This window comes from Methylobacterium sp. GXF4 (assembly GCF_000272495.1).
Classification (GTDB): domain Bacteria; phylum Pseudomonadota; class Alphaproteobacteria; order Rhizobiales; family Beijerinckiaceae; genus Methylobacterium; species Methylobacterium brachiatum.
In genome coordinates this window covers 55,806-145,606 of record NZ_AKFK01000067.1, presented here as the reverse complement: position 1 = coordinate 145,606, position 89,801 = coordinate 55,806, and the positions used below count along the sequence as shown (strand labels likewise).

The 89,801-nt window shown below is 70.9% G+C and carries 81 protein-coding genes and 1 riboswitch; of the genes, 41 read left to right on the top strand and 40 right to left on the bottom strand.

Translation table 11 applies throughout. The features are described from left to right. The first annotated feature begins 361 nt into the window (after positions 1–361). A complete protein-coding gene (locus tag WYO_RS18740; protein ID WP_007565394.1) occupies positions 362–694 on the top strand; it encodes an MmcQ/YjbR family DNA-binding protein in 333 nt (110 codons plus the stop codon). Positions 695–763: 69 nt separating this feature from the next. On the opposite strand, the gene glmM is transcribed toward WYO_RS18740, so the two are convergent. The 5 genes from glmM to ybgF form a co-directional block, all read right to left on the bottom strand. Then, positions 764–2,107 carry a phosphoglucosamine mutase gene (glmM, locus tag WYO_RS18735; protein ID WP_007565392.1) on the bottom strand — a complete coding sequence of 448 codons (1,344 nt, stop codon included), beginning with the start codon at positions 2,105–2,107 and terminating at the stop codon, positions 764–766. A 134-nt stretch (positions 2,108–2,241) separates the two neighbouring features. Further along, positions 2,242–2,988, bottom strand: coding sequence for a sulfite exporter TauE/SafE family protein (locus WYO_RS18730; RefSeq protein WP_007565390.1), 747 nt, complete (start codon positions 2,986–2,988; stop codon positions 2,242–2,244). A gap of 348 nt (positions 2,989–3,336) precedes the next feature. Further along, the gene (gene ftsH, locus WYO_RS18725; protein WP_007565388.1) at positions 3,337–5,259 is read right to left on the bottom strand and encodes an ATP-dependent zinc metalloprotease FtsH; all 1,923 of its coding nucleotides are present in this window, start codon (positions 5,257–5,259) and stop codon (positions 3,337–3,339) included. A gap of 147 nt (positions 5,260–5,406) precedes the next feature. Further along, entirely contained in the window at positions 5,407–6,417 is a 1,011-nt protein-coding gene (tilS, locus tag WYO_RS18720; protein ID WP_007565385.1) for a tRNA lysidine(34) synthetase TilS, read from the bottom strand. A 120-nt stretch (positions 6,418–6,537) separates the two neighbouring features. Next, positions 6,538–7,539 carry a tol-pal system protein YbgF gene (ybgF, locus tag WYO_RS18715; RefSeq protein ID WP_007565383.1) on the bottom strand — a complete coding sequence of 334 codons (1,002 nt, stop codon included), beginning with the start codon at positions 7,537–7,539 and terminating at the stop codon, positions 6,538–6,540. A 244-nt stretch (positions 7,540–7,783) separates the two neighbouring features. On the opposite strand from ybgF, the gene WYO_RS18710 reads away from it, so the two are divergent. Beyond that, a complete protein-coding gene (locus WYO_RS18710) occupies positions 7,784–8,800 on the top strand; it encodes a methyltransferase domain-containing protein (protein ID WP_007565381.1) in 1,017 nt (338 codons plus the stop codon). 61 nt (positions 8,801–8,861) lie between these two features. Here the strand turns inward: WYO_RS18710 and pal are convergent, their stop codons facing one another. Further along, positions 8,862–9,356, bottom strand: a complete 495-nt coding sequence (gene pal, locus WYO_RS18705; protein WP_007565379.1) for a peptidoglycan-associated lipoprotein Pal — start codon at positions 9,354–9,356, stop codon at positions 8,862–8,864. A 347-nt stretch (positions 9,357–9,703) separates the two neighbouring features. Here pal and WYO_RS18700 point away from each other — a divergent pair, with 347 nt between their 5' ends. After that, positions 9,704–10,096, top strand: a complete 393-nt coding sequence (locus WYO_RS18700; protein ID WP_007565378.1) for a response regulator — start codon at positions 9,704–9,706, stop codon at positions 10,094–10,096. An 11-nt stretch (positions 10,097–10,107) separates the two neighbouring features. Here the strand turns inward: WYO_RS18700 and WYO_RS18695 are convergent, their stop codons facing one another. Continuing rightward, positions 10,108–11,175 carry a WcbI family polysaccharide biosynthesis putative acetyltransferase gene (locus WYO_RS18695; RefSeq protein WP_007565376.1) on the bottom strand — a complete coding sequence of 356 codons (1,068 nt, stop codon included), beginning with the start codon at positions 11,173–11,175 and terminating at the stop codon, positions 10,108–10,110. Between the two features lie 40 nt (positions 11,176–11,215). On the opposite strand from WYO_RS18695, the gene WYO_RS18690 reads away from it, so the two are divergent. After that, positions 11,216–12,283, top strand: a complete 1,068-nt coding sequence (locus tag WYO_RS18690) for a GSCFA domain-containing protein (RefSeq protein WP_007565374.1) — start codon at positions 11,216–11,218, stop codon at positions 12,281–12,283. Between the two features lie 31 nt (positions 12,284–12,314). Here the strand turns inward: WYO_RS18690 and WYO_RS18685 are convergent, their stop codons facing one another. Both WYO_RS18685 and WYO_RS18680 read right to left on the bottom strand, forming a co-directional pair. Then, positions 12,315–12,707: a DUF5615 family PIN-like protein gene (locus WYO_RS18685; protein WP_007565372.1), complete on the bottom strand. Its 393-nt coding sequence runs from the start codon at positions 12,705–12,707 to the stop codon at positions 12,315–12,317. Further along, complete coding sequence (locus WYO_RS18680; RefSeq protein ID WP_007565370.1) at positions 12,704–13,417, bottom strand: hypothetical protein; 714 nt, start codon at positions 13,415–13,417, stop codon at positions 12,704–12,706. Before WYO_RS18680 ends, WYO_RS18685 begins: the two co-directional genes overlap by 4 nt. 139 nt (positions 13,418–13,556) lie before the next feature. Here WYO_RS18680 and WYO_RS18675 point away from each other — a divergent pair, with 139 nt between their 5' ends. Both WYO_RS18675 and WYO_RS18670 read left to right on the top strand, forming a co-directional pair. Beyond that, entirely contained in the window at positions 13,557–14,156 is a 600-nt protein-coding gene (locus WYO_RS18675) for a nitroreductase family protein (protein ID WP_007565368.1), read from the top strand. A 99-nt stretch (positions 14,157–14,255) separates the two neighbouring features. After that, positions 14,256–15,026: an SHOCT domain-containing protein gene (locus tag WYO_RS18670; RefSeq protein WP_007565366.1), complete on the top strand. Its 771-nt coding sequence runs from the start codon at positions 14,256–14,258 to the stop codon at positions 15,024–15,026. Positions 15,027–15,240: 214 nt separating this feature from the next. Here WYO_RS18670 and WYO_RS18665 read toward each other — a convergent pair whose 3' ends face one another. Continuing rightward, positions 15,241–16,266, bottom strand: coding sequence for a KpsF/GutQ family sugar-phosphate isomerase (locus WYO_RS18665; RefSeq protein ID WP_007565364.1), 1,026 nt, complete (start codon positions 16,264–16,266; stop codon positions 15,241–15,243). A 211-nt stretch (positions 16,267–16,477) separates the two neighbouring features. Between WYO_RS18665 and WYO_RS18660 the strand changes: the two genes are divergently transcribed. Continuing rightward, the gene (locus tag WYO_RS18660; RefSeq protein ID WP_007565362.1) at positions 16,478–17,920 is read left to right on the top strand and encodes an FAD-linked oxidase C-terminal domain-containing protein; all 1,443 of its coding nucleotides are present in this window, start codon (positions 16,478–16,480) and stop codon (positions 17,918–17,920) included. Positions 17,921–17,994: 74 nt separating this feature from the next. On the opposite strand, the gene WYO_RS18655 is transcribed toward WYO_RS18660, so the two are convergent. The 6 genes from WYO_RS18655 to WYO_RS18630 all read right to left on the bottom strand — a co-directional run bounded on the left by WYO_RS18655 (position 17,995) and on the right by WYO_RS18630 (position 27,421). After that, complete coding sequence (locus WYO_RS18655; RefSeq protein ID WP_007565360.1) at positions 17,995–20,763, bottom strand: EAL domain-containing protein; 2,769 nt, start codon at positions 20,761–20,763, stop codon at positions 17,995–17,997. Between the two features lie 158 nt (positions 20,764–20,921). Beyond that, entirely contained in the window at positions 20,922–23,150 is a 2,229-nt protein-coding gene (locus tag WYO_RS18650; protein WP_007565358.1) for an EAL domain-containing protein, read from the bottom strand. 290 nt (positions 23,151–23,440) lie between these two features. Then, positions 23,441–23,992, bottom strand: a complete 552-nt coding sequence (locus tag WYO_RS18645) for a MucR family transcriptional regulator (protein ID WP_007565356.1) — start codon at positions 23,990–23,992, stop codon at positions 23,441–23,443. Positions 23,993–24,393: 401 nt separating this feature from the next. Next, complete coding sequence (locus WYO_RS18640) at positions 24,394–25,608, bottom strand: ABC transporter permease (protein WP_007565354.1); 1,215 nt, start codon at positions 25,606–25,608, stop codon at positions 24,394–24,396. Positions 25,609–25,666: 58 nt separating this feature from the next. Next, a complete protein-coding gene (locus WYO_RS18635) occupies positions 25,667–26,185 on the bottom strand; it encodes a DUF4112 domain-containing protein (protein ID WP_007565352.1) in 519 nt (172 codons plus the stop codon). Between the two features lie 81 nt (positions 26,186–26,266). Further along, positions 26,267–27,421, bottom strand: a complete 1,155-nt coding sequence (locus WYO_RS18630; protein WP_039903305.1) for an aminotransferase — start codon at positions 27,419–27,421, stop codon at positions 26,267–26,269. A 333-nt stretch (positions 27,422–27,754) separates the two neighbouring features. Here WYO_RS18630 and WYO_RS18625 point away from each other — a divergent pair, with 333 nt between their 5' ends. The 5 genes from WYO_RS18625 (at position 27,755) to WYO_RS18605 (ending at position 37,760) form a co-directional block, all read left to right on the top strand. Further along, on the top strand, positions 27,755–27,934 hold the full coding sequence (locus tag WYO_RS18625) for a hypothetical protein (RefSeq protein ID WP_007565348.1): 180 nt from the start codon (positions 27,755–27,757) through the stop codon (positions 27,932–27,934). Positions 27,935–28,146: 212 nt separating this feature from the next. Further along, a complete protein-coding gene (locus tag WYO_RS18620; RefSeq protein WP_007565346.1) occupies positions 28,147–29,535 on the top strand; it encodes an MdtA/MuxA family multidrug efflux RND transporter periplasmic adaptor subunit in 1,389 nt (462 codons plus the stop codon). A 22-nt stretch (positions 29,536–29,557) separates the two neighbouring features. Next, on the top strand, positions 29,558–32,683 hold the full coding sequence (locus WYO_RS18615; protein WP_007565343.1) for an MdtB/MuxB family multidrug efflux RND transporter permease subunit: 3,126 nt from the start codon (positions 29,558–29,560) through the stop codon (positions 32,681–32,683). Continuing rightward, the gene (locus tag WYO_RS18610; protein ID WP_007565340.1) at positions 32,680–36,117 is read left to right on the top strand and encodes an efflux RND transporter permease subunit; all 3,438 of its coding nucleotides are present in this window, start codon (positions 32,680–32,682) and stop codon (positions 36,115–36,117) included. The genes WYO_RS18615 and WYO_RS18610 overlap by 4 nt, the downstream gene beginning before the upstream one ends. Before the next feature lie 152 nt (positions 36,118–36,269). Then, positions 36,270–37,760: an efflux transporter outer membrane subunit gene (locus tag WYO_RS18605; protein ID WP_128755054.1), complete on the top strand. Its 1,491-nt coding sequence runs from the start codon at positions 36,270–36,272 to the stop codon at positions 37,758–37,760. Between the two features lie 58 nt (positions 37,761–37,818). On the opposite strand, the gene dmeF is transcribed toward WYO_RS18605, so the two are convergent. Continuing rightward, positions 37,819–38,781 (bottom strand): CDF family Co(II)/Ni(II) efflux transporter DmeF, encoded by a 963-nt coding sequence (gene dmeF / locus WYO_RS18600; protein WP_007565336.1) that lies wholly within the window; start codon positions 38,779–38,781, stop codon positions 37,819–37,821. A 116-nt stretch (positions 38,782–38,897) separates the two neighbouring features. Here dmeF and zwf point away from each other — a divergent pair, with 116 nt between their 5' ends. After that, positions 38,898–40,424 carry a glucose-6-phosphate dehydrogenase gene (zwf, locus tag WYO_RS18595; RefSeq protein ID WP_007565333.1) on the top strand — a complete coding sequence of 509 codons (1,527 nt, stop codon included), beginning with the start codon at positions 38,898–38,900 and terminating at the stop codon, positions 40,422–40,424. A 150-nt stretch (positions 40,425–40,574) separates the two neighbouring features. Here the strand turns inward: zwf and rnhA are convergent, their stop codons facing one another. The 4 genes from rnhA to WYO_RS18575 form a co-directional block, all read right to left on the bottom strand. Next, positions 40,575–41,048 carry a ribonuclease HI gene (gene rnhA / locus WYO_RS18590; protein ID WP_007565331.1) on the bottom strand — a complete coding sequence of 158 codons (474 nt, stop codon included), beginning with the start codon at positions 41,046–41,048 and terminating at the stop codon, positions 40,575–40,577. 7 nt (positions 41,049–41,055) lie between these two features. After that, entirely contained in the window at positions 41,056–42,021 is a 966-nt protein-coding gene (gene thrB / locus WYO_RS18585) for a homoserine kinase (RefSeq protein ID WP_039903302.1), read from the bottom strand. 240 nt (positions 42,022–42,261) lie between these two features. Further along, a complete protein-coding gene (ispH, locus tag WYO_RS18580) occupies positions 42,262–43,278 on the bottom strand; it encodes a 4-hydroxy-3-methylbut-2-enyl diphosphate reductase (RefSeq protein WP_007565327.1) in 1,017 nt (338 codons plus the stop codon). A gap of 133 nt (positions 43,279–43,411) precedes the next feature. Continuing rightward, complete coding sequence (locus tag WYO_RS18575) at positions 43,412–44,257, bottom strand: NlpC/P60 family protein (protein ID WP_007565324.1); 846 nt, start codon at positions 44,255–44,257, stop codon at positions 43,412–43,414. A gap of 268 nt (positions 44,258–44,525) precedes the next feature. Between WYO_RS18575 and WYO_RS18570 the strand changes: the two genes are divergently transcribed. Continuing rightward, the gene (locus WYO_RS18570; RefSeq protein WP_230365524.1) at positions 44,526–44,858 is read left to right on the top strand and encodes a hypothetical protein; all 333 of its coding nucleotides are present in this window, start codon (positions 44,526–44,528) and stop codon (positions 44,856–44,858) included. 81 nt (positions 44,859–44,939) lie between these two features. On the opposite strand, the gene WYO_RS18565 is transcribed toward WYO_RS18570, so the two are convergent. Then, the gene (locus tag WYO_RS18565; protein ID WP_007565320.1) at positions 44,940–45,650 is read right to left on the bottom strand and encodes an MgtC/SapB family protein; all 711 of its coding nucleotides are present in this window, start codon (positions 45,648–45,650) and stop codon (positions 44,940–44,942) included. 223 nt (positions 45,651–45,873) lie between these two features. Here WYO_RS18565 and WYO_RS18560 point away from each other — a divergent pair, with 223 nt between their 5' ends. The 9 genes from WYO_RS18560 to crcB all read left to right on the top strand — a co-directional run bounded on the left by WYO_RS18560 (position 45,874) and on the right by crcB (position 54,151). Then, a complete protein-coding gene (locus WYO_RS18560; RefSeq protein ID WP_007565318.1) occupies positions 45,874–46,893 on the top strand; it encodes a MoxR family ATPase in 1,020 nt (339 codons plus the stop codon). Between the two features lie 116 nt (positions 46,894–47,009). Next, positions 47,010–47,867, top strand: coding sequence for a DUF58 domain-containing protein (locus WYO_RS18555; RefSeq protein WP_007565315.1), 858 nt, complete (start codon positions 47,010–47,012; stop codon positions 47,865–47,867). A gap of 141 nt (positions 47,868–48,008) precedes the next feature. Next, positions 48,009–48,473 carry a DUF4381 family protein gene (locus tag WYO_RS18550; RefSeq protein WP_007565313.1) on the top strand — a complete coding sequence of 155 codons (465 nt, stop codon included), beginning with the start codon at positions 48,009–48,011 and terminating at the stop codon, positions 48,471–48,473. Continuing rightward, positions 48,470–49,498 (top strand): VWA domain-containing protein, encoded by a 1,029-nt coding sequence (locus WYO_RS18545; protein ID WP_007565311.1) that lies wholly within the window; start codon positions 48,470–48,472, stop codon positions 49,496–49,498. The genes WYO_RS18550 and WYO_RS18545 overlap by 4 nt, the downstream gene beginning before the upstream one ends. 166 nt (positions 49,499–49,664) lie before the next feature. After that, entirely contained in the window at positions 49,665–50,594 is a 930-nt protein-coding gene (locus tag WYO_RS18540; protein ID WP_007565307.1) for a VWA domain-containing protein, read from the top strand. Beyond that, a complete protein-coding gene (locus WYO_RS18535) occupies positions 50,594–51,514 on the top strand; it encodes a tetratricopeptide repeat protein (protein ID WP_007565305.1) in 921 nt (306 codons plus the stop codon). Before WYO_RS18540 ends, WYO_RS18535 begins: the two co-directional genes overlap by 1 nt. Positions 51,515–51,564: 50 nt before the next feature. After that, entirely contained in the window at positions 51,565–52,926 is a 1,362-nt protein-coding gene (locus tag WYO_RS18530; RefSeq protein WP_081497003.1) for a BatD family protein, read from the top strand. A 158-nt stretch (positions 52,927–53,084) separates the two neighbouring features. Beyond that, positions 53,085–53,594, top strand: coding sequence for a hypothetical protein (locus tag WYO_RS18525; RefSeq protein WP_007565300.1), 510 nt, complete (start codon positions 53,085–53,087; stop codon positions 53,592–53,594). Positions 53,595–53,621: 27 nt separating this feature from the next. Continuing rightward, a riboswitch (Fluoride riboswitch) is annotated at positions 53,622–53,695 on the top strand. A 78-nt stretch (positions 53,696–53,773) separates the two neighbouring features. After that, positions 53,774–54,151 (top strand): fluoride efflux transporter CrcB, encoded by a 378-nt coding sequence (gene crcB, locus WYO_RS18520; protein WP_007565298.1) that lies wholly within the window; start codon positions 53,774–53,776, stop codon positions 54,149–54,151. A 121-nt stretch (positions 54,152–54,272) separates the two neighbouring features. On the opposite strand, the gene WYO_RS18515 is transcribed toward crcB, so the two are convergent. Continuing rightward, a complete protein-coding gene (locus tag WYO_RS18515; protein ID WP_007565296.1) occupies positions 54,273–55,103 on the bottom strand; it encodes a pyruvate, water dikinase regulatory protein in 831 nt (276 codons plus the stop codon). A 484-nt stretch (positions 55,104–55,587) separates the two neighbouring features. On the opposite strand from WYO_RS18515, the gene WYO_RS18510 reads away from it, so the two are divergent. The 3 genes from WYO_RS18510 to WYO_RS18500 all read left to right on the top strand — a co-directional run bounded on the left by WYO_RS18510 (position 55,588) and on the right by WYO_RS18500 (position 57,581). Continuing rightward, positions 55,588–56,715 (top strand): uroporphyrinogen decarboxylase, encoded by a 1,128-nt coding sequence (locus tag WYO_RS18510; RefSeq protein WP_039903331.1) that lies wholly within the window; start codon positions 55,588–55,590, stop codon positions 56,713–56,715. A gap of 3 nt (positions 56,716–56,718) precedes the next feature. Further along, the gene (gene hemJ, locus WYO_RS18505) at positions 56,719–57,150 is read left to right on the top strand and encodes a protoporphyrinogen oxidase HemJ (RefSeq protein WP_007565292.1); all 432 of its coding nucleotides are present in this window, start codon (positions 56,719–56,721) and stop codon (positions 57,148–57,150) included. A gap of 77 nt (positions 57,151–57,227) precedes the next feature. Next, positions 57,228–57,581, top strand: a complete 354-nt coding sequence (locus WYO_RS18500; protein ID WP_007565289.1) for a lysozyme inhibitor LprI family protein — start codon at positions 57,228–57,230, stop codon at positions 57,579–57,581. A 152-nt stretch (positions 57,582–57,733) separates the two neighbouring features. Here WYO_RS18500 and WYO_RS18495 read toward each other — a convergent pair whose 3' ends face one another. The 8 genes from WYO_RS18495 to WYO_RS18460 all read right to left on the bottom strand — a co-directional run bounded on the left by WYO_RS18495 (position 57,734) and on the right by WYO_RS18460 (position 64,873). Further along, a complete protein-coding gene (locus WYO_RS18495) occupies positions 57,734–58,141 on the bottom strand; it encodes a transcriptional regulator (RefSeq protein WP_007565286.1) in 408 nt (135 codons plus the stop codon). A 4-nt stretch (positions 58,142–58,145) separates the two neighbouring features. Next, a complete protein-coding gene (locus WYO_RS18490; RefSeq protein ID WP_007565285.1) occupies positions 58,146–58,433 on the bottom strand; it encodes a type II toxin-antitoxin system HigB family toxin in 288 nt (95 codons plus the stop codon). 79 nt (positions 58,434–58,512) lie between these two features. Next, positions 58,513–59,226: an amino acid racemase gene (locus tag WYO_RS18485; protein WP_007565283.1), complete on the bottom strand. Its 714-nt coding sequence runs from the start codon at positions 59,224–59,226 to the stop codon at positions 58,513–58,515. A gap of 146 nt (positions 59,227–59,372) precedes the next feature. Beyond that, positions 59,373–60,233, bottom strand: a complete 861-nt coding sequence (locus WYO_RS18480; RefSeq protein WP_007565281.1) for a LysR family transcriptional regulator — start codon at positions 60,231–60,233, stop codon at positions 59,373–59,375. Between the two features lie 11 nt (positions 60,234–60,244). After that, positions 60,245–61,237 carry an ATP phosphoribosyltransferase gene (gene hisG, locus WYO_RS18475; RefSeq protein ID WP_007565279.1) on the bottom strand — a complete coding sequence of 331 codons (993 nt, stop codon included), beginning with the start codon at positions 61,235–61,237 and terminating at the stop codon, positions 60,245–60,247. Beyond that, positions 61,234–62,376 (bottom strand): ATP phosphoribosyltransferase regulatory subunit, encoded by a 1,143-nt coding sequence (locus tag WYO_RS18470; RefSeq protein ID WP_007565277.1) that lies wholly within the window; start codon positions 62,374–62,376, stop codon positions 61,234–61,236. The genes hisG and WYO_RS18470 overlap by 4 nt, the downstream gene beginning before the upstream one ends. Positions 62,377–62,548: 172 nt before the next feature. After that, entirely contained in the window at positions 62,549–64,099 is a 1,551-nt protein-coding gene (gene hisS, locus WYO_RS18465; RefSeq protein ID WP_007565275.1) for a histidine--tRNA ligase, read from the bottom strand. Positions 64,100–64,369: 270 nt separating this feature from the next. Continuing rightward, positions 64,370–64,873 carry a DUF3429 domain-containing protein gene (locus tag WYO_RS18460; RefSeq protein ID WP_007565273.1) on the bottom strand — a complete coding sequence of 168 codons (504 nt, stop codon included), beginning with the start codon at positions 64,871–64,873 and terminating at the stop codon, positions 64,370–64,372. 561 nt (positions 64,874–65,434) lie between these two features. On the opposite strand from WYO_RS18460, the gene rho reads away from it, so the two are divergent. From rho to WYO_RS18430, 6 genes are all read left to right on the top strand, one after another. Next, on the top strand, positions 65,435–66,805 hold the full coding sequence (rho, locus tag WYO_RS18455; protein ID WP_007565271.1) for a transcription termination factor Rho: 1,371 nt from the start codon (positions 65,435–65,437) through the stop codon (positions 66,803–66,805). A 220-nt stretch (positions 66,806–67,025) separates the two neighbouring features. Beyond that, the gene (locus tag WYO_RS18450) at positions 67,026–67,637 is read left to right on the top strand and encodes a Maf family nucleotide pyrophosphatase (RefSeq protein WP_007565269.1); all 612 of its coding nucleotides are present in this window, start codon (positions 67,026–67,028) and stop codon (positions 67,635–67,637) included. 10 nt (positions 67,638–67,647) lie between these two features. Beyond that, positions 67,648–68,685: a cation diffusion facilitator family transporter gene (locus WYO_RS18445; RefSeq protein WP_007565268.1), complete on the top strand. Its 1,038-nt coding sequence runs from the start codon at positions 67,648–67,650 to the stop codon at positions 68,683–68,685. Next, complete coding sequence (locus tag WYO_RS18440) at positions 68,682–69,533, top strand: shikimate dehydrogenase (RefSeq protein WP_007565266.1); 852 nt, start codon at positions 68,682–68,684, stop codon at positions 69,531–69,533. The genes WYO_RS18445 and WYO_RS18440 overlap by 4 nt, the downstream gene beginning before the upstream one ends. Next, entirely contained in the window at positions 69,530–70,159 is a 630-nt protein-coding gene (coaE, locus tag WYO_RS18435; RefSeq protein ID WP_007565264.1) for a dephospho-CoA kinase, read from the top strand. The genes WYO_RS18440 and coaE overlap by 4 nt, the downstream gene beginning before the upstream one ends. A gap of 57 nt (positions 70,160–70,216) precedes the next feature. Beyond that, entirely contained in the window at positions 70,217–70,447 is a 231-nt protein-coding gene (locus WYO_RS18430; protein WP_007565263.1) for a hypothetical protein, read from the top strand. Between the two features lie 8 nt (positions 70,448–70,455). Here WYO_RS18430 and WYO_RS18425 read toward each other — a convergent pair whose 3' ends face one another. Then, entirely contained in the window at positions 70,456–71,328 is an 873-nt protein-coding gene (locus WYO_RS18425; protein ID WP_007565261.1) for an alpha/beta hydrolase, read from the bottom strand. Beyond that, complete coding sequence (locus tag WYO_RS18420) at positions 71,307–72,209, bottom strand: YihY/virulence factor BrkB family protein (RefSeq protein WP_007565259.1); 903 nt, start codon at positions 72,207–72,209, stop codon at positions 71,307–71,309. The genes WYO_RS18425 and WYO_RS18420 overlap by 22 nt, the downstream gene beginning before the upstream one ends. Before the next feature lie 181 nt (positions 72,210–72,390). Between WYO_RS18420 and WYO_RS18415 the strand changes: the two genes are divergently transcribed. The 3 genes from WYO_RS18415 (at position 72,391) to WYO_RS18405 (ending at position 75,502) form a co-directional block, all read left to right on the top strand. Then, entirely contained in the window at positions 72,391–73,281 is an 891-nt protein-coding gene (locus WYO_RS18415; RefSeq protein ID WP_007565257.1) for a DMT family transporter, read from the top strand. 113 nt (positions 73,282–73,394) lie between these two features. Next, a complete protein-coding gene (locus tag WYO_RS18410; protein WP_007565256.1) occupies positions 73,395–73,601 on the top strand; it encodes a hypothetical protein in 207 nt (68 codons plus the stop codon). A gap of 218 nt (positions 73,602–73,819) precedes the next feature. Then, complete coding sequence (locus tag WYO_RS18405) at positions 73,820–75,502, top strand: acyl-CoA dehydrogenase family protein (RefSeq protein WP_007565254.1); 1,683 nt, start codon at positions 73,820–73,822, stop codon at positions 75,500–75,502. Between the two features lie 113 nt (positions 75,503–75,615). Here WYO_RS18405 and WYO_RS18400 read toward each other — a convergent pair whose 3' ends face one another. Continuing rightward, a complete protein-coding gene (locus tag WYO_RS18400; RefSeq protein ID WP_007565252.1) occupies positions 75,616–75,795 on the bottom strand; it encodes a hypothetical protein in 180 nt (59 codons plus the stop codon). 100 nt (positions 75,796–75,895) lie between these two features. Then, positions 75,896–77,164 carry a glycosyltransferase family 4 protein gene (locus WYO_RS18395; protein ID WP_007565250.1) on the bottom strand — a complete coding sequence of 423 codons (1,269 nt, stop codon included), beginning with the start codon at positions 77,162–77,164 and terminating at the stop codon, positions 75,896–75,898. Positions 77,165–77,276: 112 nt separating this feature from the next. On the opposite strand from WYO_RS18395, the gene WYO_RS18390 reads away from it, so the two are divergent. The 5 genes from WYO_RS18390 to WYO_RS18370 all read left to right on the top strand — a co-directional run bounded on the left by WYO_RS18390 (position 77,277) and on the right by WYO_RS18370 (position 83,921). Further along, complete coding sequence (locus WYO_RS18390) at positions 77,277–78,551, top strand: glycosyltransferase (RefSeq protein WP_007565248.1); 1,275 nt, start codon at positions 77,277–77,279, stop codon at positions 78,549–78,551. 320 nt (positions 78,552–78,871) lie between these two features. Then, positions 78,872–79,228, top strand: coding sequence for a phasin (locus tag WYO_RS18385; RefSeq protein ID WP_007565246.1), 357 nt, complete (start codon positions 78,872–78,874; stop codon positions 79,226–79,228). A 151-nt stretch (positions 79,229–79,379) separates the two neighbouring features. Then, complete coding sequence (locus WYO_RS18380) at positions 79,380–79,940, top strand: hypothetical protein (protein ID WP_007565245.1); 561 nt, start codon at positions 79,380–79,382, stop codon at positions 79,938–79,940. 126 nt (positions 79,941–80,066) lie between these two features. Continuing rightward, complete coding sequence (locus tag WYO_RS18375) at positions 80,067–81,335, top strand: N-acetylmuramoyl-L-alanine amidase (RefSeq protein WP_007565243.1); 1,269 nt, start codon at positions 80,067–80,069, stop codon at positions 81,333–81,335. A 168-nt stretch (positions 81,336–81,503) separates the two neighbouring features. After that, complete coding sequence (locus WYO_RS18370) at positions 81,504–83,921, top strand: penicillin-binding protein 1A (RefSeq protein ID WP_007565241.1); 2,418 nt, start codon at positions 81,504–81,506, stop codon at positions 83,919–83,921. Between the two features lie 414 nt (positions 83,922–84,335). Here WYO_RS18370 and purQ read toward each other — a convergent pair whose 3' ends face one another. The 5 genes from purQ to WYO_RS18345 all read right to left on the bottom strand — a co-directional run bounded on the left by purQ (position 84,336) and on the right by WYO_RS18345 (position 87,798). Next, positions 84,336–85,016 carry a phosphoribosylformylglycinamidine synthase subunit PurQ gene (gene purQ / locus WYO_RS18365; RefSeq protein ID WP_007565239.1) on the bottom strand — a complete coding sequence of 227 codons (681 nt, stop codon included), beginning with the start codon at positions 85,014–85,016 and terminating at the stop codon, positions 84,336–84,338. Then, positions 85,016–85,255 (bottom strand): phosphoribosylformylglycinamidine synthase subunit PurS, encoded by a 240-nt coding sequence (purS, locus tag WYO_RS18360; protein ID WP_007565237.1) that lies wholly within the window; start codon positions 85,253–85,255, stop codon positions 85,016–85,018. Before purS ends, purQ begins: the two co-directional genes overlap by 1 nt. Positions 85,256–85,402: 147 nt before the next feature. After that, a complete protein-coding gene (locus tag WYO_RS18355) occupies positions 85,403–85,636 on the bottom strand; it encodes a hypothetical protein (protein WP_007565235.1) in 234 nt (77 codons plus the stop codon). A gap of 118 nt (positions 85,637–85,754) precedes the next feature. Beyond that, a complete protein-coding gene (locus WYO_RS18350; protein ID WP_007565233.1) occupies positions 85,755–86,354 on the bottom strand; it encodes an ActR/PrrA/RegA family redox response regulator transcription factor in 600 nt (199 codons plus the stop codon). A gap of 58 nt (positions 86,355–86,412) precedes the next feature. Beyond that, entirely contained in the window at positions 86,413–87,798 is a 1,386-nt protein-coding gene (locus tag WYO_RS18345; protein ID WP_007565232.1) for an ActS/PrrB/RegB family redox-sensitive histidine kinase, read from the bottom strand. A 293-nt stretch (positions 87,799–88,091) separates the two neighbouring features. Here WYO_RS18345 and phaZ point away from each other — a divergent pair, with 293 nt between their 5' ends. After that, positions 88,092–89,372 carry a polyhydroxyalkanoate depolymerase gene (phaZ, locus tag WYO_RS18340; RefSeq protein ID WP_007565231.1) on the top strand — a complete coding sequence of 427 codons (1,281 nt, stop codon included), beginning with the start codon at positions 88,092–88,094 and terminating at the stop codon, positions 89,370–89,372. Positions 89,373–89,801: the final 429 nt, after the last annotated feature.

Below are 89,801 nucleotides of genomic sequence, written 5' to 3'. Positions count from 1 at the left end.
TTTCAAGCAGAAGACGGCATACGAGATACATCGGTGACTGGAGTTCAGCAGGTCCGCAGCAGCGGCTAGGCAGGGCGCGCCGACGCTCGCCGCGAGCGTCAGGCTACGCACCAAAGCGTTCAGCTTGGAGCGGGCCATAAGGATTCCTTCACTGGACTCGTGTGCCGGAAGCTTGACATGCCGGCTCTGATGACGAGGCGAAGGATGGATCGAACGTCTTAAATCCGGCTTAACGTTAAATGTTAGCCTTGCCGGGCGCTTACAGCCTGGACAAGCCACAGCTCAGCAAAGGATTCGCCAGTCTTGGTCGCAGCACCCGGCACGATCGCGACACCCTTCGCCCGCGCGCCGGGCTGAGCCGGTGCTGCCCGAGGACGTGCGCGCCCTGGCGCTGATGCTGCCCGAGACGGTGGCGGGCGCCCATCGCGGCAACCCGGATTTCCGCGTCGGCGGTCGGGTGTTCGCGACCCTGTGGGTCGAGGAGGACCGGGTCGTGCTGCGCCTGGCGCCCGCCGACCAGGCCGAATTGTGCGAGGCCGAGCCGGACCTGTTCACGCCGCTCGACGGCGCCTGGGGCCGGCGCGGCTGGACCAATCTCGACCTCGACCCGTGCGAGGAGGAGACCCTGCGCGCCGCCCTGCTGGCGGCCTGGCGGTTCACCGCACCGGCGATCCTGCGCGCCGCCTACGCGTGAGCGGTGAGCCCTCAGGGGCTCCGCCCCTGAACCCCGCCGAAGGGCCGCGGGCCCTTCGGGATCCCCGCCTCAGGCCGCGACCTTGGTGACCGCCTCGACCACCTCGTCGACCACCTCGTTGACGAGGCCGCGGTCGTCGCCCTCGGCCATCACGCGGATCACCGGCTCGGTGCCGGAGGGGCGGATCACCAGGCGGCCGCCATTGCCCAGGCGGGCGCGGGCCTGGGCGATCGCGCTGACCACGCTGTCCTGACTCAGCGGCTCGCCGGCCCGGTAGCGGACGTTCTTGAGGATCTGCGGCAGCGGGTCGAAGCAGTGGCAGACCTCGCTCACCGGCCGGCCCTGGCGCTGCACCACGCTGAGCAGCTGCAGCGCCGCCACAAGGCCGTCGCCCGTGGTGGTGTAGTCCGACATGATGATGTGGCCGGATTGCTCGCCGCCGAGATTGTAGCCGTGCTCGCGCATGTGCTCGAGCACGTAGCGGTCGCCCACCGCCGTGCGGGCCAACGTCAGGCCGAGGCCGCCGAGGAAGCGCTCCAGGCCGAGATTGGACATGATCGTCGCCACCAGCCCCGGCTGGGTGAGCCGCTCGTCCTCCTGCCAGGAGCGCGCGACCACGGCCATCAGCTGGTCGCCATCGACCACGTGGCCCTTCTCGTCGACGATCAGCACCCGGTCGGCGTCGCCGTCCAGCGCGATGCCGATATCGGCCCGGCGCTCGCGCACCTTGGCGACCAAGGCCGCCGGGGCGGTGGAGCCGACATCCCGGTTGATGTTGAACCCGTCCGGCTCGGTACCGATGGCGATCACCTCGGCGCCGAGCTCCCACAGGGTTTCGGGGGCGACCCGGTAGGCGGCGCCGTTGGCGCAATCGACCACCACCCGCAGACCGTCCAGCGTCACGTGCCGGGGCAGGGTGCGCTTGGCGAACTCGATGTAGCGGGCATGCACGCTCTCGATGCGCTTGGCCCGGCCGAGATCGGCGGAGCCCGCCAGCTTCGTGTGCAGCTCGGCGTCGATCAGCTCCTCGATCTCATGCTCGATCGTGTCGTTGAGCTTGAACCCGTCGGGGCCGAACAGCTTGATGCCGTTATCCTCGAAGGCGTTGTGCGAGGCCGAGATCATCACCCCGATATCGGCCCGCATCGAGCGGGTCAGCATCGCCACCGCGGGGGTCGGCACCGGGCCGAGCAGCAGCACGTCCATGCCCACCGAGGTGAAGCCCGCCACCAGGGCGGTCTCGATCATGTAGCCGGACAGGCGGGTATCCTTGCCGATCACCACCCGGTGGCGGTGATCGCCGCGCTGGAACACCAGGCCCGCCGCCTGCCCGACCTTGAGGGCGAGTTCCGGGGTGATCACCCCGTTGGCCCGGCCCCGGATGCCGTCGGTTCCGAAATACTTGCGCGCCATCAGGATCTCCGGTGCCGGGCCTCTCGCCCGGCCAACGCGGCGACAGAGTAGCCCGACAGAACTTAGCAGATTGGATTGCCCCGGGTGCTCCCCGACAAAGACGGTCGAAATGCGGCGTGACCCCGGGTGGGGCGCTACAGCACCCGCGGGAGTGCCGCCGCCAGCAGCGTGATCCCGGAGATCGTCAGGAGGCCGAGCACCACCCGGCGGAAGGCCGTCTCGCTCAGGCCGACATAGACCCGGGTGCCCAGCAGGACCGGGATCAGCATGGCGGGCAGCACCACGGCCAGCATCGGCAGCGCCGTGCGGGTCACGAGGCCCGAGCCGAGATAGACGAGCATCGTGACGGTCAGCATCGTCAGGTTGAAGTTCTGGATGATCGTGCGCTGCACGTCGCGCTCGTAGCCGCGCAGCACGCACCACAGGGTCGGCAGCGTGCCGGTGAAGCCGCCGAGCCCGCCGAGCATGCCGCCGCTCATGCCGACGACGGCGTCCGCCAGCCGCCCGCCCGTGGTGATCCGCGGCAGGTCCTTGGCGAGCAGCATGGCCGGGCACCAGACCACCAGCAGGGTGCCGAGCACCACCTTGAACCAGTCGGCATTGAGGTGCGGCAGCAGGAACACGCCCAGCGGAATGCCGGCGAGCCCGCCCAGCACGAACGGGGCGAGGCGGGCCCGGTCGAAGCCCCGCCGGACCGTGACGGCGGCCACGACCTGGCCGGTGAGCGACCCGGCCACCGCCAGGACGGCGGCGAGCTGCGGATCGATCACCCAGGCCCAGAACGACAGGGCCACCAGCCCAAAGGCGAAGCCCGACAGCCCCTGCACGAAGCCGGCGACCGCGGCTCCGAGGCCGACGACGAGATACACGGACAACGTCATCGGGTGCGCGGCTCGGAAGATTCCCGTCCCGGTCTTTCCGATTCGCCCGCTGGTGCCGAGCCTTCGGCCAAGCTTCCGGGGGGCGTTCACGGACAGGCGGGGCGGATTGTCATGCAGGGCGGCCCAGGGCGGTCAGTCCGGATCTGCCACGCGCCTTCCCTCCACGGCGCTCCATGGTGGTCACACATCGGTCGGCGCGGATCGCGATGTGCCCCCTCTCCCGTGCGGAAGCGGGGACCCGCGCCATATCCGGCGCTGTGACATCAGATCATCGCGCAACGGGCCCGGCGCGGAAAACCCAACGAAAAAGGGCGCCTCGCGGCGCCCTTCTCATCATTCCATTCCGGCTCAGGCCTGCGGCTGAGGCTCCAGGCCGCCGTCGCTCTCCTTCGGCCGGCCGCGGCCGGCGGAGGGGACCGAGGAGCCCCGGGCCGGGGTCGGAGGCACGTCGCCGCCGTCGCGGATCGGGGGCTGGCCGCGCAGGAGGTTGCGGATCTCGTCGCCCGAGAGCGTCTCGTATTCGAGCAGCCCCTGGGCCAGGGCTTCCAGATCGTCCTTGTGCTCGGCCAGGATGCGACGGGCCTCCTCCAGGCCGGTCTCGACCAGGCGGCGGACCTCGGCGTCGATCTTCTGGGCGGTCGACTCGGAGACCGATTGCTGCCGGCCCATCGACATGCCGAGGAAGACCTCGTCGTTGTTCTCGCCGTAGGCCACGGTGCCGAGCTCGGGCGAGAAGCCCCAGCGGGTCACCATCATCTTGGCGAGGCGGGTCGCCTGCTCGATGTCCGACTGGGCACCCGAGGTCACCTTGTCCCGGCCGAAGGTCATCTCCTCGGCGATGCGGCCGCCCATCATGATCGCCAGCCGCGAGGTCATCTGCTCGAAGCTCATGGAGAGCTTGTCGCGCTCGGGCAGCTGCATGACCATGCCGAGCGCACGACCGCGCGGGATGATGGTCGCCTTGTGCACCGGGTCGGTGGCCGGGACGTTCAGCGCCACGATGGCGTGGCCGCCCTCGTGATAGGCGGTGAGCCGCTTCTCGTCCTCGGTCATGACCAGGGTCCGCCGCTCGGCGCCCATCATGACCTTGTCCTTGGCGTCCTCGAACTCGTGCATCGTGACGATGCGCTTGCCGCGACGGGCCGCCAGCAGGGCCGACTCGTTGACGAGGTTCATCAGGTCGGCGCCGGAGAAGCCCGGGGTGCCGCGCGCGATGGTCTTGAGGTCGACATCGGGGGCCAGCGGCACCTTGCGGACATGGACCCGCAGGATGCGCTCGCGGCCGGTGACGTCCGGGTTCGGCACCATGATCTGGCGGTCGAACCGGCCCGGACGCAGCAGCGCCGGGTCGAGCACGTCGGGGCGGTTGGTCGCCGCGATGATGATGACGCCCTCGTTGGCCTCGAACCCGTCCATCTCAACGAGGAGCTGGTTCAGGGTCTGCTCGCGCTCGTCATTGCCGCCGCCCAGGCCGGCGCCGCGATGGCGGCCGACCGCGTCGATCTCGTCGATGAAGATGATGCAGGGCGCGTTCTTCTTGGCCTGCTCGAACATGTCGCGCACGCGGCTGGCGCCGACGCCCACGAACATCTCGACGAAGTCGGAGCCCGAGATGGTGAAGAACGGCACGTTGGCCTCGCCCGCGACCGCCCGGGCGATCAGAGTCTTACCGGTGCCGGGCGGGCCGACGAGCAGCACGCCGCGCGGGATCCGGCCGCCGAGCCGTTGGAATTTCTGGGGGTCGCGCAGGAACTCGACGATCTCCTGCAGATCCTCCTTGGCTTCCTCCACGCCCGCGACGTCGTCGAAGCTGACGCGCCCGTGGGCCTCGTTCAGGAGCTTGGCCTTCGACTTGCCGAAACCCATGGCGCGGCCGGCGCCGGACTGCATCTGGCGCGAGAGGAAGATCCAGGCGCCGATGAAGACGAGGATCGGCAGCCAGCTCACGAGCAGCTGGATGAACCAGGGGGTGTTGTCCGACGGCGGGCGGGCCGTGATCGTCACGCCCTTGCCCTGGAGCTTGGAGACCAGGCTCGGGTCGTTGGGCGCGTAGCTGGTGAAGTTGCCGCCCCCGACATAGGTGCCGGACACGTCCTGCCCGGAGATCACCACCGACTGGATCTTGCCGGCATCGGCGTCGTTGAGGAGCTGGCTGTAGGCGATCTCGCTGCCGCCGCCCCGGTGACCCGGGTTCTGGAACAGGGTCACGAGGGCCAGCACCAGCAGGAAGATGACGACCCACAAGGCAAAGTTGCGAAAATTCGGGTTCATCGATCGATCCTTGGTGCGTGCGGCCCCCTAGACGGACACATCGCGCGGCTTTGCCGGTCCATCCGTGCACACCTCGCCAATGTAGGCGGGGGGGCCTTCGTTGCCAAGTAAGCCGGTCCCCCCTGCGGCGAGGGGAACATCTGTTCTTCAATCCGCCGCCCTGGAACGCCGGGGCGGCGCAAGGGTGAGGGTCACGATACCGGCGGTATCGGCGGCGACCAGGATTCCCGCCAGGGTCCGCCGGATCGGCTCCCGGCGGCGCAGGGCCGGAAGCAGCGCGTCGAGCACCAGGGATTCCAGGCGCTCCAGGCGGCGCGGCCCGGCGCCGGCCCGGGTCAGGGCGGTATCGAGGCCGCGCAGGGCGAGGGCTTCCGGCAGGGCCGCCAGCGCGGCGCCGTCGAGGTGCAACGCCGCGGCGTCGGTATTCTTTGCCGGCAGAAGGGCCGCCGCGAGGGCCTGCTCGGCCGCGACCCGAAGGGCGTCGTCGTCCCGGGCGGCCCGTTCGGCGAGGCGCGCGAGCCGCGCCGGGCTCAGGCCCTCGCGCTCCAGGGCGGCCCAGGTGGCGCGCAGGCGCGCCCGGGCGAAGCGCGGATCGGCATTGGCCGGGTCGCGGACATGCGGGATGCCCCGGGCCACGCACCAGGCCGTCAGGGTCGCCTTCGGCAAGGCCAGGAACGGCCGCCCGAGGGTGATGCCGGGGGCGAGGGGGCGCTCGGTCCGCATGCCGGCGAGCCCGGCCGGTCCGCTGCCGGCGGCGAGCCGCATCAGCACGGTCTCGGCCTGGTCGTCCTGGGTGTGGCCGGTGAGCACGAGGCCGGCGCCGACCGCCTCGGCATGGGCGGCGAGCAGCCGATAGCGGGCGGCCCGGGCCGCATCCTGCAGGCCGGTGCCGGGCTTCGGGCCGGCCCAGGTCAGGACCGCGTGCGGCAGGCCGAGCGCCCGGGCCGCCCGGCCGACGCCCTCGGCCTCCGATCCGGAATCCGGGCGCAACCCGTGATCGACGGTGGCGACCTGCACAGAGGCGCCGAGCGCCGCGGCGGCGTGCATCAGCGCGCTCGAATCGGGCCCGCCCGAGACGGCGAGCAGCACGCCCCGGTCGGACCGGCCGAGCCAGGGCCCGAGGGCGCGGAGGACCGGATCGTCCGATGGACCAATCATGGATTCAAAAGGTCCGAGACCTTTTGCGGGTCCAGGGCAGAGCCCTGGTGTCGGGCACGCCCGAGAATCGGGGCTCCGCCCCGACACCCCGCCAAAGGGCTGAGCCCTTTGGGATCCCGGTCAGGCCGAGCAGCGGGCGCGCTTCTGCTCCCGGACGACGCCCTGGCGGACGGTGCTGCCGGCATTGGGGAACTTCCGGTCGAGCTCGGCCAAGGTCGCGCAGGCCTGCTCGCGGGCCCCGAGGGCGTTGAGCGTGACGCCGAGCTTCAGCATCGCGTCCGGCGCCTGGGACGAGCGGGCATAGTCGGTGGAGACCTTCAGGAACTGCTCGGCCGCCTCGCGGTTGCGGCCGCGGGCCAGGTAGCTCTCGCCCAGCCAGTAGGTCGCGCCGGCGACCCGGTTGTCGCGGGGATGCGACTGGATGAACTGGCGCAGGCCCATCTCGGCCTGCTCGTACTGCTTGGAGCGGACCAGCTCGACCGCGGCCTCGTAATCGGCGGCCGGGTCGCCGGTCCGGGTGGCGGCCACGCTCTCGGCCGGGCGGGTCGCCGGGACCGGGATCGCGCCGGTGCGGGCGGGCGGCCGCAGGTCCACCGGCTCGTCGTAGCCGGGGGCGGCGCCCTCGGCGTCGGGATCCTCGTCCTCGATCGCGGCCCGGGGCAGAGCCTGCGGCCGGGCCGGCACCGCCTCGGCGGCCTCCCGGGCCGGCAGGGGCGGGGAGGGCTGGGTGCTGCCGAGCGGCATCGGCGCCCCGGGGGCGCCGGGGGCCTGGGACGGGTCGAAGGCGTCGCCGCGCTTGCCCGGACGTCCGGCACCCGGATTGCCGCCATTGACCGCGCCGGCCGGAGCCGGCGCCGCCGAGGGAGCCGCCTTACCGCCGCCGCCCTTGCCCTCGTTCAGGCGAAACTCGACATCCTCCTGGAACTTGCGCAGCTGCTCTTTCAGCTGGCGGTTCTCATACTGGAGGGTCTCGATCTGCCCGGCCATGATCCGGGACTGGTTCTCAATGCGCCCGAGGCGCACCACCAGTTCCGAGGCGTCCTGCGCGGCGGCCGGATGGCCGAGGAGCAGGGCCCCGAGGATCGTCGTGAGCGCGAGGCGAGTGCGAAGACGGGCGGGCATGATGGGCTGCGGTCCGATGGAAGCGCGAGGCCCTATCAGATGCGCCGTTCCGCGGCAAAACTGCGGCGCCCTCCGGTCGGAGTCGGGGCCGCGCGCAGAGGTCCGGGCCGAACCGCAAGCCGCACGCCATCTTGGGCGCCTACGAGGTCGGTCCCTTCCGTGCTGCAGCGCGGGTTCTGCCCGGGGGTGCGCGACCGCGTCAGACGTCGGCGCGCCCCGGGCGGAAGCCGCCGAGGTCGCCGATTTGACCGATCCGTCTCCGCCTCTTCGCCAGCCGGTCCGCGATCCCCGCGCCGCGGAGGCGCCGCGGGATCGGGAGCTGCATCTCCTGGTCGGCCTCACCAAGGCGAGCAAGCTCATCGAGATCGGGCCGGCCCACAACCCGCTCGTGCCGCGCAGCGCCGGGTGGAACAGCTTCAGCCTCGACCACGCCACCCGTGCAGATCTGATCGCCAAATACGCCGGCGACCCGGCGGTGGACCCGACGCGGATCGAGGAGGTCGATTTCGTCTGGCACGGCGGATCGCTGACCGATGCCGTCCCGGCCGAGCACCACGGCACCTTCGACGGGTTCATCGCCAGCCACGTCATCGAGCATACGACGGATGTCGTCAGGTTCCTGCAGGCGGCCCGGACGCTCCTGCGGCCCGAGGGCGTCGTGGTCCTGGCCGTGCCGGACAAGCGCAAGTGCTTCGACTTCTACCGGAACCCGTCGACCACGGCCGACGCGATCCTGGCCTACGAGGAGAAGCGGGACCGGCACGATGTGCGCACGCATCTCGATTACGGCCTGCGGATCGCGAAGAAGGGCGGTTTCCCGGCCTGGTTCGAGAGCGACACCCAGCCGGCCGAACTCGTCTGCGGCATCGATGTGGCCTGGCAGATGCTCGGCTACCGCGACGTCCGCGACTACGTGGACGTCCATAACTGGGTGTTCGTGCCGGCGAGCTTCGAGCTGATGATGCTCGAACTCGGCCAGCTCGGGTTCCTCGACCTGCGGGTCGAGAGCCTGACCGAGATGCCGGACACCGAATTCCTCGTCCGGCTGCGGCCTGGAACGGATACGATCGATCCGGCGGAGAGCCAGCTGCGCCGCCGCGGGCTCCTGGAACGGATGCTGATCGAACTCGCCGATCAGACCCGGCAGATCGCGGGGAGCCCGCTCGCCGTGCCGCCCCCGGATTCGTCCCGGCCCGGGGCGGGCGCCCGATGGCGCCGCTGGCTCGCGGCCGGGCCTTGGCGCCGCCGCGTCGACCTTTGAAAGCCCGGTTTCCGGAGGGCGGCATACCCTCCGGGAACCGGATTCCGGCGGGATCGCCGCCTTAGGCGCCGGCGCCGCGGTCGAGCACGATCACCGCGCGGCGGTTCTGCGACCAGCACGAGATGTCGTTGCACACCGCCACCGGCCGCTCCTTGCCGTAGGAGACGGTGCGCATCCGGTTCGCCCCGATGCCCCGCGTGGCCAGGTAGTCGTTGACCGCCTGGGCCCGGCGGGCGCCCAGGGAGAAGTTGTACTCGCGGGTGCCGCGCTCGTCGGCATGGCCCTCGATGATGAAGGTGTAGCGCGGGTAGCGCTGCAGCCAGGCCGCCTGCTTGTCGAGGGTGGCGGTGGCGGTGGGCGTCAGATCGGTGGAATCCGATTCGAAGAAGACCCGGTCGCCGATATTGACGACGAAGTCCTGCGCGCTGCCCGGGGTCGCGGCGCCGGCCCCGAAGGCGGAGGCGTCAGCGAGATCCTTGTCGTTGCTGCAGGCGCCGAGCCCGAGGGCGGCGCAGACAGCGAGGCCGAGGGCGAGTGCGCGGAAACGCTGGGGCATGATCGTTCAACTCCTCGAGCGGTGCCGAAGGCCGGCTGCTGGTCTTCGAGGCGGGTCCGCGTAGTCCTGAGCGCCGGTGATAGGCGCGGATGGTTAAGCGACGGTTCCGACCGGCGCCGCGGAGCCTCCTGCGAGTCTCGGCCGGTCGGCGGCGTGCGCTGCCGCACGCAGGAGGATGCTGACGCGCCCGGATTGCGGCACCGCCGGGGCGGAGGCGCAAGCGCGGCCATTTCCGCCCCGCCGGTTGCCGCGATGCAACAGGGCCGGATACCGCTTTCGAGGCCGCTTTAAGGGATCCTCAACCCTGTGGGTTCTTGATTCACCCAATCGATCCGCGGACCGCCCCCATGCCCCCCGCCCAGTGCGTCCTCATCGTCGAGGATAGCTACCTGCTCCTCGAGATCATCGCGAGCCTGTGCGAGACGCAGGGCATCCGGGTGATCGAGGCCTCCACGGGCGAGGCGGCGCTGACGCTGCTGCGGGCGCGGGGCGCCGAGATCGACTGGCTGTTCACCGACATCCACCTGCCCGGGCTGATCGACGGCTGGACCGTGGCCCACGCCTTCCGGGCGATCCATGCCGACCGGCCGGTGGTCTACACCTCGACGGATTCGAGCGGCGGACGGGGCGTCCCGGGCAGCCTGTTCCTGCGCAAGCCGTTCCAGGTGCAGGCGGTCAACCGCCTGGTGCGGATGATGGTCGAGGGCCTGAGCGACGCGCCCCTGTGCGCGGCAATCTGAGCGGGTCTCGCCTATCCGGCCCGGAGCAGGGCGACGATCTCGGGCGCGGCGAGCCACGCATCCACCCGCTGGCAGGCGAGGTCGCCGACCGGCATCGCGTCGTAGATCGCGAAGCTCGCCGCGATGAAGCCCGGCAGGTCGTAGAGCTTCGGGAAATCGTCGCCCCGGGGCTTCATCTTGAACAGGAACGAGCCGGTCAGCCCGAAATGCTCGGCGATCGGCGGGTAGAGCGGCCAGACCACGTCCTGGGCCAGCTCGTCGCCGAGATAATCCTCGACCTCCACGGGCTCGGGCCGAATCCCGCTCTCCAGCAGCAGCCGCCGGGCGATGTCGCCGATGACGAAGGCCTTGGGGTGGTTCATCACGTGCATGAAGGCGCCCCGGCGGGCCCAGCGGGTCACCTCCCGGTCCAGGCCGAAGCCCAGGGCGGACGCGGACGCGACCAGCTCGTGGACGGCCGGATCCCAATGGTCGAGATAACCGAGCCGCCGGAACACGTCCTCGCGGAACAGGGCGGCGGTGCGCCCGGCATCGAGGCCGAGCCGGTGGGCGCAGAGGACGATCGCCGAGTGGTACTGCCCCATCGGCGAGGGCGCGAGCTTGAGCGCGGCGAGGTCCGAGGCTTGGCCGACATAGACCATGTCGGGATGGAAGGCCGAGAATACGATCGACGGGAACAGCTTGAGCCGCGGGTCGGCCGCCCGCAGGGTCGCGATATCGCCCCCCGGGATCAGCCCGGCCGGGAAGGCCTGCGAGAAGACGTGGTCGTGGGAGCGCAGCGTCCGGATCAGGCCGTCGACATGGCCGTGGTCGCGCTTGAGCGAGCCCATGGGCAGGTAGCGCACGGGGCTCTTCGGCGCGAGCAGGCGCATCGCCTGGGCGATCCCCCGGGCCTGGCAATTGCCCAGCACCGCGATGGCCGGTCCGTCGCGCGTCGTGGCGGCGCGCGCGCGGTTTCGCCATGGTGTCGCCCAGGTAGGCGCCCAACTGGGTGTCGACAGGGAAAACGCGCTGCGGGCGCGCCGGGGCAGATCGTTCAGGGCCACGTCGCGTGCCGGTGTCAGCGGACGGCTCAGCATCCCCGAGGGCGCTCGCCGTCGTGAAGAAGAGGGTTCGAAGATGGCGTTGAATCCGTATACGGGTCTACCGGCCGAGCGATTCTGGCGCAAGGTCGTGACCAACGTGCCGCCCTTCGCGGTCAATCCGCACCCGAAGGACACGTTCGCGATCGGGCCGACCGACAAGGTTGCCACCGGCGGCTCCTGCTTCGCGCAGCGGGTGGCCGAGGCGGTGCGCGGCGCCGGCTTCAACTACTACCTGACCGAGCCGCCGCCCCCCGGCATGAGCACCGAGGAGGCCAATGCGCGCCAGTTCGGCACCTTCTCGGCCCGGTACGGCAATCTCTACTACACGCGCCAGTTCGTGCAGCTGTTCGACCGGGCCTACGGCCGCTTCGAGCCGGAGCTGAAGGCGTGGCTGCGCGACGACGGCCGCTACGTCGACCCGTTCCGCCCCACCGTCGAGCCGGCGGGCTTCGCCAGCGAGGCCGAGGTGGTCGCGGCCCGCGACGCGCATCTGGCCGAGGTGCGCCGCCTGTTCGAGACCCTGGACGTGTTCGTGCTGACGCTGGGCCTCACCGAGGGCTGGCGCTGGCGGGCCGACGGCGCGGCGCTGCCGCTTGCCCCCGGGGTCGCAGGCGGCACCTTCGATCCGGAACTCTACGAGTGCGTCAATGCCGGCGCGGGCGAGGTGCTTGGCGACCTCAACGGCTTCCTGGACCGGCTCTGGAGCGTGAACCCCAAGGCCCGGGTGATCTTCACGGTCTCGCCGGTGCCGATGATCGCGACCTACATGGACCGGCACGTGATGGAGTCGAACAGCTACTCCAAATCGGTGCTGCGTGTGGCCGCCGGCGAGGTGGTCGGCCGGGGCGATCCGCGGGCGGTGTATTTCCCCGCCTACGACATCGTCACGAGCAACGTGAATGCCGGGCGCTACTACAACGAGGACCAGCGGACCATCAACGACGCGGGCGTGCGCCACGTCATGCGGCTGTTCCTCTCGACCTTCGCGCGCGACCGCGCGGCGGCGGCCCCGACCCACGCCCCCGTGGACCTCGCGGCCGAGTTCGAGGGCAATGCCGGCGTGATCTGCGACGAGGAAGAGATCGAGCGCAGCGTGGCGTGACCGACCGCGCCGAGCATGCGGGCCGGCGCGCCTACAGGGTGCCGATCCGCGTGCTCGTCAGCGGAAGCTCGAACATCGATCCGGGCCTGGCCCGCTCGGCGAAGGTCTCGATCCCGCTCCAGAGGGCCAGGATGCGCTCCGCCTGCTTGACCAGGGGCGCCTTGCAGAGGCCTGCCGACAGGAAGAAGCCGGTCAGCCGCGACGCCCGGAAAGCGTTGAACTCCGCCTTGTTCCTGCGGATACGGCGGTCCCCCGAGATAACCACCCAGCCGCCCTCGCGGCTCAGCTCGGAGATCCATTGCAGGTCCGTCACCCCGGGCCCGTAACGCTCGCGGATGTGGAGGATCTGATGCTCACCCGCGAACAGGGCCGCCAGGGCCCGGGCCAGGGCGGGCGAAAGGTTCTCGTCGACGACGACTTTCACGCCGCCTGGAGGGACGCTTCGAACCGCACGGCATCCCGGACCACGGCTACGGGAACCTCGTACAGGCGCGCCACCCGCTCGGTCGAGCCCTCGGCTGTGACGGCCTCGGCCAGGGCCACGGTCGGCACACCGGAGATGGCTGCGATCGGCTGGCCGAAGGCACGGCGCGGGTCGATGACGATCGAATCCCGACCCTGAAACGGCCGCCAGCGGACGACGATGTCACCCTCGATGTCGAGATCGCGAAACGTCTGCTCCAGGACCGCCCGGATGACGTATTGTCCGCGTGCCAGATCGATCACCTCGCTCTCGCCATCGGATTTCAGGCTTTCGAGGAAGATCGTGCGTCCGTCGGTCTTGAACCGGCGGGTTGAGAACGGCCGGGCATCCTGCACGGCCTCGCGCGCGGCTTCGAGGCAGCGGCGGATCACGCGCAGATCGACATTCTCGCGCACGAACGCCTGGACGAAGCGCAACTCGATCAGATCGCGGAAGCCGAGTTCCAGGTGATGATCGTTCGCCGGCAGTTCGGGCGTCCAGAGCGGCGGCATCCGCCCCGGACGGCCGCCGGAGGTGAACGCATAGCCCCCGAGCCAGCGGCTGATGGTCCGGGCCGGCAGGCGAATCAGCCGTGCAGCCTCGGGAACGGTGTAGAACCCGGTCCCCAGGGGAGCCGCCTCAAGGGCAGAACTGTCCGTACGCGCCGTCATCGCGGCGAGCGTACCCCGCTCGGAGGCGCTCCGCTACGGGCATGGCGGCCCGGCCGCACCCGGTTCGAGTTTGCCTTCGGCCGAGCGTTTCGGGCAGTGTCGGCGCCACCGAAGCGTAACCGTGCCGGAGTCGATCCCCGTGAGCCTGCCCCCGCCCCGCCAGCCCGACCACGCCATCGATCCGATCTTCGTGGCGCGGCACTCGCCCCGCGCCTTCACGGGCGAGGCGCTGCCCGAATCCGAGCTGCTCCGGATGATCGAGGCGGCGCGCTGGTCGCCCTCGGCGTACAATTCGCAGCCCTGGCGCTTCCTCTACGCCCTGCGGGGGGATGCCAACTGGGACACGTTCTTCGGCCTGCTGGTGCCCGGCAACCAGAAATGGGTCTCGGGCACCGGCGCGATCCTGTTCCTGGTCTCGAACGGGTTGATGAAGGTCGGCGACGAGCTGAAGCCGTCCTACAGCCACTCCTTCGACACCGGCACCGCCTCGCTGGCCTTCCAGCTCCAGGCGATCCACCAGGGCTGGCACGCCCACGGCATGACCGGGTTCGACCATGTCCGCGCCCCCGAGGTGCTGCGCCTGCCGGAGAACCACCGGGTCGAGGCCGCCTTCGCGGTGGGCCGCAAAGTCCCGGATGCCGAGCTCACCGAGGAGCAACGGCCCCGCGAGGCCCCGAACGGCCGCCGGCCGATCACCGATTTCCTCATCGCCGGCCCGTTCCCGCAATCCGACCGCTGACGCGGTCCGGAACCGGGGGTGCGACCGGGACTTGGTCGATATTGCCATCGCGCGGCGGGGCTGACGCATCCCCCGCCCCGCGCCGATCGGAGTTCGCCCATGGACCCGAAAGCCTCGGCCCCGCCCGGCGGCACGGCCGCCCCCGCGCCGTTCCTGGACGAGGGCGGGTTCGAGCACGCCTCGGGCCTGCAGAGCATCGCCGAGCGCCACGGGGTCAGCCTCGATGCGGTCCGCCATCTGGTCCAGGCCCTGGAGCGCGGGCACGGCACGATGGCGCAGTTCAACCATCCCGATCTCGGCGGGATGGGGCAGTGGTTCTCCGGCGGCATGGTGATGGTCGGCCGGATGTTCGACGACGGGCTGAAGGCGCGGGTCGACGCCCTCTGCACCGAACTCGCCGCGGCCCTGCCGGCGGGCGGGTTCTCGGACGCCACGCCCGAATCGCGGCGCGGCGGCGGCGATTGGTGGCCGGCCGGCCTCGGGCACCCCGCGAGCACCGGCGCGCAGGACGGGATGCGCTACGCCTATTTTCCCGAGACGCGACGGCTCGCGATCGATTCGGGGGCCGGCATCGCCCTCTACGATACCGGCGAGCACCACATCTCGGGGGTCTCGCAGGCGAACGGCAGCCTCGACCTCACCGGCCCGCGGGGTGTCGTCGCCCTCGACCGCCTGCGCCGCATCGAGGCGGAGACGGCCGCCCCCCGGCAGGTCGACCCGGCCGCCCCGTCTCAGCCGGTCGCGCCGGAGGCGTCATCCTCGGGTGACGTGCTGGCGACGATCGAGCGGCTGGCGGAGCTGCACGCCCGCGGCGTGCTCACCGAGCGGGAGTTTTCGGACAAGAAGGCGGAGCTGCTGGCGCGGCTGTGACGTTTCGGGCCGCAGGCCTGTCGCCCATCGCGCCTCCCATCACCCCCCTCATCCTGAGGTGCCCGGCGATCGAAGATCGTCGGGCCTCGAAGGAGCCTTCCATGAGTCGCTGCGATCCCTGGAGGGCCCCTTCGAGGCCCGCTGGCGCGGGCACCTCAGGATGAGGGGGGTGGATGGGAAGATCCTCGCTCGCGATCAGCGGGGCATCGACCGCTCAGGCGATGCCGGCGCGCAGCAGATCGTGGACGTGGACGATGCCCACCGGCCGGCCATCCGTGACCGCGAAGACCGCGGTGATCAGCCGGCGGTTCATGAGTTCGAGGGCCGCCTGGGCGAGCTTGTGCGGCTCCACGGTGATCGGGTCGCGCGTCATGATCGCCGAGACCGGTGTGTCGAGGATCTCGGGGCCCATGTGGCGGCGCAGGTCGCCGTCCGTGACGATGCCGACGAGGCGGCCGGCGCCGTCGGTGACGCCGACGCAGCCGTAGCGGCGCGCCGCGATCTCGATCAGCACCTCGGACATCAGCGCGGTCTCGTGGACCAGCGGCATGTCCTGCGGCCCGTGCATCACCTGCTGCACGGTCTTCAGCCGGGCCGCGAGCGTCCCGCCCGGATGGAGCGTGTGGAAGCGCGCCGAGGTGAAGCCGCGCCGCTCCAGCAGCGCCACCGCCAGGGCGTCGCCGAGCGCCAGCTGGATGAGGCTGGAGGAGGTGGGGGCGAGGTCGTGCGGGCAGGCCTCGCGGACCCGGGGCAGTTCCAGCAGCACGTCGGCGGCCTTGCCGAGCGTGCTGGCGCCGTTGCGCGTGATGGCGACCAGGGGAATCGAGAAGCGGCGGCTGAAGCCGACGAGGTCGGACAGCTCCGCGGTCTCCCCGGACCAGGACAGGGCGACGATCACGTCGTCGCGGGCGATCATGCCGAGATCGCCGTGGCTCGCCTCGGTGGGGTGGACGAAGAACGCATGGGTGCCCGTGGAGGCCAGCGTCGCGGCGATCTTGCGGCCGATATGCCCGCTCTTGCCGATGCCGCTGACAATCACCCGGCCCTTGCTCTGCAGGATGGTCTGGACCGCCTCCTCGAAGGCTACGCCGAGCCGGCCCTGGAACGCCGCGCTGGTCTCCTGCAGGGCGGCGATGCCCAGTTGCAGGCTGCGGATCCCGACATCGCGGGTGCTGGCGAGGTTCGTGGACGCCGAATCGTAGAGATCGTCGCGCAGGGCGCTGGAGGCGGGAGCGTTCATCGGTTCCGTTCTGGACCCGTCGGGCGGATCCGGCGCCCAAGGGGCTGCAAGGGGGCGATGCGAAGCAAGGCTCGCGACGCTAGGGAGCCGTCATGGTTGAAATGTGACGCCGGGACGACATGCCGCCCCTCTCTGTCCGCCCGGCGGTTGAAGGCAGGCCCCGGCGGGTCCATGCTCCCGGCACGCCAGATCAAGAGAGGGCCCGAGCCCCATGACCATCCGCTTCCCCGAGCCCGACCCAAAAATCCTCGCCCGGCGGGAGGCGATCCTGGCGGGCCTCGCGCCCCTGGTCGCCCCGGAGGCGCTGGTGACCAGCGAGGACGAGCGCCGGGCCTTCGAGACGGACGGCCTCACCGCCTACCGGCAGATGCCCCTGGCCGTGGTCCTGCCCTCGACCACCCAGGAGGTCGCGGCCGTGATGGCCTATTGCCACGCCCAGGGCGTGCGGGTGGTGCCGCGGGGCGCCGGCACCTCGCTCGCCGGCGGGGCGATCGCGCAGGGCGACGCGATCATCCTGGGGGTCGGCAAGATGACCCAGGTGCTCGACCTTGATTTCGAGAACCGCACCGCCCGGGTGCAGAGCGGGCTCACCAACCTGGCGATCTCGGGCGCCGTCGCCCATGAGGGCTTCTTCTACGCCCCCGACCCGTCGAGCCAGCTCGCCTGCACCATCGCGGGCAACATCGCGATGAATTCCGGCGGCGCGCATTGCCTGAAATACGGGGTGACCACCAACAACCTGCTGGGCGTCACCCTGGTGCTCAACGACGGCACCGTGGTGGAGGTCGGCGGCCAGCATCTCGACAGCCCGGGCTACGATCTCCTGGGCCTGATCTGCGGGTCGGAAGGGCAGCTCGGCATCGTCACCGAGGCGACGGTGCGGATCCTGCGGGCGGCCGAGGGCGCCCGGCCGGTGCTGGTCGGCTTCTCGAAGGTCGAGGATGCGGGCGATTGCGTCGCCGCGATCATCGCGGCCGGCATCATCCCGGTGGCGATCGAGTACATGGACCGCGAGGCGATCCTGATCACCGAGGATTTCGCGAAAGCCGGCTACCCGCGCGACGCCGAGGCGATGCTGATCATCGAGGTCGAGGGCTCGGATGCCGAGTGCGAGGCGATGCTGGCGCGCATCGAGGCGATCGCCGAGGATTTTCGACCAACCAGCCTGCGCGTGTCTCGCTCGGAGGCCGAATCCGCGGCGATCTGGAAGGGCCGCAAGTCCGCCTTCGGGGCCACGGGCCGGATCTCCGACTACATCTGCATGGACGGCACGATCCCGACCGGCCAGCTCGGGCCGGTGCTGGAGCGGATCGGGGCGATCTGCGCCGGGCACGGCCTGCGGGTGGCCAACGTGTTCCATGCCGGCGACGGCAACCTGCACCCGCTGATCCTGTTCGACATCAACAAGCCGGGCGAGTTGCAGAAGGCCGAGGCCGCTGGCGACGAGATCCTCAAGCTCTGCGTCGAGGTCGGCGGCTGCCTCACCGGCGAGCACGGCGTCGGCATCGAGAAGCGCGAGCTGATGCGCTTCCAGTACAGCCAGGCCGACCTGGAGCAGCAGATGCGGGTGAAGGCGGTGTTCGATCCCGACTGGATGCTCAACCCCGCCAAGGTTTTTCCGCTGGAGGGACGGCTGGAAGCCAAGGCAGCCTGAATTCGGGGATCCCAAAGGGCTCAGCCCTTTGGCGGGTCGTCAGGGCAGAGCCCTGATGACGCTCTGACTCTTTGTCAGGCCGCCACACCGTCGCGACTCTGCCCGACTTCCGGCGCCCGCAGGCTTCCCGAGGTGAGGGCGAGGATCGCGGCGAGGTCGGCCACCGGCGCGGGGCGGCCGAACAGGTTGCCCTGCAGCTCCTGGCAGCCTTCCTCGCGCAGGATCCGGGCCTGCTCGGGGGTCTCGACCCCCTCGGCCAGGACGTCGATCTTCAGGGCCCGTCCGAGCCAGACCATGGCCCGCAGGATCTCGACGCTGCCGCCGTCGCGCGCCAGCCCGCGCACGAAGCCGGGGTCGATCTTGAGCCGGTCGAACGGGAACCGGTGCAGGGTGCCGAGGCTCGAATACCCGGTCCCGAACGCGTCCATGGCGATCCGCACGCCCGCAGCGCGCAGCGCCCGCAGGACCGACAGGTTCGCGGCGTTGTCCTGCGACAGGACCGATTCCGTGATCTCGAGTTCGAGGCGTTCCGGGCGCAGGCCGCTCTCGGCGAGCGCCGCCCGCACATCCGCGTCGAGGCCCTCGCCGGCGAAGTGCAGGGGCGACAGGTTGACCGCGACCCTCACCGAGTCCGGCCAGGCGGCAGCGGCCCGGCAGGCGGCGGCGAGCATCCAGGCGCCCAGCGGCTTGATCAGCCCGACCTCCTCGGCCAGCGGGATGAACTCCGCCAGGCCGACATCGCCGTGCTCGGGGTGATGCCAGCGCGGCAGGGCCTCGAAGCCGTGCAGGGCCTGGCTGTGGGCCCCGACGATCGGCTGGAAGTGCAGCACGAACCGGCCTTCGGCCAAAGCGCGCCGCAGGTCGGTGCCGAGCTGGCGGCGGCGCTGGATCTCGACATCCATGGCCGGATCGAAGAAGCGCCAGGTGCCGCGCCCGGCGGCCTTGGCCTGGTACAGGGCGATGTCGCCCTGCCGCAGGAGCGTGGCGGCGGTGCCTGAGGCGTCGTCGGCGCTCGCGATGCCGATGCTGGTGCCAATCGCGAGCGTGTGGCCGTTCACCGTGATGGGGGCCTCGAGCGCCGCTACGAGGCTCCGGGCCAGGCGCGCCGCATCCGCCGGCAGGGCGGCCATGCCGAGGACGATGGCGAACTCGTCGCCGCCGAGCCGGGCCACGAGGTCGTCGGCCGCCACCGTCGCGGCGAACCGGGCCGCCACCGCGCAGAGCAGCGCGTCGCCGACCGGATGCCCGTGGGTGTCGTTGACGGTCTTGAACCCGTCGAGATCGAGGCACAGCACCGTGGCCGGGGCGCGGGGGTCGCAGCGGGCGAGCGCGGCATCCATGCGCTCCTTCAGGACGAGGCGGTTCGGCAGGCCCGTGAGCGCGTCGTGCCGGGCCATATGGGCGACCCGGGCCTCGCTGCGGCGGCGCTCGGTGACGTCCTCGTGGGTGCAGAGCCAGCCGCCGCCGGGGATCGGCGCGTGGACTACGTTGACCGCCCGGCCGTCGGCGAAATCGCAGGTCAGCGAGACCGGATGGCCCTGCGCGGCGGTGTGCTCGCAGGCCGCCACCAGGGCCGCGGCGGCTGCCGGGCCGAGGCCGCGCTCGGGGTCTTCCAGATGGGCGAGGAGGGCGGGCAGCGCGGTCCCGGGCCGACGCAGGGCCTCGGGCACCGCGTACATCCGCGCGAAGCGCGCGTTCATGACGATGAGGGCGGCGTCCCGGTCGAACAGGCACAGGCCCTGGACCATGTTGTCGAGGGCGATGCCGAACCGGGCATCCTGGACGCGCAGAGCCCGCTCGCCGCGCTCGCGCGCCTCGGCCGCCGCCCGGGCCGCCTCGGACTGGGCGAGCTGCGCCTGTGCGCGGGCCCGCCGGCGGCCGAGCAGGACCAGCCCGAGCAGGCCGAGATCGAGCAGGAGCGTCGCGGCGCCCACGATGGCCGCCTGCTGGCGCACGGCCGCCAGGCAGGCCGCGGCGGTGCGGCTGACGCTGAGGATCAGCGGATAAGTCTTCAGGGCGCGGGCGGCCACGAGCCGGTCCTGGCCGTCGATCGGGCTGACGGTGCGCGTGACGCCGCCGAGGGCGGGGCTTGCGGAGATCAGGGTCGCGCCGGCCTGGGAGAAGATCCGGCCGATCGTCCCCGGGAAGTGCGGGTGCCGGACCAGCAGCATGCCGTCGTTGCGGAACAGCGACACGACGGCGTCGTCCGCCGGCGAGATCCGGTCGTACAGGCCCTCGAAATAGCCGAGCTCGACCGCGCCCAGGACCAGGCCGAGGAAGGTGCCGTCCGGGGCCGCGACCTTCCGGGCGATGTAGATCGTCATGGCGCCGTCGCCCCGGTTGGAGACCGGACGGCCGACGTAGCGCTGCAGGCTCGGCTCGGAGGAGAGCGCCTTGAAGTAGTCCCGGTCGGCGATGTTGACCGTCGGGATCGGCCAGTAGCGGCTGAAATTGAGCAGCTGTCCGCGCGCATCGACCAGCGTGATGGCGTTGGCCTGCGGCAGCGCCGCGATCCAGGTCCGCAGGGCCGCGTGCATGGCCGGCCGGGAGGCCACCTCGGCATATTGGTCGGCGCTGCGGATCCCCGCGGTCCGGAACTCGGCCAGGACGGCATCCTGGACGAGCTCGATCGCCTGCAGGGCCCGGTCCGCCTGGTCGGCCAGGATCGTGGCGAGGCCGCCGAGGCTGCGCTCGTTGTCCTCGACCGCGCGGGTTTCCAGGTGGACGATGAACAGGACGGCCGAGCCGGTGATGACCAGGGCGAGGCCGAGGGCCGCCCAGGCCCGCAGATCGAGCGCGTGCCGCCCGCCCATGCGCCGGCCCGCCCACGCGACGAACGGCATGATAGATTTCGAACCCACCTGACCACGCCCGAACAACGCTCGATAACAGCGCTATAGTGGCCCCGTTAATGAGTTGTTGTTCCGATCGTGTGGATCGGCGGGCGATTCGACAATTGATTTTCGTGTGCGTTGTGTGCCGCCGCGGGCGATCCCGGCCCTCACTCGGCCGCGCGCAGGGTCGGGACGCTCAGCCACGCATCCCCCTGACGGGCTGCCAGGAGACCCGTCAGGGCGGCGGCCGGCATCGCCCGCCCGTAATGGTAGCCCTGGCCGACCTTGCAGCCCAGCGCCCGCAGGACGACCTCCTGGCCCTCGGTCTCGATGCCCTCGGCCACGGTGTCGAGGCCGAGATCATTGCTCATCCGGATGATGGCGCGGGTGATCGCCGCGTCGTTGGCCTGGGTGAGCAGGTCGCTCACGAAGGTCCGGTCGATCTTCAGGGTCGTCAGCGGGAAGCGCTTGAGGCTGCTCAGCGAGGCGTAGCCGGTCCCGAAATCGTCGAAGGCGATGCGCACCCCGAGGGCGCGCAGGTCCCGGATCGTCCCGAGGGTGCGGTCGTCGCTCTGCAGGACGACCCGCTCGGTGATCTCCAGCTCCAGCCAGTCCGGCGCGACGCGGTGGCGGGCGAGCGCGTCGGCGACCTCGCGCACGAGGTTGCCCGCCTTGAACTGGGCGGAGAACAGGTTCGCCCCGACCCGGAAGGGCGGCAGCCCCTGGTTCCGCCAGGCCGCGATCTGCCGGCAGGCGGCGTCCAGCACCCAGGCCCCGACCGGGAGCGCCAGCGGGCTCATCTTGATCGCCGGAAGGAACGCGCCGGGCAGGAGGAGGCCGCGCTCCGGGTGCTGCCAGCGGATCAGGGCTTCGGCGCCGACGAGCCGGCCGGTCGCGAGGCAAATCTGTGGCTGGTAATGCAGCACCAGCTCGTCGCCGTGCAGCGCGCGCAGCAACGCGTCCTGGGTGCTGCGCAGCGCCACCGCGGCATGGCGCATCTCGGAGGTGAACATCCGCGCACCGCCCCCGCCCTCCTGCTTGGCCCGGTAGAGCGCGAAATCGGCGCTGCCGATCAGCTCCTCGCCGCTCCGGCCGTGATCGGGGGCCAGGGCGAAGCCGATGCTCGCGCCGACCCGCAGGACATGGGCCTCGACCACGACCGGATCCGCCAGCGCGGCCAGGATCGCGCTGGCGCAGGTGCGCGCCGCCAGGGGATCGCCGGTCCCGGGCAGTAGGATGACGAACTCGTCGCCGCCCAGGCGGGCCATCACGGCCCGGCGCGGCAGAACCGCCGGGATCCGGACCGCGATCGCCTGCAGGAGCGCGTCGCCGACCGCATGGCCGAGGCTGTCGTTGACCGCCTTGAACCCGTCGAGATCGACCAGCAGCACCGTGGCGGCCTCACCGCGGCGATACAGGTCGTTCAGCAGGGACTCGAACCGACGCCGATTCGTGAGGCCGGTCAGGTCATCCTGGTGGGCGAGCTGGAGCAGACCGGCCTCGCGCCGACGCCGCGCGGAGATGTCCTGGATGACGGCGCCGAGATTCGGTTCGCGCGCGTCGTCCCACAGGGACAGGGAGACCTCCACCGGGCATTCCGTGCCGTCCTTGCGCCGGACCATCACCTCGAGGGTGCGGCCGACGACTTTCGCGAGATGGCCTTCGAAGATCCGCCCCAGGGCGGCCCTGTGGGCCGCGCGCATCCGCTCGGGCACGATCAGCTCGAAGGGCGCGCCCAGCATCTCGTCGAGATCGTAGCCGAACAGGGACGCGGCCGCCCGGTTGGCGAACCGGATCCGCCCCTCCCGGGTGAGCGCCAGTAGCGCCAGCTCGGTGGCGTTGGCGAAGCCCATCATGGACAGCCGCGCCAATTCGCTGCGCCGCAGGGTCATCTGCTCGACCACCATCGCGGCGAGATCCGCCAGCGCCTGGCGGTCATGGGCCGGGAAGAGCCCGCGCGGCGCCGTGTCGGCCACGCACAGGGCCCCGAGCCGGAAGCCGTCGGCGGTGATCAGGGGGGCGCCCGCGTAGAAGCGGACGAAGGGCAGCCCAACGACCCGAGGATTGTCGATGAAGCGCGGGTCGCGCTGCGTATCCGGGATGACCAGAACATCGTTCGACCGGATCGTGTGGGTGCAGAACGACGCGCTGCGGGGCGTCGGCCCCTGATCGAGGCCGACCGGACCGAGGCCGGTCTGCGCCTTGAGCCATTGCCAATGCTGGTCGATCAGCGAGACGTAGGCGATCGGCGTCCGGAACAGGCGCGCGGCCAGCCGGGCGATCGCGTCGAAGCGCTCCTCCGGGGCCGTTCCCGTGATCTGGAACCGGCCCAGCGCGTGAAGGCGCAGCGATTCCTGCTCCGCCAGAGCATATTCCGACGTGGTCGCTGCCGACACCAGTTCTGCCCCCGGCGCTTCAGACCCGACATTCGCGGGCGCTGCCGGGGATGAACTTAATCCGCGAGTCTTATCGGAGGTTTAAATCAGTGGTTGTTGCGGCGTTCCGGTCCTGAAGACCGCGTCGCGCCCGTTCAAAACGACGGCTCTCGACCGTTTCCGGCCGAGAGCCTGTATCCGTCCGGCGATCGCGCCGCAATCTGTGTCACCCGCGACGCGATTGCCTCAATCCGAGACCGCGAAATCGTGCCCCGGCCCATGACGGGGCCGGGGAGGGTCTGCGAGAGCCCTCAGGCGGCCTCGACCGACTTGCGGCTGGCGCGCCCCTTGGCGGCGGGGGCGGATTCGATCTTGCGGCCGCGGCGGGCCGGGGCGGGCGTCGGCTCCGCGTCGGTCTCGACATCCAGCTCCTTGCCGCCCTGCTGGGCGCGGCCGGGCTGGCCGAGGCCGAGGCTCTTGGCCAGGGCCGAGCGCTGCGCCGAATAATTCGCCGAGGTGGTCGGGTAATCGGCCGGCAGGCCGAAGCGCTCGCGGTAGCTCTGCGGATCCAGGCCGTGCTTGGTCAGGTGGCGCTTGAGCGTCTTGTACGACTTGCCGTCGATGAAGCTGATCAGGCCATCGGGCCGGATCGACTTGCGGATCTGGGCCGGGGTCGGCCGGTCCACAGTGTCTTCGGCTGCGGCAGAAGGTCCCGAGGCGATCGAATTCAGCGCCTCATGGATGCTCGCGATCAGCGACGGCAATTCGGTGGGGGGCAGGGAGTTGTTGGCGACATAGGCCGCGACGACGTCCACGGTCCGCTCGATATAGTGCACTTGGGATGTCGGCGCTTCTTCGGACATTCTCACTTTCCCTGGGTTGGACGCTCGTTGAGGTAGCCTCTTACTGCGAATTAAAACAGCGGCTGGAAAAAGCAAGGTGACCCATACAATTCCCCGTGATCGTGTGAAAGTTCAGGTCTACATCGACCGGCCATGGCTACAGGTTGAAGTTGCATTGGCAGCGTTTTCACCGCACTTGCCCAGCGCTTTGTCCTCACGCGGGCGACGAATGCTGCTGCAGGCCGGAGGCCGGGTTTTCGCTGGCGGGAGAGACAGTTACGCCCTAGGTGAACGGCGGCCGCGCGCGGTCTAGGCGGGTCTTTCCCGGCACTGCACCGGTCTTGCCATGAAGACGCAAAATATTTTTGCTGACCCGTCAATCGCCTGTGTGTTCCCGCACAGCGGGGACGGCTGATTCGGGCTCAGGCGAAGGATTTGCGCGGATCGAACGCGTCGCGCACTGCTTCGCCGGCAAAGACCAGGAGGCTCAGCATCACCGCGATCACCAGGAATCCGGTCAGCCCGAGCCACGGGGCGGTCAGGTTGTCCTTGCCCTGAGCGAGCAGCTCCCCGAGCGAGGGCGAGCCCGGCGGCAGGCCGAAGCCCAGGAAGTCCAGGGAGGTCAGCGTCGTGATCGAGCCGTTCAGGATGAACGGCAGGAAGGTCAGGGTCGCCACCATGGCGTTGGGCAGCAGGTGAACCGTCATGATCCGCAGGTTCGACAGGCCCAGCGCGCGCGCGGCCCGGACGTATTCGAAGTTCCGGGCCCGCAGGAACTCGGCGCGCACGACGCTGACCAGCGCCACCCACGAGAACAGCAGCATGATCCCGAGCAGGACGAAGAAGCCCGGGGCGATGAAGGCCGAGATGATGATGATCAGGTAGAGGGTCGGGATGCCGCCCCAGACCTCGATGAAGCGCTGGAAGGCGAGATCCACCCAGCCGCCGAAATAGCCCTGCACGGCGCCGGCCACGACCCCGATCGCGGACGAGACCGCGGCCAGGATCAGCCCGAACAGAACCGAGATGCGGAAGCCGTAGATCACCCGCGCCAGCACGTCCCGGGTGGTGTTGTCGGTGCCGAGCCAGTGCCAGGGAATGTCGGCGCAGGTCGCGCCGCCGAGCTTCTCCGCCACCGGTTTGCACTGGGCGTCCGAGAGCATCCAGGTCGGCGGCGAGGGCGAGGGCGTCGGCAGGTCCTCGTTGATCGTGTCGTAGGAGAACCGGATCGGCGGCCAAAGCGCCCAGCCGTGCTCGGCGATCTCCTTGCGGATCTCGGGCGAGCGGAAATCCGTGACCGCCAGGAACCCGCCGAACTTCTCCTCCGGGTAGTCGACCAGAACCGGGACCAGCCATTCGCCCTTGTAGGACAGGACGATCGGGCGGTCGTTGGCGATGAATTCGGCGAACAGGCTGAGGACGAACAGCGCGGCGAAGATCAGGAACGACCAGTAGCCGAGGCGGTTGCGCCGGAAATTGTCGAGCCGGCGCCGGTTGAGCGGCGACAGCCAGCCGCGCCCGCCCGAGACCGGGGCCGGCGCGGGAACGGCCTCATCGGGCCGCAGGACGATCGGCTGGGCGCCGGGCATCGGCGCCGGGACGACCTCGCTCTCGCCGGGACGCGCGATCTCGTTCATGGCCGCGGCCCTTGGCGAACGGGACGGGCCACGTCCGGCCGCGACGTCCGGAGACCGATCAGGTGTCGAGGCGGATCGCGGTGCCCTCGATCTCGTTCGGGCGGACGCCGCCGGTCCGCTCCATCCAGCGCCGGAGCAGGTGGACGTTGCGGCGGTTGGCCTTGAAGGCGGCATCGAACAGGTCGCCCGCCAGGGGGACCACGCCGAGCAGGCCGTCGACGGCGACGTTCAGCCCCATCCGGGCGACCAGCCAGCGGGGCGCTCCGAGGCGCTTGGCCTCGTAGACGATGAACGAGGAGATCACCATGCTGGCCACGTCGCCGATCACCGGCACGAGGCCGATCAGCGCGTCGAACCCGACCCGCCGGTTGATCCCCGGGATCACGAAGGCGGTGTCCATGACATGCGCCAGCGTCTCCAGACGGGCGAGGCTCGCCTCGCGGTCGAGATTCGCCGACAGGAACGGCGGCAGCCGGGTGGACGTCGCGCCGGCGGAATTCCTGCCGCCGGGAAAGGCCTCGGCGTCCACGAAGGGACCGGTCCGGGGAGCCTGCCGGGAAGCCTGGGTGAAATCCATCGCGGGGATCCGTCGGAGAGCCATCACCCTCAACGACGTGGCCCCCCGGCCGGATCCTCGCAAGGCGGCGGCCTGCGACCATCATGCCGCACCCCCGGCGAGGCCGCGCATCCGCTCCAGGGCGGTGTCCAGGGTGGCGTCGGCCTTGGCGAAGCACAGGCGCACGAGGCTGCGCACCGACCCGTCCGGATAGAAGGCGCTGACCGGGATCGCCGCGACGCCGTGGCGGGTGACCAGAGCCTCGCAGAAGGCCACGTCGTCGGCGTAGCCGAGCCCCGTTATGTCGATGTTGAGGAACCACGTGGCCTGCGCCGGCAGGACCCGGAAGCCGAGATCGCGCAGGCCCGCGTCCAGCCGGTCGCGGGAGGCGGCGTAGCCCGTCCGCATGGCGTCGAACCACGGATCCGGCTTGGCGAGGCCGTAGGCCACCGCATCCTGGAGGTTGGGCGGCGTGGTGAAGGTCAGGAACTGGTGCGCCTTGGCGAGCACGCGCATCAGCCGGGCATCGGCCATCACGAACCCGACCTTCCAGCCGGTGAGCGAGAAGATCTTGCCCGCCGAGCCGATCTTGACCGTCCGCTCGCGCATCCCGGGCAGCGCCATCAGCGGCTGGTGGCGGGCGCCGTCGAAGACCACGTGCTCCCAGACCTCGTCGCAGATCGCGGTGACGTCGAAGCGCGTGCAGTATCGGGCGAGCAGCGCCAGGTCGTCCGCCGCGAACAGGGTCGCGCTCGGGTTGAGCGGGTTGTTCAGAACCACGGCCCTGGTCCGTGGGCCGAACGCGGCGGCGAGCGCCGCCTCGTCGAGCCGGAAGAAGGGTGGCTGCAGGGACACGATCCGCGGCACGCCGCCGGCCCGCTGCACCAGGGGCAGGTAGGCATCGTACATCGGGGCGAACAGCACGACCTCGTCGCCGGGCTCGATCAGCGCCAGCAGGGCGCCGGCCAGCGCCTCGGTGGCGCCGGAGGTCACCATCACCTCGGTGTCGGGATCGAGGGTCAGGCCCTGGTGCCGGGCGTAATGCGCGGCCACGGCCTCGCGCAGGGCCGGCAGACCCATCATCGGCGGGTACTGGTTCCAGCCGTCGATCAGGGCCCGGGCGCCGCGCTCGCGCACATCCGCGGGGCCCGGATCGTCCGGAAAACCCTGCCCGAGATTGACCGCGTCATGGGCCCGGGCGAGCCGCGACATGGTCTCGAACACCGTGGTCGGCAGGGCGGCGAAGACCGGGTTCATGCGGGGCGGGACGCCGCTTCGGGCGCTGCAGACGAGCGAGACATCCTCGGCATGTAGCATGGGGTCGGCGGCGTGCGGAATGTGCGCGGCCGCACAGACCCGGACGACACAGCCGGACGCCGTGACTGACGAATGTTGACATTCATCAGTCGTATCGTAGGTTCGTCTCACGGCTGGGGCGGCGCTCTCGCCGGCGGGGCTTTGCCCCCTCGCTCCGTCAGCGAGACGCCGCTCCGGTCCCGTCAAAGGGCCATCGATCCCCGGATCGGTGGCCCTTTTCGCATGCCGGGGGCCGGTCGCTCTGGTAGCGTCTCAGGCCCGACGGATGCGACCATGCGGACGACACGCTGCCTCCTCCTCGCCGTGCTGATCGCCGGCCTGGGCCTCGCCCTCCGCCTCGGCGTGCCGGTCACGCCCGTGGACCCGCCGTTCCGCGCGGTGCTGAAGGCCTACGCGGCACCGGATTCGTCCGCGGCGGAGCCCAGCAACACGGCTGAAACCTCGCCGCCCTAGTGACGGCGCATTGGCCGGGCATCCAACACCCGCCCGGCGACGGAATATGCCGCAGCGGCCGGACGCCGTCCGGCTCCTATAGCCGCGTAGGCCGATGCGACCGTCCGGGCCGCCGAAGCGTAGGCGGCCGGGACATGCGCCATGGGGGCGTGCACAGCGAGGGATAGGGTACCGTCGGTCGCGCAGGCGTCCGGCATGTGCTCTAGTCAGGCATGAACGAGAGTTCACCGATCCGCACCGACACGGCGCGCGCCTACCAGCCGGGCGAGGCGCCGGCGCGCGACGTCCGCACGCGGCGGTTCCGGCCGATCCGGTGGCTCGTGATCCTGGCCCTGCTGGCCGGAGCCGGGGCGATCGGGCACCGCTGGTACGAGGCGCGCACCGACAAGGGCGCCGAGCCGGCCACGGCCCACAGGGCCGGCGGCCGCGGCGGACGGCACGGCGGCGGCGACATGGCGCAGGCGGTGGGCATCGCCACCGTGACGACCGGCGACATGCCGGTGGTGCTCCAGGGCCTCGGCACGGTGACGCCGCTCGCCACCGTGACGGTGAAGTCGCAGATCAGCGGCTACCTGATGGCCGTGAAGTTCCGCGAGGGACAGACCGTCAAGGCCGGCGACGAGCTCGCCCTGATCGATTCCCGGCCCTACGAGGCGCTGCTCGCCCAGTACCAGGGTCAGCTCGCCCGCGACCAGGCGCTGCTGCAGAACTCGAAGCTCGACCTCCAGCGCTACCAGACGCTGAACCGGCAGGACTCGATCTCCAAGCAGAACGTCGACACGCAGGCCGCCTTGGTCAAGCAGAACGAGGGCACGGTGGCGGCCGACCAGGCGCTCGTGGACCAGCAGAAGCTCAACATCGCCTACACCCACATCACGTCGCCGGTGGACGGGCGGGTCGGCCTGCGCCAGGTCGACCAGGGCAATTACGTCTCGGCCGCCTCGACCGCGATCGTGGTGGTGACCCAGCTCCATCCGATCTCGGTGATCTTCACCCTGCCGGAGGACGACGTCGCCCGGGTGATGCGCCAGGTCCGGGCCGGCGCCAAGCTCGCGGTGCGCGCCTACGACCGCGGCGACGCCCACCAGATCGCGGTCGGCAGCCTCGACACGGTCGACAACCAGATCGACACGACCACCGGCACGGTGAAGCTCCGGGCCTTGTTCGACAATGCCGACGAGGAGCTGTTCCCGAACCAGTTCGTCAACGCCAAGCTCACCGTCGACACGGTGCGGGGTGCCGCCCTGGTGTCGAATTCCGGCCTGCTGCAGGGCACGCCCGGCACCTACGTCTACCTGATGGACGGGGACAACAAGGTCACGGTCCGGCCGGTCAAGACCGGGGAGACCGACGGGACCAACACCGTCGTGGTCTCGGGCCTGAAGCCCGGCGACCGGGTCGTCGTCGACGGCACCGACCGGCTCAAGGACGGCGCCGAGGTCCGGATCACCGACGGTGCGCAGGCCGCGGGCGCGACCGGCGCGGTCACGGGCGCGGGCGACAAGCCCGGCGGCAAGCCGGCCGCCGGACCCGACGGGACGGCCGATACCGCCCGCCCGGCCGCTCCGGAGGGCGGGCGCCGGCGCCGGCAGCAGCCGTGAGCCCGGCTTCGGCGCGCCTGTCATGAACCCGTCCCGCCTGTTCATCCTGCGGCCGGTGGCGACGACGCTGCTGATGCTGGCGATCCTGATCGTCGGCGGCGTGTCGTACCTGAACCTGCCGGTCTCGGCGCTGCCGGCCGTCGATTACCCGACGATCCAGATCCAGACCTTCTATCCGGGCGCGAGCCCAGAGGTGATGACCTCCTCGGTCACGGCGCCGCTGGAGCGGCAATTCGGCCAGCTCGCCAACCTCAACCAGATGACCTCGCAATCCTCGGCGGGCGCCTCGGTCATCACGCTGCAATTCAGCCTGGACCTGGCCCTCGACGTGGCCGAGCAGCAGGTTCAGGCCGCGATCAACGCCGCCGGCAACCTGCTGCCGTCGGACCTGCCGGCCCCGCCGATCTACGCCAAGGTCAACCCGGCCGACGCGCCGGTCCTGACCCTCGCGCTGACCTCGAAGACCCTGCCGCTGACCCAGGTGCGGGACCTCGCCGAGTCGCGGCTCGCCCAGAAGATCAGCCAGGTGGCGGGCGTCGGCCTGGTCAGCATCTCGGGGGGCCAGCGCCCGGCGATCCGGGTGCGGTTCAACGCCCGGGCGCTCGCCGCCTACGGGCTGAACATCGACGACCTGCGCACCACCATCACCAACCTGAACGTCAACACCCCCAAGGGCTCGATCGACGGGCCGAAGCAATCCTACGCAATCAACGCCAACGACCAGATCCGCGACCCGAAGGCCTACAATTCGGCGATCATCGCCTATCGCAACGGCGCCCCGGTGATGCTGTCGGAGGTCGCCGACGTGGTCGAGGGGCCGGAGAACACCAAGCTCGGCGCCTGGGCCGACGGGACGCCGGCGGTGATCCTCAACATCCAGCGCCAGCCGGGCGCCAACGTCATCGCCACGGTCGACAAGATCAAGGCGCTGCTGCCCCAGATGCAGGCGAGCCTGCCGACCGCGGTGGCGGTGGCGCCGCTCACCGACCGCACCACCACGATCCGGTCCTCCGTGGAGGACGTGCAGTTCGAGCTCGGGCTGGCGATCGCGCTGGTCGTGCTGGTGATCTTCCTGTTCCTGCGCAGCCTGTCGGCGACGCTGATCCCGAGCCTGTCGGTGCCCCTGTCGCTGATCGGCGCCCTGTCGGTGATGGACCTGTACGGCTTCTCCCTCGACAACCTGTCCCTGATGGCGCTGACCATCGCCACCGGCTTCGTGGTCGACGACGCCATCGTGGTGATCGAGAACATCGCCCGCCACGTGGAGGCCGGGGATTCGCCCCTGGAAGCGTCCCTGAAGGGGTCGCGCGAGATCGGCTTCACCATCATCTCGCTCACCGTCTCGCTGATCGCGGTGCTGATCCCGCTGCTGTTCATGGGCGACGTGGTCGGGCGCCTGTTCCACGAATTCGCGATCACGCTGGCGGCCACCATCGTGATCTCCGCGGTGGTCTCGCTGACCCTGGTGCCGATGCTGTGCGCGCGCCTGCTCAAGCACGTGCCCGAGGCCCAGATCCGCCGCCGCGAGGGCGTGGTGTCACGCGCGGGCCGGCGCGCCATCGACGGCCTGATCGCCGGCTACGGCCGCGCCCTGCGCGTGGTCCTGAACCACCAGGGCCTGACCCTGCTGGTGGCCCTCGGGACCCTGGTCCTGACCGTCTACCTGTTCGTGGTCATCCCCAAGGGGTTCTTCCCGGTGCAGGATACCGGCGTGATCCAGGGCATCACGCAGGCGGACCAGTCGGTCTCCTACGGGGCGATGGCCGAGCGCCAGCAGCGGATGGCCGCGATCATCCTGCAGGATCCGGACGTGGCCAGCCTGTCCTCGTTCATCGGGGTCGACGGCCAGAACGTCACGCTCAATTCCGGCCGGATGCTGATCAACCTCAAGCCGCGCGACCAGCGGACGGACTCGGCCAGCGCGATCATCCGGCGGATCAATGCGGCGGCCCGGGCCGAGCCCGGCATGCGCCTGTACATGCAGCCGATCCAGGACCTGACCATCGACACCGCGGTCTCGGCGACCCAGTACCAAGTCATCCTCGAGACCCCGAACCTCAACGATTTCGAGACCTGGGTGCCGCGCTTCACCGAGGCCCTGGCGAAATCCCCCGTGGTCGCCGATGTGGCGAGCGACCACCAGGCGCAGGGGCTGGCCGCCTACGTCACCATCGACCGGCCCACGGCCGGCCGCTACGGCATCACCCCGGCGACCATCGACAACGCCCTCTACGACGCCTTCGGCCAGCGGATCATCTCGACGATCTTCACCCAGTCCAACCAGTACCGGGTGATCCTGGAGGCCGACCCGAACCTGCACACCACCCTGCGCAGCCTCGAGACGATCTACCTGCCGTCCTCGACGGCGGCCAACGGCCAGGTGCCGCTCTCCGCGGTGGCGCGGATCAGCGAGCGGCGGGCGCCCCTGCTGATCTCGCATCTCGGGCAGTTCCCCGCCACGACGGTGTCGTTCAACCTCGCACCCGGCGCGGCCCTCGGGCAGGCGGTCGAGGCGATCGAGCAGGCCAAGGCCGCGATCGACCTGCCGCCCTCGTTCCGGGTGGTGCCGCAGGGCTCGGTCTTCGCGTTCCAGTCGGCGCTCAGCAACGAGCTGTTCCTGGTGCTCGCGGCGATCATCACGGTCTACATCGTGCTGGGCGTGCTCTACGAGAGCTTCATCCACCCGATCACGATCCTGTCGACCCTGCCATCCGCCGGCATCGGGGCGCTGCTCGGCCTGATGCTGTTCGGCCTGTCCCTCGACATCATCGCGGTGATCGGCATCGTGCTGCTGATCGGCATCGTGAAGAAGAACGCGATCATGATGATCGACTTCGCGCTCCAGGCCGAGCGCGAGGACGGGCTCGATCCCCGGGAGGCGATCTTCCAGGCCTGCCTGCTGCGCTTCCGCCCGATCCTGATGACCACGCTGGCCGCCCTGTTCGCCGCGGTGCCGCTGATCCTCGGCACCGGCGTCGGCTCGGAGCTGCGCCAGCCGCTCGGCATCTGCATCGCCGGCGGCCTGATCGTCAGCCAGGTGCTGACCCTGTTCACGACCCCGGTGATTTATTTGGCGTTTGACCGGCTGGAACGCCGGATCGCCGGGCGGCGGGCGCCGGATGCCGCGGGCGGCGAGGCGCTCCCGTGAACATCTCCGAGCCGTTCATCCGCCGGCCGGTCGCGACCACGCTGCTCACGATCGGCGTGCTGCTCGCCGGCCTGTTCGCGTTCCTGAAGCTGCCGGTGGCGCCGCTGCCGCAGATCGACTTTCCGGTCATCCTGGTCCAGGCGCAGATGCCGGGCGGCTCGCCCGAGACCATGGCGACCACCGTGGCGGCGCCCCTCGAGCGGCGGCTCGGCGCCATCGCGGACGTCAACGAGATGACCTCCACGAACGCGCTCGGCTCCACCCGGATCGTGCTGCTGTTCGGCCTGAACCGCGACATCGACGGGGCGGCCCGCGACGTGCAGGCGGCGATCAACGCGGCGCGCGCCGACCTGCCGGCCTCGCTCCGGCAGAATCCGACCTACCGCAAGTTCAACCCCGCCGACACGCCGATCATCATCCTGGGCCTGACCTCGGAGACGCTGACCCGCGGCCAGGTCTACGATTCCGCCGCCACGGTGGTGCAGCAGAAGCTCTCGCAGCTGCCGGGCGTCGGCAATGTCGATATCGGCGGCTCGTCCCTGCCGGCGGTGCGGGTGGAGCTCGATCCCACCGCCCTGTTCAATTACGGCATCGGCCTGGAAGGCATCCGGGCCGCCCTCGCCTCGGCCAACGCCAACTCGCCCAAGGGCGAGATCGATGCCGGCGGACGGCGCTACCAGCTCTACGCCAACGACCAGGGCCGCAAGGCCGCAGATTACCGCGACATCATCGTGGCCTACCGCAACGGCGCCGCGGTGAAGCTCACGGATGTGGGCCAGGTGCTCGACGGCGTCGAGGACAAGCGCAACCTCGGCATCGTCAACGGCAAGGACGGGGTGCTGCTGTTCGTCTACAAGCAGCCCGGCGCCAACGTGGTCGAGACCATCGACGCCGTGAAGAAGGCGCTGCCGCAGCTCACCGCGGCGCTGCCGGGCGGCATCGACATCAAGCTCACCGGCGACCGCAGCGCCACGATCCGGGCGTCGCTGGCGGCGACCGAGGAGACGCTGCTCGTGGCGGTCGGCCTCGTGATCCTGGTGGTGTTCGGCTTCCTGCGCTCCGGCCGGGCGACCCTGATCCCCGCGGTGGCGGTGCCGATCTCGATCATCGGCACCTTCTCGGCGATGTACCTGCTGGGCTACTCGCTCAACATCCTGTCGCTCACCGCCCTGATCATCGGCACCGGCTTCGTGGTCGACGACGCCATCGTGGTGCTGGAGAACGTCCAGCGCCACATCGAGGAGGGCAAGCCCCGGCTGCAGGCGGCCCTGATCGGCGCCCGGGAGGTCGGCTTCACGGTGATCTCGATGAGCCTGTCGCTCATCGCGGTGTTCCTGCCGATCCTGCTGATGGGCGGGCTGATCGGCCGGATCTTCCAGGAATTCTCCGTCACCCTGTCGCTGTCGATCCTGATCTCTCTAGTGCTGTCGCTCACGACGACACCGATGATGTGTGCCCGGCTGCTGCGGCCCGAGGGGCACGGGCGTCCGGCAGGACGCCGCCCGAATATCCTGATCCGCGGCCTGGAGGGCGGCTTCTCCTGGCTGCTCGACGCCTATGCCCGGACGCTCGCGGTGGCGCTGGCCCATCCGCGCCTCGTGCTGCTGAGCCTGCTCGCCACGGTGGGCCTCAACGTCTACCTCTACGTCATCGTGCCGAAGGGCTTCTTCCCCGAGCAGGATACCGGCCAGATGATGGGCGGCGTCCAGGCCGACCAGCGCATCTCGTTCCAGTCCATGGAGACCAAGCTCCGGCAGGCCACCACCATCGTGGGCGCGGATCCGGCGGTGGAGAGCGTCGTCGGCTTCACGGGCGGGCGCGGCACCAACTCGGCCAACGTGTTCATTGGCCTGAAGCCCATCGGCGAGCGGGCGCCGATTTCCGCCGTGATGGCGCGGCTCCGGCCGAAGCTCGCCCAGGTGGCGGGCGCGCGGCTCTACGTCTTCCCGCGTCAGGACCTGCAGATGGGCGGCCGCCAGAGCTTCGCCCAGTACCAGTACACCCTCCAGGGCGACACCGCCGAGGAGCTGTTCGCCGCCGCCCCGAAGCTGCTGGCCGCCCTGCAGAAGGACCCGACCTTCGCGGACGTCACCTCCGACCAGCAGGAGGGCGGGCTGGAGACCCGGGTCGTGATCGACCGCGCCACCGCGTTCCGGTACGGCATCACCCCGAACAAGATCGACAACACGCTGTACGACGCCTTCGGCCAGCGCCAGGTCTCGACGATCTACAACCCGCTGAACCAGTACCACGTCGTGATGGAGATCGCCCCGCGCTACCTGGAATCCCCCGAGACCCTGAAGCAGATCTTCGTCTCGACCTCCGGGGGCAACGCGCCGGGCTCGGCCACCACCAACGCGGTGGCCGGCACCGTGGCGGCGGCGGGCGGCGTCAACACCAATGCGGCCACCGGCACCAGCAGCCCGGGGAGCGGCGCCGCTGTGACGGGGGCCACGACCGGCACGGGCGCAGTCGGCGGCGGGTCCACCGGCGTCGCCGCCGCGGCGACCGCGGCCGCCAGCACGGCCGACGCATCGTCGAACGCCGCCGCGATCGCCTCCGATTCGGCCCGCAACGCCTCCTCGAACGCCATCGCGGCGAGCAAGGGCGGGGCCTCGTCGAGCGCGCCGGTTTCGGCCGCCAAGGAGACCATGGTCCCGCTCTCGGCCTTCGCGCGGATCGAGCCCGGCAACGCCCCCGTGCAGGTGAGCCACCAGGGCCTGTTCGTGGCGACCACGATCTCGTTCAACCTGGCGCCGGGCAAGAGCCTGTCGGATGCCACGGTGGCGATCGACCGGGCGATGTCGTCCCTGCGGCTGCCGGCCACGATCCACGGCGAATATGCCGGCGCGGCCAAGAACTACGTCGCCTCGGCCTCGCGCCAGCCGCTCCTGATCCTGGCCGCGATCCTGGCGGTCTACGCGGTGCTCGGCATCCTGTACGAGAGCTTCGTCCACCCGCTGACGATCCTCTCGACCCTGCCGTCGGCGGGCGTCGGGGCCGTGCTGGCCCTGCTGGTGACCGGCACCGAATTCACCATCATCGCGCTGATCGCGGTGTTCCTGCTGATCGGCATCGTGAAGAAGAACGCGATCATGATGATCGACGTGGCCCTCGACGCCGAGCGGACCCGGGGCGCGAATCCCGTGGACGCGATCCGCGAGGCCTGTCTCGTGCGCTTCCGTCCGATCATGATGACCACGCTCGCCGCGATGCTCGGGGCCGTGCCGCTGATCCTGGCCACCGGCGAGGGGGCCGAGCTGCGCCGACCCCTGGGCATCGCCATTGTGGGCGGATTGATCGTGAGCCAGATCCTGACCCTGTACACCACCCCCGTCGTCTACCTGACCCTCGACCGCCTCCGGCACCGGGTGCTCGCCCGCCGCAGGCGCGCCGGGCGCGGCGGCGCAGCGGCATTGCCGGCCGGAGAGTGATGCGTCCGTTTTCACGTGAAACACCGGCGGCACCCGCGCGCGCGCCTCGCTCTCTCGGCTCCGAGAACGCGTTGTCGATCGATGGAAGCGACGCTGCGCACGCATTCCCTCCCGCCTCTGCGGGGGGAGGGAGACGCGCCCGCAGCCTCGGGCTGCGCCATATTCTCTGTCTCCCCCTCATCCCCGCCCTGGCGGGCTGCGTGGTCGGCCCCGACTACGCCCGGCCCTCCGTCGAGACGCCGCTCGCCTACAAGGAAGGCGGCAAGCGGGAGGACAGCCCGGCCGTCGTGGCGGCGCGCAAGAAGGGTTGGCGCGAGGCCCGGCCCAACGACGCGGCCGAGCGGGGCGACTGGTGGCGGGTGTTCAAGGACCCGATCCTCGACCGCCTGATCCGCCTGGTCGACGTTGACAACCAATCCCTGCGGCAGGCGGTGGCGAATTACCGGCAGGCCCGGGCCCTGGTCGCCTCGGCCCAGGCCGCCCTGTACCCGACCGTCATCGGCGCCCCGAGCATCACCCGGACCGGCAGCGGCAACACCGTGCGCACCAGCGCGTCGCTGCTCGGCCAGGCCAGCTGGGAGCTCGACCTGTTCGGCGGCACCCGCCGGACCATCGAGAGCGAGGCGGCGCTCGCCCAGTCCGACGCCGCCACGATCGCGTTGACCCGCCTGACCATCCAGGCCGAGATCGCCGCCGATTACCTGACCGTGCGCTACGCCGACGCCCTCCAGAAGGTGCTCGACGAGAACGTGGCGAACTTCAAGAAGACGCTCGCCATCACCGAGAACCAGTACGCTGCCGGCGTCGCGGCCCGCTCCGACGTGATCACCGCGCAGACCCAGGTGCAGACCATCGAGGCCCAGGCCATCGCGGTCCGGCTGACCCGGGTGCAATACGTCAACGCCATCGCCACCCTGATCGGGCGGCCGCCCTCGGAGGTCTCGATCCCGGTGGCCGGCATCGGCCGCAACCCACCCGCCGTGCCGGTCGGGATCCCGTCCGACCTGCTCGAGCGGCGCCCCGACGTGGCCCAGGCCGAGCGCCTGGTGCAGGGACAGAGCGAGCGGATCGGCGTCGCGGTGGCCGCCTTCTTCCCGACCGTGACGATCTCGGCCCAGGGCGGGGTCTCCGGGCTGACCCGCAACGGCCTGTTCTCCGCGGCCAACCAGGTCTGGTCGACGACCGCGGCCGGGACCGAGGTCCTGTTCGATGGCGGCGCCCGGACGGCGGCCGTGCGCTCGGCCGAGGCCGGCTACGACGCGGCGGTCGCCAATTACCGGCAGGTGGTGCTCGCCGCCCTCGCGGAGGTCGAGAACCAGATGGCGGCCCTGCGCATCCTCGGCCTGCAGCAGGGGGCCCAGGATGCGGCCGTCGAATCCTCGCGCAAGGCCGTGGAGATCACCCTCAACGAGTACCGGGCCGGCACGCAGAACTTCACCACCGTGGTGACCGCCCAGGGCCTGCTCGTGAACAACGAGATCAACGCCCTCCAGGTCCGGCTCAGCCGCTTCACCGCGGCGGTCACGCTGATCCGGGCGCTCGGCGGCGGCTGGGACGTGCGCTCCCTGCCGAGCGACGCCGAGCTGAAGGGCCCGACCCTGCCGATCGACCGGGGCGGCCAGGCCGTCCGGGTGGACGAGTAGCTTATCGGAGCTCCGCCCCCGAACCCCGCCAAAGGGCCGAGCCCTTTGGGATCCCGGATCAGGCATGCCCCGGGCAGGGCTGCACCTCGATCGTGACGTGGCTCAGGTCGCGCAGCCCGGCGAGCCGGGCCTTGTAATGGGCCGGCGGCTGCGGGTTGTCGCTGACCAGGGCGATCACGGCGGCGTGATGGCCCGGCCCGACCTGCCAGAGATGCAGGTCGCTCACCCGGTCGCCGTCCGTCTCCAGGCGGGCACGGATCTCCGCGGTGGCGGCCGGCGACGGCCGCGCGTCGAGGAGCACGAGGCCGGCCGTGCGCAGGAGGCTCCAGGACCAGGCCAGGATCACCACCGTGCCGACCAGACCCATGGCCGGATCGAGCCAGGCGAGGCCGAGATAGCGCCCGCCGAGCAGGGCGGCGATCGCCAGCACCGAGGTCAGCGCGTCGGCCAGCACGTGGATATAGGCGGCGCGGAAATTGGTATCGTGACCACCATGACCGTGCCCCCCGTGCCCGCCATGGCTGTGGCCGCCATGGTCATGGCCGTGATGCCCGTGGTCGTCATGGTCGTCGTGCAGGAGCCAGACGCTGGCGAGGTTCACGGCCAGCCCGAGGATGGCGATCGGGATCGCCTGCCCGAAGCCGATCGGCGCCGGATGGAGCAGCCGGTCGACGCTCTCGGCGCCGATCAGGAGCGCGACCAGGCCCAGGATGATCGCGCTGGCGAACGCCGCCAGATCCCCGAACTTGCCGGTGCCGAAGGTGAAGCGCGGATCCTCCGCGTGCCGCCGGGCGAAGCGATAGGCCAGGGCCGCGATGCCGAGCGCCGCCGCATGGGTCGACATGTGCCAGCCATCGGCCACCAGCGCCATCGAGCCGAACCAGGTGCCGCCGGCGATCTCGACCACCATCGTGACCGCCGTCAGCGCCACCACCGCCCAGGTCCGCCGCGCGTGCCGGTCGTGCCGATCTCCCAGGAAGACGTGGCCGTGGCTCCAGGGTTCGAGGGAATGGGTATGCATGCGCATCTCCGTTGCAATCGTCTCGGCGCAGCATAGCGGCGGACAGCCGGAACGGGCATTGCTACAGGCCAGTTGTCACGCCGATTTGCTGCACCGCAGCCCGATGGGAGCCAGGAATGGCCGAGCAGACGATAGCCCTTAAGGACGATGCGGCCAGCGGCACCAAGCCGGCGCCGCCTTGCACGCTGGTGATCTTCGGAGCCGGCGGCGACCTGACCAAGCGCCTGCTGATGCCCTCGCTCTACAACCTCGCCGGGGCCGGGCTCCTGCCGGAGGGCTTCTCCATCCTGGGCGTCGACCATTCCGACGGCACTGACGAATCCCTGCGCGACAGCCTCACCAAGACGATGGAGGCGTTCAGCAAGGACCCGACCTCGGAGTTCCACGCCGACCACATCGATCCCAAGAGCTGGGGCTTCATCCGCGACCGGCTCCATTACCTGAAGGGCGATTTCGAGAAGCCCGAGACCTTCGCCGCGGTCAAAGACAAGGTGCGCGGCAGCGCGGTGTTCTACTGCGCGGTGGCGGCCCGCTTCTTCGGCACGATCGTCGACGGCCTCGGCCAGGCCGGGCTGCTCCGCCAAGAGAACGGCGATTTCCGCCGGGTGGTGATCGAGAAGCCGTTCGGCTCCGACCTCGCTTCCGCCCGGGAGCTCAACGCCCGGATCCTGAAACAGGGCGACGAGAGCCAGTTCTACCGGATCGACCACTTCCTCGGGAAGGAGACGGTCCAGTCGATCATGGCGTTCCGCTTCGCCAACGGCCTGCTGGAACCGGTCTGGCGGCGGGAATACATCGACAGCGTCCAGATCACCGCGGCCGAGACCGTGGGCGTCGAGGAGCGCGGCGGCTTCTACGAGCCGACCGGGGCCCTGCGGGACATGGTGCCCAACCACATGTTCCAGCTGCTCTGCATGGTCGCCATGGAGCCGCCGAACTCCTTCGACGCCGAGGCGGTGCGGTCGGAGAAGGCCAAGCTCGCCCAGGCGGTCAAGCCGATCCCCCCGGAGGACGCGGTGCGCGGCCAGTACACCGCGGGCACGTCGGAGGGGCACGACGTGCAGGGCTACCGCGACGAGCCGCATGTCGCCAAGGACTCGGTCACGGAGACCTACATCGCCCTCAAGCTCAACATCGAGAACTGGCGCTGGGCCGGCGTGCCGTTCTACGTCCGCACCGGCAAGCGCATGACCGGGCGGCGCACCGAGATCGCGGTGCTGTTCAAGCCGGCCCCGTTCAAGATGTTCGAGGACACGCCCAACGCCGATCTCGGCCCGACCGTGATGCGGATCATGATCGACCCGGACCACGGGGTCAGCACCGAGTTCAACGTGAAGGTCCCGGGCCCGGAGATGCGGATCGGCCGGGTCGGCGCCGCGTTCCGCTACAAGGACTTCTTTCCGGACCAGCCGAATGTCGGCTACGAGACCCTGCTGTACGATTGCATGATCGGCGACGCGACCCTGTTCCAGCGGGCCGACAACATCGAGGCCGGCTGGGCGGCGGTCGATCCGCTGCTCAAGGGCTGGCCGCAGGCGGATGTGAAGCCCTATCCCGCCGGCAGCACCGGGCCGAAGGAGGCCGACGCGCTCCTGGCCCGCGACGGCCGCCATTGGCTCGGCCTCGACGGCAAGACGGATTGAAGGCCAGCGCCGTGGGGCTCGACATCGATCCTCCGGAATCCTGGATCCAAAAGGTCCGAGACCTTTTGCAGGTCCAGGGCAGAGCCTTGGTCCATCGGGGCTCCTCCCCGATACCCCGCCAAAGGGCTGAGCCCTTTGGAAACCCCGATCTCAGCGCCGCTTGAACGGCAGCATCGCGGCCACGGCGAGCGCGTCGACCCGGTTGTTCAGCGGGTCGCTGGCATGGCCCTTGACCCAGTGCCAGGCCACGTCGTGGCGCTCGCGGGCGGCGTCGATCCGGCGCCAGAGGTCCTCGTTCTTTACCGGCTTCTTGTCGGCGGTGCGCCAGCCCCGGGCCTTCCAATTGTGGATCCAGCTGGTGATGCCCTGGCGCAGGTACTGGGAGTCCGTGAACAGGTCGACCCGACAGGGACGCTTGAGCGCCTCCAGGGACTCGATCGCGGCCAGGATCTCCATGCGGTTGTTGGTGGTGAAGGCCTCGCCGCCCGAGAGCTCCTTCTGGGTGTCGCCGAAGATCAGGATCGCGCCCCAGCCGCCCGGGCCGGGATTCCCCGAGCAGGCGCCGTCCGTGTAGATCTTCACACGGGTCGGCTCGGACGCGGTCTCGGTCACGTCGTCGCTCATCCGTCCCTCAGGACTGCCGCCCGTAATCCTGCGCGTCCCGCGCCTGGCGGTGGAAGGTCAGCCGGTGATCGAACTCTCGCGGGTCCTTGGGCTTCACCAGGGCACCGGGCGGCACATTCAGCCAATCGACCAGGCGGGTCAGCATGAAGCGCAGCGCCGCACCCCGGCACAGGATTGGCAGCGCCGCGACCTCCGCGGGCTCCAGGGGGCGCACCGCCTCGTAGCCGGCAATCAACGCGGCCGCCATGTCCCGGTGGAAGGTGCCGTCGGCCTCGAAGCACCAAGCGTTGAGGCAGACCGCGAGGTCGTACGCGAAGGCGTCCGTGCAAGCGAAGTAGAAGTCGATCAGCCCCGAGAGGGCGTCGCCGATGAAGAACACGTTGTCGGTGAACAGGTCCGCGTGGATCACCCCGCCCGGCAGGTTTTCGGGCCAGGACGCTTCGAGGAGCGCAAGGTCGGCGCGGGTGCGCTCCGCCAGCCCCGGCGCGACCGAATCGGCCTGGGCCTCGGCCTGCGCGAAGAGCGGGCGCCAGGATTCCACCGAGAGGCTGTTCGCGCGCACCATGCCGAAATCGGCGCCGGCGGCGTGCAGCTCGGCCAGCGCCCGGCCAAGTTCCCGGCAATGCCCGACGCCCGGTGTCTTGACCGAGACGCCCTCCAGGAAGCTGACGATGGCGGCGGGCCGTCCGCAGAGCTGGCCCAGAGCCGTGCCGGCCCGGTCCCGCACCGGCTGCGGGCAGGCGAGCCCACGGGCGGAGAGATGCTCCATCAGCCCAATGAAGAACGGCAGGTCCCCCTCCCGCACCCGCTTCTCGTAGAGGGTCAGGATGTAGCGGCCCTGGGTGGTCTGCAGGAAGAAGTTGGAATTCTCGACGCCCTCGGCGATGCCCTTGAAGGAGAGCAGGCTGCCGATGTCGTAGGCGGACAGGAACTCGGAGAGCGCCGCGTCGGATACCTCGGTGTAGACGGCCACGTGTTCGCGCTCGGGTTCGGGATTCGTTTGGGAGTCGGGATCGCCGATGAGCGTCGGCGAAACCGACGTCGATCCCGGGCTTCCCACCCATGTCCCTCATCCTGAGGTGCTGCGCGATCATCGATCGCGCAGCCTCGAAGGAGGCTTCCAGGAATCGGGGCGGAATCTGGAGTCCTCCTTCGAGGCCCGGCGATCTCCGATCGCCGGGCATCTCAGGATGAGGGTGTGGGTTGGAAGAACCTACTCGGCCGCTTCGCTGCGCAGCTCGCGCGGCAGCGGGAAGACCATGTCCTCGACCACCGTCGAGACCGTGTCGACGATCACGTCGTAGCGGGCCGCGAAGGCCTCGATGATCTCCTCGACCAGCACTTCGGGGGCCGAGGCGCCGGCCGTGAGGCCGAGCTTGCGGATGCCCTCGAAGGCCGGCCAGTCGATCTCCTCGGCGCGCAGCACGAGGCGGGTGATCGGGCAGCCGACGCGCTCGGCGACCTCGCGCAGGCGCTGCGAGTTCGAGGAGTTCGAGGAGCCGACCACGATCAGGGCGTCCACCAGTGGGGCCACCTGCTTCACCGCCTCCTGGCGGTTGGTGGTGGCGTAGCAGATGTCGTCCTTGTGCGGCCCGGTGATGTTCGGGAACTTCTTCTTCAGCGCCTCGACGATGTGGCGGGTGTCGTCGACCGACAGGGTCGTCTGGGTGACCCAGGCGAGGTTGTCGGGATTCTCGGGCGTCAGGGCCTGGATCTGGTCCAGATCCTCCACCAGGGTGATCGAGCCCTTGGGCAGCTGGCCCATGGTGCCGACCACCTCGGGATGGCCGGAATGGCCGACCAGCAGCACGTGGCGGCCGCGCTTGTGATGGATCTCGGCCTCGCGGTGCACCTTGGTCACCAATGGGCAGGTGGCGTCGATCGTGGTCAGCCCGCGGGAATCGGCGTTGGCCGGCACGGTCTTGGCGACGCCGTGGGCGGAGAAGATCACCGGGGCGCCGCTATCGGGCACCTCGTCGAGCTCGCGCACGAACACGGCGCCCTTCCGCTTCAGGCTCTCGACCACGTACTTGTTGTGGACGATCTCGTGCCGGACGTAGACGGGCGGCCCGTAGAGGGCGAGAGCCCGCTCGACCACGTCGATGGCCCGCACCACGCCGGCGCAGAAGCCGCGGGGGGCACAGAGCAGGATCTCCAACGGCGGCTTGCCGGTGGTGCCTTCACCAGAGGGGCTCTGGGCGGGCGCGAGGGACGCGATGTCTGCGGTCATGGGGGCGATGTGGCGAGGGCGGGGCTGTCCTGTCAACGGTCCTGGACTGCGAACCGGGCAGGAAGACGACCGCGGAGCGCCTCTGTAGCACGTTTGCCGCGCCAATTGGACCCGGGGCGCCCGGATACGCCCCCTAGAGCCGCCGGATCCCCGTCACCGCCCCAAAACTGTTCTCCTGGATCCGGGCGATCGCGCCGGCCAGGGGCTCGACCGCCACGGCCATGTGGTGGCCGTTGGCGTGGATCAGCGTCTCGGGGTCGAGCATCAGCCCGACATGGCCGCGCCAGAACACGAAGTCGCCCCGGCGCAATCCTTCCAACGCCAGCGGCAGCGCCCGGCCGAGGTCGCGCTCCTGCATGTCGGCGTCGCGCGGGCAGGGGAGGCCGGCGGCGTCGAGGCAGAGCTGCACGAGGCCGGAGCAATCGAGCCCCAGGCTGGTGCGGCCGCCCCAGAGATAGGGAATGCCGACAAGCCGCTCGGCCGTGGCGGCGTAATCGGGCTCGTGCTGCGCCAGCGGGGCGCAGTGGCGCGCGAAGACGTAGCCGCCGGGGGTCTCGAGATAGCCCCCCGTCTCACCGGTGACCACGAGGCGCGCGCCGAGGCTGAGATACGCGCGCACCGGCCGCTTCAGGTCGGGCTCGGGATACAGGAAGGTGCGCAACGCCGTGACCCGATGGGTCGGCTCGGGATCGGCGTCGCCCAGGGATTCGGCCGGCAGGTAGCCGACATAGCCGTCCCGGACGAGCTGCCCGAAGGCGAACCCGTCCTGCTCGGCGTAAAAATCCACGGCGTCGCCGAGCAGCGCCTCGGTGTCGAGACCGGCCGCCGGGGAGGGCGCCCGGCGCAGGGGCGCCACGGGCGCCACGACCCGGCGCGGCGTGGCGGCGACGAACCGCTCGGCCGTGACCCGGCCTTGCAGGCGCAGGTCGGCGATCTCCGGGCGCGCCGGGGTGAGGCGGGGATCGAGCGATTCGGTCATGGCGGTCAGCCTATACATTCACCGGCCCGCCCGGGATCGGACGGGGCGCTCCGTCGGGCCGCAGGCCGACATGCGCGCTCTTATGCCGCATCGGGATGCTGGATGACCGCCGGATGATTTCGTCCTGGGAAATCAGGCCGCTGGCCTGCCCGATGCCGTGACACCGGTGCGAGACATGTTCCCGGGACGGGCAGCCGACGATTTTGATGCACTGCACAACCCGCTGGGAAAGCGCTATGTCTGTCCCATGATGACCGCGAGTCGCCCCGTGAAGAAGACGCAGAAGAGCTTCGCCGACCTGCCGCCGATCCGTGTGCGCCGCGAGCCGCCGACGGTGAACGAGGCGGTCGCCGCCGCCCAGGACCTGGCCGACGATGTCGAGCAGCAGGTCGAGATCGCCGCGGGCCTGATCGGGCTTCCGGTCGATGAGGTGCGCCCGCACGTCCTGGCGGCCAAGAAGGCTAAGCCGGAGCGCGCGCCGGAGCGGATCCTGACCCATGCCAGCCCGAGCCGGGCGCCGCGCACCGTGGTGGTCGAGCGCCGCACCCGCCCGACCGTGGTGATCGAGCGCCGGAGCCGGCCCCTCGCGCCGCCGCGCTGATCGGGCCGGGCCGGTCCCCACCGGACCTCACGGGCGTCGGCGCACCGGCTGCGGCCCGGCGCGACGCCAAGTCCAAAAAAATCAATCGGCGGTCTGGACCGACCAGGTGGCGTGGCGGATGCCCGGCGCCTTGGCGAGGTCGGCCGTGACGGCATCGAGCTCGTCCGCCTTCACGGCGCTCGCCGTCAGCGTCGCGACGACGTCGACCGCACCCTCGCCGCGCTCCTCCACCTCGACGCTGCTCACCGGATAATTCGCTGCCTCCAGGCGCTCGACCAGCAGGTCCTGGGCGGGGCCGGCCTCGCCGGGCGCGGTGGTCACCTGGACCTCGTAGGTCGCCTCGGTCGCGGATTCGCGGATCGGCGCGCGGTTGATGGCGTTCACCAGCGGCCGCAGCGCGGTGTTGCAGGTCAGCACCGTGACGGTGACGAACACCGCCTCCAGCGGCAGGTCGGCGCCGCAGAACGCCCCCACGGCGGCGGAGCACCACAGGGTGGCGGCCGTGTTGAGGCCGCGCACGTTCATCCCCTCCTTCATGATCACGCCGGCGCCCAGGAAGCCGATGCCGGAGATCACGTAGGCCACCGTGCGGGTTCCGCCGTCCGGGCCGGTCAGCCGCATGCCGAGATCGACGAAGGCCGAGGCGCCGATCGCCACCAGCACCGCCGTGCGCAGGCCCGCGGTGCGCTGCCGGTACTGCCGCTCGGCCCCGATCGCGGTGCCGAGCACGAAAGCCACCATCAGGCCGATGGCGGATTTCAGTTCTTCCGGGATGGCGGCGTAGCTGGTCATGGCGGTCTCTTGCGAGGGGAGACGTGACGAAACCGTGACATCATGGCTCGGCCGCCCCACCAAAGGCGGAACCCATCGGGATTGACGGCCCCACCGGGCAGCAGGCACACCGGCTCCAACCTGAGGATCCCATGAGAATACGGGACCCGGCCGAGGAGACGTGCAGGATGCAGGACACGGCCCCCGCGGCAGGAGTTTGTCTCCCCGCACGAGCGTTTCCCGCATGAGCGGCGCCCTCGTCGAAAGCCGGCCCGCCGCTCTCACCCCGGATGCCGCCACCCCGGATGCGGCCCTGCACGGGCGGGTCCTGGCCTTGCGCGACGGTCTGGAGCGCGGCCTGATCGGCAGCGCCGGCCTGGTCGAGCGCCTGCTGATCGGGCTTCTCACCGGCGGCCACCTCCTGATCGAGGGCGCGCCGGGCCTGGCCAAGACCCGCGCGGTCAAGCGGCTGGCCGACGGGCTCGACGGCTCGTTCGCCCGCATCCAGTGCACCCCGGACCTGATGCCGGCCGATCTCACCGGCACCACGGTCTGGCGCCAGGACAGCGGCAGCTTCGAGTTCCTGCAAGGCCCCCTGTTCCACGCCCTGGTGCTGGTGGACGAGGTCAACCGCGCACCGCCCAAGGTGCAATCGGCCCTGCTCGAGGCGATGGCCGAGGGGCAGATCACGGTCTCGGGCTCGACCCATCCGCTCGCCGACCCGTTCATGGTCGTGGCGACCCAGAACCCGATCGAGCATGCCGGCACCTTCCCGCTGCCGGAGGCGCAGCTCGACCGCTTCCTGCTGCATGTCGTGGTCGAGATGCCCGACGAGGCCACCGAGCGGGCGATCCTTGACCTCGTGGAGGGCGAGATCACCCACCATGTCGAGGCGATGCCGGTGCGCCTGTCGCTCGCCGACGTGCGCGCCGCCCGGGAGGCCGCGCTCGCCACCTACGTGTCGCCGGCGCTCAAGGATTACCTGGTCCGCCTGGTGGCGGCGACCCGCACCGATGCGGCGGCGCCGGACCTGCGGGCGATGATCGAGCATCCCGCCTCGCCGCGCGGCACCCTGGCGCTGATGATGGCCGGCAAGGCCCGGGCCTGGCTCCGGGGCCGGGACCACGTCACCCCGGAGGACGTCACGGAGCTCGCCCGGGACGCGCTCTCCCACCGGATCGGCCTGACCTGGCGGGCCGCGGCCGAGGGCAAGACCGCCCGCGGCCTGGTCGGCGAGCTGGTGCAGCGGGTGCGGGCGCTCTGAGCGTGTTCGGGTTCGGAAAAGCGCACCGCCCATCGTCCCCCGCAGAGGGGGGAGGGAAGGGCGCGGGATCCGCCCAGTCCCAAAAAAACGGCATCCACCTCTCCGGCGAGGCCCTGATGGGCCTGCGCCATCTCGCCCGGCGGGGCGCGGCACCCGCGACCCGGACGCTCGCGGGCCTGCCCGGCGGCATCGTCACGAAGCGGCGCGGACGCGGTTCCGAGCCGGAGGATGTGCGGCTCTGGTCCGAGGGCGACGACCGCCGGTTCATCGACCGCAACGCCACCGCGCGCACCGGGCAGCTGCATGTGCGCACCCATCACGACGAGCGCGACCGCGCCGTGGTGCTGCTCGCCGATTTCCGGCCCTCCATGCTGTTCGGCACCCGCCGGGCCCTGCGCTCGGTGGCCGCCGCCGAGGCCCTGGCGCTGCTCGGATGGCGGGTGGCGGCCGATGGCGGCCGGGTCGGCCTCGCCGTGGCGACCGCCGGGGCGCCGACGGTGCTGCGCCCGTCCGGCGGCGAGCGCGCCATGATCGCAGTGACCGGGGCCCTGGCCCAGGCCCATGCCGGCGCCCTTGAGGCCGCCGGCGCGGCCGGATCCGACGCGCCCCTGGAGCCGATCCTCGGGCTCGCCCGCAGCCTGCTGCCCGCGGGCGGCCACTTGGTCATCGCCAGCGCCCTCGACGCCCCCGGGCCTGGCTTCGACGCCACGCTGACCCTGCTGGCCGAGCGGGTCGCGATCCGGCTCATCCTGGTGAGCGACGCCTTCGAGCGCGTCCGCCCACCGGGCTTCTACCCCTTCGCCCTGGCGGATGGCCGGCGCGGCACCGCGCTCCCGGCGGTGCTGCCGGGCGAGACCGCCGAGGCCCGGCTCGCCGATTACGCCCGCCGGGGCATCGCCGGATTGCGCCTCGACGTCGAGGCCGGTCCCGAGGCCTACGCGCCGCTGATGGAGCGCCTCGATGCGGTGCTGTGAGGCGCGGGCGCACGCTTTCGAACGGGATGGCAGAACAGATCCGTCAGTCCGGGCTCCGCTGCGCGGCCCCGGAATGACGGCGTTTCTGGTCACGGCGATCCGTCATCCGGGACGTACCGGACGATCCGCGGGCCTCGCGCGATGAACCCCGCCGAAATCGCCCCGTCCCTCGACCAGCTCCGCGGCCTGCACCTGCCCGGGGGCGCCGCCGGGGCGGTGCAGGGCGAGGTCGTGGCGGCGGCGGCTCTGGGCTTCTGCGCCGCCCTGCTGGTCGGGCTGGTGCGCTACCTGCGCGGCCGGGCGCGGGCGAGCCTGCGCCGGGCTGCCTTGGCCGAACTCGCCGGCACGCGCGGTCTCGACCCGGAATCGCGGCTCGTGGCCCAGGCCCGCCTGCTCCGCCGCCTCGCCCGGACGCTCGCGGGGGATGCCGCCGCCCGGGAGACCGGCGCGGCCTGGGCCACCCGCCTCGACACCCTCCTGGCCACCGACTTCTTCACGAAAGGGCCCGGCCGGGTCCTGGCCGACGGGCTCTACCGGCGCCAGACCCCCGACCTCGACGGGCTCGATGCCGAGTTGGGCCGCCTGATCGGACGGTTGCGGACATGAGCGGCCTCCTCCCCGCCTGGCTCACGGCGCAGCTTTCGGCCTTCGACCTCGCGGCGCCCTGGATCCTGCTCGCCCTGCCGCTGCCGCTGCTCGCCGCGCGCCTGCTCCCGGCCGAGACGGAGGGCGGCAGCGGCGCCCTGCTGGTGCCCGGCACCCTGGTCGGAAAGGCGCATGCGGGCGCCGACCTCGCCGCGCGGGGCCGCCGTCGCGCCGCGCTGATCTGGACCCTCTGGGCGGCCCTGGTCGTCGCCCTGTCCGGACCGCGCCTGGTGATGCCGGCCGCCGCGCTCCCCGCCTCGGGCCGGGAGATCATGATCGCCATGGACCTGTCCGGCTCGATGGAGCGGCGCGACTTCGCCCTGAACGGCGAGACCGTGAACCGCCTCACCGCGGTCAAGCGCGTCGGCACCGACTTCATCCGGCGTCGGGCCGGCGACCGGATCGGCCTGGTGATCTTCGCCGACCAGGCCTACGTGGCCGCCGCCCCGAGCTTCGACACCGCCGCGGTGGCCCGCGCCCTCGACGAGGCGACCATCGGTATCAGCGGCCGCTCCACCGGTATCGGCGACGGGCTCGGGCTGGCCCTGCGCCGGCTCGACCCGAAGGACGCGCCGACGGGCGCGCAGGGCGAGCCGGCGCCATCCGCCAAGGCCGTGATCCTGCTCTCGGACGGCGCCAACAATGCCGGCCAGACCGCCCCCAAGGACGTGGCCGCCCTGGCCAAGGAGCTCGGCATCAAGGTCTACACGATCGCGCTCGGCCCCCGGGACATGGCCGATGCCGACGGCGAGCAGGACGTGGTCGACACCGAGACGCTGCGCGACATGGCCCAGGCCAGCGGCGGCGAGGCGTTCCGGGTCCGCACCACCGAGGATCTCGTCCGGGTCGCCGATGCCATCGACCGGCTGGAGGGCGGCCGCGCCCTGGCCCCACCGCTGCCGCTGCGCCGGGACCTCTGGCCCTGGCCCGCCGCCCTGGCGCTCGCCGCCGCCGCGGCCCTGCTGGCGACCCGGAGGGGTGTGTGATGCGTCCCAACACCGTCTCCCCAATCCACGCCCTCATCCTGAGGTGCCGCGTCAGCGGCCTCGAAGGAGCGCTCCAGCCGGCCGCGCGATCCCTGGAGCCCTCCTTCGAGGCCTCCGCTGCGCTCCGGCACCTCAGGATGAGGATGCGGGCGGGAGGACAGCCCGCATGAGCGCCCTCGACGCCTTCGCGTTCCTGCGCCCCTGGTGGTTCCTGGCCATCCCGGTCGTGGCCCTGCTGGCCCTGCGCGCCGCCTGGCGGGCGGCACCTTTGGGTGATTGGGGCCGCGCGGTCGATCCGGCCCTGATGGCCCATCTCGCCCGCGCCGGGGCCGTGCTCGGCGGAAGGCGGCAGGCCAACCGGGCCGCCGCCCTGGCGGCCGGGGCGATCGCCCTGGCGCTGACCGGACCCGCTTTGGAGCGCCAGGATACGGCGACCTTCCGCAATCTCGACGAGACCGTGATCGTCCTGGACCTGTCCCGCTCGGTCACCGAGGGCGGCAACCTCCAGGGCGTCCGGCAGGCCGCTGCCGCGATCGCCGAGGCCGCCGGCACCCGGGCCGTGTCGCTCGTCGTCTATGCCGGCGACGCCTACCTCGCCGCCTCGCCGACCACCGACCGGGACAGCTTCGGCACGACCCTGTTCGCCCTCGACGCCGACACCGTGCCGGATCGCGGCAGCCATCCCGAGCGCGGGCTGGCGCTCGCTCGCCGCACCCTCGCGGAGGCCGACGTGGTCGCGGCCGACGTGGTGCTGATCACCGACGGCGACGGCATCGGCGCGGCCGCCGACCGGGAGGCCCGGGCCCTGGCCGATCGCGGCTGGCGCCTCCAGGCCCTGTTCGTCCCCGCCGATAAGCCGCTGCCGCCGGGCGCGCCGAAGCCCGACCGGGCCGCCCTGGACGCGCTGGTGCGGGTCGGCGGCGGCCGCGTCGCCGACATCGCCGAGCCCGGCCCGGTCCTCGACGCTGTCGGGGCCGGCACCGCCCAGCATCTCGCCGCCGGCGGCTACGGCGTGCTGGCCTACGCGGATCTCGGCCGCTGGCTGCTGCTGCTCGCGGCCCTGCCGGCCCTGGCCCTGTTCCGCAGGAGCGCGTGATGGAGCGGTTTCTTCCGAAAGCCGGCCTTGCCGTCCCGATCCGCGCCGGCCTGCCCGCCGGCTGGCGACGGCTCGCCCGGATCGCCGGGCTGGCGCTGGCCGGCCTCGGCCTCGTGGCCCTGCTCGCCGTCTCGCAGCCCCGCACCGGGCTCGGGCGCCTGCTGATGGCGCTGGGCCTGCCCGGGCTCGCCGCCGACCTGATCGTCGATCCCGCCTGGCGCGCCGCCGCTTTGTACGAGGCCGGCCGCTACGACGCGGCGATCGCCCTGTTCCGCTCCGGCGGGCGACGGGCGAGCTACAATCTCGGCAACGCGCTGGCCCGCGCGGGCGATTACAACGGCGCGCTCGCCGCCTACGACGAGGCCCTGCGCTTCGATCCGCGCGACGCCGACGCGCAGGCCAACCGTTCGCTGGTCGCCCGGATGCAGGCTGAGGTGATCGACCGCGGCCCCGGCGGCGGCATCGCCAACGGCACCGCGCAATACGGCGCCCGCTACAACAACACCGCCAACCAGGACCAGAACAACGACATCAACGCCGCCTCCAGCGGCGAGGGCCTGGCCGGCAACAAGGAATCCAACGCCAGCGCGTCGCTGCCCGGCAACAGCAAGGTCGCCCGCCGCGGCAAGGCCGAGCAGCAATCGATCGACGCCGGCAAGGGCCAGGCCCGGGGCTCGGCCGGTGACGCCGCCGGGCGCGGCCGCACCGGCGGGGGCGCCGCCATGGTGGCGGAGGCTCCCGAGCGCGAGGTCCGCCGGGTAACGAAGAGCTTCGAGGCCCACGAGATCCGCCCGGATCGGCTCTGGCTCCAGACCCTGCCGGACGATCCCGGCCGCTTCCTCAAGCTGCGCCTGCGCGCCGAGCAGACCCGCCGGGTCGAGGCCGGCACCGCCATCCCGGCCGGGAGCAACCCGTGGTAGTTTTTTGGGACTTTGTCCGCCCGCTTTTGGCCCCCCTGGCGAGCTGCCGGATGGCCACGTCGCCGGATGCGGCGCGGGTCCCCTCTCCCGTGCGGGAGAGGGGGCCTGTCGCAGCCTGCCTAACGCGATGGGGGAGCACTGGAACCCGTAGCCCGAGGCGACAGAGCTACGTCCTGCTCCTGGCCCTTGCGCTCCTCGCCCCGCTCCCGGCCCGGGCTGAGATCGAGCCCGGCGACCTCACCCTCACGGTCACCGCGGAGTTCAACGGCAACAGCCCGCCTTTCGCCCGCGAGATGGTGCTGCTGAAGATCCGGGGGGTCTACAAGCAGCCGATCCTGCTAGAGGAGGTGGTCCAGCCGACGCTTGCCAACTTCTCCTGGACCCAGCTCGGCCGGGACCATTGGAGCCGGACCAAGCTCCCGGATGGCCAGAGCGCCATCGCGTTCGACCGCACCGTGGCGGTGTTCCCGCACCATGCGGGCGACTTCATCATCGAGCCCTTCACCCACAAGCTAACGGTCAACGATTTTGGCGAGCGGCGGGTGGTCGAGGTGCGCTCGAAGCCGATCCCGTTCCCGGTGGCGCGCTGGACCGAGGCGACGGGCGGCCCGGACGTCAAGGAACCCTGGTGGCTGCCCGCCCGGGACGTCGCGGTCACCGATTCCTGGAGCCCCGATCCCGAGACCGTGAAGCTCGGCGAGACCACCCGGCGGATCGTCACCCTGGAGGTGCAGGGCATGGTCGCCGAGGGCCTGCCGCCCCGGCCGGTGATGCGCACCCGCGGCATCCTCACCTTCGCCGGCCCAGTCACCCGTGAGACCCTGCTGACGCCCTCCGGCCCCGTGGCCCGGGCGACCTATCAGTGGGACGTGAAGCCCGGCGTGCCCGAGGTGATCCCCCTCGACGCCATCGCGATCCCGTGGTTCGACACCAACATCCGCACCATGCGCGAGGCCGAGATCCCGGCTCGCCAGATCGGCGGCGGCCTCCCCGACCGGGAGGGCGACCGGTCGCCGCCGGCGCTCCCGTCGCCGCTGGTAGCCGCCGCCGCGGCGCTCGCCGCCTTCGGCCTCGGCCTGGCCCTGATCGGTTACGGCGCGGGCCGTCCGCGCCTGCGCCTCTCCGCCGCCAGCCGCCGGGCCCTGGACCGGGCCGCCCGCGCGGGCGATCCGGCTGGGTTCCGCGCGGCCCTGGAGGCGGCCCGCCGGGAGGCGCCGGAGCTTGCCCGGATCTGGCAGGCACGGCCCGATCTCGCCGGGCCGCTCGCCGCCCTCGACCGGGCGGTGTTCGGAACCGCGGGCGCCCCCGCCCCGGACCTGCCGGCGCTCGCCCGCGCCCTGGCGCGGCCGGAATTTCAGGCGACCGCCTCCGGACCGGAGCGGCTCGCGCCCCTCGACGGGCCGGCGGCCTGAAACCTTTGCACAGGACTTGGGCAGGTACTATTCCTGTGCAACGGCCCAAGTTCTGACCAGGCATCAATATTTTGCACCGTCTTGCGTCACCTGATTTCGCTTCGTAACCTTCGTGGCCTCAACAACGAAGCCTTCAACGATGATCGGGGAGGAGTGCCATGGCACGCGCCAACGACGTCAAGGACCGGTTCCGCGCCCGGCTGCAGGATGCCGACGCCCGCAGCAACGACTTTCGCCGCAAGCTGCTGGAGGAGGGCACCCGCGCCCTCGAGCCGGTGGTCGACGTCCTGAACCTGATGGCCGAGGTCCTCAACGAGGAGGACAACGTCCACGGCAGCATCACCGGCCTCGAGGCCAAGATCGACCAGGACAACTTCATCAGCCTGTGCGCCAAGCTGCGCGGGACCGACACCGAGCAGAAGATCAAGATCAAGTACGGCCCCGAGCTCGGCGGCAGCAACTACATCTCGGTCTCGGGCCTGAACCAGCGCTACAACGAGCGCCTGGTCCCGGGCGCGGCCGGGGCCGCCCTCGGCCGCAGCGTCGGCAGCGACATCCACCTGGACGAGAACCGCGGCACCGAGCTCGCCGAGGTGGTCCGCGAGGTCGTGGAGGATTTCTACGCCGCCCAGATCGAGCAGCGCAGCCACTTCGCCGCCGTCCAGTAGCGGCGACGCCGATCCTGCGCTAAGCCTGCCCGGGATGGGGATGGAGCTCCCCGATAACCGCCCGGCGATCGCCAAGCCGGGCTGATGGCTCCTACCGCACGGGCGTGCTCCGGACGTCCGCGGTGGGGCCGTGCGCCGAAGCCGCGACAGGGCCGCCCGACCGAACAGGAAGGGCAGGCATGGTCAACACCCTCATCGTCATCCTCGGCGCCGGGCTCGGCGGCGGGGTCCGCCACGGCATGAACGTCGCGGTCGCCCGGCTGCTGCCGGGCTTCGGGTTTCCCCTCGCGACCCTGCTGATCAACGTGCTCGGCTCGTTCCTGATGGGCGTGCTGGCCGAGGGTTTTGCCCTGCGCGGCGCGGCCGGGCACCCGGCGCGGCTGTTCCTGACCACCGGGATCCTGGGCGGCTTCACCACCTTCTCGACCTTCTCGCTCGACGCGATCAGCCTGTACGAGCGCGGCGAGCCGGCCCTGGCCGCCCTCTACGTGGCGGTCTCGGTGGCGGGCGGGCTGCTCGGCCTGATCGCCGGCATGGCCCTGATCCGCGCGCTCTGAAAACGTGATGGTTTCACAAGGTCCGAGACCTTGTGCGGGTCCAGGGCAGAGCCCTGGTCTCTCGGGGGCTCCGCCCCCGAACCCCTGCCAAAGGGCTTGCCCTTTGGGATCCCGGATTCATTCAATCCGCGATGAACTTCAGGCGGTGGTCGCGGTAGAGGTCGACGATCGCCGCGGCGGTCTCCTCGATCGAGCGGCGGGTCACGTCGATGGTCGGCCAGCGGTTCTTGGTGAACAGCCGGCGGGACATGGTGATCTCGTCGGCCACCGCCGAGCGGTCGACATACATCGAGGATTCGTCGGCGTTGAGGCTCGACAGCCGGTTCTGGCGGATCTGCACGATCCGCTCGGGCGAGGCGAACAGCCCGACCACCAGGGGCTTGCGCGCCCGCTCGATCGCCGGCGGCAGCGGCATGCCCGGCACGAGCGGCAGGTTGGTGGTCTTGAGCCCGCGATTGGCCAGGTAGATCGAGGTCGGCGTCTTCGAGGTCCGGCTGACCCCGAGCAGGATCACGTCCGCCTCCTCCAGGTCCTCCGGCAGGTTGCCGTCGTCGTGGGCCAGCGTGAAGTTCATCGCGTCGATGCGCTTGAAATACTCCGCGTTGAGCATGTGCTGGGCGCCCGGCCGGGCCGTCGTCTCGGCCCCGAGATAGGCGCGCAGCAGGTCGTGGACCGGCCGCAGCACCGACAGGCAGGGCGAGCCGGTCTCCCGGGCGACCTCTTCGAGCCGCTCGCCGAGATCGCCGCCGACCAGGGTGTAGAGCACGAGGCCCGGCGCCGCCCGGATCTCCGAGATCACCCGGTCGAGCTGCGCCGCCGAGCGCACCAGCGGATAGACGTGCTCGATCGCCGAGACGCCCTCGTACTGCGCGGCCGCCGCCCGGCCGACATTGATCAGCGTCTCCCCGGTGGAGTCGGAGACGAGGTGGAGGTGGAAGTAGCTGCGGCCCATCCGGTCTCCTTCGCCTCGGCGGTCGGGTTATCCACCGCGGGCCGCCAGGGGAGTCGATGAGTGTGGATAGGATGCGGCTTCGGGCAGGTCCAGGGCGCAGGGGCTGCGCTTTATCGACTCCGCCGTTCACAGGTACGCCGTCGAGGCGCACGGAATCCGGGCGCCTGGGAGAATCCGGGACGCAACAGGGGCGCGTACCGGACTCGGCGTTCGCAAGCCGCTGTTGGACTTGGCCGTTCTCGCAACATGGAGCGAATCCTTTAAAGCCTCGTTAACGGCGCGGCGGCGGGGACGGCCTGTGGACCCGCTTGCACCACCGTGTTGAGGCCCCCCAATAGAAAAAACAGAGTCCTAGAATCTCTCTTTTCTTTTCGAGAGGGGCCTGTGTGGGGATCCGGCGCGCCTCGACTCGACAGGACGGTCGCAGACAGGCATGCGGGATGACGAAGACGGGATGGGAGCGACGATGACGGGGACGGAGCGCATGTCCGAAGGCAAGTCCGACCGGAAGGTGCTGCGCGTCCTCGAGGGCGAGGCGATCGGACCGCCCCCCGCCTGGATGATGCGCCAGGCCGGCCGCTACCTGCCGGAATACCGGGCGAGCCGGGCCGAGGCCGGCTCCTTCCTCGACCTCTGCTACAGCCCGGACTTCGCCGTCGAGGTGACGCTCCAGCCGATCCGGCGCTTCGGCTTCGACGCCGCGATCCTATTCTCGGACATCCTGGTCGTCCCCCACGCACTCGGCCAGGACGTGCGCTTCGTGGAAGGCGAAGGGCCGCGGCTCGATCCCCTGAACGGCCGCGACGCCTTCGGGCGGCTGCGCGAGGCCGGCGATCCGGCGATCTTTTCGCACCTGGCTCCGGTCTTCGAGACCGTGAAGCGGCTGCGCGCCGAGCTGCCGGGCGAGACCACCCTGCTCGGCTTCTGCGGCGCGCCCTGGACGGTGGCGAGCTACATGATCGGCGGCCGCGGCACCCCGGACCTCGCCCCCGCACGGGCGCTCGCCGAGGGCGACACGGCCCTGGTCGACAGCCTGATCGATCGCCTCGTCACCGTGCAGACCGCGTATCTCGTCCGCCAGCTCGAGGCCGGCGCCGACGCGGTGCAGATCTTCGAATCCCATGCCGGCACCCTGCCGCGCGCCGTGCCCGCCTCCGGGGACATCGTCGAGCCGGTGGGCGACGTGACCGAGAGCGCCCTGCCGGGCGAGGCGGCGATGGACGCCCTGACCCGCTGGTCGCTCCGCCCGATCGCCCGGATGATCGCCGGCGTCCGCGCACGGGTGCCGCACGCCAAGATCATCGTCTTCGCCCGCGGCTCGGGGCTCGACGGCCATGGCCGGGTGGTGCCCGAGACCGGGGCCGACGCGGTCGGCGTCGATTGGGCGGTGGACCTGAAGGTCCTGCGCCGGCAGCTGCCCGCCACCACGGTGACCCAGGGCAACCTGCATCCCGACACGCTGATCGAAGGCGGCGACGCCCTCGATGCCGGGGTCGACGCCGTGCTGGAGGCGACCGCCGGCCTGCCGCACGTGTTCAACCTCGGCCACGGCATCACCCCGCAGACGCCGGTCGCCCATGTCGAGCGCATGCTCGCGCGGCTGCGCAGGTAGGCCGTGCTCTACGATTGGCTCAAGGCCGGGCACGTCATCAGCCTGATCGCCTGGATGGCGGGCATGCTCTACCTGCCCCGGCTGTTCGTCTATCACGCGAGCCTGCCGCCGGGCTCGGACGGGCAGGCCGCGACCTTCAAGGTGATGGAGCGCCGCCTGCTCAAGGCGATCATGAACCCCGCCATGATCGCCACCTGGGCGTTCGGGCTGACGCTGGCCTGGATGAGCGGCCACTACGCCAGCCCCTGGCTCCAGGCGAAGTTCGTGCTGGTGCTGGCGATGTCGGGCATCCACGGCTGGCTCGCCCGGATGGTCAAGGATTTCGCCGCCGACCGGAACACCCGCGGGCACAGGTTCTACCGGGTGCTCAACGAGGTGCCCACCCTCCTGATGATCGGCATCGTCATCCTGGCGATCGTCAAGCCGGGCCTCTGATCCCGGGATCCTGTGATCCGGCTCCCCGCGCCGCGGGCATCCCCGGAGCCTTTCGCCGGCCGGGCCGTTGGGGGGCCATGACCAAGGTTTTCGCCCTCGCCCTGCCGCTGGCCCTCCTGCCTCTTCTCGGCGCCGCCCCCGCCCGGGCCGCGAGCTTCGCCTGCGACAAGGCCGAGACCCCCGACGAGAAGGCGATCTGCGCCCATCTCCCGCTCAACGACATGGACGTCGAGATGGCGACCCGCTTCGCCATCCTGAAAGACGTCCTGCCGATGGGCGGCCAGACCAAGCTGCGCGACGACCAGGAGACCTGGCTCAAGGAGCGCCACGCCTGCGGCGCCGATATCGCCTGCCTGCGCGGCCTCTACGAGACCCGGCTCAAGGTGCTGCGCGGGGTGCTGGCGGAATTCGCCAAGCAGGGGCCGCAGTGACGGACGGTCAGGTGACCGGTCTCATCCCCAGCTGATCGCCTCACCGTCATTGCGAGCGCAGCGAAGCAAACCAGGGATACGCCACGAACTGAGAGCGCGCGCTGCCCTGGGTTGCTGCGCGGCGTTCGCAATGCCGGCTCCCCCGAAACGCATCACAACCCGAGAAACACCGCGGCCGGGAAGGCGAAGCGCTCGCTCAGCGCCTTGGCCTGACGGACATTGATCTGACGTTTCCCGCTCAGGATCTCTGAGAGGACGGATTGGGTGCCCACCTCTGGCAGGTCACCCTGGCCGAGACCACGCTCGGTCATGATGGCGCGGAGCGCCTCCGCACCCGTGACCTGCGGCATGGGTCGATGGGCCTCGTCATAGGCTTCGATCAAGTCGCCCATCCGGGACGCCAGGAGCGCCAGAGGATGATCCTCATCTTCGCCGACGAGGGCCAGGATCTGATCCATCGCCTGAACCAACCGATCGTAATCCTTCTGGTCGGTCGGCATGGTAAGCAATGGCGCGACGTGGGGCCAATGCTCGACGGCTTCCTTGACGAGGGGACGCATCGACTTACGCCTTCCATCTGCCGGTGTCGTATTCGGCGTGATCCATGATCGCTTGAATATAAACTTTCTTGAATTTGTATTGTACCACGGCGATAAGCCGTATCTTATTGCCGCCGATGTCGAACACATGAAAACGGCCGACCTTGTCAGTTGCCGGAAACAACGCCTTCATGCCGGCGAAGTCACTCGGCTCGGACATCTTCATCAGCCGGTACCAGGCATCCAGGGCGCTCGCCGCTTGCGGCCACCGTTTCTTCGCCGCCCAGATCCGGGCCTGGGTGATGATGTGCATGAAGGCAGCATCGCGCGAGGCTCTGCCGCGATTGTAGGGACACGCAGCGCGTATCGCAATATGCGATATCAACCGTCCATCACGCCACGAGCGGCAGCGCCGCCGCATCGGCTCGGCAGGCGGCGACGCAGGCCCGGGCCAGGGATTCGGTCGCATCCACCATCACGCCCGCGAGCTCATCGTCGAGGGCGGACAGCGCCACCGGGATCTCGGTGCAGGCCATCACCACCCGGCGGCAGCCGGCCGCCACCAGGGCCCGGGCCTGGGCTTCGAGGATCAGGGCCGCCTCAGCCACCCGGCCGGCCTTCACCAGGTCGATCGCCGCGACCACCGCATCCTGTCCGTCCGGATCCGGGCTCAGACCGGTGAAGCCGTGCCGGGCGAGCCGCTCCGGGTAGAGACCGACCCGGAGGGTCCCGGCGCTCGCCAGGAGGCCGATCGGGCCGCCGGCAAGGCCGCTCGCGTCGAGGTCGTCGGCCACGGCATCGACGATGTGCAGGATCGGCAGCGCCGTGCCGGCCTGCAACGCCGCGTGCCAGTGATGGGCGGTGTTGCAGGGAATCGCGATCCGGGTGGCGCCCGCCGTCTCCAGGCGGGCCAGGGCCGCGCGCATCGCCGGCAGCGGGTCCGGACCCCGGCCCAGGATGGCGGAGGCCCGGTTGGGGATGTCGGCCGCCGAGCAGATTAGGGTCGGGATGTGGTCCTGGTCGCGCCGGGCCGGCGTCGCCCGCACCAGCTTGGCCAGAAAGTCCGCCGTGGCCAGCGGACCCATCCCCCCGAGAACACCGAGCATCTTCGCCTCCGAACGTCGCGGAGACCGTCATGGGGAGCGAAGGCAGGCGGGTCTAATGCCGTGTCGGCACGGGCCATGCCGGTCCGGCATGGTCGGGTCTCCGCCCCGACACCCCGCCGAAGGGCTGGCCCTTTGGCAACCCGGTTTCAGCCTCCCTCGGAGGCCAGGGCGTGGGCGGCCTGCCAGACCGCGTCGAGGGCCGGGTGGCGGCGGGCGGCGTTCCGGTAGAGGCGGATCTCCAGGGCGGTCCCCGATCCCGAGGCCACGAGGCTGCCCTCGGCGAGTTCGCGGGTGACGAGGCTCTCGGGCAGCCAGGCGAGGCCATGGCCCGCCAGCGCCATGAACTTCAGCGCCTCCGCCATGGCGTTCTCGTTGACATGGGCCGCCGGCATCGGCTCGGCACTCTGCGCCACCACCCGGCCCAGGAAGGAATCCGCCGGGTAGCCGAGACCGGGCAGGTCGGCTTGCGCCGGGCCCGGCCGGTGCACCGGTACGAGCCTGTCCCGGCCGATGACGCGGTGCGGGAACGCCGCCGGGTCGAGGGGGATCGGCACGCCGGGATGGTGGTAGGTCAGCAGCAGGTCGTGGCTGCCCTCGGCCAGCGCCTGCACGCAGGCGTGGAAGTCCCCCGGCAGCAGCCGGCTGCCCAGGGGACCGGTGCGGGCCTCGATCTCCCGGTACCAGCCTGGGAAGACGGTCAGCGCCAGGGTGTGGAGTGCCGCCACCGACACCGCCCGGGCGGCCGGCCGGGTCCGGGCCCGCAGCGCGGCGCGGCCCTCGTACAGGAGCCGGACCGTCTCCTGCGCGGTCTCGCGGAACAGCTGGCCCTCAGGGGGCAGGGCGGTCGGGTAGGTGCTGCGATCGATCAGCGGGACCCCGAGCCAGCCCTCGAGCGCCCGGATCCGCCGCCCGAAGGCCGGCTGGGTGACGTGGCGCTCCACCGCCGAGCGGGAGAAGCTGCCGGTGCGCGCGAGGCTCAGGAAGTCCTCGAGCCATTTCAGCTCCATCGCCGGGTATCTTAGAGCCGGGCCAGCAGCCGCTCCGCCAGCGGGTTCTCGGCCGCGAAAGCGTAATCGACCCGCCGGACCGTCACCGCCCGGGCGCCGGCCTCGACCAGGGCGCCGGCGAGGGCGAACACGGCCCCCTCGGGGCAGCGCATTACGATCTCGCCGTCGCTCCCGCGCGGGGCACCGTAGGGCAACTCGGCCTCGTGCAGGCCCGCGATCGTGGCGAGGTCGATGGTGCCGCTCTCCGGCAGGGCGGCCCGGACCTCCCGGGTGGTGCGGGCGCGCTCCTCGGCGGCGATCCGGCCGAGCACCGTGCGCAGAGCCGTCCGCTGGTCCTCGCCCCAGGGGGCCTTGAGCGAGGCGACCAGGTTGGCCTCGGAGCGCAGGATGATGCCGTCGTCCAGCACCTTCAGGGCGTTGGCGCTGAGCGTCGCCCCCGTGGTGGTGATGTCGACCACGATCTCGGCCGAGCCCGCCGCCGGCGCGCCCTCGGTGGCGCCCAGGCTCTCGACGATCCGGTAATCGGCGACGCCTTTCTCGGCGAAGAACCGGCGGGTCAGGTTCACGTATTTGGTCGCCACCCGCAGCCGGCGGCCGTGGCGGGTGCGCATCAGCGCCGCGACCTCGTCGAGGTCGGACATCGCCCGCACGTCGATCCAGGCCTGGGGCACCGCCACCACCACGGTGGCGTTGCCGAAGCCGAGCGGGGTCAGGAGCTCGACCTGGCCGCGCACGTCCGGCAGGGTCTCGCGGATCAGGTCCTCGCCCGTGATGCCGAGATGGGCCGCCCCGGAGGCGAGCTGCGCGGCGATCTCCGAGGCCGAGAGGTAGCGCACCTCGACCCCCGGCACGCCCACGAGCTTGCCGCGATAGTCGCGGGCGCCCGCCCCCTGGGCGAGCCGCAGGCCGGCCCGGCCGAAGAACGCGCTGGCATTCTCCTGGAGGCGCCCCTTGGACGGGACGGCGAGGATCAGCGGCATGGCGTCCGAATCCGAGGAGGTCATCGGCCGGCTCCCGCCACGCGCTCGACCCAGAAGGTGCAGCCCACCGCGGGCAGGGGCGCCGCGCTGCCGAGATGCCCGAGCAGGCCGTCGTAGCGGCCGCCGCCGACCAGGATCGGGCCGTCGCCCTCGTTCACCTCGAAGATGAAGCCGGTGTAGTAGTCGAGGTTGCGGGCGAAGCCGCCCTGGAACCGGAAGCGCTCGATCGGCAGGCCCCGGGCCGCGATGAAGCCGGTGCGCTCCTCGAACAGGTCGAGGGCGGCCGACAAGGCGTCGTGGCGCAGGCCCGCCTCGGCCACCAGCCCGCGCAGGTCGCGGGCCGCCGCGTCCGGATGGCCGGCGATCGCCCGGTAGCGGTCGAGCACGGCGCGGTTCTCGGCGTTGAGCCCGGCGCCGCCATTGGCCTGCGCGGCCGCCTTGCCGAGGAAGCGCTCGGCGATCTCGCCGGCGCTGCGCCCGCCCACCGCCGAGATGCCGGCGATGGCCAGCACATCCTCCACGAAGGCGCGCACGCCCTGCGGGTCCTGGCCCTGGATCGCGGCCAGCAGGCCGGCATGGGGATCCTCGGGGCGCGCGCCCTCGCCGCCATTGGTGACCTCGTCGAGGGAGCGGCCGGCCGCGAGGGCCCGCAGGGTCCGCCGCTTGGCCGCCGGCGGCACCGCCAGCCCGTCGAGCAAAGCCACGGTGAGGCCCATATCGCCGAGCCGCACCGCCGGGTCGGTCCGGCCGAACAGGGCAAGGCCCTCGAGGGCGAGCCCCAGCACCTCGGCATCGGCGGCCGGCGTGTCGGTGCGGCCGATCGATTCGATGCCGGCCTGGAAGAACTCGTCGGGCTCGTCGGCGGCCAGCCGGAAGACCGGGCCGCAATAGCTGTAATCGGCCGCCTGGCCGTCGGCCTGGGCCCGGTGAAGGCGGCAGACCGGGATCGTGAATTCCGGCCGCAGGCACAATTCGGCCCCGGCCGCATCCTGGGTGACGAAGATCCGCCGGCGGATATCCTCGCCGGACAGTTCCAGGAACGGCTCCACCGGCTGCAGCACCGGGGGCGTCACCGGCCGGTAGCCGGCCGCACTCAGATGCGCGAGCAGCCGCGTCCGCGCCGCGTCGCCCGCCCCCGTCTCACCGGCCTCCGGTCGTGTCATCGCATGTCCCTCGCGGGCGCTCTCTAGCAATCGCAGTCGCGCTTGGCGACACGTAGAGATCCTGGGTTCCCAAAGGGCTCAGCCCTTTGGCAGGGGTTCGGGGGCGGAGCCCCTGAGGAACGCGGGCTCTGCCCGCACCCGCAAAAGGTCACGGACCTTTTGAAACCGGGACTCAGCCCGCGGTGGCCGGGAAATGCCGGGCCAGGACGGCGCGGACCTGGGCGACCAGGTCGGCCTCCGGGCAGGAGAACTGGGCCGGCCGGGCGGCCTTCCACTCGGCGTTGCTGCCGATGGACTCGGCGGCGCGGGCGCCTTCGATCAGGTCCTTGATCTGGATCTCGCCGGCCAGGCGCTCGTTCGAGCCCTGGATGATCGCCACCGGGGCGCGGCGGCGGTCGGCATATTTCATCTGCGCCTTCATGCCGGCGGCGCCGAGATAGAGCTCGGCCCGGATCCCGTCCGCCCGCAGCAGGGCGACCAGCCGCTGGTAATCGGCCATGTTCTCGCGGTCGAGGACCAGCACCACCACCGGGCCGGGGGTCTCGGTGCCGGCCAGAAGCGGGCTCTTGACCAGCTGGAGCGCCGAGAACAGCCGCGAGACGCCGATGGAGAAGCCCGTGGCCGGCACCGGCTCGGCCCGGAACCGCCCGACCAGGCCGTCGTAGCGTCCGCCGCCGGCCACCGAGCCGAAGCGCACGGTCTGGCCGTCCTCGTTGGTGACCGGGAAGGTCAGCTCGGCCTCGTAGACCGGGCCGGTATAGTATTCGAGCCCGCGCACCACGCTCGGATCGGCGCGGATCACGTCGTGGCCATAGCCCGCCGCCGCGCAGAGCCGCATGATCGCGTGCAGCTCGGCGATGCCCTCGCGGCCGGTCTCGGATTCGCCCACCGCCTCGTGCCAGCCGGCGAAGAACTGTTCCCAGAACGCCATCTTGTCGGCGCCGTCCCCGGCATCGGCCTGGAACGACACGTAGGCCAGGATCCTGGACACCGCGGTGGCGTCGAGGCCGGCGCCCTTGGTGAAGTCGCCGCTCTCGTCCTTGCGGCCGGCGCCGAGCAGGTCGCGCACGCCGTCGACGCCGAGGCGGTCGAGCTTGTCGATCGCTCGCAGGACGGTCAGCCGCTGGCCGGCCTTGTCGGGGCCGGCGAGGCCGATCGCCTCCATGACCCCGTCGAGCACCTTGCGGTTGTTGACCTTGACCACGTACTGGCCGCCGAGCCCGAGCCGGTCCAGGGTGTCGGCCATCAGCATGCAGGTCTCGGCATCGGCCGCGACGCTGCCGGCGCCGACGATGTCGGCATCGAACTGCATGAACTGCCGGAACCGGCCGGGCCCCGGCTTCTCGTTGCGGAACACGTAGCCGGCCCGGTAGCTGCGATAGGGCTTGGGCAGGGAATCGTAATTCTCGGCCACGAACCGGGCGAGCGGCGCGGTCAGGTCGTAGCGCAAGGAGAGCCAGGCCTCGTCGTCGTCCTGGAACGAGAACACGCCGGCATTCGGGCGGTCGAGGTCGGGCAGGAACTTGCCGAGCGCCTCGGTATACTCGACGAACGGGGTCTCCAGGGCCTCGAAGCCGTAAAGCTCGAAGCTCTTGCGGATCGTCTCCAGCATCCGCCCCTGCGCGGCGATCTCGTCGGCGCGGCGGTCGACGAAGCCGCGGGGCAGGCGGGGTTTCAGGGTTTCGGCCCGGCTTTCGGCCTTCGCGGTTTCGGGCTTGGACATGTGAACGCGTTCGCTTCCCGCGGACCCGGAGCCCGGGTCCGGTGTGAGTCGTCCCCGGCGCGGCGGAGATCCTGGGGCCGGGCTCTAGAGCATGACGGGCGAAAGGGGAATTCGGTTTCCGGTGGGCTTACTTGGGTGTCCATCCTGCGCCGTCATCGCGCGCGCAGCGAAGCGACCCAGGGAAACGCCACGTTCGGGGGCCTCGCGCTGCGCTGGGTTGCTTCGCTGCGCGCGCGATGACGGTGGCGGGTGGGAACGCTCGTCAAACCCTCAATACGGCGCGGTCAGCTTGAGCCAGAGCAGGACCGCGAGGCTCACCACGGCGATGGGCATCTGCAGCGGGCGCAGGCGGGCATGGGCCAACGGCACCTCGCCGGCGCGGGCGGCGATCGGATCGAGGATCCCGATGGCTGCGTAGCCGAGGATCAGCATGGCCAGCGCCGGCACCGCCTTGCCCATCACCGCCGAGAACAGGCTGAACAGCCCGAGCGCGTACAGGATCAGCATCGTGACGATCTGGGCGAGCCGCGGGCCACCCTCGGTGCGGAAGCTGACGCCCCGGTGGACGCCGGCCAGGAACAGCAGGATCGAGGCGGCGTAGAGCAGGGTGAACAGGGCCACGAGATAATCGAGCGGCTGCCCGTTCAGCCACCAGGCCGCGGCGGCGCCGACGGCGATCGGCACCATCGGGCCGAAGCCGAACACGATGTCGAGCCACGGGATCCGGCGCGGCTCGTGCGCGGTGATGGTGCGTCCGGTGGCGTCGTCGCGCATGTCTGTGGGGCCGGGCTCTCGGGTGACGGGTTTGCTGCGCTGCGGCGCCGGGACGGGGAACGGCCCCGCGGGACCCCGGTTCCGCGCGGAGCCCTTTAGCGCCGCGCGAGCCGATCCGCGAGGTCCGGCCTGCGCTGGGGGCGTTCAAGGGATCGTGACGGGTGAATGCACGTCTCCGAGAGGTGCCGCCAATTCTAAAATTCTAAATGAGACCGCGTCTCCCTCCACCCTCTGCCGGGGAGGGGATGCGTGGGGGTGGTCACGGCCCCATCCCGCGACGAAGCCGGCCCGTCGTCACCGATCCCGCGGGCCCCTGGGCGCCTCCGATCCATCAGCCCCTTGAGTGCGGTGGCGAAACGCGTTATTTCTTGTGGGCCCTCTTCACAAGGTCAGCGCCGCAGCGCGCCCGTGAGCCGCGAGGGTCCTGCCGAAAACGGTCCAGCCAAGACGATCTTCGGGCCCCTCGCTGTTCCAGCGCGGCCCGCTCTCCGGCGCCCGTCCCCCGGGTTGCTTGGCGCAGAACCGGCCCTCCCACCTTCTCCGTCGGTTGCAAGACACCCCATGACGCCACATCCCGACGCCTTCGCCGATCCCCTGGCCGATCCCGAGACCGCGGATCAGGCCGACGCGCCCGCCACCCCGGGCACCGTCGCCGTCCTCGAGGGCGTGCGCGAGGTCAAGCTGTTCGACCTCAAGGCCAAGACGCCCACCGACCTGATTGCCTTCGCCGAGGAGGTCGAGGTCGAGAACGCCTCGACCATGCGCAAGCAGGAGCTGATGTTCGCCATCCTGAAGCAGCTCGCTGCCAAGGAGGTCGAGATCATCGGCGCCGGCACCGTCGAGGTGCTGCAGGACGGCTTCGGCTTCCTGCGCTCGAACGACTCGAACTACCTGCCGGGCCCGGACGACATCTACATCTCGCCGACCCAGATCCGGCGCTTCGGCCTGCGCACCGGCGACACCGTCGAGGGCCCGATCCGCGGCCCCAAGGACGGCGAGCGCTACTTCGCGCTCTTGAAGGTCAACACGATCAACTTCGAGAACCCGGAGAAGATCAAGCACAAGGTCCATTTCGACAACCTGACGCCGCTCTTCCCCACCAAGCGGTTCAAGCTCGAGCTCGAGAATCCGACCAAGAAGGATTTCTCGCCCCGGATCATCGACATCGTGGCGCCGATCGGCAAAGGCCAGCGCGCCCTGATCGTGGCGCCGCCGCGCACCGGCAAGACCGTGCTGATGCAGAACATCGCGCAGTCGATCACCCTCAACCACCCGGAATGCTACCTCATCGTGCTGCTCATCGACGAGCGCCCTGAGGAGGTCACCGACATGATCCGCTCGGTGAAGGGCGAGGTCATCGCCTCCACCTTCGACGAGCCGGCCACCCGCCACGTGCAGGTCGCCGAGATGGTGATCGAGAAGGCCAAGCGCCTGGTGGAGCACGGCCGCGACGTCGTCATCCTGCTCGACTCGATCACCCGGCTCGGCCGCGCCTACAACACCGTGGTGCCGTCCTCCGGCAAGGTGCTGACCGGCGGTGTCGACGCCAACGCCCTGCAGCGGCCCAAGCGCTTCTTCGGCGCCGCCCGCAACATCGAGGAGGGCGGCTCGCTCTCGATCATCGCCACCGCGCTCATCGACACCGGCTCGCGCATGGACGAGGTGATCTTCGAGGAGTTCAAGGGCACCGGCAACTCGGAGATCATCCTGGACCGCAAGGTCTCGGACAAGCGCATCTTCCCGGCGATCGACATCACCCGCTCCGGCACCCGCAAGGAGGAGCTGCTGGTCCCGCCGGACGCGCTCAAGAAGACCTATGTGCTGCGCCGCATCCTCAACCCGATGGGCGTCACCGACGCGATCGAGTTCCTGCTCGACAAGCTGCGCCAGACCAAGAGCAACAGCGACTTCTTCGACTCGATGAACACCTGATCGGGTCGATCTCAGGGGTTCCGCCCCCGAACCCCGCCAAAGGGCTTGGCCCTTTGGAAACCAGAGACCGCGTTGACCTTCTCCTAACCCGTGCCTGCCATGGTCGGCCTTGGGAGCCAGGTTGCGTATCGGCTCCGCGACAGCCCCGCCGACCGGTTCATCCCGGCGGCGGGGCTCGTCGCAGCCTTGCTTCGGCGACCCGATCCGTGACACTGGCGCGATGCCCCGCTCGCCCTGGCTCCGTCCGGATCCGCTCCTCCTCGCCTCGACCAGCCCGACCCGGCGCCTGCTCCTGGAGAGCGCGGCCCTGCCGGTCGAGACCGCATCCCCCGATGTCGACGAGCGCGCCGTCGAGGCGTCGAGCCTGGGATTGTCCCCGCCCGACCTCGCCCTGCGCCTCGCCCGGGCCAAGGCCGACGCGGTGGCCGCCCGCCATCCGGGCCGGGTCGTGATCGGCGCCGACCAAGTCCTCGAGCTCGACGGCACGATCTTCCACAAGCCCCGGGATTCCGACGCAGCGCGCGCCCAGCTCGCCCGCCTCGCCGGCCGCACCCACGCCCTGCATTCCGCGGTGGCGCTCGCTGGCGCCATCGACGACGCCTTCGTGGAGACCGCCCGGCTGACGATCCGCCCCCTCGATGCCCGGGCGATCGCCGCCTATGTGGACTGCGCCGGCGCCGAAAAGGTGCGCGCCAGCGTCGGCGGCTACCAGCTCGAGGGACCGGGCATCCACCTGTTCGATTCGGTCACCGGCGACCATTCGACCGTGCTCGGCCTGCCGCTGCTGCCGCTGCTCGCCCGCCTGCGCGCCGCCGGCTATCTGGATTTCTAGGGAGCACCGCGTGGCCGGGCACGATCATTCGCATGGAGGCCCTCCCTTCGAAGGCGCTTCGCAGTCCGGCCACGGCACGTCTTCGACGGCTGGCCGATCCGGGGGCCACGCCCATGGCGGTCACGCGCATGGCGGCCATGGCGGCCACGTCCATGCGCCGAAGGATTTCGGGCCGGCCTTCGCGATCGGCATCGTGCTCAACACCGGTTTCGTGGTGGTCGAGGCGGCCTACGGCTACCTCAGCAACTCGATGTCCCTGGTGGCCGATGCCGGCCATAACCTCTCCGACGTGCTGGGCCTGGCGGCCGCCTGGATCGCCGCCATCCTGGTGCGCCGCCGGGCCAGCGCCCGCTTCACCTACGGCTATCGCGGCTCCTCCATCCTGGCGGCCCTGTTCAACGCCGTGTTCCTGCTGATCGCCATGGGCGCGGTGATCTGGGAGGCGCTCGTCCGGCTGGTCCATCCCGAGCCCGTGGTCGGCACCATCGTGATGGTGGTCGCCGCCGTCGGCATCCTGGTCAACGGCCTCACCGCCTGGCTGTTCGCCAGCGGCGCCAAGGGCGACATCAACATCCGCGGCGCCTTCCTGCACATGGTGGCCGATGCCGCGGTCTCGGCCGGGGTCGTGGTCGCCGGCCTGGTGATCCAGCTCACCGGCCAGGCCTGGCTCGACCCGGCGGTCAGCCTCGCCATCGCGGGCCTCGTGGTCTGGGCGACCTGGGGGCTCCTGCGCGACAGCGTGGCGATGTCCCTCGACGCGGTGCCGCCCGAGATCTCCCCGGAGGCGGTGACCGGCTTCCTGCGCGACCGGCCCGGGGTCATCGACCTCCACGACCTGCATATCTGGCCGATGAGCACCACCAGCGTCGCCCTCACGGTCCATCTGGTGATCGCCGATGACCACCCGGAGCATCGCGCGGCTGCCAACGGCTTCCTCAACGAGACCGCCGAGGGCCTGCGCACCCGCTTCGGCATCGGCCACGCGACCCTGCAGATCGAGGCGGCCGGCGGCCCGGCCTGCCGGCTCGCCCGGGAATGCGCGGCATGAGCGTGTCCCCGATCCCCCGGGCCTTCGTGGTCGGCCACCCGATCGCGCATTCGCGCTCGCCGCTGATCCACGGCTACTGGCTTAGCCAGCACGGTATCCCCGGCTCCTACGAGCGCCTGGACGTCACCCCGGAGGCGTTCCCGGATTTCCTCCGGGCGCTGCCGGAATCGGGCTTCCGGGGCGGCAACGTCACGATCCCCCACAAGGAGGCGGCTTACGCGCTCGTCGACACGCTGACGCCGCGGGCGCAAAAGATCGGCGCGGTGAACACCCTGTTGGTCGAGCCCGACGGCCGGGTCCGCGGCGACAACACCGACGCGCCGGGCTTCTGCGCCCATCTCGACCACAGCCTGGGCGCCGGCTGGCCCGAGCGGGCCGGCGGCACCGCCGTGGTGCTGGGCGCCGGCGGCGCGGCGCGGGCCATCGTGGTCGGCCTCGCCGAGAGCGGCCTCAGCCGGATCCTGATCGCCAACCGCACCCGGGCCCGGGCCGAGACCCTAGCGGCCCTGGCCCCGGGGATCGGCACGGCGCTCGCCTGGGACGACCTGCCTGACGCGCTCGCCGGGGCAGGGCTCCTGGTCAATACCACCTCGCTCGGGATGAAGGGCCAGCCGCCCCTCGATCTCGACCTCACCCCGTTGCCGGAAACCGCCGCGGTGGCCGACATCGTCTACGCCCCGCTGGAGACCGACCTGCTCGCGGCGGCGCGCCGGCGGGGGCTCGCCGCGGTCGATGGACTCGGGATGCTGCTGCACCAGGCGGTGCCGGGCTTCGAGGCGTGGTTCGGCCTGCGCCCGGCCGTCACCCCGGGCCTGCGGGACAGGATCGTGGCGGATCTTACCGGATGAGCAAGGGCCGCCCCGTCATACTCGGCCTGACCGGCTCGATCGGCATGGGCAAGTCGGCCACCGCCCGGATGTTCTCGGCGCTCGGCGTCCCGGTCCACGATGCCGACGCCGCCGTCCACGCCCTCTACGGTCCAGGCGGCGAGGCCGCCGCGGCCATCGGCAAGGCCTTTCCGGGCGTGCTCGACCCGCAGGGCGGCGTCGACCGCGCCCGCCTGCGCGCGGCGGTGCTCGGCGACCCAGACCGGATGGCGACGCTCGAGGCCCTCGTCCACCCGCTGGTCCGGGCGGCCAGCACGACCTTCCTGGCCCGGCACGCGGACGCGCCCCTGGTCGTCCTCGACATCCCGCTCCTCTACGAGACCGGTGGCGAGAGCCGCTGCGACGCGGTCGCGGTGGTCAGCGCGCCCCCCGAGGTGCAGCGCGCCCGGGTGCTGGCCCGCCCCGGCATGACCGAGGCGGCTTTCGAGGCGATCCGCGCCAAGCAGATGCCGGATGCCGAGAAGCGGGCCCGGGCCGATTTCGTGATCGACACCAGCCGGGGCTTTCCCGCCGCCGAGGCCGAGGTGGCGCGGATCGTGGCCGCGCTGACGGAGCGCGGTGCGCCGGAGCACCCCGCCGCTGGGTGACGCGGCCGCGCGAGGGCCTATCTCCCGCTCACCGATCCGGCTGCGGGATGGACGACGATGCGGTGTCTCGAAGGGATCGGCCGGGCCTCGGCGAATCCCGCGATCATGGCCAAGGCCCTGATCGCGCTCCTGATCCTGCCGCTGCTCGCGGCCGGGCCGGCCCAGGCGCAAGTTGCCGGCGCCTGCCCGCCCCCGAAGAAGCTCGCGGCCGGCGCCTGCGTCACCGCCTGCCCGGGCGGGTACGAGGATCGCGGGCGCGACTGCGTCTACCGCAACCAGTCTCGCTGACGGTCAGGTCACACCCACCCGATCCGCCCGAAGAACCCGGCGATCTCGGCCGCGGCCCGGTCGGGGTCCTCCCGGTGGGGGAAGTGGCCGACGCCCGGGAACGGTGCCAGGTCGAGATCCGAGAACGTCTCGCCGAGGCGGTCGGTCCAGGCATAGGGGAAGATCGGGTCGTGCTCGGCCCAGCGCACGCAGGTCGGCACGGCGATCGGCGGCAGGGGCGGGGCCTCGCCCTTGAGCATCGCGATCCGGCCGGCATGGGCCGCCCGGTAATGCGCGAAGCCGCCCGCGAGGTTGCCCGGCTTCCAGAAATTGTCCGCGAAGGCGTCCATCACGGGATCGAATGCGTCCTTGCGGTGCGACCAGTGACGCAGGAAATGGCCGATATAGGCGGCGCAGTTCTCCCGGCTGGCGCCCACCAGGGTCACCGCCAGGTCCATCTGGTTGAAGGACTGGTACCAGATCTCGCTGAGCCGGTCCGGCTCCCCGAGGCGGGGGCCGATCCCGGGATAGACGAAGTCGAACAGGAACAGGCCGGCGCAACGCTCCGGATGGGCGCGCGCCAGCGCCTGGATCACCGCGCCGCCGACATCGTGGCCGACGATGCCGGCGCGGTCGATGCCCAGCGCCTCCAGCAGCGCCGCCATGTCGGCCGCCTGCTCCGGTGGTCCGAAGGCGCCCTCGGGCTTGTCGCTGTCGCCGAAGCCGCGCAGGTCCGGGGCGATCAGGGTGTGGCGGGCGGACAGCCGCTCCATCACCGGCTCCCAGGTCAGCCAGAATTCCGGCCAGCCGTGGAGCAGCAGCAGCGGCGATCCCGTGCCGCGGCGGGCGACATGCAGGTTCGCGCCGTTCACGCGCACGGTCAGGTGCTCGGTGCCGTCCATCGTCCCTCCATCCCGGCGCGCCGGGCCAGCATCTTCGCCTGCAGGCGGCTGCGGCGGGCGGCGATCACCGTGCCGTTGATCTCGCCGCCGAACAGGAACATGGCGGCGAGCCAGTACAGGAACACCAGGAACACCATCGCGGTGGCCAAGCCCCCGTAGGTGGACGCGTAGGCGTTCGAGAACCGGTCGAGATAATAGCCGAAGCCGAGGCCGGCGAGGAACCACAGGATCAGCGTCACCCCGATCCCCGGCAGCACCGACAGGATCGAGCGCCGGCCGGCGGCCACGAACTTGTGGGCGATGATCAGCACCACCGCCAGCAGCAGGGCCGTGACGACGATCCGCCCGATCGCCACCGTGAGGCCCAGGGGCTCCACCCCCGGGGCGACCAGGACGATGTTGCGCCAGATCAGCGGGCCCAGCACCACGAGCAGGGCGAAGGCCAGCATCGCGAAGGCGCCGCAGATCACGTAGCCGATCGATTCGAGCCGGGTCAGCCACCACGGGCGGCTCTCCCGCAGGCCGTAGGCCCGGTTGAGGCCGACCCGCAGGCTCTCGACCCCCGAGGAGGAGAAGTAGAGGGCGAACAGGGCGCCGAGCGTCAGCACGCCGCTGCGCTGCTCGGTGAGCACCCGGTGGACCTCGCCGACGATCGGCTTGGCGATCTCCCGGGGCCAGGCGTCGAAGATCAGGTTGCCCGCCTCGTCGGCCAGGGACTGCGTGCCGAACAGGCCGGCGAGCGCCGCGAGCAGGATCAGGAACGGGAACAGGGAGGTCAGGGTCGAGAGCGCGATGTGGCTGGCGATCGCCCAGCCGTCATGGGCGACGAAGCGCTGCGCCGCGAGGCCCGCGACCTGTAATCCGCTGCGGAGAGATTTCACGGGTGTCCAACGATCCTCGTAGCGCGCCCGCCGATGAAGGGCGCGCGGCCCGGCCCGTCAACGCCGCCGGACCCGTCCGGTCCCGTTCGCGGCCCGGTGACGCGCCGCGGCCACGCCGGACCGCCCCGATGGCCGAATCGCCGTTGCCATTTCCCCGCCGGCATGCTCCGTCCGCGCGGTCATGCCCACCCCCCCAGGCGATTCGACCCGCGCGGCCAGCGCCCTCCCGGTGCTGTTCGTCCCGATCTGGGCGACCGGCTTCATCTCCGCCCGGGCGGTGATCCCGCATGCCGATCCCCTGGGCTTCACGGCGGTCCGGTTCACCGGCGTCGCCCTGCTGCTGGCGCTGATCGCGGCGGCGTCCCGGGTGCGCTGGCCCGGGACCCGGGCGGGCTGGCGCGATCCCATCGTCGCGGGCTTCCTGATGCAGGGCATCTACCTGGCGGGGGTGTTCTGGGCGGTGAGCCGGGGGCTCCCGGCCGGGATCGCCGCCCTGGTCGGCAGCCTCCAGCCGCTGCTGACGGCGCTCCTGGCGGGGCCGCTGCTCGGCGAGCGCGTCAGCGGCCGGCGGGCCTTCGGGATCCTGCTGGGCTTTGCCGGCGCCGGGCTGGTGCTCGCCCCGAAGCTCGGCGCCGCCGACCCGTCCGGGATCCCGCCGGTGGCCCTGGCGGTCAGTCTGGTGGCGGTCCTGGCCCTGACGCTGGGCACCCTCTGGCAGAAGCGGACCGGCGGGGGCGGCGACCTCCTGGCCAACGCGACGCTGCAATTCGTGGGCGGGATGGCCTGCGCGATCCCGCTGGCGCTGGCCTTCGGCCACGCGACGATCGACCCGGTCGCGCCCCTGTGGCTCGGGCTCGCCTGGGCGATCCTGGTCAATTCCGTGGCCGGGATCCTGCTGCTGCTGGCGCTCATCCGGCGGGGCGCGGTGGCGGGCGTCGCCGCCCTGTTTTTCCTGGTTCCGCCGGTGGCGGCCCTGCTGGGCTACCTGCTGTTCGGCGAGGTGCTCACCCTGGTGCAGGGCGCCGGGATGGCGGTGGCGGCGCTGGGCGTCGCGGTGGCGAGCCGGGCTTGACAGGAGGCCTTGGCGCCGCAGTCCCGGAACCCCCGGTGAGACCCGGTCTTTCGCTTGTTGCCGCCCAGCCGCCGAAGAGCCGGGCCGGATCACCGAGATCCCCGGGAGGCCCCATGAACCAGATCCTCGTCGTCGCGCTCATCTGCGCCGCCAACGTCCAGGCCCCGGACTGCTCGCGGGAGACCGCCCTCGACGTGATCACCGGGCCGGCCCATACGCTGCAGGAATGCCTGATCCAGGGGCCGGTACTGGCAGCCAATACCGGTTTCACCGGCGAGAACGGCGCCTACGTGAAGACGCGCTGCGAGCAGAAGCGCTGAGCCGGGCTGAAACGGCTTCCGGTACCGGGGCACGCGGGCACGGCTGTCAGTGATCGTGGATACGAAATAACGTGCGCCGAACCGGTCTCCATTTCGGCCGCGAGCACTCTGACGCATTCAACTTCAGTTCAAGACGCCGCAAATGAAATCTGCTTCGGCCTCGACGTCGGACGGGTTAGAAGACACGATCCAATAAAACGCCACGCGAGCCAAAAACCATGTCCGCATCCCCCGCCATCCAGACCGAGCCGCAGGACGTCGTCAGCCTCGCCAAGGCGGCCGGCGAGAGCGCGAAGGCCCTCGTGGCGGAAGCCACACGCCGGGTCCGGACGCGCATCCTCGGCACGGACGGGCGGATCGATGCCGGCAAGCTCGAGACCCAGCAGCACGCCGCCCACGGGCTGGCCTGGCTGGCGACCTACGCGGAGGCGGTGGCCGAGCTCGGCGGCTATGCCGAGCGCCTCCAGGCCGAGGGCCGGTTCGGCGAGACCGAGACGCTGCTCGTGCGGATCGGCGCCGGCGAGTATCTCGACCAGCTGTTCTCCGGCATCCCGATGAGCCAGGGCGAGATGGTCCGCCCGACCGGCTCGCTCGGCCTCTCGGCCAAGGAGGTCGCGCAGTACCGCTCGGACGCGGTCGAGACCCTGATCGCCGAGGGCAACACCCCGGAGAACCGCGCCGCCCTGGTGGCGCTGATGCGCGAGGGCGGCGGCTCGGCCACCGTGGGCGCCTCGGGCCTCGACGAAGACATGGAGGCGATCCGCTCCGAGATGCGCCGCTTCGGCAAGGCCGAGGTGGTCGAGCAGGCGCATGAGTGGCACCTGAAGAATGAATACATCCCCATGGAGGTCGTCACCAAGATGGCCGAGCTGGGCGTGTTCGGCCTCACCATCCCGGAGGAATACGGCGGGATGGGCCTGCCCAAGACCGCCATGTGCGTGGTCTCGGAGGAGCTGTCCCGGGCCTATATCGGCGTCGGCTCGCTCGGCACCCGCTCGGAGATCGCTGCGGAGCTGATCCTGTGCGGCGGCACCGAGGAGCAGAAGCACCGCTTCCTGCCGAAGATCGCCAGCGGCGACATTTTGCCGACTGCCGTGTTCACCGAGCCGAACACTGGGTCCGACCTCGCGAGCCTGCGCACCAAAGCCGTCAAGGACGGCGAGGTTTGGAAGATCACCGGCAACAAGACCTGGATCACCCATCCGGTCCGGGCCGACATCATGACCGTGCTGGTGCGGACCAAGCCGGAGGAGAAGGGCCATCGCGGCCTCTCGATGCTGATCGCCGAGAAGCCCCGGGGCACGGACGCAGAGCCGTTCCCGGTCCAGGGCCTGTCCGGCGGCGAGATCGAGGTGCTCGGCTACCGGGGCATGAAGGAATACGAGCTGGCCTTCGAGGGGTTCGAGGTGCCCGGCGGTAACCTGCTCGGCGAGGTCGAGGGCAAGGGCTTCGCCCAGCTGATGCAGACCTTCGAATCGGCCCGCATCCAGACCGCGGCCCGTGCCATCGGCGTCGCCCAGTCGGCCCTCGACGTGGCCCTGCGCTACGCCGAGGAGCGGGTGCAGTTCGGCAAGGCGCTGGTCAGCTTCCCGCGGGTCGCCGACAAGCTCGCCATGATGGCGGTGGAGATCAACATCGCCCGCCAGCTCACCTATTTCTCGGCCCGCGAGAAGGATGCCGGCAAGCGCTGCGACCTGGAGGCCGGGATGGCCAAGCTGCTCGGCGCCCGCGTCGCCTGGGCGGCCGCCGACAACGCGCTCCAGATCCACGGCGGCAACGGCTTCGCCCTGGAATACCCGGTCAGCCGGATCCTGTGCGACGCCCGCATCCTGTCGATCTTCGAGGGCGCCGCCGAGATCCAGGCCCAGGTCATCGCCCGGCGGCTGCTCGAAGCGGCGTAAAAAGTCCGGATCCACACGGTCCGGGACCGTGTGCGGGTGCCGGGCAGAGCCCGGCTCCATCGGGGCTCTGTCCCGATAGCCCCGCCCGAGGGCTGAGCCCTTTGGGATCCCCGCTACTTGGTGATCTTCACCGAGATCGGGTCGCTCGAGGGGAACGTCTCCTCGAGGGCGTCGTCGAGGCGCTCGTCCATCTTCTCGGGCTTGTTGGCGGGATTGGCCTTGTCGTCCGGCTTGGCGCTGCCCTGCTGGAAGCCGGGCTTGGTCTCGTTCTCGAGCTTGTGGTCGTCGGCCATGTCTGTCCCTTATCGGTGACGGGTGCACGCGCGGTGCCTGTGCGCGTCAACGCGACGAGGCCCAGGTGTTTCCGGTTTTTTCGGGCGCAAGGCGTATCAATCAGGCCGTCGCCACCGCCGGGCCGGCTGATAACCGCGTCGCGCGGCCTCGCGCAGACGCCTCACGCATCACGGTCTCGTAGACACCCGTCAGCCGGTCGAGATGGACCTCCGGGGTCAGCGGCGCGGTCCAGTAGCGGGCATGCGCGGCCCGGCCCATCCGGACCGCGAGGGCGTCGTCCGACAGGCGGCGCAGATGGGCGGCCAGCGCATCCGGATCCCCCGAGCGGAACCAGAACCCGGTCTCGCCGTCGACCACCGCCTCCCGGCCGGCGCAGGCATCGCTGACGATCACCGGCGTGCCGCAGGCCAGAGCCTCGTACACGGTGAGCGGCTGGCCCTCGTACCAGACGCTCGGGAAGACCAGCGCCCGCGCCTGGCGCATCAGCGCCTGCACGCCGGCGGGGTCGCGCCAGCCGAGCATCACCGCCTCGGGATAGCGGGCGGCGAGGTCGGCCCGCTCCGAACCGTCGCCGACGAACACGGCCCGCACCCCGGCCCGGCGGGCGGCTTCGGCGAAGATCGGCGCGCCCTTCTCGGTGGAGATCCGGCCGACGAACAGGCAGTCGCCCGGCGGTCCCTCGTGGACCGGCGCCTGCGCCACCGCGATCGGGTTGTCGACCCGGTGGAACATCGTGCCGGCGGGCATCAGCGGCCGGACCACGCTCTCCTGCAGGTCGCTGATCGTGACGACGTGGGCGAACAGCTCCGGCAGCCGGGCGACATGCGCGAGCCCGGCATGGCGGATCATCCGGGCGACCTTGCGCGGGTAGCTGCGCGCATCGCACTGCGCCAGGATGCAGGAGGCCGACATCGGCGTGCGGTGGCAGATCGTCTGCTCGGGATAGGCGTAGAACCCGCCGGTCGGGCAGACCAGGAAGAACTCGTGCATCGTGTAGAGGCACGGCAGGCCGGAAGCCCGCAGGGCCGGGCCGATGGCGGGCGACAGCGCCTTGGCGAAGGCGTGGACATGGACCAGCGTGTCCCGCGGATCGCAGGCGGCGAGCTCGGCCGCCAGGGCACGGGCGGCCGGTGCGTTCCAGATCGCCTGGGCCGCGAAGGCGAGCTTGCTGCGCGCCGTCGTGACGTCGTCCTGATCCAGGCACACCACCCGGATGCCGGCGGGTTCCAGCCGCGGGTCGACCGGGCCCACGGCCGCGAACAGGGTGACGCGGTGACCCCGGGCCACGAGCCCGAGGGCGGATTCGATCGCGACCTTGGCCTGGCCGCCGTTGATCGCGGCATGATCGGCGACGAGGACGATGTGCACGTCAGGTAGTCCGCCGCTCTATTTTCGGGGTGGAGATCTGTAACGGCCGGCGGTTGATCCTCCGTAAACCGGCCTGGACTTATGATCGCGGCGGGTCCTGCCGAGACAAGTCATGCATGTCGTGATCCTGGCCGAGTTCGCGACCGCCAGCGGCGGGGCGGAAAAGGTCGCCCTGGAATCCGCCCGCGGGCTCGCCGAGGCCGGCCTAGCGGTCACCTACATCCAGGCGATCCCGGGCCCGGTCGATCCCCTGCTGGACCACGGGAACATCCGGCGGATCGAACTCGGCCTGCCCGACATCTGGACCCTGGGCGGCCTCAGGGCGGCGGCCACCGGGATCTGGCACGCCGCGGCGGCCCGCGCCCTCGAGGCGGCGCTCCGGGAGCTTCCGGCACCGCCGGATTGCCTCCACCTGCACCAATGGACCCGCACCCTGTCGCCGGCGATCTTCCCGGTCCTGACCCGCCTCGCGGTGCCGGTGGTCGTCACCCTACACGACTACGCCCTGGCCTGCCCGAACGGAGTCTATTACCGGTTCGACCGGGCCGAGCCCTGCGGGCTCACGCCGCTCTCGCCAGCCTGCCTCGCCGCGCCCTGCGATCCGCGCAGCCGGGTTCACAAGCTCGTGCGCGTCGCCCGCGCGGGCGCGCTCCGGCAGGCCCTGCACCGGCGCCCGCTCCATGTCGTCCATGTCTGCGACGCCAGCCGGCGGCGGCTCGGCGACCTGCTCGGCGGCTACGCGCTCACCCATCACCGCGTCGACAACCCGGTCCGGATCGCCGACGGGCCGCCGGCCGATCCCGCCCGGGGCGACGCCATCGCGTATGTCGGGCGCCTGACCCGGGAGAAGGGCGCCGACCTCGTGGCGGACGCGGCCCGGTCCGCCGGGCTCACCGCCCTGTTCGTCGGCGCCGGTCCCCTGGAAGCGGAACTGCGCGCTCGGCCCGGTGTCGAGGTGATCGGCTGGCAGGCGCCGGACGCCGTCTGGGCGCTGCTGCGCAGCCGCGCCCGGGCGCTCGCCGCCCCGTCGCGCTGGTACGAGACCGGGCCGCTCACGGTCTACGAGGCCCTGGCGGCCGGCCTTCCCGTGGTCGCCTCCGACCGGTCCGGCGCCGCCGAGAAGGTGCGGGACGGGCGCACCGGCTTCGTGGTCCCCCCCGAGATCGGGGCGTTGGCGGCGGCGTTCTCGGCCCTGCGGGACGATGCCTGCGCGGCGACCCTCGGGGCGAATGCCCGGGCGCAGATCCAGGCTGCGCCGATGACGCTCGCCACCCATGCCGCCGCGCTCCGGTCGCTTTATGCCGGGCTCGTGCAGCGTGCGACTGGTGCGATGCACCATGCCGGCGCCGCGGCCCGGCCGGACCGGCCGAGCGCTGAATCGGCCTGATACCGAATCGGCAAGTCCCAAACCCGGGCGCGTCGGCTATAGACAGCCGGAAAGATTGATATAGAGAGGCGTCTGTGCGGCCGAATCGCACCATGACCCTGCCTGGATCGGCCAAGGTTTATTGGAAGCGGGCGCGTTGCCGGTATGGCGGCGCGAAGACTGTTCGGATACCGGAATCATGCATTTTATCCGGATTCTTGCGCCCGCGCCGCACCCCCGAACATGCACTTGACTTCTTGTTGCACTGCAACATATAGAGACGCGTCACCGCGGACGCAGATCGGCGTCCCATCCCGAGACAGCGTGTGCTGGAGACTTCGATGCAGACCCCGAACTTCGAGATCCCGACCGAGATGCGTGATTTCGCCGAGAAGAGCGTCGACCAGGCGCGCAACGCCGTCGGCACCATGATGGCGAACGCCATCAAGGCGACCGAGCAGGTCCAGGCCTCGGGCCAGACCTTCCAGTCGACCATGACGGCGGCGGTCTCGAAGGGTTTCGAGCACGCGCAGAACAACGCGAACGCGACCTTCGACTTCGCCCAGAAGCTGGCCCGCACCAAGGATCTGCGCGAGGCGTTCGAGCTGCAGTCCGAGTTCGTCCGCAGCCAGTTCGCCGCCCTCCAGGCTCAGGCCAAGGATTTCGGCGCCCTCGCGCAGCAGAACGTCGCCCGCTGAAGACGCACCGATCCGCCCCGAGCGGATCGTTCGAGGCGGTGCCCGGCCCGACGCGGCGGGGCACCGCCGGATAGAAGCCTTCCGAACACGGTCTTCCCTCCGGCCGCCGCTCCGTCAGGGGGCCCGATGCGGACGAGGAGGAGATTGCGCCATGAGCAAGCCGCGTCGACCGAAGGGGCCCCGCCCCGATTGGGCTCCAAAGCCGGCTCTCAATGCCGACGGGCCCGCGCTCCGCGCCGTTCCGCCGCCCACCGACACGGCCATCCCGGACGTGGCCGTTGCCAAGGCCACGGAAGCCGTCGCCGCCTCCGAGCCGGATGGCGCCGCGCCGGAGGCTCCCGCAGAGGTCTCGGTCCCGGTGGCCGCCCTCGTCCCACCCGTCACGATCCCGCCGTTGACGGCTCCGTCCGCCGCGCCCGTCGCGCGGGACGAAGCCGCCGAACACGTCGCCGCGACCAGCTTAGCCGCGACCAGCCGGGCCGGGTTCACGCCGAATCACCGCGACGGCACCGGCATCGGCTCGACGATCGCCCGCTACATGCGCGGGGAGAGCGAGGCCGCCCTGGCGCATCTGCGGGCCCTGTCGCAAGCGGGCTCGCCGACCGAATTGATGCGTCTGCAGATGGGCGAGGTCCAGCGGGCCGCCGATGCCTCGCTGACCTGCTGGAGCGACGTGATCCGCAAGGCGAGCCGCCTCGTCGCGTTCCGCTGACGCACGATCGCCACGTTCAGGCTGTCGCATGCGCGCGACATGCCGGCCGCCTCGTTCCGGGCAACCGTCGATTAACCATACCGCTCCTATGCCCTATCAAGGGGCACGGGAGTTGAATCCGGACCGATGCCGAGTCGCGCGCGCCAGATCCGTTCCGCCATCCACCGCCTCTGCCTGGCTCTGACGCTGGCAGGCTCACCCGTCCTCGCGCAGAACGGCGACAAGCCCGCCGCGCCGACGCCCGCGATCGCCATCGGGGCGGATCTCGCCAGCCAGGCCGGCACGACGCGGCTCACCCTGACCCTGTCCCGGGCCGTGGAGGCCCGCGGCTTCGTGATGGAACGGCCCGACCGGGCGGTGATCGACCTGCCGGAGGTCAATTTCCAGCTCGATTCCGGGGCGGGGCGTCGCCGCGACGGCCTCGTCCAGTCCTTCCGCTACGGCCTGTTCGCCCCCGGCCGCTCGCGGGTCGTGATCGACCTCGCCGCGCCGGCCACGATCGGGCGGATCGAGACCGTGACCCGGGCCCGGGACGGTGCGGTGCTGCTGACGATCCCGCTCCAGCGCGTCGAGCGCGACGCGTTCCGCAAGGCGGCCGCGGCCAGCGACCCGGCCCCCGCCCAGGCGCGCAGCGCCGCCCCCGAACCCGCCGACCAGCGCCCGCTGATCATGGTCGATGCCGGGCATGGCGGGACAGATCCCGGGGCGATCGCGGTAGGCGGGGTGTTCGAGAAGGACATCGTGTTCGGCTACGCGCAGGCCCTGGTCGAGAAGCTGGAAGCGAGCGGCCGCTACCGGGTTCGGATGACCCGCGACCGGGACGTGTTCGTGCCGCTGGCCGACCGCGTCCGCCTCGCCCGCGAGGCCAAGGCCGACCTGTTCGTGTCGATCCATGCGGATTCGATCTCGGCCGCGCCCCAGGTGCGCGGGGCCACCATCTACACCAACGCCGAGAAGGCGACCGACGTGGAATCCGCCCGGCTCGCCGAGCGCGAGAACAAGGCCGACGCCGCCGCCGGCGCCGATTCCGCCGAGGCCCCCCCGGACATCGCCGACATCCTGCAGGAACTGACCCTGCGCGAGACCCGGGGCTTCTCCTCGGGCTTCGCCCGCACCCTGATGGGCCAGCTCGCCCCGGTCATGGAGATGAGCGCCAAGCCCCACCGGGAGGCGCGCTTCATGGTGCTGCGCTCCCCCGACGTGCCGAGCGTGCTGGTGGAACTCGGCTATCTCTCGAGCAAGCGCGACCTGGAGATGCTGCAATCGCCGGAGTGGCGCGCGGGGGTCACCGGCTCGATGGCGAAGGCGATCGACCTGTTCTTCGGCAACCGCGCGACCCTGAAGCCGTCCACGAACCCGCGCCGGTCGGCGGCCGTCGCCCCAGTTTTACCATAGATAGAGTGTCGATACGGGGTGTCCGACGCCCCGTCGCACCGCCGCTGAACCGGCAATCCGAGGGGGCCTCACGGGAGCGTCCGGGAGCCGACCGCGTCGAATACGGACGCCCGTGCCGGATGAGCCGAACCCGGCATGCGGCCGGGCCAGCGACGAGCGGAACACCGGATGCGTCTGATCCTTCGTTTCTTCGGGATCCTGTTTAGCGCCGGCGCGGTGCTGTTCGTGGTCGGTGCTGCGGCCGGCGGCTACTTCTACTGGAAGTACAGCCAGGACCTGCCCGACCACGCCGCGCTCGCCAATTACGAGCCGCCGGTGATGACCCGCATCCACGCGGCCGACGGCTCCCTGCTGGCCGAATATGCCCGCGAGCGCCGGCTGTACCTACCGATCCAGGCGATGCCGAAGATCGTGGTCGCGGCCTTCCTGTCGGCCGAGGACAAGAACTTCTACAAGCACGGCGGCATCGACCCCGAGGGGATCGTGCGCGCCTTCCTGACCAACGCCAAGTCGGGCAAGCGGCAGGGCGCCTCGACCATCACCCAGCAGGTCGCCAAGAACTTCCTGCTCTCCTCCGAGCAGACCTATGACCGCAAGATCCGCGAGGCGCTGCTGGCGCTGCGGATCGAGGCCGCCTACTCCAAGGACAAGATCCTGGAGCTGTACCTCAACGAGATCTTCCTCGGCACCATCGTCCCGGGCCGCAACCTGCACGGCGTCGCGGCGGCCGCGCTCGATTATTTCGGCAAGTCGGTCCACGAGCTGACCATCAACGAGGCCGCGTATCTCGCCGCGCTGCCGAAGGGTCCCAACAACTACCACCCCTACCGCAAGACCCAGGCGGCCCTCGACCGCCGCAACGAGATCATCCGCCTGATGGCGGAGAACAGCTACATCACCAAGGAAGAGGCGGATTCCGCCAAGAAGATGCCGCTCGGGGTCAACCCGCGGGTCGCCTTCCCGAACGCCGCCAACGCCAACTACTTCACCGAGGAGGTCCGGCGCGAGATCTCCGAGCGCTACGGCGAGAAGAAGCTCTACGAGGGCGGTCTCTCGGTGCGCGCCACTCTCGATCCGAAGATGCAGGCCTGGGCCCGCAAGGCCCTGGTCGACGGCCTCGTGCGCTACGACCAGGCCCATGGCTGGCGCGGCGCGGTCACCAAGGTCGACCTGACCGGGCGCGACTGGGGCATGGCGGCCGCCGAGGTTCCCGCGCTCGGCGACGTGGCGCCGTGGCGGCTCGCCGTGGTGCTGGGCAATGGCGGCGGCGGCGTCCAGGTCGGCCTCCAGCCCAAGCGCGAGGCGTCGGGCCAGGTCGGCAAGGACCGCGAGACCGGCGTGATCCCCCCGGACGGCATGCGCTGGGCCGGCCGGCCGAACCTCCAGCCCGGCGACATGGTCTATGTCGAGGCGATGGATGGCGGCCGCGGCCAGTACCGCCTGCGCCAGAAGCCCGAGGTCTCCGGTGCCATCGTGGCGATGGACCCGAATACGGGCCGCGTCCACGCGATGGTCGGCGGCTTCTCGTACGACGAATCCGAGTTCAACCGCGCCACCCAGGCGATGCGCCAGCCCGGCTCGTCGTTCAAGCCGATCGTCTACTCGGCGGCGCTGGACAACGGCTACACCCCGTCCTCGATCGTGCAGGACACGCCGATCACCATCGAGGCCGGCCCCGGCCAGGAAGCCTGGACGCCCTCGAACTACGACGGCAAGTCCGGCGGCCCGCACACCCTGCGGTACGGGATCGAGCATTCGAAGAACCTGATGACGGTCCGGCTCGCCAAGGATGTCGGCATGCCGCTCATCGCCGAATACGCCCGCCGCTTCGGCGTCTACGACGACATGCTGCCAGTGCTGCCGATGTCGCTGGGGGCCGGCGAGACCACGGTCATGCGCATGGTCACCGCCTACTCGATGCTCGCCAATGGCGGGCGCCGCATCCGGCCGACCCTGATCGACCGGATCCAGGACCGCATCGGCGAGACGATCTACCGGCACGACAACCGCAAGTGCATCGGCTGCGACGCCGAGAAATGGTCCGGCCAGGACGAGCCGAAGCTGGTGGACGATTCCGAGCAGGTGCTCGACCCGCTGACCGCCTACCAGATGGTCTCGATCATGGAGGGCGTGGTCCAGCGCGGCACCGCGACCCTGCTGAAGCAGATCGGCAAGCCGCTCGCCGGCAAGACCGGCACCACCAACGACGCCAAGGATGCGTGGTTCGTGGGCTTCTCGCCGGATCTCGCGGTCGGGATCTATATCGGCTTCGACAAGCCGCGCTCGCTGGGCGACCGCGCCACCGGCGGCGGCCTCGCGGCGCCGATCGCCCTCGAGTTCCTGAAGGTCGCCCTCAAGGACAAGCCGCCGACCCCGTTCCGGGTGCCGCCCGGGATCAAGCTGATCCGCGTCAACCTCGCCTCCGGCACCCGCGCCGGTTCGGGGGAGGGCGCCGGCACGATCCTGGAGGCGTTCAAGCCCGGCACCGCGCCGCCGGATTCCTACGTCGCCCCGGCCCAGAGCGCCGCCCCCGCGGCGGTCCCGGCGGACCCCGACCGGGCCGCACAGGCGGGCGGCCTCTACTGAGGGATCGGCCTCGGTCCTAACCGTCGGGTGGGACCGAGGCCTTTCGCACCCGATCCTCCGGCGTTACCCCCGTGGGATGCGCTTCACGCCACTGCGACGAAGCGCGGGCGGGCGCACCCTTCCAGGCTACGATCTCCTACCGCCCTGCCGGATGTTGGCCTCGGACAGACCTCTCTTGCGGCCGAGAATGATCGCGGGCCGCGTTGCGTGGATCCGTGAGCCCGAGCGGGACCCGTCGCGGCCCGCGCAGGCAACAGAAAAAAGCCGCCCGGTTGGGGGCGGCTTGGGAGAGTCATCAGGGAGGCATCAAACAGAGCGGACGAGGTCGTCCAACTCGATATCCAGAACTCTGGATGCCTCTTTATGCCGTGTGAACCTTAATCGGCGGTTAAAAACCAGTTTCAGCCGGCGAGCTCACGCGGCGAGACTGTCGAACAATCCGCGCCCGTCGGTGCCGCCGATCAGGCCTTCAACGAAGTTCTCCGGGTGCGGCATCATCCCGAGGACGTTGCCGGCCTCCGAGTAGACCCCCGCGATCGCGTTGAGGGAGCCGTTGCGGTTGGCCTCGACCGTGATCGTCCCGGCGGCGTCGCAGTACCGGAAGGCCACGCGACCCTCGCCCTCGATCCGCGCCAGCGTCTCGGGATCGGCGAAGTAATTGCCCTCGCCATGCGCCACGCAGACGTCGATCACCTGCCCCTTCTGGTAGGCGCTGGTGAAGCGCGTATCGGTGCGTTCGACCCGGAGGGTCTGCCGGTGGCAGATGAAGCGCCGGTTGACGTTGCGCATCAGCACGCCCGGCAGGAGGCCGGATTCGCACAGGATCTGGAAGCCGTTGCAGATGCCGAGCACGAGGCCGCCCCGGGCCGCGTGCGCCCTCACCGCATCCATCGCGGCCGCGCGGCCCGCGATGGCACCGCAGCGCAGGTAGTCGCCGTAGGAGAAGCCGCCCGGCAGGACGGCGAGGTCGGTTCCGGCCGGCAGGTCGTGGTCCGCGTGCCAGACCATGCTGACCCGCGCACCCGACCGGCGCAGAGCCCGGGCGACATCGCTCTCGCGATTCGACCCCGGAAAGACGACGACCGCAGCGTGCATCAGAGGATCTCGATCGCGTAGTTCTCGACGACGGTGTTGGCGAGCAGCTTCTCGCAGGCCGTCCGGAGGGTGGCTTCGGCGGTCGGGCCGTCGGCGGCCGAGACCTCGAGATCGAACACCTTGCCCTGGCGGACGCTGTCGATGCCGTCGATGCCGAGGGACTTGAGCGCGGCCTCGATCGCCTTGCCCTGCGGGTCCAGCACACCGGTCTTCAGGGTGACGATGATACGGGCTTTCATGGATCTTCCGGTCTCACGCGCAGCCGAAAACGTGGGCGCAACCCGCGGCGTCGTTACACGGGCGGCCGTCGCGCGTTCCCTAGCAGGAAGGCCGCCGGCCTGTCGAACGCCGTGCCGGGCACTGGCCCGGCGACATACCCAATCCGGCTACCGCGACGTGGCGCGGGTGCGGATCGGCTCGATGCTGGTCGCCCGGCGCCAGAGCTGCAGCATGATCCAGGCCGCGAACAGGCTGAAGACGCCCATCAGCACGTGGCCGACCCGGTCGCCGAGGTCGAACAGGCCCGCGAGGGCCCAGCCGGCCGCGATGGCGACGGCGAAGACCTCCGTGCCGACGAGGACCATCATGCTCACGATGGTGATGGCGTTGCGCCCGTTCACGAGACTCGTCCCCCGGTCGATTGCGAGGCCCCGGACGAAATGCGCCCGGGACCCGCGCAGCTAGCCCACCGGGGAGGGGGGATGCAACCGCGGGACCCGGGATCGGTGGGTCCCGGCTTCAGCGCGGGGCGCGCTTGGCCAGGATCCGCTGCAGCGTCCGCCGGTGCATGTTGAGGCGCCGGGCGGTCTCGCTGACGTTGCGGCTGCACAGCTCGTAGACCCGCTGGATATGCTCCCAGCGGACCCGGTCCGCGGACATCGGGTTCTCCGGCGGGTCGGCCCGCTCGCCGGGCTGCGCCATCAGCGTGCCGTGGATCTCGTCGGCGTCGGCGGGCTTGGCGAGATAGTCGAACGCGCCGAGCTTCACCGCCGTGACGGCGGTCGCGATGTTGCCGTAGCCGGTGAGGATCACGCCGCGCGCGTCGGGGCGGCGCTCCTTCAGGCGGGCGATCACGTCGAGGCCGTTGCCGTCGCCGAGCCGCATGTCGATCACCGCGAAGGCCGGCGGGCGGGCCTCGACGGCCGACACGCCGTCGGCGACGCTGTCGGCGACCTGGACATGGTAGCCGCGGCTTTCCATGGCGCGGGCGAGCCGCGTCGAGAAGGGCTTGTCGTCGTCTACGATCAGCAGGCTGCGGTCGGTGAAGGCGGCGAGCGGATCGGCTTCGTTGATCACGGCGGGATCGATCGCTGCCGTGGTCCCGGGCTGCGTCAGCATCCGGCACTCCTTTCGGGTTTTCGTAAGGGAATTACTCAGTCAGTTCTCGGTCTGATCCTCATATAGGTACGACATCGCGCGGTGGCAGGGGCGCGCCGATATTGAGTTCCGGCGAATGGCGCGGGGCTGCACCCCGTTCGAAGATGTGCCGGGCCCAGGACACCCGCACGATCGCTCCATGGGCGTCCGGCGCGGAGACGTTCATCAGGGCGAGCTGTGCGCCCGAGCGCTCGATCAGGGTCTTGGCGATGAACAGGCCGAGGCCAAGGCCGGCGCCCACGGTCCCGCCGGTCTGCGGGCGGTCGCCGCTGCGGGTGGTTACGTAGGGCTCGCCCGCGCGCAGCAGGACCTCGCTGGAGAAGCCCGGGCCGTCGTCGCGGATCTCGATCCAGACCCGCTCCTGAGTCCAGCGGCCCTCCACGGTGACGCGGGAGGTGGCGAAGTCGACGGCGTTGTCGAGGATGTTGGCCAGCCCGAACATCACCCCGGGGTTGCGGCGGCAGGCCGGTTCCGGGCCGTCACCGCGGCTGGAGATTTCTAAGACAGCTCCGAGGGCGCGCTGGGGGGCCACCAGCTCCTCCACGAGATGGCTGAACGTCACGGTCTCCAGGAAGCCGACCCCGTCCCCATCCAGGGACGTGAGCTTGCCGAGGATGCCGCGGCAGCGGTCGACCTGCTCGCGCAGCAGGTTCAGGTCCTCGGCCACCGCCGGCGAGGCGGTGGGCCCGAGCTGGCGGATCAGCTCCTTGGTCACCACCATGATCGTCCCGAGGGGTGTGCCCAATTCGTGGGCAGCCGCCGCCGCGAGGCCGTCGAGCTGCGAGAGGTGCTGCTCCCGGGCGAGCACCAGCTCGGTGGCGGCGAGCGCCTGGGCGAGGAGCCGCGTCTCCTCGGCGACCCGCCAGGCGTAGACGCCGGTGAAGGCGGTGCCGAGCAGGATCGCGGTCCAGACCCCGGACACGTACAGGAACGGCAATTCGATCCGCCCGTCCGAGAACCAGGGCAGCGGCCGGTGCACCAGGGCGAGCAGCGTCGCCAGCCCCACGGCGAGCAGGCCGAGCGCCAGGGTCCGCTCCGGCGGCAGCGCGGTGGCGGAGATCAGCACGGGGGCGAGGAACAGCAGCGAGAACGGGTTCTGAAGGCCGCCGGTGAGGAACAGCAGCGCGGCGAGCTGCACGATGTCGAAGGCGAGCAGCAGCGCCGCGGAATCGTCGCTCAGCCGGTAGCTCGCTGGGAAGCGGATCCGGAGAGCCAGGTTCAGCCAGGACGAGGTCGCGATCACCAGGAAGCACCAGCCGAACGGCAGCGCCAGCCCGAGACCGAACTGCGCGCCGACCACGGCGGCGCTCTGGCCGGTGATGGCGAGCCAGCGCAGGCGGACGAAGGTGTCGAGCCGGAGGTGGCGGGCGTTGCGGACGAGGCCGTTGAGGTCGCTATCGGGCATGGGGTTATTGGTGGAGCGCCGGTCGGGCCGCGCCGGCGCGGATTTTCAAGATGGGTACCGCGGCACCGGATCCGGAGCGGGCCGCCGGATCCGTCGCGCCGAGGGCGTGGTCACGGGCAAGTCGCCCGGGGCGGGGGATGTTCCGTGATCGTTCAGGGTGGAACCTTATCCTACGCGGCGGGTTGCAGCAGGCTCCGCGCGCAGGCCGGATGTCGGCGGCCCGGATGGTGTGTCGTCCCGCAGCGGACCGGTCCCGGTCGGCCCCGGACGGCATTCGAAACCGCGAGGTGGCGATGCTCCTGGCTTACGCGATGTTCGAAGGCGCCCGCGCCCTGATGGCGCCGGCCCGGGTCGCCGCGGACCTGACCCGCCACGCCCTGCAGATGCCCGGCAATCCCCTGGCCTACGGGCCCTACGCCCGGGCGATCAGCGCCGGCTGCGAGATGTTCGAGCGCGCCACGCGCCGCTACGGCAAGCCCGCCTTCGGGTTCACCGAGACGCAGGTCGACGGGATTGCGGTCCCGGTCAGCGAGCGCGTCGTCTGGGAGCGGCCGTTCTGCCGCCTGGTCGCGTTCGAGCGCGCCTTCCTCACGCCACCCGCCGAGCCGCAGCCCAAGCTGCTCATCGTCGCGCCGATGTCGGGCCACTACGCCACGCTGCTGCGCGGCACCGTGGAGGCGATGCTGCCGAACCACCGGGTCTACATCACCGACTGGACCGATGCCCGGATGGTGCCGCTGACCTTCGGGAGCTTCGACCTCGACACCTATATCGACTACCTGCAGGAGATGTTCGCGATCCTCGGGCCGGACCTGCACATCATGGCGGTGTGCCAGCCGGCGGTGCCGGTTCTGGCCGCGGTGGCGCTCATGGAGGCCAAGGCCGATCCGGCGGGCGATCCGGCCGTGCCGGCCTCGATGACCCTGATGGGCGGCCCGATCGACACCCGCCGCTCGCCCACCGCCGTGAACTGCCTCGCCCAGGAGCGCGGCCAGGCCTGGTTCGAGCGCAACACGATCAGCCTGGTGCCGCCGATCTATCCGGGGGCCTGGCGCCGGGTCTATCCGGGCTTCCTGCAGCTGTCGGGCTTCATGGCGATGAACCTCGACCGCCACGTCACCGCCCATTCGGACATGTTCGACCATCTGGTGAAGGGCGACGGCGACTCGGCCGAGAAGCACCGGGAATTCTACGACGAGTACCTGGCGGTGATGGATCTCACCGCGGAGTACTACCTCCAGACCGTGCAGACCGTCTTCGTCGACCACGCTCTGCCCAAGGGGCAGATGCGTCACCGCGGCACCCCGGTCGATCTCGGGGCGATCCGCCGCTGCGCCATCCTGGCCGTGGAGGGCGAGAACGACGACATCTCCGGGGTCGGCCAGACCAAGGCGGCCCTCGAGCTGACGCCGAACCTGCCCGAATCCCGCAAGGCCTACCATCTCCAGGTGGGCGTCGGGCATTACGGCGTGTTCAACGGCTCCCGCTACCGGACGGTCATCGCCCCGCGGATCGCCGCCTTCATCCGCGCCCAACCGGCGGAGGCCGGCTCGCACCTGCGCCAGGTCAGCTGAGGCAAGTCCCGGTTTCGACAGGTCCAGGACCTTTCGCGGGTCCAGGGCGGAGCCCGGGCCTCCGGGCGATGTCGCACCGAGCCCCGCCAAAGGGCTGAGAGCCCTCTGAAATCCCTTTCGTGAGCTTGCGCGACCGCCCCGTCCTGCCGGGCGGTCGCGCTGCATTTTGAATTCTCTTCCCCTCACGGTGGCGCGAGGCTTGCGAGGCAGCGCCCGTGAGCATGACGACCGCCGATCCCCCGACGCCCTTCCGTGTCCACTGCCGGCCTGCATCCGGCCGGACGACCGCGCGCGCGAACAGGATGCGGATAACTAGAATTCAAATCTCCAAAACCGTCTTGCGGCAGCAGGGAACTGGCGCATGCTGCTGATCGCGTGAAATGTCAGCCCGCTCCGGCCCCGATACGGGACCGAAGCCTTCCGTCGACC

Coding starts and splice junctions, on each gene's coding strand:
- glmM (WP_007565392.1), bottom strand. CDS start 2,107: ATGGCGCGCAAGTATTTCGGAACCGACGGCATCCGGGGCCGGGCCAAC.
- WYO_RS18730 (WP_007565390.1), bottom strand. CDS start 2,988: ATGACGTTGTCCGTGTATCTCGTCGTCGGCCTCGGAGCCGCGGTCGCC.
- ftsH (WP_007565388.1), bottom strand. CDS start 5,259: ATGAACCCGAATTTTCGCAACTTTGCCTTGTGGGTCGTCATCTTCCTG.
- tilS (WP_007565385.1), bottom strand. CDS start 6,417: ATGATTGGTCCATCGGACGATCCGGTCCTCCGCGCCCTCGGGCCCTGG.
- ybgF (WP_007565383.1), bottom strand. CDS start 7,539: ATGCCCGCCCGTCTTCGCACTCGCCTCGCGCTCACGACGATCCTCGGG.
- pal (WP_007565379.1), bottom strand. CDS start 9,356: ATGCCCCAGCGTTTCCGCGCACTCGCCCTCGGCCTCGCTGTCTGCGCC.
- WYO_RS18700 (WP_007565378.1), top strand. CDS start 9,704: ATGCCCCCCGCCCAGTGCGTCCTCATCGTCGAGGATAGCTACCTGCTC.
- WYO_RS18695 (WP_007565376.1), bottom strand. CDS start 11,175: ATGCTGAGCCGTCCGCTGACACCGGCACGCGACGTGGCCCTGAACGAT.
- WYO_RS18690 (WP_007565374.1), top strand. CDS start 11,216: ATGGCGTTGAATCCGTATACGGGTCTACCGGCCGAGCGATTCTGGCGC.
- WYO_RS18680 (WP_007565370.1), bottom strand. CDS start 13,417: ATGACGGCGCGTACGGACAGTTCTGCCCTTGAGGCGGCTCCCCTGGGG.
- WYO_RS18670 (WP_007565366.1), top strand. CDS start 14,256: ATGGACCCGAAAGCCTCGGCCCCGCCCGGCGGCACGGCCGCCCCCGCG.
- WYO_RS18665 (WP_007565364.1), bottom strand. CDS start 16,266: ATGAACGCTCCCGCCTCCAGCGCCCTGCGCGACGATCTCTACGATTCG.
- WYO_RS18660 (WP_007565362.1), top strand. CDS start 16,478: ATGACCATCCGCTTCCCCGAGCCCGACCCAAAAATCCTCGCCCGGCGG.
- WYO_RS18655 (WP_007565360.1), bottom strand. CDS start 20,763: ATGCCGTTCGTCGCGTGGGCGGGCCGGCGCATGGGCGGGCGGCACGCG.
- WYO_RS18645 (WP_007565356.1), bottom strand. CDS start 23,992: ATGTCCGAAGAAGCGCCGACATCCCAAGTGCACTATATCGAGCGGACC.
- WYO_RS18640 (WP_007565354.1), bottom strand. CDS start 25,608: ATGAACGAGATCGCGCGTCCCGGCGAGAGCGAGGTCGTCCCGGCGCCG.
- WYO_RS18635 (WP_007565352.1), bottom strand. CDS start 26,185: ATGGATTTCACCCAGGCTTCCCGGCAGGCTCCCCGGACCGGTCCCTTC.
- WYO_RS18630 (WP_039903305.1), bottom strand. CDS start 27,421: ATGAACCCGGTCTTCGCCGCCCTGCCGACCACGGTGTTCGAGACCATG.
- WYO_RS18625 (WP_007565348.1), top strand. CDS start 27,755: ATGCGGACGACACGCTGCCTCCTCCTCGCCGTGCTGATCGCCGGCCTG.
- WYO_RS18620 (WP_007565346.1), top strand. CDS start 28,147: ATGAACGAGAGTTCACCGATCCGCACCGACACGGCGCGCGCCTACCAG.
- WYO_RS18615 (WP_007565343.1), top strand. CDS start 29,558: ATGAACCCGTCCCGCCTGTTCATCCTGCGGCCGGTGGCGACGACGCTG.
- dmeF (WP_007565336.1), bottom strand. CDS start 38,781: ATGCATACCCATTCCCTCGAACCCTGGAGCCACGGCCACGTCTTCCTG.
- zwf (WP_007565333.1), top strand. CDS start 38,898: ATGGCCGAGCAGACGATAGCCCTTAAGGACGATGCGGCCAGCGGCACC.
- rnhA (WP_007565331.1), bottom strand. CDS start 41,048: ATGAGCGACGACGTGACCGAGACCGCGTCCGAGCCGACCCGTGTGAAG.
- ispH (WP_007565327.1), bottom strand. CDS start 43,278: ATGACCGCAGACATCGCGTCCCTCGCGCCCGCCCAGAGCCCCTCTGGT.
- WYO_RS18575 (WP_007565324.1), bottom strand. CDS start 44,257: ATGACCGAATCGCTCGATCCCCGCCTCACCCCGGCGCGCCCGGAGATC.
- WYO_RS18565 (WP_007565320.1), bottom strand. CDS start 45,650: ATGACCAGCTACGCCGCCATCCCGGAAGAACTGAAATCCGCCATCGGC.
- WYO_RS18560 (WP_007565318.1), top strand. CDS start 45,874: ATGAGCGGCGCCCTCGTCGAAAGCCGGCCCGCCGCTCTCACCCCGGAT.
- WYO_RS18555 (WP_007565315.1), top strand. CDS start 47,010: ATGGGCCTGCGCCATCTCGCCCGGCGGGGCGCGGCACCCGCGACCCGG.
- WYO_RS18550 (WP_007565313.1), top strand. CDS start 48,009: ATGAACCCCGCCGAAATCGCCCCGTCCCTCGACCAGCTCCGCGGCCTG.
- WYO_RS18545 (WP_007565311.1), top strand. CDS start 48,470: ATGAGCGGCCTCCTCCCCGCCTGGCTCACGGCGCAGCTTTCGGCCTTC.
- WYO_RS18540 (WP_007565307.1), top strand. CDS start 49,665: ATGAGCGCCCTCGACGCCTTCGCGTTCCTGCGCCCCTGGTGGTTCCTG.
- WYO_RS18535 (WP_007565305.1), top strand. CDS start 50,594: ATGGAGCGGTTTCTTCCGAAAGCCGGCCTTGCCGTCCCGATCCGCGCC.
- WYO_RS18530 (WP_081497003.1), top strand. CDS start 51,565: ATGGCCACGTCGCCGGATGCGGCGCGGGTCCCCTCTCCCGTGCGGGAG.
- WYO_RS18525 (WP_007565300.1), top strand. CDS start 53,085: ATGGCACGCGCCAACGACGTCAAGGACCGGTTCCGCGCCCGGCTGCAG.
- crcB (WP_007565298.1), top strand. CDS start 53,774: ATGGTCAACACCCTCATCGTCATCCTCGGCGCCGGGCTCGGCGGCGGG.
- WYO_RS18515 (WP_007565296.1), bottom strand. CDS start 55,103: ATGGGCCGCAGCTACTTCCACCTCCACCTCGTCTCCGACTCCACCGGG.
- WYO_RS18510 (WP_039903331.1), top strand. CDS start 55,588: ATGTCCGAAGGCAAGTCCGACCGGAAGGTGCTGCGCGTCCTCGAGGGC.
- WYO_RS18500 (WP_007565289.1), top strand. CDS start 57,228: ATGACCAAGGTTTTCGCCCTCGCCCTGCCGCTGGCCCTCCTGCCTCTT.
- WYO_RS18495 (WP_007565286.1), bottom strand. CDS start 58,141: ATGCGTCCCCTCGTCAAGGAAGCCGTCGAGCATTGGCCCCACGTCGCG.
- WYO_RS18490 (WP_007565285.1), bottom strand. CDS start 58,433: ATGCACATCATCACCCAGGCCCGGATCTGGGCGGCGAAGAAACGGTGG.
- WYO_RS18485 (WP_007565283.1), bottom strand. CDS start 59,226: ATGCTCGGTGTTCTCGGGGGGATGGGTCCGCTGGCCACGGCGGACTTT.
- WYO_RS18480 (WP_007565281.1), bottom strand. CDS start 60,233: ATGGAGCTGAAATGGCTCGAGGACTTCCTGAGCCTCGCGCGCACCGGC.
- hisG (WP_007565279.1), bottom strand. CDS start 61,237: ATGACCTCCTCGGATTCGGACGCCATGCCGCTGATCCTCGCCGTCCCG.
- WYO_RS18470 (WP_007565277.1), bottom strand. CDS start 62,376: ATGACACGACCGGAGGCCGGTGAGACGGGGGCGGGCGACGCGGCGCGG.
- hisS (WP_007565275.1), bottom strand. CDS start 64,099: ATGTCCAAGCCCGAAACCGCGAAGGCCGAAAGCCGGGCCGAAACCCTG.
- WYO_RS18460 (WP_007565273.1), bottom strand. CDS start 64,873: ATGCGCGACGACGCCACCGGACGCACCATCACCGCGCACGAGCCGCGC.
- rho (WP_007565271.1), top strand. CDS start 65,435: ATGACGCCACATCCCGACGCCTTCGCCGATCCCCTGGCCGATCCCGAG.
- WYO_RS18450 (WP_007565269.1), top strand. CDS start 67,026: ATGCCCCGCTCGCCCTGGCTCCGTCCGGATCCGCTCCTCCTCGCCTCG.
- WYO_RS18440 (WP_007565266.1), top strand. CDS start 68,682: ATGAGCGTGTCCCCGATCCCCCGGGCCTTCGTGGTCGGCCACCCGATC.
- coaE (WP_007565264.1), top strand. CDS start 69,530: ATGAGCAAGGGCCGCCCCGTCATACTCGGCCTGACCGGCTCGATCGGC.
- WYO_RS18430 (WP_007565263.1), top strand. CDS start 70,217: ATGCGGTGTCTCGAAGGGATCGGCCGGGCCTCGGCGAATCCCGCGATC.
- WYO_RS18425 (WP_007565261.1), bottom strand. CDS start 71,328: ATGGACGGCACCGAGCACCTGACCGTGCGCGTGAACGGCGCGAACCTG.
- WYO_RS18415 (WP_007565257.1), top strand. CDS start 72,391: ATGCCCACCCCCCCAGGCGATTCGACCCGCGCGGCCAGCGCCCTCCCG.
- WYO_RS18410 (WP_007565256.1), top strand. CDS start 73,395: ATGAACCAGATCCTCGTCGTCGCGCTCATCTGCGCCGCCAACGTCCAG.
- WYO_RS18405 (WP_007565254.1), top strand. CDS start 73,820: ATGTCCGCATCCCCCGCCATCCAGACCGAGCCGCAGGACGTCGTCAGC.
- WYO_RS18400 (WP_007565252.1), bottom strand. CDS start 75,795: ATGGCCGACGACCACAAGCTCGAGAACGAGACCAAGCCCGGCTTCCAG.
- WYO_RS18390 (WP_007565248.1), top strand. CDS start 77,277: ATGCATGTCGTGATCCTGGCCGAGTTCGCGACCGCCAGCGGCGGGGCG.
- WYO_RS18385 (WP_007565246.1), top strand. CDS start 78,872: ATGCAGACCCCGAACTTCGAGATCCCGACCGAGATGCGTGATTTCGCC.
- WYO_RS18380 (WP_007565245.1), top strand. CDS start 79,380: ATGAGCAAGCCGCGTCGACCGAAGGGGCCCCGCCCCGATTGGGCTCCA.
- WYO_RS18375 (WP_007565243.1), top strand. CDS start 80,067: ATGCCGAGTCGCGCGCGCCAGATCCGTTCCGCCATCCACCGCCTCTGC.
- WYO_RS18370 (WP_007565241.1), top strand. CDS start 81,504: ATGCGTCTGATCCTTCGTTTCTTCGGGATCCTGTTTAGCGCCGGCGCG.
- purQ (WP_007565239.1), bottom strand. CDS start 85,016: ATGCACGCTGCGGTCGTCGTCTTTCCGGGGTCGAATCGCGAGAGCGAT.
- purS (WP_007565237.1), bottom strand. CDS start 85,255: ATGAAAGCCCGTATCATCGTCACCCTGAAGACCGGTGTGCTGGACCCG.
- WYO_RS18350 (WP_007565233.1), bottom strand. CDS start 86,354: ATGCTGACGCAGCCCGGGACCACGGCAGCGATCGATCCCGCCGTGATC.
- WYO_RS18345 (WP_007565232.1), bottom strand. CDS start 87,798: ATGCCCGATAGCGACCTCAACGGCCTCGTCCGCAACGCCCGCCACCTC.
- phaZ (WP_007565231.1), top strand. CDS start 88,092: ATGCTCCTGGCTTACGCGATGTTCGAAGGCGCCCGCGCCCTGATGGCG.